We start from the raw sequence: 109,980 nt of genomic DNA on the forward strand, positions 1-109,980 counted from the left end.
TCGAGGGCCAGACCGGCGCCCTCGACAGCTCCAACGTCCAGGGCGAGGTGCAGAAGGCGCTGGACGTCTTGGCCAATGACGTCTTCCTCGCCCGCTGCGCAGAGGAGCCGGCCTTCGCCGCCTTCGCCTCGGAGGAACTCGACGACGTGGTGGCCGGCGCGGCCGGCGGCGACCTCCTGGTGGCCTTCGATCCCCTGGACGGCTCCAGCAACCTCGACGTCTCCATGTGCGTGGGCTCGATCTTCTCCATCCTGCCCGCCCCGGCCGGCAAGGCGGTCATCGAGGCCGTCGACTTCTTCCAGCCCGGCCGCGCCCAACTCGCCGCCGGCTACGCCCTCTATGGCCCCCAGACGATGCTGGTCCTCAGCGTCGGCGGCGAAGTGGCGGGGTTCACCCTGGACCGCGCCAGCGGCGCCTGGCTGCTGACACATCCGGCGATGCAGGTGCCCCCGGACAGCGGCGAATACGCCATCAACGCTTCCAACGAGCGCCACTGGCGTCCAGGCCTCAAGGGCTTCGTCGCCGACATGAAGGCCGGCAAGGACGGGCCTCTCCAGCGCGACTTCAATATGCGCTGGCTGGCGGCGATGGTCGCCGACGTGCACCGCGTCCTCGTCCGCGGCGGCATATTCATCTATCCGGCTGACGCCCGTCCAAAGCTGGCCGACGGCAAGCTGCGCGTCCTCTATGAGTGCGCGCCCATGGCCTACCTGGTGGAGAAGGCCGGGGGCCTGGCCTACGCCGCCAAAGGCCCCATGCTGGACCTCCGCCCCGACACCCTGCACAAGCGCGCGCCCATTCTCCTGGGCTCCCGCAATCTCGTCGCCAAGGCGTGGGAAGCGTCGTCCGGCGACGCGGGATAGACGCACCGGGGCGACCGGACCCAGCCGCCCCCCCCTCGCCCTCAGACGAGCATGGTGTTCGGCGGCAGGCCCACCAGGCTGCGGCCCTGCAGTTCGTACGCGGTGTCCACGTCGAAGACCACGTGGGTGGCGATCGTGTTGATGTCCCGGACCGCCCGCTGGAACGGCTGGTCCAGCATCTGGGCGCTGGAGCCGGCGGCCTCGCCCAGGCACGCCACCGCCTCGCGGCAGAGCGACACCGCGTAGGCGATCTGCGCCCGGCAGCGGATGCGTTCGGCAAGCTGCTCGGTCCCGGCCAGGGCGCCGGCGGCGACATTGTCCCGTCCGGCCTTGCGGATGATCTGCTCGGCGGCATCGATCATCACCGAGGCCCGCCCAAGCCGCATCTGGGCGGCGGGCTTGTCGGCCTGGCGCGACTGCGCGCCCATGCGCACATGTTGTTCCAACCGCGTCCGGTAAGCGTTCAGCGCGCATCGGGCCGCGCCCACCGCCGGAATGGCCGCGGTCATGGCCAGGAACGGCAACATCGGCATGCTGTAGAGCGGGCTGTCGTAGTCCCGCGACCCTGGCGCCTGGCCGCTGATGAGCAGGTCAAACGGCACGGTCCGGGCCTCTGGCACGAACAGGTCCTTCACCGCGATGTCGTTGCTGCCGGTGCCGACCATGCCTGAGACGTGCCAGGTGTCGATCACCTGGGCGTCGGCGGCGGGCAGCAGGCACGTGAGCATCCGCGGCCGATCGCCCTCGCCAGGCACGATCACGCTGCCCATGATCCAGTCGGCATGCATGACGCCCGTGCCCCATTTCCAGCGCGCCGTGATCCGGTAGCCGCCGTCGACCTTCTGGGCCATGCCCGGCGGGTTACTGACCACCGGGGCGACAATGTACGGAAAGTCGCCCCCGAACAGCGCCGCCTGGGTCTCCTTCGGATAGTGCGACAGGAACCAGTTATGCTCCGCGCAGAACGCGGCCGCCCAGCCGGTGGAGGCGCAGGCCTCGGCGATGGGCAGGCTGACGTCGATGAATTGGTCGGTCGTCACCTCCAGGCCGCCGAAGACCTTCGGCACGTACATGTAGAAATAGCCGGACGCGCGAATGGCGTTCCAGATCTCATCCACCGGCCGCCGAAGGCGCTCGGCCTCACCAGCGGCCGCAGAGATACGGGGGGCCAGCGCCTTCATTCGCTCGACCAGGATCTCTGGCGTCAGGGCCGCCAGCTCGGCCGGCGAGAGCCAGTCGCCGCCCGCCGGAATGCGACGGTCGGCGAGCGGCGGGTCCTCGGTTTCGTAGGCCATCGGCGGTGGCTTCAGACCGGTTCCGCGACCGGCGGCGCCGTGTAGGACGCAGCCTTGGTCAGCACCTCGTCCGGAGTCTGCAGGAGGTTCAGGTAGACCTCCTTCGGATAGACCATGTGCGGCTTGTCGGGATCATAGGCCGGCTGGGGCACCGGGCTCGGCCCCGCATAGGCGGCAGGCGCCTTGTAGCGCTGGGCCTCCTCCTTCGAGATGCCCGCCTTGGCCAGTACGGCGGGGTCGATCCAGGCGGCCGGATCCACCGGTTCCTGCGAGGTGGCGACCTCCAGCGTCATCTGGTCAGGACCGGCGAAATAGATCGACTTGCACATGCCGTGGTCGATGGGGCCGATCACGTTGATCCCGTGGCTGCGGATCCGGTCGCGCATGGCCAGCAGGTCGGCCTCGCTGTCGACGCCGAACGCCAGGTGCTGCAGCGTGCCCGGCGCACTGGGCAGAGCGCCCGAACCAGCGTGGGTCTTGCCCACCACGATCGGGATGTCCTTCACCGCCGGAAGCTGGACGATCGAAAAGTAGCTGTGGTCGTTCATCCGCAGGAAGGCGTGCAAGCCCCCGGGTACGCCGTGCATGTCGAAGAGCGCCACCAGCGGGCAGCCCATGACCTGCGAGAAGAACTCGATGTGCTTCTTGATGTCGTCCGCCATGAAGGCGAGGTGGTGGATTCCGGTCGGATGCTGGCTCATGTGGTCTGCTCCCTGGTCGCTCGGCTCTTTTCGGTCAGGAAGCCGCCGAGCACGGCTTCCAGGATCATGTCGTCGTGGGCGGCGCGGGCCGCCGGCGCCTCAGGGTCGACGCCGAACCCGGCGCGCAGAAGCGGCGCGAGATTGATCACGCCCGCCGCAGCGGCCTGCAGCGTGATGACGAGCTGCTCCGGCGGGAACGGCTTCAGGTCGCCCGCCGCGATCGCCTCGCGGACGATCTGCGCCAGGCGCCGGTTGCGCGGTCCGATGAGGTGACGGTCCAGCCATTCCAGTCGCTCGCCGCCGGCCATGCCTTCCAGCGCCACGATGCGCCCGAGCGCGGGATGCTTCCAGCTGATCTGCAGGAACAGGCGCATGGCCATTCGGAGCTGGACTATGGCCGGCATGTCGCGGGCCGCATCCATCAGCCGTTCCTCCTCGGCGATCACCGCCGCCAGGGCCAGCATGGCGCTGCGCCACAGGTGGGCCTTGTCTTGGAAGTGGTAGTGCAGCGTCGGCTGCGAGACCGCCGCCGCCTGGGCGATGCCGCCCAGCGTCACCCGCTCGAACCCCAGTCGCGAGAACTGGTCGAGCGCCACGTCGAGGATGCGCGAGGCGGTGGCCTCCCCCTTCGGCGTCGCAGACCATTCCGGCGTTGGCGTCATCGCGATTGACTCAGAAATCAGATTTCCTGATTTCATAGTCAGGAACCGGCGCCACGACAAGCCGGGGGGCGACTTGGGAGAGAATGCAATGTCGGTGGTTCGCGAGGCGTACGGGTTTGTCCATCCGGACAACAGCCGGTTGAAGGAGGTCTACGGCGGGCCCACGGGCCAGGTGTTCGTCGAGTGCATGCGCATTCGGCCGGACGTCGGCGAGTCGAAGACCGTCATCCTGTTCAGCCACCCGGTGGGCGGCGGCTCGTTCCTGCCGCTGGTCAGCGCCCTGGCCCGGGCGGGCCGGCACGTCATCTACTGCAACCCACGCTACCGGGGGAACGACACCGCCCTGATCATGGAGAAGTGCGTCCTGGACCTCGGCGCCTGCGTCGCCGACCTCAAGAAGCGGTTCGGCTACGAGAAGGTCGTCCTGGGCGGCTGGTCGGGCGGCGGCTCGCTGTCGATGTTCTACCAGGACCAGGCCGAACACCCGACCATCACCGAGACCCCGGCCGGGGATCCGGTGGACATCGCCGGCGCGAACCTCCAGCCCGCCGACGGGGTGCTGCTGCTGGCCGCGCACATCAGCCGCTCGGTGACCATGACCGAGTGGATGGACCCCTCGATCCTCGACGAGAGCCGGCCGTTCGACCGCGACCCCGGCCTGAACATCTACGACCCCGCCTGCCCCGAGAAGGCGCCCTACTCCTCGGAATTCGTCGCCCGGTTCCGCGAGGGCCAGATCGCCCGCAACCGCCGCATCACCGCCTGGGCCAAGGCGCAGCTCGCCGAGCTGAAGGCCAAGGGCGACCCGGACGCCGAGCGCTGCTTCGTGGTCCAAGGCACCATGTGCGACGTCCGCTGGACCGACCCGACCCAGGACCCATCCGACCGGCGGCCCTACACCTGCTACCTGGGCGATCCGAAGATCGTGAACGACGGCCCGGTGGGCCTCGGCCGCTTCACCACCCTGCGGTCTTGGCTGTCGCAATGGAGCTATGACGAGAGCCGCGCCAACGGCATCGCCAATGGCGGCCGGATCAGCTGCCCGACCCTCGTGATCAACAATACCGCTGACCTCGCCTGCACGCCCAGCCACGCCCAGCGCCTGTTCGACGCCGTGGGCTCGACGGACAAGTCGCTCGTCCACATCGAGGGGGCCGACCACTACTACGCCGAACGTCCCGACCTGCTGCCGAAGGCCGTCGCCGCCGTCGGCGGATGGCTCGACGAACGCGGGTTCGCTTGACCGCCGCTGCGGAAGGGGCCTCTCCTCCGGGCCAAGACTTCGCGGAGGACGCCCCATGTCGGACTACAAGCTGCTCATCAACGGCCACCTCGTCGACGGCGACGCGACGCTGGAGGTGATCAACCCGGCGACCGAGGAGCCGGTGGCCGTCTGCGCCCGCGCCTCCAAGGCCCAGCTCGACCAGGCCGTGGCCGCCGCGAAGGCCGCCTTCCCGGCCTGGAGCGCCACGCCGATCGACGAGCGCCGCAAGGCGCTTCTGGCCATCGCCGACGTGATCCAGGCCAACCTGCCCGATCTCGCCCGCCTGCTGACCCAGGAACAGGGCAAGCCGCTGCAGGACGCCATGGGCGAGGTCTTCGGCACGGCGGCCTTCTTCCGCTACTTCGCGAGCCTCGACCTGTCGCCGAAGGTGGTGCAGGACGACGCGACCTCGCGGGTCGAGATCCGCCGCCGTCCGCTGGGCGTGGTGGGCGCGATCGTGCCGTGGAACTTCCCGATGATCCTGATGGCCTTCAAGGTCCCCGCGGCCCTGCTGGCCGGCAACACAGTGGTCCTGAAGCCCGCCCCGACGACGCCGCTGACCGCGCTGAAGCTGGGCGCCCTGATCAAGGACATCCTGCCCCCTGGCGTCCTCAACATCATCACCGACGCCAACGACCTTGGCGGCGAGATGACCAAGCACCCGGACATCCGCAAGATCAGCTTCACTGGCTCGACCGAGACCGGCAAGAAGGTCATGGCCAGCGCGGCGGACGCCCTGAAGCGCGTCTCGCTGGAGCTGGGCGGCAACGACGCCCTGATCGTGCTGGACGACGTCGACCCCAAGGAGACGGCGCCCAAGGTCTACGGCGCGGCCATGCAGAACGCCGGCCAGGTCTGCATCGCGGCCAAGCGGATCTACGTGCACGAGAGCATCTACGACGCCATGTGCGACGAGCTGGCCAAGCTCGCCAAGGAGGCCGTCGTCGGCGATGGCCTGCAGCAGGGCACACAGATGGGCCCGCTGCAGAACAAGCAGCAGTTCGAGAAGGTGCTGGGCTTCATCGAGAGCGCGAAGAAGGACGGCAAGATCATCGCCGGCGGCAACCGCAAGGGCGACAAGGGCTACTTCATCGAGCCCACCGTGGTCCGCGACATCGCCGACGGGTCGAAGCTGGTGGACGAGGAGCAGTTCGGCCCGGTCATGCCGGTGATCAAGTACTCCGACCCCGCCGAGGCGATCGCCCGCGCCAACGCCTCGATCTACGGCCTGGGCGGCTCGATCTGGGCCAAGGACAGCGAGAAGGCCTGGAGCCTGGCGGAGAAGATGGAAAGCGGCAGCGTGTGGGTGAACAAGCACGCCGACCTGCAGCCCCACCTGCCCTTCGGCGGCTCGAAGTTCTCGGGCGTGGGCGTTGAGCTGGGCGAGGAGGGGCTGAAGGAATTCACCCAGATCCAGACCCTCAACATGGCCCGCTGAGGCCAGTGGCAATGCCCGCGGGCGGCGGCGTTGGAGGCGCCCGTCGCCCGCAGGTTCGCCGCGCTCAGAATCGCCAGGTCACGCCTGCGCGAACCGTCCGCGGCTCCACGACCCGGCTGAGCCGTCCCTCCACGGGCGCGGCGTCGAAGCCGGGGATGTAGGATTCGTAGAAGTAGGCGATGTCCTTGTCCCGGCTGCCGAGGACGTTCAGCACGTCGCCATAGACCTCCAAGTGCTCGAACTTGCGCGCGGCGCGCAGGTTGACCACCGTCGAGCCCCGGTCCCGCACCGAATTGTCCTCGATGAGCGGCGACCGCCCGAGGTGACGCACCCGCAGCGAGCCTTCCCAGCCGTCCTTCACCATCGAGATCCCCGCCGCCGCCGCGTTCTCGAAGGCGTTCGGGATATGGTCGTCGTTGCGGTAGCGGGCGTGCGAGGCGGTGTAATTGCCATCCAGCGCCAGCCAGGGCAGCGGCCGCCAGAAGGCCACGAGCTCGATGCCGCGCCGGCGGCTGGCCCCGGTGGGCTCCACGGCGTTGGAGTCGCCCACGAACCGCAGTTCGCTACCCACCGACAGGCGCCAATAGGTCGCCGTGAGGCTGAACCTCCCAACTTGCAGGCGCGCGCCGGCCTCCTCGCCCGTCCCCTTCACCAGCAGCGGTACCGGCGTCGCCGCCACCGTCCCGCGCGCGTCGTTGGAATGGAAACCGCGGCCCCCGTTTGCGTAGAGCTCCAGCCAGTCGGCCACGGCATAGGCGGCCGACAGCTTCGGCGAGAGGATGGCGTCGTCCGCCGAGCCCTCGCCCAGCGCGGCAGCCGCCGCATCGCGCGCGGCGACGTCGGCGGCGTAGGCGTCCGCCCGCAGCCCCCCGATCAGCCGCAGCCGGGCGGTCGGCCGCCAGGTCGCCTCGGCGAATCCCGCCCCCGAGGCTTCCTCGACGCGGTAGAGGCCCAGCGACTGCACGAACGCTCGTCCGCTGGTCTGGATGACGCCCACCTTGCCGATGTCGTCGTAGCGGGCCTCGACCCCCGCCCTCAGCGAAAGGCTCGGTGAGACGTCCCAGCTCCGCTCGGCCCTCAGCCCCAGCACCCAGCGGCGGTCGAACTGGTGGATCTGGGCGCTAGAGCCGTCTGGATTCGCATAGGTCGGGTTCGAGAACATGTCCCAGACGTAGCGCTGGGCGTAGGCATTGGCCTTCCACCCCGCGCCCAGCAGCCGCGCATTGAGCACCACACGGGTCGTCTCCCCCGTCGCGGTGGGATCGGGCGAGCAGTAGACATCTGGACAGGCCGCCGACCCGACGATCCGCTCGGGAACCTGCTCGGTCGGCCGCCACGTCCCTCGATAGGCCTGCGCCGTCACCTCCAGGCGACCGACGTCAAGATCCCGCTGGTATTTCCCGAACGCCGCGTAGTGGCGCAGGCGCTCCGCCTGCTCCCAAGGGCCGTCATAGACCCTGGCCTCGCCCACGAGCGTCAGCCGGCCGCCGGAAGAATCGTCTACGCTGCCGCCCGCCGCCACCCGGCCATGTCCCCGCACCCCCGCTTCCAACGCCGCCCAGGGTCGATCGAACGCGTCGATGGTGGTCATGTAGGCCGCACCGGCCAGGGCGAAGTCGCCACCGTCGGCGCGATACGGACCCTTTCGGAAGTCCTCGCGGACGATCACCTCCGGGATCAGCCCGTTCAGGTCGAGGTAGCCGTGGCCGTGGCCGTGCGTGCGGAAGTTCATCTGCACGTCGTCGATGTAGGTCGTGAAGTCCGACCCGTGGTCCAGGTTGAAGCCGCGCAGGAAATACTGGTTGGCCTTGCCGGTCCCCGAGTGCTGTGCAGCGATCAGCCCCGGCACGGCCTCAAGCAGCTCGGCCGTCCGCAACAACGGCCGCACCAGCAGATCCGAGCCCGCCACCGTGCCCTCGCTCGCCGCATGGGCGACGCCGATCTTGGCCTCGCCGCGCCCGAAGACCACGATCTCCTCGACGTCGCGCGGAGCCGTTCCCACCGCCTCGCCCGCGACGGCCGGGCCGGCCGTCATCACGCCCGCCAGGAACAGCCCGGAAACTCGCACCATCTTCACCCCCATTGATCGGGCGGTGATGTGCGGCGTCGTGGGCGGTGGGGCAGTACGGAACGGTTGCGAGCGGCCGTTACAGTCCGGGGCGTAACCTCAGATCAGCCCGTTAAGGGGCGACGAGGCGCTGGCGTACAGCCGCTTGGGCATCCGGCCGGCGAGGTAGGCCTCCCGGCCGGCGATCACCGCGTGCTTCATGGCGCGCGCCATGCGGATCGGGTCCTTGGCCTCGGCAATCGCGGTGTTCATCAGCACCGCGTCGCAGCCCAGTTCCATGGCGACGACCGCGTCCGAGGCCGTGCCGACCCCGGCGTCCACCAGCACCGGCACCTTCGATTGCTCGATGATCAAGCCGAGGTTGAGCGCGTTCTGGATGCCGCGGCCCGAGCCGATCGGAGCGGCGGCCGGCATGATGGCGGCGGCGCCCGCCTCCTCCAGCTTCTTGGCGTAGACCGGGTCGTCCGAGCAGTAGACCATCACCTGGAAGCCGTCTGCGATCAGCAGCTTCAGCGCCCGCAGGGTCTCCTCCATATCGGGCAGCAGGTGGGGCGTGTTGGAGAGCACCTCCAGCTTCACCAGGTCCCAGCCGCCTGCCTCGCGCGCCAGGCGCAGGGTGCGGACGGCGTCCTCCCCCGTGAAGCAGCCCGCGGTGTTCGGGAGAAAGGTGAAACGGTCGGGCTTCACATGGTCCACCAGCATCGGCTGGCTGGGGTCGCTGAGATTCACGCGGCGCAGGGCCACCGTCACGATCTCAGCCCCCGCGGCTTCGGCAGCGGCGGCGTTCTGGGCGTAGTCCTTGTACTTGCCGGTGCCCACGATCAGGCGGGAGCGGAACGTGCGGCCAGCGACGGTCCAGGTGTCCTCGGCATGAGAAGAACCGTCCATGTCAGCCGCCTCCGATAAAGTGCACGATCTCGATCCGGTCGCCATCCATCAGCGCCGTGACCGCATAGGATGAGCGCGGAACGATCTCCAGGTTCCGCTCGACGGCCACCTTGCGCGTATCCAGGCCCAGCGCCGCTACGAGGCCGGCGACGTCGCGGACGTCGTCTTCAAAGGTGCGGGTTTCGCCGTTGACGGTGAGACGCAAAAGGGTGGCTCCAAGTCGGCTTGCTTGTGGCCTTAGCCGGCGACCGTTACAAGGGCCCGGAATCGAGCGGCGGAGCCGAATGCCGAAACCGATCTATGTGCTGAGCGGGCCGAACCTCAACCTGCTGGGGACCCGCGAGCCCGAGATTTACGGACATCAGACCCTGGACGACGTGCGAGCCCTCTGCGAGGCGCGTGCGAAGGCCAGGGGATACGGTGTCGTGTTCCGCCAGTCGAACCACGAGGGACAGCTCGTGGACTGGATCCAGGAGGCGCGGACCGACGCCGCCGCCCTGGTGCTCAACCCGGCCGCCTACGGCCACACCTCCATCGCCATTCTCGACGCGCTGAAGATGCTCAGCATCCCGGTGATCGAGTGCCACCTCTCGAACCCCGCCGCGCGCGAGGCGTTCCGGAGGGAAACCTATGTGTCCCTCGCCGCCACGGGAGTCGTCTCCGGCTTCGGCGCGGCGAGTTACGAGTTGGCCGTCGAGGCCGCCGCGGGCCTGCTGGCCCGCTAAGCTAGATTCAAGAGACAAGGGCCGTTTCCATGCCAACCTCTTCCAAGGCGCCCGCCGATCCGTTCGACGCACGCCTGGTGCGCAAGCTGGCCGATATCCTCACCGAGACCGGCCTGTCGGAAATCGAGGTCGAACAGGGCGAGTTGAAGATCCGCGTCGCCAAGACGCTGACCGCCGCGCCCGTGCAGCATGTGGTCGCCGCGCCGGCGCCGGTCGCCGCACCAGCCGCTCCCGCGAGCGCGCCTACCGCCGCGCCGGCCGCTGACGCCGCCCCGGCCCGCGCCGCCGGCGACGAGGTGAAGTCGCCGATGGTCGGCACGGTCTACCTGCAGCCGAACCCCGGCGCGCCCGCCTTCGTGAAGGTCGGCGACACGGTCGAAGCCGGCCAGACCATGTTCATCGTCGAGGCGATGAAGACCATGAACCCGATCCCCGCCCCGCGCGGTGGCAAGATCGTGCAGATCCTGGTCGAAGACGCCCAGCCCGTGGAGTTCGGTGAACCCCTGGCCATCATCGAGTAGCCAGATGTTCGACAAGATCCTCATCGCCAACCGGGGCGAGATCGCGCTGCGCGTCCACCGGGCGTGCAAGGAGATGGGCATCTCCACCGTCGCCGTGCACTCCGAGGCCGATTCCAACGCCATGTGGGTGCGCCTGGCCGACGAGAGCGTCTGTATCGGCCCGCCGCCCGCCGCCAAGAGCTACCTGCACATCCCTGCCATCATAGCGGCGTGCGAGATCACAGGCGCCCAGGCCGTACACCCCGGCTATGGATTCCTCTCCGAGAACGCCCGCTTCGCCGAGATCGTCACCGCCCACGGCTTCACCTTCATCGGCCCCAAGGCCGAGCACATCCGGCTGATGGGCGACAAGATCACCGCCAAGCAGGCGGTGAAGGAAGCCGGCATTCCCGTGGTGCCCGGCTCCGACGGCGCCGTGACCACCGAGGAAGAGGCCATCGCCGCGGCGAAGGAGATCGGCTTCCCGGTGCTCATCAAGGCGGCCGCCGGCGGCGGCGGCCGCGGCATGAAGGTCGCCAAGACCGAGGACGACCTCATCGAGGCCGTCCAGACGGCCCGCTCCGAGGCCAAGGCGGCCTTCGGGGACGATGCGGTCTACATGGAGCGCTACCTCCAGACGCCGCGCCACATCGAGCTGCAGGTCGTGGCCGACAGCCACGGCAACGTGGTCCACCTGGGCGAACGCGACTGTTCGCTCCAGCGTCGTCACCAGAAGGTGCTGGAAGAAGCCCCCTCCCCCGTGATCGACGCCGCCGCCCGCGCCAAGATCGGCAAGGTGGTGGTCGATGCGGTGCGCGCCATCGGCTATCTGGGCGTCGGCACCATCGAGTTCCTCTACGAGAACGGCGAGTTCTTCTTCATCGAGATGAACACCCGCCTGCAGGTGGAGCATCCGGTCACCGAGGCCATCACCGGCATCGACCTGGTCCGCGAACAGATCCGCATCGCCGCCGGCCTGCCGCTGTCGTTCAAGCAGTCGGACGTGGTCTTCGAGGGCCACGCCATCGAATGCCGGATCAACGCCGAGAACCCGAAGACCTTCGCTCCCTCGCCGGGCCTGGTCACCGATTTCCACGCGCCGGGCGGCCTCGGCGTACGCATGGATAGCGCGCTCTACGCCGGCTATTCGATCCCACCCTACTACGACAGCCTGATCGGGAAGCTGATCGTCCACGGTCGGGATCGCGAGGAGTGCATCGCACGCCTCAACCGCTGTCTGGGCGAGATCGTGGTCGGCGGCATCGACACCAACATCCCCCTCTTCCAGGACCTGTTGCACCAGCAGGACATCCTGGAGGGCGACTACAACATCCACTGGCTCGAGCGGTGGATGGCGAGCCAGGCTGGCTAGCCCTTTCGAAACCGGACAGTGACGCTGAGCCCCGGCTCGGCGTCGGCCGTCTCGATGTGCGCACCCAGCCGATCCGCGGCCGCGGCCACCAGGCTGAGCCCCAGGCCGAAGCCATCGCTGTCCGCGCGGCTGCGATAGAAGCGCTCGAAGATCCGCGCGCGCTCGGCCGCCGGCACGCCGGGACCGTTGTCGGAGACGCTGACCAGGACCTCCCCGCCCGCACGGCGCGCTTTGAGACGCACGGCTCCGCCCGGCGGCGCATACTTCACGGCGTTGTCGAGAAGATTGCTGACCATCTGGAAGATGAGGTCCCGGTCGCCCGGCACACGGAGCCCGACCGGCGCTTCGACCGTCAGGGTCTGGCCCCGGTCCTCCGCCGCCGGAGCGTGCAGATCCGCGGCGTCCTCCAACAGCCCCGACAGGTCGACCTGCTGCATCGGCAGGGCCGGTCCGCTCTGCAGGCGCGCGATGCGCAGGAGCGCCTCGAACATCGACTGAAGCCGATCGGCTTCTTCCAGCGCGGCCGCGGTCCGCCGGCGGCCTTCTTCCGGATCACCCGCGGCGGCCAACTCCTCCAGCTCGGCCCGCAACCGGGTCAGCGGCGTTCGCAGTTCATGGGCGATGTTGTCCGAGACCCGGCTGATCGAGGCCACCAGCCCCTCGATGCGGCCCAGCATCTCGTTGAGCGTGGCGGCAAGCTGATCGAAGTCGTCTCCGCTGCCGCGCAGCGCCACCCGCCCCGAGAGGTCACCGCCGATCACCGCCCGCGCGGCGCGGTTGATGCTCTCCAGCCGCTGCGAGATGGCAAAGGTCATCACGACGCCGCCCAGCACGCCCAGCGCCAGGGTCATGCCCGTACCCCACGACAGCGCCTCCATGATGAGGTCCTCACGCTCGTCGAGATCCTCCGTGTCGAGTCCGACCAGCAGGCGGTAGCCGCCCGAAAGCCGAAGGTCGCGGACCACCGCCTCGTGCTCCTCCTCGGCCCCCCGCGCATAGGTGCCGAACTCGTACCTCTGCCACTCGGGCCCGGCGACCATGGGCCAGTCGATAAGGTTGGCCGCAACCACGGCGCCGCCAGGAGCCACAAGGACGTGGTAGGGCAGCCGGCCCTGCGATGTCTTCGCCCGACGCTCCAGTGCACGGATCAATTCGTCGCGGCCCTTGGCTTCGTAGATGCGGACGAGTTGATCGCTCTCCTGTCGGACCTGCCGCTCCACGTCCTGCAGCGGCCGCCAGACGCCACCCGTATAGCTCACGGCCAGCATCAGTCCGACCGAGGCATAGAACAGCGCCATGTAGACCAGCGTGAGCCGGAAGGTCAGGCTGCGAAGCGGATTGCGCGGGATCATGCGCGCAGGCTGTAGCCGGCGCCGCGGATCGTCTGGAGCAGCGGCGGGCTGAAGTCCTTGTCGATCTTCTGCCGCAGGCGGCTCACGTGCTGGTCGATGATGTTGGTCTGCGGGTCGAAGTTGTAGTCCCAGACCGCCTCCAGCAGCATGCTGCGGCTGACCACGCGGCCAGCGCTGCGCAGCAGGTATTCCAGCAGCGCGAACTCCCGGACCGTGAGGTCGATGGTCTTGCCGCCTCGCGTGACCGTGCGGGTCAGGAGGTTCATGTGCAGGTCGGCGAGGCCGAGTTCCGTGGTCTCCTGGACCACGCCTTTCCGTCGGCTGAGGGCTTCGACCCGGGCCAACAGTTCGGAGAAGGCGAAGGGCTTGGTGAGATAGTCGTCTCCGCCGGCGCGCAGCCCCTTCACCCGATTGTCCACATCACCGAGGGCCGATAGGATCAGGACCGGCGTTCCGTCTCCCGTGGCGCGCATGGTCTGGAGGATCTTCAACCCGTCGACGTGGGGCAACATGCGGTCGAGGATGATGACGTCGTAGCTCTCGGCGGCGACGCGATACAGCGCCTCACGACCGTCCGCCACGTGGTCGACCAGCCAGCCCTCGGCCTTCAGGCCCTTGACGATGTGGCCAGCGACCCGCGCGTCATCCTCCACGACCAGCACGTGCATGCCGAACTCCGGTCAGTCGTCGATCACCGGCGTGATCGCGCCCGTCATCAGGTCGACGCGGACGTCTCGGTCCGCCGCGCCAGCCAGCTCCACGTCGTAGTAGTGCCGCCCGCCCGCGCGCTCCAGCCCGATCTCGGTGACCCGCCCATGGGTGGAACGCTCGATCAGTTCGATCGTCTCCGAGAGGCTGCGAGGCGCGCCTTGGGCCGCCTTGGCGTCCTGGTTGGCGAATGGAATCCTTAGCCGGGTCGGTGTGGTGTGTCGGATCAGCCGGCCTGTGGTTGCATCGATGTGGGCTTCGATCGGTCGCCCGGCCTTCACCAGATCGACCTCGTAGACGAGTTGGCCGCCCGAACGGTCGAGCTCGGCGTCGAAGGCGCGAGCGCCCAGTTCGGTCTCAGCCGTCGCCACCGCCTGCGACAGCGACACGATCCGCGGCTGCGCGGCCTGTACAGCGGACTGGGCCATTGCCGGCGCGGCAAGGATGACGGCGGCGCCGACGAAAAGGGCGGTGGTGGTCTTGGTCATCTCAGTACTCCTCATGCGGCCCCCGCATCCGACCATCTAGGAGCGGCGGATGTCGCCGGCCTTCCCGCTCCATTTGGTTTTCGTCACGCAGGCCGCGCACACGCCCGATCACGCCGCACATCTGTTCGACGGCAGACGAGAGAGGCAGGTCGGCGGCCCGGGCGCCGGGCAGGATCCGATGCGTCGGATGCGTCTGCCGGACGATGGCGCACGCCAGATCCGAAGCCTCCGGCGAAGCGAGGACGCCATAGCGTCCATGCCCCAGGGCCTCCGGCGCGCTTCCGGCCGTCCGGGCCGCGACGATCGGCACGCCGCAGGCCAGCGCTTCCAGCAGGCTGTTGGAGGCCCCTTCCCAGCGCGACGGCAGCACATAGGCCGCCGCGCGGGCGACCAAGGGGAACGGGTTGGCGACCTCGCCCTCGAAACGAACCGCTTCAGCAAGCCCCAGGGCAGCCGCCTGTCGCGCCAGGCGGCGCTGCTCTCGCGCCCGCGCCCGCCCCAGGATCAGGAGGCGGAGGCCCGACCTGCCTGCCGCCCGCGCCAGCGCGAGCGCCTCGACAAGCACGCCATAGTTCTTCTGCGGATGCAGTCGGCCGACGGCCACCAGATACGGCGCCCCCTCGACCACCCAGGGATGATCGCACGGCGCTCTCGCGAGGCGTTCCACCCGACGCGCGTCGACGCCGTTCGGAACGACCTCCACCCGCCCCCCGCGCCTGGCGGCGATGAGCGCCTTCCGCCGGGCGATGGCGTCCGAAACGCAGACGAGGCGCGTCGCGTCGGCCGCCACCAGGGCGAGGGACGCGTCTCGGGCCGGGCGCAGCGGATCAAGGCCACCGCCATGGAGCGGATCATTGCTGATCCGGTAGACCCGAGGAACCCCGCCCATGCCCCGGAGCGCCGCCCAGACGACCAGGTGGGCGTGGTTGCCCATGGACACGACGACCGACGGGCGCGCCTCGGCCAGGCACTTCCGCAGGCGCCACAGCGCCAGCGCCAGGGCCAGCCACCGCGGGCCTGGCGTACGGCCCAGTCGCCGCACGCAGACGCCCTCCAACTCCCCGGCCAGCGGGCCGCCCTCGAGACAAACGACCATCACTGGCGTCCGGCGGCGGGCCAGGGCATTCGCGACATGGACCGTGTTGCGCGCCACGCCATCGCCGCCCAGGGCCGCGCAGAAGAGGACAATGGGACCAGAACTCGCCATCTGCCCGTGATGCGAGGGCCCGATGGGAAGCCGATCGCTCCCACATTTGCTTTTCGCCATGTTCCGGCGACGCCAAGGCGCGCTAGACGTCGGCCATGCACGGCTTCGACGCCCGCGACCTGCTGGACTGCTACGCCCGTGGCGTCTTCCCGATGGCGGACGCGCGGGAAGACGCGAGCGTCTTCCTGATCGATCCCGAGCGGCGCGGCGTGATCCCGCTCGATCGCTTCCACGTCTCCCGTCGCCTGGCCCGCACAGTGCGGGGCGATCCGTTCGAAGTCCGCACGGACACGGCCTTCCATGAGGTCGTGCTGGCCTGCGCCGCCTCTGGACCGGGCCGGACTGAAACCTGGATCAACAGGCCGATCGAACGACTCTATGTGCGGCTCCACGAGCTGGGCCACGCCCATAGCGTCGAGTGCTGGCAGGGTGGTGAGCTGGTCGGCGGCCTCTATGGCGTCTCGCTGCGCGGGGCCTTCTTCGGCGAGAGCATGTTCTCACGCCGGCGCGACGCCTCCAAGGTGGCGCTGGTGCATCTGGTCGCCCGGCTCGTCGCTGGGGGTTACCGCCTGCTCGACGCCCAGTTCATGACCGAGCATCTCGCCCAATTCGGGGCCGAGGAGATCCCACGCGCCGAGTATCATCGCCGCCTCGCCTGGGCCCTGAAGGCCGAGGGCGACTTCTACGGGTTGGGCGACTCGGACCCGCTCGCCTTGGGAGCAGGCGCAGGTGATGCATCCGTCGAGACAGCCGGCGCGGCGACCTTGGCCGGAGGAAGGTCGAGCATCTTCGGTGCGGCTGGCTCGGCGGCCGGGGGCGCCTTGACCGCTGGGGCGGCGGGCGCGGCCGAGGCGACGCTGGGTCCAGGCGCGCTGGCCCTGCAGCTGATCACCCAGGCGTCGTAGGAGGCGTGCTCCACCGGGTTCAGCCCTGGTGAGGACGCGAACATCCAGCCCTTGAACGCCTGCTTCGGCGCCGGCGTGGGCCGACCGGGCTGGGGTCTCGGCTGGGAGTCGATGGTCAGATAGACGATGGCGTCGTCGATCGCCTCGTCCGGAGCCGAGCGCTCGCAGGCGCGGACCGTGAACACAAGCCCCTTCCAGCGGACCGGCCGGCCCACGGCGGCCTCGAACCGCAAGGTCTCGGCGGTGACCTTGTCCAAGGCCTGGAGCACCGCCACGTCATACCGCGCCCGACGGATGGGCTGGGCAGCCGGCTTCTCGGCAACCTGTTCTTTTGGCGGCGCGGCCGGAGCGACCTCCTCGGCCTTCACGGGGGGCGCGACCGCGGGCGCGGGCGCCGTGACGGTCGCTGGCGGAGCCTCCTCGGGAGGCGCGCCAGCGACGGGGGGCGCCGGCGCCGGGTCCGCGACCGGAGCCGCGGGGGCCGTCGGTTGCGCGGAGACCATGCCGCCCGCCAGCGCGCACAGCGCGGCGCCGACAGCGGCTCTGCGCAGCAAGTGCGGTGAGGTTCGGCGCGGACCCACGGCTATTCCGGAGTCCAGGCCTCGTAGTCGCCAGTTGCGCGCTGCCGCTCGCCGCCCCGGGCGATGGCGCCCTTCGGGCGGTAGGCGTGGATCGTCCCGGTCAGATTGGGGATGGAGTCCTTTTCCCAGGCCTTGCGCGGCAGCGGTTGCGCCGTCGGCGGCTCGTCGAAGGTGTAGTGCAGCCAGCCGTGCCATTCCGCCGGCACCTTGGAGGCGTCGGCATAGCCCTTGTAGATCACCCATCGGCGCTTGCGGCCGCGGTCATAGCTGTCGCGATCATCGCGGGCTTCGAAATAGCGATTGCCCATGTCGTCCTGGCCGACGAACCGGCCACGGCGGGCGATGGTGAAGTGGATGCCGGGCGTGGCGCCGTTCCACCAGGTGAAAATGCTCTTCAGGACGGACAATTCGGGGCTCTTGGCGGGGTGTGGACGCGGGCGGACTATAGGCAAGGGCTCCCGGGGCGTCCAGCGCGCCACAGCCACCCCTCACTCTGCAATATGTTGGGGATGAGCCTGCAGTCACACCCAACATCTATTGCACCCCACCCTTGGCGACGCCTAGCCTCACGCGACAGGGAGTCGGCGTCATGACAAGCGACACGTCGCGCGCGGGAATCGAGGGACGGATCCTGGAGCTGGGCGACCGCCTGGTGGAGCTGGAGGCGCCGGCGCACTTCACCAATGCCCGGGTCGAGGCGTGGATCGACTGGGCCGGCGGTCGGACGGACCTCGCCGCGGCCATCCTGCAGTATGCCTATGGCCTGGCCGGCAAGGCCCAGGCCAAGGGACTGACCAAGGATCTGCGCACCCGGACGCGTTTCCGGGAGGCGATCACCGAGGCCATGCTGCTTGGTGTGATCGCCCTCAAGCCTGCCGGGCCGCCACTGAAGGTGCTCGAGCCAGGCCAGGGCGCGCTGGAGCGGATGACCGCATCCCAGCGTGGGCGAGAGTCGGCGCAGGCCGCAGCCGCGCTCATGAGCGCTCGCCTGCAGTCGGTGATGGACGCGGTCCTGAGGTGCGAGGGCGAGCCTGAGGCGTGCGCCGACCCGGCCCGTAACACAAGCCTGGCCCGCGCCGCGGAGGCCGCCCGCGCCGCGGGCGCCGCCGACGCCACGATCCTCGAGGCGATCGCCCTTGCCCGCGATGGAGAAACCGGCTGGACCTGCGCTGCGCCGCCGCCGGCGCCGGTCACCCCCTTCGTCGCTCTGGCCGGCGAAGGCCCCGCCCTTGCCCTCGCCGCCTGGAGCACGGGCCGCGTGATTGCGGCTCCGGACGAGGCCGCCGCCGCACAGATCGCCGAAGCTGCCGGACTTCCGGCTGCCGGGATCGAGTTGATGGCCCACTTCCGTGATGGCGCGTTCGACGATGCCGCCTTCGCCGCCGCCGTGAAGCTCGCCGGCCTCGCCGTCGGCGCCGAGGCCGATGGTCCGGCGATGATCGGGCTCGGAGGGCTCGGTGAATGGCTGGCCGCGCAAGGGTTCGACTACGACACCGACGAGGCCCGGCTGGCGGCCGCCAATCTTTTCCGCTCAGCCCGGGACGCAGTGGCTGAACTGGACCTCGATCTTCGCTTCGCTCTTATCACCGACTCCGAGTTGGCGCTCCGCCTGGGCGCGCGACTGGATGGCGCGCCATGGGCTGGTCCGGTCACCACGGCCGAGACGGGCGACGGGGAGACGGTTCGCGTCCTCTCCGAGTCCGCCGTGCTCGCCACCTCCGCCGTGGGAGCGGAGCTCCAGGCGGTTCAGGCCGCGCTTCTGGGCCAGCGCAGCTTTGCTGACGCGCCGGGTGTCAACGCCCAGACCCTGGCCGCCCGAGGCTTTACCGGCCTGGAGATCGGTGCGGCCGAGGCGGAACTGCCTTTCGTGCGCAGCCTGTCGCGCGCCTTTGCGCCTCATGTCGTGGGCGAGGGCTTCCTGCGCGACGTGCTGGGCGCCACCGCCGACCAGCTCGCCGACCCGGCGCTGGACGTTCTGGCGCTGGCCGGTTTCTCGCCGGACGAGATCGCCGCCGCAGAGGCGTACGTCCTGGGGACTGACGGCCTGGCCGGTGTCCTGACGGAGGACCAGCGGCGCGTCTTCCTCACGGCGGACGAGCTTCCGCTTTCGGCACAGGCCGCGATGCTGGCGACGCTCGCCCCATTGCTGGACGCGCCGCCTGTGCTGGAGGTTCCCCTCCCCTGGTCGGCCAGTCTGGCGGATGTACGGGGAGCTCTCGACGTGGGCGGTGTGGCCGTCAGGCCGCGCCGCGCCGCCGCCCCCGCCGCCCTGGCGCTCAGCATTCCCGCAGTGGCCGAGCGGCCGGCCCGCGCCCAAACGCCGCAGCCTCAGATCCAGACCGAGCCGCCGCCGCAGGAGCGCATCGTCGAACGGATCATCGAGCGCGGCCGAAGCCGGCAGAAGCTGCCCGACCGCCGCAAGGGCTACATCCAGAAGGCCAGCGTCGGCGGCCACAAGGTCTACCTGCACACCGGCGAGTACGACGATGGCCAGCTCGGCGAGATCTTCATCGACATGCACAAGGAAGGCGCCGCCTTCCGCTCGCTGATGAACAACTTCGCCATCGCAGTCTCGATTGGCCTGCAATACGGCGTGCCGCTGGACGAGTTCGTCGACGCCTTCGTCTTCACGCGGTTCGAGCCGGCGGGGCCGGTGACCGGGAATGACACCGTAAAATCAGCCACTTCCATCCTGGACTACATCTTCCGGGAGCTGGGGATCAGCTATCTCGGCCGTGACGACCTTGCCAGCGCCGATCCAGAGGCCCTGAACGCCGACGGGCTGGGCCGGGGCAAGGCGGACGACGTGAGTGCGGACGCGCCGGAGCCCCAGCCTGCGTCCCGTTTCATCTCGCGAGGGTTCGCACGCGGCGCGGCGCCGGACAACCTCGTGTTCCTGCCGTCGGCAAGCCGCAGTCCCGGACCAGCCGCACTTGGGGCCGCGGAAGTCTGCGCGGCCTGCGGCGACATCGCCGTCGTCCGCAAGGGCCAGGCTCTCATCTGCGAGACCTGCGGTGCGCGCGCTAGCCGGATTCCGGAAGACCAGGCGGGCTAAGTCCTTCCAAGTTACCGCGAATTAAGTGGCGCGGCGGCGACGGCGTGGGCAGAGGGAACCTGCGTACTGTGAGGTTCTGTCCCTGTGATGATGCGTACGACCCGCGTCCTGGCTGTCACGGCCGCCGCCCTGGCGATCGCTCCGGTCGCGACGAGCGCCTGGGCGGGCGAGAAGGAAGTGCGGCGCCAGGATTCCTTCGGCGGCTCGTGTGTGAAGTGCGAGCTGTCGGGCAGGAACCTGAAGGGCGCGCGCATCGTGGGCGCCAATTTCTCCGGCGCGACCATGGTCGGAATCATCCTGCGGGACGCCAAGCTCCATGCCTCGGTGTTCGCCGGGGCTGACCTTAGCCGCGCCGATCTCACCGACTCGTCCATGACCGGGGCGAACTTCTCCGGCGCGAACCTGGCGCGGGCCAAGGCGCGCTCGTCCAGCGCGAATGGCGTCATGTTCGGCTCGGCCAACCTGGCCCATGTCGACATGACCGACTCGGAAGCGACCGGGGCCATGTTCCAGAAGGCGATCATGACCGGCGCGATCCTCCGCGCCATGAGCATCCGGGGCGGCATGTTCGGCGGCGCGGACCTGACGGATGCCGTTCTCACCGATGTTCGAGCGACAGGAGCGGTCTTTGATCGGGCGAACCTCCGGGGCGCAAGCTTCCGCTCTGCAGATCTGAAGGGCGCCAGCTTTTCCAAGGCCGACGCCCGAGGCGCCAGCTTCTCGGACGCCGACCTGACGGGCGCGGTCATGTCCCACGGCCAGTTCGCCAAGGCGTCGTTCCGCTCGGCCGACCTGCGGGGCGCGAACCTGTCGCATGCGGAGTTCGACGGCGCCGATTTCCGCGACGCGGACCTGTCGCACACGGTGATCTCCGGGACCGACCTGGGCGGCGCACGGGGATTGACCCAGGACCAGGTGGACGAGGCGTGCGGAGATGCCCGCACGAAGCTGCCCGCCGGCCTCACGGCCCGGACCTGTCACGGCGTACGGTTCATCTACAAGACCGATACGAAGCCGGTGACGCGCTTCGTGCCGTCCATTCCGCAGCCGCCGGCGCCTCCCCCACCGCCGGCCTCCACCCGATAGCCGAGCCGCTAGGACGCCTTGATTGGCGGCGCGGTCCGGATGTGCAGCTCCTTGAGCTGCCTGTCGGTGACCTCCGACGGCGCATTCATCATCAGGTCCTGGCCCTGCTGGTTCAGCGGGAAGGCGATGACCTCGCGGATGGCCGTCTGGTTGGCCAGCAGCATCACGATGCGGTCGATGCCGGGCGCGAGGCCCCCGTGCGGCGGCGCGCCGTGGCGGAAGGCGTTCAGCATGCCGCCGAACTGCTCCTCGACCACTTCCGGCCCGTAGCCGGCGATCTCGAACGCCTTGACCATGATCTCGGGCAGGTGGTTCCGGATCGCGCCCGAGCACAGCTCGTAGCCGTTGCAGACGATGTCGTACTGGTAAGCCAGGATATCCAGCGGATCCTTGGTGTTCAGCGCTTCCAGCTCGCCCTGCGGCATCGAGAACGGGTTGTGCGAGAAGTCGACGCGCTTCTCGTCCTCGTTCCACTCGAACATCGGGAAGTCGACGATCCACACGAACTCGAAGCGGTTCTCGTCGACCAGCTTCAGGTCCGTGCCGACTTTGGTCCGGGCCGAGCCGGCGAACTTGTAGAAGACCTTCGGATCGCCCGCGACGAAGAAGGCCGCATCGCCCTGCCCCAGGCCGAGCTGGCCCATGACCGCGTCGGTCTTCTCGGCGCCCAGGTTCTTGGCGATCGGACCACCCCAGCCGCCCTGGTCCTCGGACCAGAAGATGTAGCCCAGGCCCGGCTGGCCCTCGCCCTGCGCCCAGGAGTTCATACGGTCGCAGAAAGCGCGGCTACCGCCTTTCGGAGCTGGGATCGCCCAGACGGCGTTCTTGGCGTCTTCCAGGATGCGGGCGAACAGGCCGAAGCCGCCGCCGCGGAAGTGGTCCGACACGTCCTGCATGACCAGCGGGTTGCGCAGGTCGGGCTTGTCCGAGCCGTACTTCGAGATCGCCTCACGGTACGGGATGCGCGGGAACGGGTACGGCGTCACCGGCTTGCCGTCGGCGAACTCCTCGAAGACGCCGTGCATCACCGGCTCGATCGCCGCGAAGACGTCTTCCTGGGTGACGAAGCTCATCTCGACGTCGAGCTGATAGAACTCGAGGCTGCGGTCGGCCCGCAGATCCTCGTCGCGGAAGCAGGGCGCGATCTGGAAGTAGCGGTCGAAGCCCGAGACCATCAGCAGCTGCTTGAACTGCTGGGGCGCCTGCGGCAGCGCGTAGAACTTGGTCGGGTGCAGCCGCGAGGGCACCAGGAAGTCGCGCGCGCCTTCCGGCGAGCTGGCGGTCAGGATCGGCGTCTGGAACTCCAGGAAGCCCTGGCCGATCATCCGGTTGCGGATCGACTGGATCACCTTGGACCGCAGCACGATGTTCTTGTGCAGGGTCTCGCGACGCAGGTCGAGGTGACGGTTCTTTAGGCGGATGTCCTCGGGATAGTCCGGCTCGCCGAAGACCGGCAGCGGCAGCTCGGAGGCCTCGGACAGCACGGTGACCGCAGCGACCTTCACCTCGACCTCGCCGGTCGGCAGGTTGGGATTCACCGTCTCGGCGGAGCGGGCCACGACCTCGCCGTCGACCCGGATGACGCTCTCGGCGCGCAGATGCTCGACCACCGCGAACCCGGGCGTGCCCGGGCTCAGGACGAGCTGCGTCAGGCCGTAGTGATCGCGCAGATCGATGAAGATCAGGCCGCCATGGTCGCGCTTGCGGTGGACCCAGCCCGAGAGGCGGACGGTCTGGCCGGTGTCGGCGGCGCGGAGCGCGCCGCAGGTGTGCGTGCGGTAGGCGTGCATTTTCTTCAAAATTCGGGGTGTTTTACGAGGCGCGGAAGGGCGCATGCGCCTGCCCCGATGTCAAGCATCCCGCCCCCGAAGAGGCGGGACCTCGCCTACTTCTCCGGGTGCAGCAGCGCCTGATAGGTCAGCGTCCGGGCCATCGTCCCGAGGTCGTCGCCGCCCGAGCCGCCCAGGCGCTGGATCATGCCGACAAAGATGATGTCGTTCGTCGGATCGACCCAGAACCAGGTCCCGGCCGCCCCGCCCCAGCTCATCGTGCCCTTGCCTTCCAGCGTCCCGGCCGCGCGCGGATCGTTGACCACCATGAAGTCGAGGCCGAAGCCCACGGCCTCGTTGAAGCGGGTGACGTTGGTGCCGTTCGATCGGACCAGCACGTCCTTGGCGATCATGTTGGTCCCCATCATCTCGACCGATGCGGGCGAGAGGATGCGGACGCCGTCCAGTTCGCCCTTGTTGAGGATCATCTGGGCGAAGCGGGCGTAGTCCATGGTCGTGCCCACAAGGCCGCCGCCGCCCGACTCGTTGGCCGGCGGCGTCAGGTAGGTGGGCAGGTCCGAGCCGAAGATGGTCTTGGCTTCCTCGACCTTGCCGGTGTCGCGGTTGAAGTAGAACACCGGGGCCAGACGGCTGGCCTTGTCCGCCGGCACGAAGAAGGCGGTGTCGTTCATCTTCAGGGGCTTGAAGATGCGCTGCTCCATGAACTGGCCCAGCGTCTGCCCTGACAGCTTCTCGACGACGTACCCCTGGATGTCGACCGAGGAGGAATAGCGCCAGTCGGTCCCGGGCTGGAACACCAGCGGGATCGTCGCCGTGCGGTCGACCATGTCCTTCAGGCCGTTGGCGCCCAGGACGCGCTTCTCACGATACAGCTTGTCGACGGGATGCTCGTCCTGGAGGCCGTAACCGAAGCCGGCGGTGTGGGACATGATCTCGCGCATCGTGGGTGGACGGCGCATGTCCTCCAGCACCATCGTGCCGTCGGGGTTGACCGTCTTCACGACCCTCAGGGTCTTGAACTCGGGGATGTAGCGCGTGACCGGGTCATCCAGCCGCCACTTGCCCTCCTCGAACAGGATCATCATGGCGACGCCGGTGATCGGCTTCGTCATCGAGTAGATGCGGAAGATCGCGTCCTCCTTCATCGGCGGGCCGCCGAAGGACACGTCGCCATAGGTCTTGAAGCTGACGATCTTGCCGTGCCGGGCGAGAAGGGTCGTCATCCCGGGCACCCGCCCCTGGGCCACGACACCGGCCATGTAGGCGTCCAGCTTCGCGAGACGCGCGGAGTCGAAGCCCACGGACTCCGGACTGGCCGCCCGAGTGAGCGCGAGCGCCTTGCCTGTTGCGGGCTTTCGCGCCGCCTCGGCGGCGAAGGTGGCCGCGGGCGCAACGGCCAGCGAGAGCGCGGCCAGGGCCGCAGCCAGTCGAACGCCATGACGAAGCATGGGCTTTCCTCCCCCGAATGTGTCGTTGGCGCGAGCTTAGGCGGCGGCGGGCCGGGCGCAAGCATAGGTGCGTTTCAGCTCGGCAACGCGGCGGCGCGTCCGCTAACCTGCGGCCATGAAGCGGCTCCTGATCGTCTGGCATTCGCGGACCGGCGCGGCGCGCGCCATGGCCGAGGCGGCGGCCGCTGGCGCCTGGGGCGAGCCGGGGGTGGAGGTTCGCCTGCTTGCCGCCGACCAGGCCGGCCCCGAGGATCTGATCGGCGCCGACGGCTACATCTTCGCCGCGCCCGAGAATCTCGCCGCCCTGTCGGGTGAGATGAAGGCCTTCTTCGACCGGGCATACTATCCCGTCCTCGAGCGGCTCAACGGCAGGCCGTACGGCGCGCTGATCGCCGCCGGAAGCGATGGGACCGGCGCGGCCCGCCAGCTCGCGCGCATCGCCACAGGCTGGCGGTTGAGGGCGATCGCCGAGCCGGTGATCGTCTGCACCAGCGCGCAGTCCCCCGAAGCGATCCTGGCGGCGAAGACCTTGACGGCCAGCCAGTTGGAACCCTGCCGAGACCTGGGCGCCGCGCTGGCCGCCGGACTGGGGATGGGCGTGTTCTGAAGCGCCGCCGACCGGTCGCCTTCGGCGCGGCGGCATGTTAGGGTTTGATTAACCACGGGGACGCCGGTCATGGGGAGGCTGAGCGGGCGCATGTTGTCCATCGACATTTCGAGTTTGAGCCTGTCCGAACTGCGGCAGCTTTCCGGCCTGGCGCAGGCGCGCGGACAGACAGTGCTCGCTGACGCCCTGACAGCGGAACTGAAGGACCGCGTGCGCCGGCTGCCGGAAGCGGAGCCCGTCAGCATCTGGGCCGCCCCGTTGACGCCGACGCGCGGCGCCCAGCGACGCGTGAACCGCAACCGTCCCTGGCTGCTGGCGGCCAGCGCCGTCATCGCCCTTGCGCTCGGCTGGGGCCTGACGCCGCCCGACGGCTCGGTCGACCGGCCCGGGGAGCAGATGCTGAGCGTCCTGGCCCTCGACGAGGCGTCCCCGGACGCCCTTTGCCTCACTGGGGACTGCGCCGCGCCGGCCCTTCCTGGCCTGGCCCTCACGGCCGAGATGTCGTCGCCGGCCCGGCTGACCACCGTGGCCTGGCCCGGCGACATCGCGCCCTAGACCGCAGAACCATTCCCGACCGCGGCCAGCCGATCCTGGCTGCCATCGGGCGGGACCGCGTCCGACGCCTCGAGCGCCCGCGCAACCGCGGCCACGAGCTGGTCCCGGTGGATCGGCTTGCCCACGTGATCGGTCATCCCGGCCTGGCGACAGACCGCGACCTGGTCCGGACGGACGTCGGCCGTCAGGGCGATGATCGGCACGCGCGCGACCGGCCCGGGCAGTGCGCGGATCGCGCGGGTCGCGGCGAGACCGTCCATGCCTGGCATGTGCACGTCCATCAGGACCACGTCGAAGTTCCCATCGCGAACAGCGGCGACGGCCTCGGCCCCGTCCTCGGCGGTCATCACCTCGCAGCCGGCCAGGACCAGCAGCGCCTGCCCCAGCTCGCGGTTCATGGGATGGTCGTCCACCAGCAGGACGCGGGCGGCGCCGGTCTGGACCTCGACCGCGGGTTCGACCGGGGCCAGAGGCGCGTGGGCCGGCGCGGCGGTCAGGGTGATCCAGAAGCGGGAGCCCTGGCCCGGCGCGCTGTCGACGCCGATGTCGCCGCCCATCAGCCGGACCAGCGCCCTGCTGATCGCGAGCCCCAGTCCGGTCCCGCCGTAGCGGCGGCTGATCGAACTGTCGGCCTGGGTGAAGCGCTGGAAGAGCCGCGCCTGGACATCCGGCGCGATGCCGATGCCGGTGTCGACAACCTCGAAGCGCAGCGCGCCCGCGTCGGGCCCGAGAATCAACCGGACGGTCACCTGTCCCTCGGCGGTGAACTTCACGGCGTTGGCGATCAGGTTCAGCAGCACCTGCCGAAGCCGGGTCTCGTCGAGGGCGAACAGCGAAGATTCGTCGGCCGCGCCGAGCCGCTCCACCTCGACCGCCAGGTCCAGGCCCTTCTCCGCGGCGGCCGGGGCGACGATGCCGGCGGCGTCCCGCAGGAGGCAGGCCGGGGCGACCGGCGTCAGGGTCAGATCGAGGCGGCCCGCCTCCACCTTGGCGAAGTCGAGGAGGTCGCCGACCAGATCGGCCAGCGAGCGGCCGGCCCGCCCCACGAGCTCCAGCCGCCGACGGTTCTCGGGCGAGAGGCCTGGATCGTCCGCCACGAGCCCGGAGAAGCCGAGAATGCTGTTCAGGGGCGTGCGGATCTCGTGGCTCATGGTGGCCAGGAAGTCCGACTTCGCCCGGTTGGCGGCCTGGGCGCGGGCCTGGGCGGCGCGGGCCGAGGCCTGGCGGCGGACCAGCAACGCCTGGAGCCGCGACTGCCGGCTGAACGCCAGCGCGGTGGTCATGCACACGCCGTAGAGCACCAGGTGGAAGATCTGGGCGGCGCGGATGAGCTGCTCGGTGCCCTTCGGATCGCCGGCGCTGGCGTAGAGGATCGCCGGCAGGGCGACGGCCGCCGACGCCAGGCTGGTCCATGCCGCGCCGCGCGGGCCGGCCCGGAAGGTCGCGATCATGGCCGGGATGAACAAGGGGGCCCGGGTCGGCGACGGGGTGCTGTAGAGCCAAACCGCGAAGGCCGCCATGATCACCACGTAGCCAGCCAGTTCCAGACGCCCGGCGCGAAAGTCCTGGTCGTGCCGCCGATCGAGAAGGACCAGCAGGATGGGCAGCATGATCGCCACCCCGATCGTGTTCGGGATCGTCCAGCCCATCCAGCCCATCGAGAGCGGTCGGCCGCCGATGAGGTTGAGGCCGACGTTGACCCCGTAGGTCATCGGGAAGGTCAGGGCCGTGGCCGCCGCGGTCAGGGCGAACAGGGTGCGCATGTCCCGCAGCCGGCCGCGGAAGCCCAGGGCGCGGAGCACCGCGGCGCAGGCGACCTCGTGCGCCGTGTCGAGCAGCGTCGTCGCGACGGGGAACCGGAGGTCGGTCGTGCCCGGCGCCTGCAGCCCGAAGTGGACGACCATGGTGAGCAGGACGAACAGCGCGCGGTCGCGCCGCTCCAGAATCAGCAGCCCGCCGATGACGACGGCGTTGGCGGTCCAGATGGTGGGGATGCCCTGCCCCGCGCCGCCGATGAAGAGGCTGTAGGCGACCGCCATGGCGTAGATCGCCAGCAAGGGCGCAATCCGCCGGAGCGCGCCCGCCCCCCGTGCGACCATCAAGTCTTGGCTCCCGTCCATCCCGCCGATCCGTAGGATGGCAATGATCCGAATTGGTTAACCGGTTTTCGCGACGAGCGCTTCCCGGCTGCGGCAAATGGCCTCGCCGCGAATGAACACACGCCTGCGCGGCGACGGGCCGAGGCGCCGCCAGAGCCGCGAACAATGCTATAGCGCCATCCATGAGCGACAGACCTGACGGACCCGAGGACGACGGTGGCGGCTTCGATGTGGACGACTGGAGCCGCCTGCCCGCCTTCACTGGCCGCGTAGCGACCCTGGACGACGTGGAGGCGCGCCGCGCCGTCTTCGCCCTGGCTGACACGCGCGACCCCAGTCCCATCGACATGGACCTGCCGCAGCCGGTGATATGGTGGGAGGAGGACGGCGAGCAGGCGGCGGTGGCCGTCCAGGCCGAGGCGCACCGCGGCGAGAGCGCCGAGGAGGACGGCGACGAGGTGGTCATGGAGGTCCTGGGCCTGGTGCTGGCCGACGGCTCCACCGCCGTAGCCCTGCTGGACGACGTGGATCTGGTGGACGACAGCGACCCGACCTGGCGGGCGCTGGTGGCGGCCGCCATCGGCGACGAGACGGCCGACGACTGAAGCGCGATGCGCGCACCCCCTTCCGCCCACAGCTAAGCCGGCCGAGAATGCGGGACATGGGGGGAGTCGGGGACAATGGGGGACCTTGCGCTTCGGCCTGATTCGGAGGCGGCCGCCGCGCCGTTCTCGCCCGCGGCCTTCGCCGCCCTGCGGGCGCATCCGGACTTCAGAGCGACCGTCGAGACGTTGGCGCGAGCCAACCTGGCCGCCTATGCCGCCGCGACGCCGGCCGAGCGCTGGCTGACCAGCGACCTCGGCCGCTCTGCCCTGACCGGCGCAGCCATGATCCTGGACGTCCTGCTTGGCGGCTTCACGACGGCGCAGATCATCCAGTCCGCCCGCGCCAACCGGACGTGCAGCGATGGTCGCGTGCGCCTGTACCTGCGGACAGCAGTGGCCCACGGGTTCCTCGAGATCGACGCTGACGGGACCCACCGCGCCACGCCGCGGCTCTACGACAGCACGGCCAAGGGCGCGCAGGCGATGCTGACCGCCGTGGCGCGGCTGGATCCTACACTGGCCGAGGCCGGGGAGCGCGCGGGCGATCTCGGCTTCCGGCGGCGCCTGGCCAGGCAGGTCGGCCTCAACACCATCGCCCGGCCGGACCTGTTCGCCGGGCCCGACATGCCGGTGCTGCTGTTCCTGGCCCGCGACGGCGGGACGCGGATGATGGAGCAGATCATCGGCGCCCAGCGGCCGGGCCGCCAGGCGCTGGCGGAGACGGCGCGGATCTCGCAGCGGGCGCTGGCCCGCGGCGCCTTCGTCTCCCGCACCCACGCCGCACGACTGCTGGCCGACGGCGAGGCCCAGGGCTTGCTCCGCGTAAGGGGCGCCGAGGTCACGGTGACGCCCGAACTGTCCGAGGACCTCGAGCGTCACTATGCGCTGGTGATCGAGATGGCCCGGGTGTCGGCGCGCGGGGCGCTCAGCGGTCCGGGCTGAACCGCAGTCTACTTCGGCTCGCGCAGGCAGACGAACTTGTCGACCGTCAGGTCCGAGGAGTCCCGATAGGCCTTCACATAGGCGTCCCAGCCGGCGTCGCGCTTGTCGGGCGGCACGCCCGGCGAGTCCATGTGGATCGAGGCGAACTCGGTCTCCGAGGCGGTGTAGCCGTTGGCGCGGTCGCCCGTGATCACCGGACCGACCATGAGCCGGTTCTGGGCATATCCGTGCGAGCGGTACCAGGCGAGGTGGTCGCGGGCGGCCTTTTCGTACGCGGCCTTGGCCCCGGGCTTCACCGCGTTCATGCGGACGACGGCGAGCTGGCCGCCCTTGCAGAGCTCGACAGGCGACTTCGCGGTCTGGGCCTCGGCGCCGACGGCGGAGAGGCCGACGGCGGCCGCAATGGCGACGCCCGCGGCGCGGTTCAGAATGGACATGCGGTGATCCCCCAAGAAAAGCGAAACGATCCGTCGAGGCTGACCGTCCGGCGCCGGGGGCGGAACTGCACATTTTTGTCGGCCTGAGGCACAGGTCGTGAACGCCGCCGCAGCAGGTGCTACGAACCGCCGAGACGAGGGAGAGAGCGCCATGCGCGTGGGCCGGCTGACCTGGGGCGTGAAGCAGAGCTTTCGCCAGTACGTGGAGATGAGCGGCGGGACCGTCACGGTGGGCGGCGGCGCGGCGCGTGACGAAGACGGCGGCTTCGTCCTTGCCGCCCTCCCCGGCTTCGACCTCGCCCTGGACGACGCCGGCCGGCCCACGGGCTGCGGCCGTTTCGCCGGCGAGGTCGGCTTCGAGGCGCACGGCGGGATGCTGCGCGTGAGCCTCGTCGAGCTTGGCGTCGAGACCGGCGCGAACGGCCTCGTCCTCACCTGCGCCGACGGCGCCGGCAAGGACCGCCGCGTGGAGATCGCCCGCCTGGACTCCGATGCGATCACGGTGGAGCCTGACGGCGCCGTCTCGATTCCGGCGAAGATCACGCTGGATGGGATGATGATCCTCGGCGACCACTACCCGCCCGGAACCGTCCTGGACCCCGTGCGGCTGGCGGGGTCGTAGGCCGGGGGCGGAACGGCCGCCGACAAATTCCGCGAATAACGCGGAACTCCGAACCACGTTCTCGGGTTCCTCCTCTGGCAGGCGTCCGCGGGGTGCGGCGCCGGGGCGGTCGGTGCGGCCGCGTTCGGAGGGAAAATCATGTCGAAGCGTTGGATGCGCGCCCTGGCGGGCGGGGCGGTGGCGGCGTTGCTGTCGGCGGGGTCGGCCAACGCCGTCCTGATCGGCGGCGTGGAATTCCCGCAAGGCGCGGTGTCGTTCGCCGACAGCGTGATCTCGTACCAGCCGGGCCTGGCCGGCGCGGATCCGGGGCTCAACTGGCAGGGCGCGTTCAACGCTCTGGGCGTTCCGAACTTCACCGGCGCCGGCTGCAGCAGCCAGATCGACTGCACCTATGTGTCGCTGGGCGTGGGCGGGGCGCTGGTGCTGCGCTTCGACGACAATGTGCTGACCGGGTCGGACTCCGACGCGGACGACCTGTGGATCTTCGAGATCGGCCCCGACGTGGAGGACACGACGGTGGACGTGAGCGTCGACGGCGTGACCTGGCTGTCGGTGGGCTCCGTGGGCGGCTCGACGCGCGGGATCGACATCGATTTCTTCGGCTACGACTCCAGTTCGGCCTTCCGGTACGTGCGCCTGATCGACGTGGCGGGCGAAGGCGCCCAGTCCGGCGCCACGGTGGGCGCCGACATCGACGCGGTGGGCGCGATCAGCACCCGCGCCGTCGCCGTGGTGCCCGAGCCGGGGACCTGGGCCCTGATGATCATGGGCTTCGGCCTGGCCGGCGCGGGTCTGCGGTCGCGGCGGCAGGCTGTGGCGTAGCCGGCGTCCCCACTCGCGGCGCCCGGGCGTCGCGGGTGGGGCCCGACGCAGGCCGCCGGGGTAGTTACCGGCGGAACGTTCCCAGGCGATCGTCGGCCTGCATCGGCCGGTGCTGGACATTCCAAGCGCGCATGGCCAGGGGATGCTCTTCGGCCGGGCGGACGCCGAGGCTGGAGACCCGCCGCTCCAGCGACTGCTCCTCGAAGCTCTGGCCGTTCCACGTGAAGACTGAACCGCCTCGGTCGACTTCGTAGAAGACCACCACATGACCTCGGCGGCCCTTCTTGTCGGCGCAGTCCGCCTCCGAGGCCGCCTCCTCCATGCAGAAGGCGTAGGCCGCGCCGACCGGCAGGACCGAGAGGCTGTATCGGTACATCCGGTGGCGTGCATCGCCGCGCGTGAGTTCGGACGGCGGAGCGCCCGCGCCGTCGAACATATAGGGGGCGAAACGCCTGCCCCCCTCGTCGACCAGGAAGACGACACGGTCCCGCTTGCCATCACCATTGAAGTCGCCCGCAACTTCGGTGGACGGCGCCGGCTGATCGGGGCTTTCGGCGCGGCGCTCCTCGACCAGGGTCTTCTTCTCGGCCGCGGTGAGCGGACGCCACCCCTCCACGCCCGGCAACTCGGCCCCACAGCCGGCGACGAGCAACACGGCGAGGGATGCGAGCGCGCCGCGGCGATACGAGTTGGCCATGAAAAATCTACTCCAGATTGTCTATTGGCTTTATTGCGCCCGCCGCTGACCGAAGGCTTAAGAGCCGGGGTTAATGGCGGGCGGCCCGCCGCGGGATGCCGATGGGGGGCGGCCGGCGACGTTGTTTCCGAACCAGCAGAACCGTTCTGCGAAATCTCGCAGTGAACTTCGGCCGGGAAAGCCCCAGGTAGAGCTCCGAAAGGAGCCCTGCCATGGCCATGACCCTCGGACTTTCCCTCATGACCCTCGGCTTCGCCGTGGTGATGGCGATCCCGATCGTCGGGCCGATGCTGATGTAGGGTCAGCCGGCCTTGGGGATGCATGCGCCGAGGGCCTCGTGCGCCCGCATAGCCTGGGTGGGACGCTGAGCTTCCACCGTGCCGATCGTCTCGGTGACTTCGGCAATAGCGCCGCTCAGGCCCGGGAGCGGCTTTGCCTTCCGTGAGGCTGCCTCGTCGAGGAAGAGCTGCATCTTGTTGGCGCTGGCCGGGGCCCGGCCGCCGCCGTCCGCGGCCGGAGCGGGTTCACCCGTCGGCTTGGCCGTCTCACCGATCGCCTTCAGCGCTCCCGCGTAGTCGGGAGCGGCGCCTTGAAGCCGGGCTTGGACCGCGTCCTGAACCTGGCGCCGCACGTTGGATACGCGTAGCGGCGAGTCCTCAAAGGCGCCCTGCTCTTCCCGTAGCTTGAGATCGAGCTTGGCCAGCGTGTCGATCCGCTCGCGCAACAGGGTGCGCTGATCCTTGTCCCCGTTCGGGTTGGCGGCAAGAACGGTGCGCGCCCGTTCGAGCGTAACGCCGGCGTCGGTCCTTAGCCCCTGAACCACCGGGTACTGGTTCGCCTCATAGTTCTGCAGCGAGGCGCCGGCGCCGACCGCGCACTCCATCGCCCTGTGTCCCCCAGCGTAGATTCGCGCGCGTTCGGCCGGCTTCAGCGAGGTGTGCCAGGCTTCGCCGGCGCCCGTTGCAAGGATCGCCGCCTTCAGATTCTTGGGCGCCGGATTAAAGGCCGTGACCGCCGCGCCGTAGAGGCCGGACAGGAGGACCATGCCGCCACTGCCGCGATCCTCTCGTCCGAACCATTTCGCCTGCCCTCGATAGACGTTGCCGAGGGCGGCGGTGGCCTCAAGCTCGCTGCCCAGACGGGCGGTGGTCCCGTCGCCCGAAGTCGGAACCGCCAGCACCGGCAGCTTCTCGAACTCCGGATTGGCCTGGAGCGAGGCGCAGCCGCTCATCCCCACCGCCGCCACAAGGCCCAGGGCCGCCGCCCGGCGCGCCGTCGTTGTCCGCTTCGTCATCGCCCCTACTCCCATATGCCCGCAGCCCGCGCGCCGCGGCTTCGCTGGCCAGAGTGCGGCCATGGGCCGCCGCGCACGCGTGACGGGGATCACGCGCGGATGCGGGGGCGGAGGGCTCCGGATCGGCGGCAGGGCGCGCGCCCTTCGCCTAGTCAGTTTCCCAGGACGGGAGGTCCATGGGCGGGGCCAGCCGGGGCGGCCTGTCGCCGGGCGGATGCCCCCCGGGCGGAGGATTGGCGGGCGGCGGATCGCCGGCGGTCCCGTCCGGGTCCGGATCGTCGTCCTCCGCATCGTCGCCACGCCGATAGAGCGCGGCGAAGTCGACGTCCCACGCGGCTCTGGAGCGGTAGGCCGGACGCGGCGCGGGCCGCAGGGCGCGCGGGAGGTATTCGTGGTCGCACGCGCCGGTCAGGCCCAGGTCGCGGGCGAGGCGCTCGACCTGGTCGTCCAGCGGCTCGTCGGTGAAGGCGTCGTCCAGAGCCTCGGTCTCGAGGCGTTCGTCGAAATCGGCGGTCCACACCTCGGCCTCGGCGGGGTCGAGCTCGGTCCAGATGCGGCGCTCCACCGCGTCGCGGACCCGGGCCTTGCGGGTCTCCACGGCCCGACCGGCGCGGGCCTCCCCAGCCTCGGCGGCGGCGCGGGCGTCGGCCGCCGCGTCACGCTCCAGCTTCGCCTCCAGGGCGATGGACGTGCGCAGCGCCCGGCCGACCTTGTGCAGCGAACCGACCAGCGCCGTCAGCGTCTCGGGCTCATCCGCCGCCTCGATGGCCACGTCGAGCTTCTCCGCCGCCCGCATCGCGATCTCCGCGTAACGGGCAAGCTGGCGCGCATGGCGTTCGGCGGTGTGGGCCGGGACGGACATGCGGGGATTGAAACAGGCGGGTACGTCAGAAGCGGTCGTGGATTGATGGGTGGGCGCTCGGCTGGAGGCATGGTTTGCGGGTGGAGAAGTAATTCAACTGCAACCCTGGGCGCCCAAGCTGACCTACTATGTCCGCATTGCACAAAGCCCTGGCCGCGCACCCTCTGCCCAAGAAGCCCTACAACTCGATCAAGTTTGTACGAATCGATGGCAACGGCGTCCCCCTCTACAGGGTCGGAAAGTCAGAGCGGGAGTTGGGCGCCGCAGCAGCCCTAAAGTCAGCGTTTGAGCAGTTCGGTGGTCACTGCTTCCACTGCAAGGTGTGGATGCCGCCCCAGCCCCTGTCACAAGCCTGCACCCGGGATCACCTCCGCCCGAAGAAGGACGGAGGCAAGGACTACCTTCACAACCTCGTTTTCGCCTGTGGGGACTGCAACCGCGCGAAGGGCGGCAGTGACCTCATCACCTTCCGAGCCGAGGTCGGAGTCGAATACCTGAAGGCGCTGGACGCCCACATCGTCAGGTGCCTGACGACCCTCGGTTCCATCGGAGCAGATTGAGCATCCGCTGGGGCTGGCACGGCCCAAGACCGGGATCCAACCTGCCGGAAGCTCCGCGCCATAGGGGGTGCGATCGACGCCGACGCCCTATCCGGGGCGCCCAGGCGTCCGGAACGACGTTGGGTCCCGGTCTTCGCCCTTGGCGAAACCGGGATGACAGCGTGGGGGGGGGCTTGGAGCTCCCTACTTCGGCCGGAAGCGCTTGGTGGCGGGGAAGCCCTTGGGGGCGAGCTTGCCGGCGCCGGCGCGCTTGCCGAGCCATTCGCGCCATTCGGGCCAGGCGCGCGTGCGGCCGCTGGGGTCGACGCTGGTCATGCCGTCGTCGGCCTTGAAGGCGGCAGCGTCACGCAGGCCGCCTTCGCGGTAGCTCTGGAGCTTCACGCCCTTGCCGCGCGGCATCTCGGGCAGTTCCTCGATCGGGAAGACGAGGATCTTACCGTTGTCGCCGATGACGGCGAGGTGGTCGGCGCCGTTCACCGGCAGGCAGATGGCCGCGCCCTCGCCCTTCTTGGCCGGATCGCCGGCGTTCAGCACCTGCTTGCCCGCGCGGCGGAAGGCGATGGCCTCCTCCTCGGGCAGGATGAAGCCGTAGCCCTGCTTGCTGGCCAGGATGCGCTTCGTGCCCGGGCGGTGGGGGAAGACGTCGACGATGCCGACCTTGTCGTCGAGGTCGATCATCAGGCGCAGCGGCTCGCCGTGGCCGCGGGCGCCCGGGAGCTTGTCGCAGCCCAGGGTGAAGAAGCGGCCGTCGGAGGCGAAGATCAGCAGCTTGTCGGTGGTCTCGGCCGGGACCAGGAAGCCGAGCTTGTCGCCTTCCTTGAACTTCAGTTCCGAGGGGTCCTCGACGCGGCCCTTGGCGGCGCGGATCCAGCCGCGCTCGGAGAGGATGATGGTGATCGGCTCGCGCACGATCATGGCTTCCAGGGCCGCCTCGGTGTCGATCTGCGGCGCCTCGGCGAAGGACGAGCGGCGGACGTTGAGGTCGGCGAGTTCGGCCTTGGTGTGCTTGAGCCCCTCGCCCACCAGCTTCCACTGGGCCTTGTCGGAGCCCAGCATGGCGACGATGCCGTCGCGCTCCTCGGCGAGCTCGGCGTGCTCGCGGCGGATCTCCATCTCCTCGAGCCGGGCCAGCTGGCGCAGGCGGGTGTTGAGGATGGCGTCGGCCTGGATCTCGCTGAGCGCGAAGGTCTCGATCAGCTTCTCTTTCGGCTTGTCCTCGTAGCGGACGATCCGGATCACCTCGTCGAGGTTGAGGTAGGCGATCATCAGGCCGTCGAGGATGTGCAGGCGGGCCTCGATCTTCGCCAGGCGGTGGCGGGCCCGGCGGACCAGCACCTCGCGGCGGTGGTCGAGGAAGGCCATCAGGGCCTGCTTCAGGTTCATCACCCCCGGCGTGCCGCGCGCGTCGAGGACGTTGAGATTCACCGAGAAGCGGGTCTCGAGGTCGGAGAGCTTGAACAGGCTCTCCATCAGCACCTCGGCCTCCACGTTCCGGCTCTTGGGTTCGAGGACGACGCGGACGTCCTCGGCGGACTCGTCGCGCACGTCGCCCAGCAGCGGGGCCTTCTTGGCGTCGATCAGCTCGGCGAGCTGTTCGATCAGCTCGGCCTTCTTCACCTGGTACGGAATCTCGGTGATGACGATCTGGTACGTGCCCTTGCCCAGCTCCTCCTTCGCCCAGCGGGCGCGGACGCGGACGCCCCCGCGGCCGGTCTCGTAGACGGTCTGCAGGGCCGCGCGGGGCTCGACGATGACGCCGCCGGTGGGGAAATCGGGCCCCTGGACGTGGGTCATCAGCGCCTCGACGCTGCTGTCGGGGTCGTCCAGCAGCATCAGGCAGGCGTCGATCAGCTCGCCGGCGTTGTGCGGCGGGATCGAGGTGGCCATGCCGACGGCGATGCCGGTCGAGCCGTTGGCGAGCAGGTTCGGGAAGCCGGCCGGCAGCACCACGGGCTCGTCGTCGGAGCCGTCGTAGGTGGGCTTGAAGTCGACCGCGTCCTCCTCGATCCCGTCGAGCAGGAGCGTGGCGGCCACCGTCAGCTTGGCCTCGGTGTAGCGCATGGCCGCGGCGTTATCGCCGTCGATGTTGCCGAAGTTGCCCTGGCCGTCGACCTGCGGATAGCGCTGGGCGAACGACTGGGCCATGCGGACCAGGGTGTCGTAGATCGACTGGTCGCCGTGCGGGTGATAGCCGCCCATCACCTCGCCCACGACCTTGGCGCACTTGCGGGCCGCCGCGTCCGGGTTCAGCCGCATCTCGCGCATGGCGTAGAGCACGCGGCGCTGCACGGGCTTGAGGCCATCGCGCACGTCGGGCAGCGCGCGGTCGGTGATGACGCTGAGGGCGTAGGCCAGGTAGCGGCGGGAGAGCGCTTCGCTGAGCGGTTCGTCGACGATGCGGTCGGGCTCGCCGCCGGGGGGCGGAGTGTGGACGGTCATGCGGCCCTTCTAGCAAGGCGGGGGATTCGCCGCGACGGCCGGGGCGCCGCAGGCTGTGGGCGGAGCGGCCCCCTCAGAACGGCAGCGGCTGGAGGTCGGGCTCGACCCAGGCCCTGCGAGCCTCGACGCTGAACAGGCGATCCTTGCTCCAGTGGGCCAGTAGCCAGTCCGAGCCGCCGAGGCGGGTGGCGAGCAGGCTGGCCAGCACCGTGGAGAGGCCGGCGGACGGATGGGCGTCGAGATGGGCGCGGGCGGCGCGCAGGGAGGCCTGGGTGATGGTCTCGTGATAGCCGGCGGTGTCGGTATTCTCGCCGCCGGTGGCCTCGTTGTAGGCGCGGATCAGACCGGGCATCTCGGCGAAGGCGTCGCGGCCGGGCCGGGTCAGCAGCCAGAGCGCGGCGGCGAAGTGGGCCGCGTGGGTCCACTCGGCCTTGGGCAGCGTCAGGTCCTCCATCCCGCGCCCGATGCGGGCGATGTCGGTGTCGGTCAGCATGGGAGCTCCTTCGGTGGGCAGGGCTCGGACGGGGGGCAGCAAAAACCCCGCCGGAGCGGGGTTTGCGTGGAAATCCTGAGGTGGGGTCGGCCGTCAGCCGGTCATCCAGGCGCACGCAAACACCGCGGGGCGGCGCTGCTGAATATTGGCCTGGTTGAGTTTGATCCGGTTCACGGCGCAGGTTGTAGCCGATGGCGGGGCGCTCGCCAAATGCGATTGACGAGGACGTTTACCCATGTAATCGATGCAGGACGATTACGTCGGTAAACGTCATGAAGATCAGCAACGCCGAGAGCGTGGTGATGGAGGCGCTGTGGCGCGCCGCGCCGCGCACCGCCGAGGAGATCGCCGCCGAGGTGGCCGGCCCGAACGGCTGGACCGAGGCGACGGTGAAGACCCTGATCAACCGGCTGCTGAAGAAGAAGGCGATTGCGGCCGAGCCTGAGGGTCGCCGCTATCGCTACCGGCCGCTGGCCGAGCGGGCGGCCTATGTGCGCGCCGAGAGCCAGGGGCTGCTGGACCGGCTGTTCGACGGCCGGCTGGCGCCGATGGTCAGCCATCTGTCGCAGGCCCGCGCCCTCAGCCCCGAGGACGTGGCCGAGCTGAAACGCCTGATCGCGGAGATGGACGAATGATCGCGGAGATCCTGGCCGCGCTGGCGCGGTCCAACCTGGCGATGGGCGCGGCGATCCTGGTGGTGCTGGCCCTGCGCAGGCCGGTGCGGCGGGTGTTCGGCGCCGGGGCGGTCCATGGGCTGTGGGCGATGGCGCCGATCGCCGGGCTGGCGGCCCTGCTGCCCCGCCCTGCCCCGTTGGCGCCAATGACCCCGGAGGTGCTGGCCGCGGCGTACGATGCGGCGCGGCGGGTCGAGGCCGCGGCGGCGGGGCCGTCGACGGACACGGCGCTGATGGGCCTGTGGCTGGGCGGCGTGGCGGTGGCGGCGGCGGTGCTGCTGGCGCGGCAGGCGCGGTTCGTGCGGGCGCTTGGGCGGCTGGAGGCCGGCGAGGATGGCGCGCTGCGGGCCGAGCGGGCGGGCGTGGGGCCTGCGGTCGTGGGCGCCCTTCGGCCCCGGATCGTCACACCGGCCGACTTCGAGGCCAGCTTCGCGCCGGAGGAACGCGGCGTGATCCTGCTGCACGAGCAGGTCCACCTGGCGCGCGGCGATGCGGCGGCGAACGCCTTCGCGGCGGCGCTGACGTGCCTGTGCTGGTTCAATCCGCTGGTCCATGTGGCGGCGCGACTGTTGCGGGTGGACCAGGAGCTGGCGTGCGATGCGACGGTGCTGGCGCGCCGCCCCGAGGCGCGGAAGCTGTATGCGGCGACCCTCCTGAAGACCCAGCTCGCGGCCCAGGCCCTGCCGCTGGGCTGCCACTGGCCGGCGGCGGGCGAGCACCCGTTGAAGGCGCGGATCGCGATGCTGAAGCGCCCCGCCCCGAGCCGGCGCCGGCAGGCGGGCGGCCTCGCGCTGGCGGCCGGGGCGAGCCTGGTGGTCGGGTGCGCGGCCTGGGCCAGCCAGCCGATGGCGCCGCCGCTGATCCAGGCTCCCGACTGGACGCAGCGTCCCAGCGGCCCTGACGTGAAGGCGGCGACGGACGCCTATGCCGGCGCGGTCGTCGACGGCCGGGCGACCATCGCCTGCCGCGTCACCGGCGAAGGCCGGCTCTCGGGCTGCGAGGTGGCGAGCGCGAGTTCGCCGGAGATCGGCCGCGCCGCGCTGGCGCTCAGCGACCGGTTCCAGATGAAGCCCCAGACGCGGGACGGACTGCGCGTGGCCGGCGGCGTGATCCGCATTCCGTTCCGCTTCGTGACGCCGCAATGATCACCGCCGAAGCGCCTCCGGCCGCCGTCGCGCCCGCCCCGGCCCCGGCGACGATCCTGCGCCGCGACGCGACCGAGGTGGTGGCGGCGAGCGACCTGCCCCTGACCCTGGTGAAGGCGGGACAGCGCGAGCAGGCCCTGGTGCGGCGGGCGGTGTTCGTCACCAGCACCCTGACGGTCACCCGGCCGGCGGGCGCCGTCGACACAGAGGGCGACCGCTATGTCTGGACGCACCAGGCCTACATGCAGCGGCAGGTCTGCTTCACCTCGATCACGGGCCTCTTCGCCTGCGCCGGCGCCGAGGTGGAGCCCCTGCCCGACGTGGAGCGCGGCGAGGCGCCGGCGCGGTTGGTGGACGACTTCCCGCTCGCCGAGGCGGCGCGGCGGCGGCTGGCCGAGGGGCTCGAGGCGCGGGCGGCGGCGCTGTTCGAGGCCGACCGCAAGACCAAGGTGCAGCCGGCCCTGCGCGCGGCTGGCGTCTCGGTGGCGAGCGCGGCCCAGGCGGCGCCGGCCCGGAAGCGCTGAGGGCGGACCTCAGGCCTGCGTCAGGAAGCCGTCCTGGATGAGCTTTTCGGCCAGGGCGGCCTGAGCCTCGGGGGGCAGGCCCGGGAGATCGGCGACGGCGAAGGGGCCGGACTGGGCCAGGAGGTATTCGAAGGCGGGCCGGTGCTCCCGGTCGGCGACGACCAGCGCCTGGGCGAACTGGAGGCCGACGGACTCGCCCAGGTCCACGAGCCGGGCCGGCAGGGGCGTGGAGCGCCGCAGGCGGGTGTCGCGTCCGATCGCGGTCTCGCCCGCCCCGATGAAGTCGCCGGTGACGCCGCAGCGGGCGGAGCGGATGAGGCGGTCCTCCAGCGCCGCGAGGCCGCGGTCCACGTCCCCGTCGTCGAGCGCCGCGGCCAGGTCGCGGACGGCGGCGGCCAGGCGGGCGCGGGCGGCCCTGTCGCCGAGATAGCGCGGCGGCGCGCGTTCCAGCAGCGTCCCGCCGGAAAGGCTGCGCGCTTCGAGGGCGGCGCTGAGGACGGCCAGGAGGTTCGGCGGGTGGAAGCCGATGGTCAGGTGGACCGAGGCGCCGGCGTCGGTCTCCGCCGCATGGACCAGCCCGCGTGGCAGGTAGAGCACGTCGCCCGGCGCCAGCACGATGCGCGTCGGCTCGCCCAGCGTCGCGGGATCGACCGCGCGCTCCCGCTGGCGGAACCGTTCGGGGGGCACGATCGGCGAGGACAGGTGGACATGCCAGATCTTGGAGCCGCGCACCTGCAGGACCAGGACGTCGTGGTCGTCGAAGTGGGGCGCGAAGCCCTGGGCGCGGGGCGGCGTGGCGTAGACGTTGATCTGGGTCTCGAAATCGGTGTCGGCGGCGATGGCGTTGGTCAGCAGGCGAAGCTCGGGCGCGAACCGCTCCACGCCATTGAGCACGATGCTGTGCCCCTCCGCATAGCGATTGCGCACCTGCACCAGGTCGACGGCGCCGTCGGGCAGCACGAGCTGGTCGAAGGGCAGCGTCTGGCCCTGGCTGACCAGCCGCAGCATGTCGGGCTGGGGCCGAAGCGCCGCCAGCACCTCCTCCAGGCGGCGGTCGGGCAGCAGGGCGGCGAAGCGGTCGGGCGCGGGCGCGCGGCCGTGGTGGTGGCGGCGGCCCCAGACCTCGGCGAAGAAGCTGTCCACCGGCAACGGCGCCAGCAGCGCGGCAAGGTCCGTGGGCCCGGTCACGCGGCCCGGAACTTCTCTTCGGCCACCGCCCGGGGATAGCCGTTGCGCACCAGGGTCTCGGTGACCTGCTGGTAGAAGTGGCGGTAGGCGTCGCAGTAGACGGACGGGTTGTCGAAGCCGGTGTCGGCGGCGAAGCGGTTCTCGATGTCGCCCCCACCGCAGGCCGCGCGCCAGCGGCAGTCGCCGCAGGCCGTGGGCAGGCTCTGCTGCAGCCGGTCGACCTCGGCGAAGATGGGATGGGCCAGGACCTCGCGCAGCGGCGTGGTCCGGATGTCGAAGACGGGCGCTGTGCGGTACCAGCCGAGCGCGGGGGTGAAGGTGTCGTCCACCGTGACGGTCCCGTCGCTGCGGGCGATCAGGATCTGGTTCGACTTGCGGGGCCGCTCGACCAGCCGCGCGGCCGGGGCGCCGACGACGAAGTGCGAGAGCGCCTCCTCGATGAAACGGACCTGCACGCGGCGGTCGTCCTCCGCCAGCCAGGCGTGGAAGATCGCGACCATGGCCTCCCCGAAGCGGCGCGGGCCGTCCGAGGCCAGGAAGGCGTGGTCGTCGCGGCTGCGGTCGGCGAGCAGGAAGCTCATCTCGAACACGCCCAGGCCGCGCAGGTAGCGATAGACCTCGCCGTAGTCGGGGCCGGGCTGGACCACGCTGATCGTCGAGGGCCAGGGCGCGCCGTCGTGGTACCGGTCGATGAGGAGACGGATCGCCCGCTCGGTCGCCGCATGGGTGGAGCGGCCGCGCCGGTCGAGCCGGAAGCGGTCGTTCACCTCGGCCGGCCCGTCGATGCTGACCCCCACGCCCACGCGATGGCGGGCGAAGATGGCCGCCCAGTCCTCGTCGACGAGCAGGCCGTTGGTCTGAATGGAGAGGGCGAGGTCGGCCGCGCGCCCGACGCTGGCCTCCAGCGCGGAACAGGCCGCCGCGAAGGCCCGCGGGCCCATCATCGTCGGCTCGCCGCCGTGGAAGGAGAGCTTCACGCGCGGGATGTCGAGGTCGACGCAGCCCTGCGCCAGCCAGCGCCCGAGCGCCTCGGTCACCTCGGGGGCGACGCGGGCGGGCCGGTCCAGCGCCGAGTCCTCGCCCATGTTGAAGTAGTAGCAGTAGCTGCAGTTGATGTTGCAGCGCTCGGCCACCTTGTAGACGACCTGGAGCGCCTCGATCGAGCCCGGGTGCGCCAGGCTGAATGGCGGACGGGCTCCCGCTGCCCGGTGTTCAGAGCCCAGGTCGCCCCTGCCCGCCGCCATCTTCGACCGTCGTCAGCCGCGGGTTCTGATCTGTTCGGCGACCTTGAGCTGCTCGGTCACCAGCTTCGAGACGAGCTCGGCGGGGTCGAAGCCCAGCCTGTCCAGGATCGCCTTGCTCTGGTTGTAGCCGCCGTTGCCGCCCTGCCAGTGATTGCCGCCGCCCGACTGGGTGTAGGGGCCGCCGTCCTGGATGTAATTCCCGCCGCCGCCGGAGCTGGAAATGATGTCCGGGTTGATCAGGCCGTCGATGATGGCCTTTCCGATCAGCTCCCGCTGGGCCAGCGAGAAGGTGGCCAGCTTCTTCCGTTGTTCCGCCCGGGCGGCCATTTCGGAGTCGGTGTCCTTGTCAGCCATGTCCTGCCTCCTTGGTCTGGAGGTGACGCTGCGCTCTCCCGCCTAGGTTGTCAACTTTCACAAACCCGTGTTATCCGAATGGTCAAGCTTGCCGGCAGGACGATCCGCCGCACGTGGTGAACCCAAGATAAGCCTGTCCCTTCATGGCGGCTTAAACGCGAGCGACAAGCTTGGCCGGATGTTGTGGAAGACGCGCCGGCTGAACGTCCGCGCCTGGTTCACCCTCGCGGGAACCGGGCCGCTGGCGATGCTCGCCGTCGGGGCCTCGGCCACCGGCGAGGGGCTGGCGCGCGCCGCAGGGTTGTGGATCGCCGGCCTGTTGATCCCGAGCGCCGTGCTGGCGATCGTCACCCTGCAGACCCGCTGGCAGGGCGTGCGGGCCGAGCCGACGCCGTGGGACGCCGAGAAGACGTTGCAGGACGCCCTGGGCCTGACCACCGTGCAGGCGTGCGTGATGCTGGCGAGCGTGCTGGCCGGGGCGCCCTTCCCGCCGATCGCGGTGGCCTGCGGCCTGGGGGTGGCGACCCTGCCCCTGGCGCTGGCGACCCTGGCCTATCTCGTCTGGCTGCCCTTCGCGGACGGCGCGTCAGAGGCGCCCGGCCTCGCGCAGGCGGTCGAGCAGCCAGATGCGCGCCGGTGGGAGCGGCCGGTTCAGCGGGCCGAAGATGAAGGCTTCGAGGAAGTGGCCCGTCAGCGCCAGGCCCGCCCCGACATCGCCAGCTTCCAGCCGCGCCTGGGCCGAGAGCAGGAAGGGCGGCAGGCCGAGGAGCCGGTCCTTGTACGGTTCGCCGGCGTCGCGGCTTACCGCGCGCCCCGTGCGGGGGCTGACATACACCAGGTCGTCCACGGCGCCCGTGGCGGCGCATTTGGACAGGTCGAGGCCGAAGCCCAGCTCCTGCAGCAGCCCCGCCTCGAAGCGGACGAACACCGCCGGCCAGATCTCCGGGTGGGCGAAGGCGGCGGTGAGCGCCTCGAAGGCGAGGTAGGCCCCCGGGTGCGGCTCTCGCTCCGGCAGTGCCCCGGCGGCGACGGCGGCGGCGGCGGCGATGCCGGCGAGCGCGAGGGCGTCGTCGAAGTGCTCCGCTGGCCCCTGCCCCACCGGCTCCAGGCTCGCCGAGCCGAGCTGGCCCTCGACGCGGGCGCGGAAGGTGACCACCGCCCGGGCGCCGGGCTGGAGGAAGGGCCTGAGGCGCCGGGAGCCCCCGCCGGCCACGTGGGCGGCGTACTTGCCGTGGGCGGCGGTGAGCAGCTCGACGATGGCGCCGGACTCGCCATGGGCGCGGGCGGCCAGCACGAAGGCGTCGTCGACGAATTCCATGCCGGCAAGCTGGCGGCGCCCGCGGCGGAAATCCAGTCCCTCGCCTATCCGCCCGAGCTGGAGGCGGCTCTGGCCGAGCTCATCGGCCTGGTGGGCCAGATGCGGCGGAGCGGAACGAGGCGGCGTCGGGCGGCGGCGTGAGGGCTGGGGCGGCCAAGCCCCGGGGGCGGCGGCGGCGAGCCGGTTTGTCGGAAGCGGACTTGCTGAAGTTCAGCGGCGGGTGGAAGTGGTCACCGAGATGCTCCCCCTCAGGGGGAGCTGTCGCGGAGCGACTGAGGGGGTTTCATCCCCAGAGGCAGCGGCGGAAACCCCCTCCGGCCCTCCGGGCCACCTCCCCCTGCGGGGGAGGATCTTGGGTCCGCTAGGCGTCGATCCAATGTGCGGGCATTCCGCGCGGAGGTCGCTTCCTCAACGCGGAGCTACCGGCGGGTTGGGTCCCGGTCTTCGCCTGCGGCGAAACCGGGATGACACCGTGGAGAGGCGTTCGCCGCCCTACCACTCGTGCGCCGCGGCCCTTTCGATGAGCGGCCGCCAGGACGGCTCGACGGGGAGGCCGAAGATGTCGCGGAGGGCGGATTCGATGCCGGGGGCGTCGAGGGTGGCGACGGTGGTCTCGCCGCCGCGGGGGCGGGTGGAGAGGCGGTTGAAGAGCAGGCCGTGGCGGGCGTCGGGGGCGGTCTTGGCGACCATGACCACGTTGCGGAAGATCGAGGTGGGGTGGGTCGAGGTGAACCAGTTGGCCATCTCGTAGTCGGCCGGCGCGCAAGGGGTGAGCGAGAGGTCGTAGACGGGGATCCAGCCGGCATCGCGGCGCATCTGGAGCGCCAGGCCGCCGCCCTGCGCGGGGTCGATGGGGACGAGGCGGTAGTCGTCGTGGTCGGTGGACTGGACGGTGTCCGGCTCCAGCCGCAGGGGCGCGGTCATGACGGCGCCGCCGAAGCCCACGTCCACCAGCCAGGAGGTTCCGTCCAGCTCGACGCGCAGGACCTGATGCGTGCGGGGCTGCAGCGGGGCCTCGTCGGGCTGGTTCCAGCGGACGCGCGCGGCGAGGCCGGTGACCTCGAAGCCCAGCTCGGTGAGCACGCGCCGGAACAGGCTGTTGTGCTCGAAGCAGTAGCCGCCGCGCCGGCCGTCGATCAGCTTGGCGTCCACGGCGGCCGGCGAGATGTCGACGCCGCGGTCCAGCAGCACGTCGATGGCCTCGAAGGGGATCGAGGCGGGATGGCGCTCGTGCAGCGCGCGCAGGGTGTCCAGGGTCGGCGCCGTCGGGCCGTCGTGGCCGATGCGGGCGAAATAGGCGGCAAGGTCGGTCATGGGCGCCAGATACGGAGAAGCGGCCTGTGCGCCTAGGGCCACTTTCGGCGCCGGTGGCATGCCACCGCCGGGAGGTCAGACGTCGAAGTCGAGGCCCACGTCGCCGTAGAACTCGCGCTTGTCGGCCCAGCGCTCGTCGACGGTGACGTGCAGGAAGAGGTGCACGGGGCGATCCAGCAGCTCGGTGAGCTCCTCGCGGGCCTTCTGGCCGATCCACTTCAGGGTCTGGCCGCCCTTGCCGAGCACGATGGGGCGCTGGCTCTCGCGCTCCACATAGATGGTCTGCTCGATGCGGACCGAGCCGTCCTTGCGCTCCTGGAAGGCGGTGGTCTCCACGGCGGCCGAATAGGGCAGCTCCTCGTGGACGCGGAGGTACAGCTTCTCGCGCGTGATCTCGGCGGCCAGCAGGCGGGCCGGCAGGTCGGCGGTCTGGTCCTCGGGGTAGAACCAGGGGTTCTCGGGCATCATCCCGGCGAGCCGCGCCTTGAGGTCGTCGACCCCGGAGCCGGTGGCGGCGGAGATCATGAAGACCTCGGAATAGACGCCTGTATCGAAAAGCTTCTGCGAGAGCGCCAGGAGCTGGTCGCGCTTCACCGCGTCGATCTTGTTGAGGGCCAGGATCGCCTTGCGCCCGGCCTTCTTGAGGCCCTCGACGATGGACTCCACATCGGCGACGGCGCGGCGGTCGGCCGGCTTGGCGTCGGGGCCCTGGACGGCGATCTCGGCGGCGGCGTCGACGAGGTGGACGACGGCGTCGGCGTCCTCGGCCCCGCCCCAGGCGGCGCGGACCATGGCGCGGTCCAGCTTGCGGCGCGGCTGGAAGATGCCAGGGGTGTCGACCAGCACGATCTGGGTCTCGCCGGCGATGGCGACGCCACGCACCGGGAAGCGCGTGGTCTGGACCTTCTGGGTCACGATGGAGACCTTGGCCCCGACGAGGCGGTTGGTCAGGGTGGACTTGCCCGCATTGGGCGCGCCGATGATCGCGGCGAAGCCGGCCCGGCTGGTCATTTCACGTCCTCGATTCTGGACAGCATCTGTTCGGCGACGACCTTTTCCGCGTCGCGGATGGAGCCGCCCGCCCCCGTCACCGGCTCGAAGCCCTGGACGAACAGCTCCAGGCGGAAGGTCGGCTTGTGGCTGGGGCCGGACTGTTCCAGCACGGTGTAGCGGGGCGCGGGCAGGCCGCGTCCGAAGGCCCATTCCTGCAGGACGACCTTGGGGTGGCGCTGCTTCGGCTCGCCCAGGCGGCGGAACGGCGCGTCCCAGGCCTGGACGACGAAGGCGCGGGCGGCCTCCAGGCCCCCGTCGAAGTAGAGCGCGGCGATCAGGGCCTCGCAGGCGTCGCCCAGGACGCGGTCGCTGAAGCGGATGCCGGTCTTGCCGGTGCCGCCGCCCATGAGCAGCGTCGCGGGCAGGCCCACCTGGCGCGCGACCTCGGCGCAGGTCTCCAGGTTCACCAGCTTGTGGAAGGCGGCGGAGAGCTCGCCCTCGCGGGCCTCGGGCATGCGGGCCAGCAGCTCCTCGGCGATGATCAGGTTCAGCACCCGGTCGCCGAAGAACTCCAGCCGCTCGTTGTGCTCGATGTGGGGACGCCGGTCGCCGACGGAGGCGTGCGTCAGCGCCCGCTCCAGAAGCTTGCGGTCGGCGAAGGTATGGCCGATGCGGCGCTCGAGCTCCTCGACCGCCGCCGATCTTCCGCTCATTTCAGGACTTTGAAGAACCGGCTGGGCCGCGCGTCGAGGACCCAGGTCCAGGGCTTGAAGATCGAGGCCTCGGGCTTCCACGACAGCAGGATGATCTGCGCCTTGCCGACCAGATAGTCGGCCGGAACCATGCCCACGCCCTGGAGCGCCGGCGGCACGCGGCTGTCGGACGAGTTGTCCCGGTTGTCGCCCATCATGAAGTAGTGGCCTTCGGGGACAACGAAGACGTCGGTGTTGTCGAGGTCGCCGTCGGGGCCCCAATCCTGGGTGGCGAACTTGCGGCCGCCCTCGACCTCTTCCTCGTAGCGGGCGACCTCGCGCTCCACGCCATAGCCGACGCGGGTCTTCACCGGCGAGAGCGGCTCGCGCTTCACTTCCTTGTCGTTGATGTAGAGCAGGCCGTTCTTCATCTGCACCCGGTCGCCCGGCAGGCCGATGACGCGCTTGACGTAGTCGGTGTGGCCGTCGCTGGGCAGCTTGAAGACCACCACGTCGCCCCGCTCGGCCGGCTTGTCCATGATGCGGCCCTCGAACAGCGGCGGGCTGAACGGGATCGAGTGCTTGGAGTAGCCGTACGACCACTTGGACACGATGATGTAGTCGCCCTCGTAGAGGTTGGGCTCCATCGAGGCCGAGGGGATCGTGAAGGGCTGGAAGAACAGGACGCGCAGGAACAGGGCGATCAGCAGGGCGTAGACGATCGTCTTGACGATCTCCACCAGCTCCTTGACCGCGCCGGACTTCTGGGGCGTCTCAGCGCTCTGCACGTTCTCGCTCATCGATGATCCTTCAGGGTTCCGGGGGCGCCGGAACGGGAGCTTGCGTATCCGCTCCCTAGCGCATGAGCAAGTTTCGCGCCCGTGAACTTTGGGACAGGCCCCGGAGGAGCGACCATCGGCCGCCTGCAAATGCGGCCGTCGCAGGAAAGGGCCAGTCGGTCGCGACTGGACTGCTGACAGGCGGTTCCAGCGGCCTATGTAGGCAGGATGAATCGCCCTGCCCTGCCGCCGCTGCACCTGCTGCTCGCCCTGGTCGTGGTGGCCGTGTGGGGCACGAACTTCGTGGTCATCAAGTGGGGGCTGGAGGACTTCCCGCCCCTGACGTTCGCCGCGCTCCGCTTCACCTTCGCGGTGCTGCCGGCGATCTTCTTCCTGAAACGCCCCGCCGTGTCGTGGCGCAACCTGGCGCTCTACGGCGTGCTGATCGGCGTCGGCCAGTTCGGCATGCTCTACATCGCCATGACCCAGTGGATCTCGCCCGGGCTGGCCAGCCTGGTCGTGCAGACGCAGGTGTTCTTCACCATCGGCTTCGCCATGCTGCTGGCCGGCGAGCGGGTGCGGACCTACCAGGTCGTGGCGCTGCTGCTGGCCGCCTGCGGGCTGGGCTGGCTGATGATCCACACCAACGCCGAGGTCACGCCCATCGGCCTGGGCCTGGTGCTGGTCGCGGCCCTGTCCTGGGCCGGCGGCAACACCGCGGCGCGGGCGGCCGGGCCGGTGAACATGCTGGCCTATGTGGTCTGGGCGAGCGTCTTTTCCGCCCCGCCGCTGTTCGCGCTGGCGCTGACGGTCGAGGGCTGGCCGGCGGTGTCGCACGCCGTCGCCAACGCCGACGCGGCGGCCTGGGGCGCGGTGCTGTGGCAGTCGGTGGGCAACACGATCTTCGGCTACACGGCCTGGGCCTGGCTGCTGGCGCGGCACCCGGCGGCGACCATCGCGCCGCTGTCGCTGCTGGTGCCGGTGTTCGGCATGGGCGCCTCGGCCATGCTGCTCGGCGAGCCGCTGACGAGCTGGAAGCTGACGGCGGCGGTGCTGGTGATGGGCGGCCTGGCCCTGAACACGCTGTGGCCGCGGATCGTGGCCTGGCGGGCGGCGGCGAGCGCTGCGTAGGGGGCGGGCCTGCTAGGGCTCTCCGCCTGTCATCCCGGTTTCGCCGCAGGCGAAGACCGGGACCCAACCTGCCGAACGCTTCACGCCCCGGAGCGGCCCTTCGCCCCGAAGCCGCTTCCGATCACCCAGGAGCCCGGAACGGCGTTGGGTCCCGGTCTTGGGCTGTCGCCCAAACCGGGATGACACCGGATGCGGGACGACTCTCGCGCCGCCTTTCAGACGGCGGGAGGCGCGGGCTCACCGCTCCGCGATGGCCTTGAGGCGGGCGAGCGAGCCGCGCATCCACTGGGCGTAGGCGCCGTCGAGCAGGGCCTTCTTCAGGAGCCAGCCGCCGAGCCTGGGGCCCAGCAGGCCGGGGAAGCGGTCGGGGCGCAGCTCGAAGGCGTAGGTCCAGCGGACGTGGGTATTTCCCCCGTCCAGCGGCGTGTAGGCGAAGGCCCCGAGGCCGTAGCGGAGCGGCTTCGCGGCCGGGGTCGAATAGTCCCAGACCTGATAGCGGAAGCCGTAGCCGTCGGGGCCGCGATGCTTGTCGAGGACCTGTTCGACCACCGTCGTCCCGTCGGTGAGGAAGACCATGTGGCGCGAACCCGGCGCGTCGAAGCGCTCGCCCCGCAACACGCAGGTTCCGCGCACGCCCGGCAGGCTTCCCGAACCGTCGATCCAGTCCTCGAGCCGCGCGGCGTCGACGGCGGCCACCACCTCGGACAGCGGGCGCTCGATGACCGCCTCCTCGACGCGCGAGACCAGCCCGCGGGCCGGGCCGAGCGGCGGCGGGTCGCTGGGCGCATACCCCGGCGGCGGAGCGAGATTGGTGATCATGGTCGTTCCCCCCGAGTCGGGCGCTCCGCACGAAAGCCGATTGCCCGCCGCAACGTCCACCATCCTAGTTGGGGGGACGCATCGGACGGAAGGACGGAACCATGGACGCCGGAGTGGACCTGCAGGCGCTGGCCGGCTGGATGGACGCCCAGGGGCTGGGCGGCGGGCCGCTGGAGGACGTCACCCTGCTGGGCGGCGGCACCCAGAACATCCTGATGCGGTTCTCCCGCGCGGGCCGGACCTATGTGCTGCGCCGCCCGCCGCCGCATCTTCGGGCCAATTCCAACGAGACCATGCGCCGCGAGGCGCGGATGCTGGCGGCGCTGAAGGGGACGGACGTGCCGCACCCGGGCCTGATCGCGTCCTGCCCGGACGAGGACGTGCTGGGCGCGGCGTTCTACCTGATGGAGTCGATCGAGGGCTTCAATCCGACCACGGGCCTGCCGCCGCTGCATGCGGGGTCGGAGGCCGCGCGCCACCGGATGGGCCTGGCCATGGTGGAGGGCATCGCCGCGCTGGGCGCGCTGGACTACCGGGCGCTGGGCCTTTCGGACTTCGGCAAGGTCGACAACTACCTGGAGCGCCAGGTGGCGCGCTGGAAGTCGCAGCTCGACAGCTATGGCCAGTACGCCGGCTGGCCGGGCCCGGGCGGCATTCCCGGCGTGGACGAGGTGGCGGCGTGGCTGGAGCGGCACCGGCCCTCGACCTTCCAGCCGGGGATCATCCACGGCGATTTCCACCTGTCGAACGTGATGTTCCGCAAGGACGCGCCCGAACTGGCGGCCATCGTCGACTGGGAGCTGACCACCATCGGCGACCCGCTGCTGGACCTGGGCTGGCTGCTGGCCACCTGGCAGGAGAGCGAGGCGCCGCGCGACTTCGGGGTCAACATCCAGCCCTGGCGCGGCTTCGCCACCCCGCAGGAGCTGGTGGAGCACTACCGGCCCCGCACCCATCGGGACATGGCCGCGATCGACTGGTACGCGGTGCTGGCGTGCTACAAGCTGGGCCTGATCCTGGAAGGGACCTTCGCCCGCGCCTGCGCCGGCCAGGCGCCGAAGGAGACAGGCGACCGGCTGCACGCCCACACCGTCAGCCTGTTCGAGCGCGCCCTGCGCTGGATCCGCTGAGCGCGTTCCGAGGGATCAGCTCACCCGGGTCCAGGTCTGGGCCTTGCAGAGCACGTTGGCGAGCAGGCAGCCCTTGGCGCGCAGGGTCTTGCCGTCCAGCGGCTCGGCCGTGCCGGTGAAGGTGCGGTTGAGGTCGGGGATGAAGACCTTGCCCTTCCAGACGCCGTTGGCGCGGGGGGTGAACTCGCGGAAGAGCTGGAGGCCGACGAGGTTGGGCGTGCCGCCCTCGGCCGCGTCCTTCTTGGCCTTGTCGCTGGCCCAGACGACATAGCCGCAGGCGCCCTGGGCGCAGGGACGGATGTCGACGTGGACGGAGTTCTTGGGATTGCGCCAGACGCCGTACAGCGAGGCGTCGCCCTGGGCGGCGGCGGGCGCCGCCGCGGCGAGCGCGACCGCTCCGGCGAGGGCGGCGACGATGGATTTCACGACACGCATTCTCTGGTCTTGGCCTTGGTCCTGGTTCCGCCGCGTGGCGGATCGGTGTTCGTTCTCAGAGCGCCATATAGGGGTTCGCACCTGATTGCGCGATGAACGGGGCCGTCAGCCTTCCGGCAGGGCCTCGATGATCACGAACGCCTGGGCGTAGGGATGGTCGTCGGTGAGGCTGAGGTGGATCACCGCCTTCATGCCCGGCGGGGTCATTTCCTGGAGCCGCGCGAGGGCGCCGCCGGTGAGGGCCATGGTCGGCTGGCCCGAGCGCATGTTGACCACGCCCATGTCGCGCCAGAAGACGCCGCGGCGCATGCCGGTGCCGAGCGCCTTGGCGCAGGCCTCCTTGGCGGCGAAGCGCTTGGCGTAGCTGGCGGCGGCGTCGGCCTTGCGGTCGGACCGGGCGCGCTCGATCTCGGTGAAGACGCGCATCCGGAAGCGGTCGCCGAACCGGTCGAGGCTGGCCTGGATGCGGCGGATGTCGGACAGGTCCGACCCGAGGCCGAGGATCATGCGGCCGCCTGGCTGCGCGCCTCGTCCATCAGGGCGCGCATGCGCTGGATGGCGGGGCCAAGGCCGATGAAGATGGCCTCGCCGATCAGGAAGTGGCCGATGTTGAGCTCCATCAGCTCGGGGATCGCGGCGACGGGCTTCACCGTCTCGTAGTCGATGCCGTGGCCGGCGTGGACCTCCAGGCCCAGCGCGTGGGCCTGGGCCGCGGCGGCCTGAAGCTTGCGCAGAAGCGCCTCGGCCTGGGGGAGCCGCTCGCGGACCGCCTGGCAGTAGGCGCCGGTGTGCAGCTCGACCACCTGGGCGCCCACCGCCTTCGACGCGGCGACCTGGGCCTCGTCGGCGTCGATGAAGAGCGAGACGCGGATGCCGGCGGCGGCGAGCCTCTGAACCACCGGCCTGATCGCGCCCTCGCCGCGGACCACGTCGAGCCCGCCCTCGGTGGTGACCTCCTCGCGCCGCTCGGGGACCAGGCAGGCCGCGTGGGGCAGGTGCTTCAGCGCGATGGCCTCCATCTCCGGCGTGACGGCGCACTCGAAGTTCAGGGGGCGGCCGCGACGCCGGCAGATCACCGCCAGCGCCTCGATGTCGGCGTCGGAGATGTGGCGGCGGTCCTCGCGCAGGTGGGCGGTGATGCCGTCGGCGCCGGCCGCGAGCGCCATCTCGGCCGCCCGGACGGGGTCCGGGTAGCCCTCGCCGCGCGCGTTCCGCACCGTGGCGACGTGGTCGATGTTGACGCCGAGTCTGAGGCGGCTCATGCGCCCTCCCCTTGCTGTCAGGCCTTCAGCCGCTTGCTGCCCGGCTCCTCGGCCGGGATCGCGGCCAGTTCGGGCGGGATTTCGTCGGGCGCGTAGGACGGCACGTCCACCGTCGCCAGCGCGACCAGCGGAAAGCCGACGTCGGCCTTGCCGCCCGAACGGTCGACGATGCAGGCGCAGGCCAGCACGACGCCGCCCGCCTCGGCCACCGGCTCCACCGCCTCGCGGAACGAGCCGCCGGTGGTGATCACGTCCTCGACGACCACGACCTTGGCGCCCGGCGCGATCTTGAACGCCCGCCGCAGCCGGAACTTGCCGTCTTCGCGCTCCACATAGATCGACGGCACGCCCAGGGCGCGGGCGACCTCGTAGCCGGGGATGATGGCGCCGACGGCGGGCGCCACGATCACGTCGGGCTTGCCGAACTGGGCGACGATCTTCTCGGCCAGCGCCCGGCACAGGCGCTCGGTGCGGTCAGGATACTGAAAGACCAAGTTTTTCTGGAGGAACATCGGGCTGTGGCGACCCGAGGCCAGGATGAAGTGGCCTTCGCGCAGGGCGCCGGCGCCGCGGAACTCTTCGAGGACGTCATCGGTGTTCATGGCGCTCCCATACACCGCGTCGCGGCGGGTTGTCGCGGCGTCCATCAACCTTGCCCGCTGGCAACCTTACATTAGCGCCCGGCGGGCTAGCCTGCGTGGTGATGGTGGGTTTGCACGCGAGAAGCGCAGAAGCGCCGAGCGAGCGGAAGGTCTTTCCGGACGACTTCCCGGAGGGCCTGAAGCCGCGTCTTCGGCTGTTCCTGAGCGCTGACCTGGTGGGCTCCACCAGGTACAAGCAGTCGCGCAACGCGTGGCGCTCCGAAATCCTGGGCTTTTTCCGGAACTTCGACTTCGTTCTTCAGACCCAGTACCGCGCCTTCACCGACGGCCGCGAGGAGACTCTGGGCGCGCCGGAGTTCTGGAAGAGCAACGGCGACGAACTGCTCTACGTCTGCGAGCTGCAGAGCCTGTCCCACGCCCACGCCATGATGCACGTGTGGCTGGCCGCCCTGGAGCGGTACCGGATCGAATACACCGAGGGCCAGCAGCACCTGGACGTGAAGTCGACGGCCTGGATCGGACTGTTCCCGCTGCCGAACTCCGAGGTGTTCTTCCGGCGGGGCGGCGGCCAGCTGGAGCCCGACACCGCCAAGGACCCGGTGCTGATCCAGTCAGAGCTGCGCGACGAGTGGTACGCCAATCCCAACACCGGCGCGATCATCCGCGACTTCGCCGGCCCCTCGATCGACACCGGCTTCCGGCTGACGTCCTGGGCGACGCCGCGGCGGCTGATCCTGTCGGTCGACCTCGCCTTCCTGCTCACCAGCTCCTACACCAAGGGCGTCGGCCCCCTGCGGCTGCACCTGTCGGGGCGGGAAAAGCTGAAGGGCATCATCGGCGACCAGCCCTACCCCACCCTCTGGATCCCGGTGGGGGGCGCAAGGGCGCCCGTCGACGGCGACCTGGGCCCCGCGGCCACCGACCGGGCCACCATCCGGTCGTACTGCGAGGCGATCATCGAGCAGAACTACAGCTCGATCACGCCGCTGTTCCTCGGCGGCGCGCGCCACGAGGACTTCGACTGGGCGCCGCCCTACATCCTCAGCCGGATCCTGAAGCACTGGGACGAAGAGGTGCGCTACCGCACCGAGGTCACGGGCGTGGTGCTGCTGCCGTAGGGCGGCGATCTTTCACGGCGACCGACCGGCATCGCCTCGAGACGGCGAAGCCGTCTTAGGAACCACGGAAAGCACAGAGGAACACGGAAGGTGGCCGACCGACCTTCCGTGTCTCTCTGTGTCTTCTGTGGTCTGAATATGCAGACCTCCGCCGGCGCGGAGGTCTAACCCTTCGTGCGCTCGACTTCTTCCACGCTCGGATTGGCGCGGAGGGCGGCGGAGATGTGCGTGAGGTGGCGGGCGTCGGTGACGTCGACGTCGATGTCCACGTCGAAGAAGTCGGACTGCCGGTGGTGCATCCTGAGGTTCACGATGTTGCCGCCGGCGTCGCCGATGATCGTGCAGACCTGTCCCAGGACGCCCGGCGCATTGCGGATGGTGGCGGTCAGGCGGGCGCGGGCGATGGCGTTGCGCTCGGCCTCGGGCGTCCACTGCAGGTCGCGCCAGAGCTCCTCGCGGTCCTCGTACTCGGCCAGCTTCTCGCAGTCGATCGCATGGACCGTGAGCCCACGGCCGTCACTCTCCAGGATGCCGACGATCCGGTCGCCCGGCACCGGCGAGCAGCACTGGCCGAAGTGGATGGTGACGCCGGGCGTCAGGCCGCCGCCGCGAACATAGAGCCGGGCCTTGCCTTCGCCGATGTGCCGGCGGGCCGCGGCGGCCTCACGCTCGGCGGCCTTGAGGCCGGGGAAGACGGTCTCCAGCACCTGGCCGGGCGTGGCGCGGCCGCGGCCCACGGCCTCGAACAGGTCCTCCTCGCTCGTGACCGCGAAGCGATCGAGCGCCGGACGGAGGGAGACGTCCTTGCGGGTCTTGCCGGCCGCCTCGAACATCTGGTCGACGGTGGCGCGGCCGAGGCGGACGAACTCCTCCCGCTCGGTCTGGCGGATGTGGCGGCGGATCGCGCTGCGGGCGCGGCCGGTGACGGTCAGCGAGCGCCAGTCGGGCGGCACCACCGGCTTGCCGCCGCGGATCACCTCGACCACGTCGCCGTTGGACAGGGTGGCGCGCAGCGGGCGCAGCTCGCCGTTGATCTTCACCCCGATGCAGGCGTCGCCGATATCGGTGTGCAGGGCGTAGGCGAAGTCGAGCGGCATGGCCCCGCGCGGCAGGCTGACGAGCTGGCCCTTGGGCGTGAAGACGAACACCTGGTCGAGGTACATCTCGAGCTTGGCGTGCTCGACCAGCTCCTCGGCGTCGCCGCCATGTTCCAGCACCTGGACGAGGTGGCGCAGGTTGATCAGCGGGTCGCGGCCGCCGGCCTGCTTCTGGTGCTCGGCGTCGAAGCCGTAGGACTCGTTCTTGTAGCGCCAGTGGGCGGCCACGCCCTCCTCGGCCACGCGGTCCATGGCTTCGGTGCGGATCTGCATTTCCACCCGCATGCCGCGGTAGCCGACGACGGTGGTGTGCAGCGAGCGGTAGTTGTTCCGCTTCGGCGTCGAGATGTAGTCCTTGAACCGCTCGGGCACGCTGGGCCAGGCGCGGTGGATCACGCCCAGGGCGCGGTAGCAGTCGTCCTCGTTCTCCACGATGACGCGGAAGGCGTAGATGTCGGAGAGCTGCGAGAAGCCGATCGACTTGCGCTGGAGCTTCCGCCAGATCGAGAAGGCGTGCTTCTCGCGCCCGAAGACCCGGGCCGGGATGCCGGCGGTGTCGAGACGGGCGGCGATCTCCTGGCTGACCAGCGAGACGGCGCCGCCCTGCTCCTCGCGCAGGGCCTCGAGGCGGCGCAGGATGGCGTTGCGGCCCACCGGATTGAGGTGGGCGAAGGCCAGCTCCTCCAGCTCCTCGCACATGCGGTGCACGCCGATCGAACGGGCGAGCGGGGCGTAGATGTCGAGGGTCTCGCGGGCGATCCGCTCGCGCTTGGCCGGATGCTTGATGAAGTGAAGCGTCCGCATGTTGTGCAGGCGGTCGGCCAGCTTCACCAGCAGGACGCGGACGTCCTTGGAGATGGCGAGGATGAACTTGCGCAGGTTCTCCGCCTGGCGGAGATGCTCCTGGGAGAGCTCCAGCTTGGAGAGCTTGGTGACGCCCTCGACGAGCTCGGCGACCTCGGCCCCGAACAGCTCCTCCACCTTCTCACGGGTGGCGTCGGTGTCCTCGATCACGTCGTGCAGCAGCGCCGTGACGATGGTCTCGGTGTCGAGGCGGTAGTCGGTGAGGATGCCCGCCACCTCGATGGGGTGGGCGAAGTAGGGATCGCCGGAGGCCCGCTTCTGGGAGCCGTGCTGGCGCATGGCGTAGACGTAGGCGCGGTTCAGCAGCGCCTCATCGGCCGTGGGGTCGTACGAGCGGACCTTCTCGATCAGCTCGAACTGGCGAAGCATGCGCGGACGGGGCGGACCCGTCGCGACCGGCGGCTTCATAGGTGCGTCTTGGACCGGAGAGGCGACGGGCTGCGCCGCCTCCCGAGTAGGAGGGTCTGCGCCTTCGGGGCTCAGTACCGCTCCTCCTGGCCGCCGTCCCGGTCGCTCTGCAGCGCGCGGACCAGCTCCAGCTCGCTCATCTGCATGTGGGTCGGATCAGCCAGCAGGGCCAGGGTCTCGGCCTCTTCCTCGGCCTCGGAGCGCTCGTCGACGCGCTGCAGGGTGCCGATCAGGGTTTCCTTGAGCTCCTCGGCGTCGACCACGTCGTCGGCGATCTCGCGCAGGGCCACCACCGGGTTCTTGTCGTTGTCGCGATCGACCAGGATCTGGGCGCCGGCCGAGATGGCGCGGGCGCGATGGGCCGACAGCAGCACGAGGCTGAAGCGGTTGGGGACCTTCTCGATGCAGTCTTCGACGGTGACGCGGGCCATGGAGTCTCTCAGACGGAAAGGTAGAACCGGCGAAAATAGAGGGTCGCAGGCTTTTGTGCAACGCCGCAAAGGCCGCAGGGCGGATGCGGCGGATCACGGACGGATCGGCGTGGCGTCGCGGCCCACGGTCGCCGCGGCGGCCAGGGCGGCGGCGGTCAGGCCGAGGACGGGATGGGTCCAGGCCGGCGCGATCTCGGCGAGCGGGCCCATGACGAAGCGGCGCTCGTGGGCGCGCGGGTGCGGGAGGACGAGCCCTGGCGCATCGCGGACCTCGCGGCCGTGGGCGATCAGGTCGAGGTCCAGGGTGCGCGGGGCGTTCCGCCCTGCCCGCTCACGCCCCATGGCCGCCTCCAGGTCGAGGAGAGCCACCAGCACCTGCTCCGGCCCGGCGTTCGCCTCGACAAGCGCGACGCCGTTGCGATACTCAGGGGCATTCGGATCGGGCCAGGCGGCCGAGCGCCACCAGCCCGACCTTTTTTGGATTTTCAGACCGACCGACGGGAACCGCGCCAGAGCCGCCTCCAGCAAAGCCTCGCAAGAGCCGTAGTCGCCGGCGAGGTTGCTGCCCAGGGCGACAACCACGACCCGATCCAGGTCCAGGAACTCAGTGATTATGACCTTCTACCCCACGGACCGGCTGGCCTTGTTCATCGACGGGGCGAACCTCTACTCCGCCGCCAAGAACCTCGGCTTCGACATCGACTACCGCAAGCTGCTGGAGGAGTTCAAAAAGCGCAGCGTGCTGGTGCGCGCCTACTACTACACGGCGCTGGTGGAGAACGAGGAATACTCGCCGATCCGGCCGCTGGTCGACTGGCTGGACTACAACGGCTACCGCCTGGTGACGAAGGCCGCGCGCGAGTTCGTGGACAACCAGGGCCGCAAGCGCTGGCGCGGCGACATGGACGTGGAGATCGCCGTCGACATGCTGGAGATGGCCGACCACGCCGACCACCTGGTGCTGTTCTCGGGCGACGGGGACTTCCGCCGGCTGGTGGAGGCGGTGCAGCGCAAGGGCAGCCGGGTGACCGTGGTCTCGACCGTGAAGTCGCAGCCGCCGATGGTGTCGGACGAGCTGCGCCGGCAGGCCGACAACTTCGTGGACCTGGCCGATCTGTCGGACCTGATCGGCCGACCGTCGCGCCTGCCCAAGTTCCTGCAGGAAGCCCGGGCCGTGAACCCCGACGACCGCGCCGCCGATGCCGACGCCTGAGGCCGCGGCCGCCGAGGCGCCCCCTGAGGCCCCGGCCGACTGCCCGCTTTGCCCGCGCCTGGTGGCCTATCGCGAGGCGAACCAGCGCTCGATCCCCGAGGGATTCAACGGGGCGGTCGCCTCGTTCGGCGACGAGGGCGCGCGGCTTTGCGTGGTGGGGCTCGCGCCCGGCCGCATGGGGGCCAACCGGACGGGGCGGCCCTTCACCGGCGATGGGGCCGGCGTGATGCTGTACGACACCCTGCTGAAGACCGGCTTCGCGCGGGGGACCTACGAGGCGCGGCCCGACGACGGGCTGACGCTGGTCGACTGCATGATCACCAACGCCGTCCGCTGCGCTCCGCCCGGCAACAAGCCCGAGACGGCCGAGGAAACCGCCTGCCGGCCTTTCCTGGCGGCGCGGCTGGCCGCCCTGCCGCGACTGAAGGTGATCGTGACCCTCGGCGACGTGTCGCGGCGCAACGTGCTGCGGGCGCTGGGGCTGAAGGCGTCGGCCGGAATCGCGGGCCACGGGACCGAGTTCCCGGCGGGCCCCTACACGGTGCTGAACAGCTACCACTGCTCGCGGCTCAACACGAACACCGGCCGGCTGACGGCGGAGATGTTCGAGGCGGTCTTCCGGCGGGCGCGCGAACTGATCGAAGTTTAGGCGCCGCTCGTCGCCGAGCAGGTTGGGGCTATGGCGGAGACCGGACATGGGCTGTAGCGTCGCCCGCCTGTCCAGCTTCACGGATTCCCGCACGTGCCCAAGACGCTTCTCGCCGCCCTGCTCGCCACCGCCCTCGCCGCGCCTGCGTTCGCGCAGCCGAAGGTCGATCCCGCCCTGCACGCCAAGGCGCTGGAGATCCTGGCGACCGGCATCGGCTATCGCACCGTGGCCGGCGGCGACCAGTTCGTGCCCTATGCCGAGTACCTCAAGCGCGAGCTGATGGCCGGCGGGTTCAAGGCCGAGGAGATCACCATCGAGCCAATGGCCGGCACGGCGTTCCTGATCGCCCGTTATCCCGGCAAGGACCCGAAGAAGAAGCCGATCGTCATCTCGGGCCACATGGACGTGGTGGAGGCGAAGGCGGCCGACTGGACCCGCGATCCGTTCACGGCCGTGATGGAGAACGGCTATGTCTTCGGCCGCGGGGCGACCGACAACAAGTTCGACGTCTCCATGGTGGTCGCGACGCTGGCCAACCTGCGCAAGCAGGGCTGGAAGCCGGGCCGCGACGTGATCCTGGCCCTCTCCGGCGACGAAGAGACGACCATGCGCACCACGGCGGCGCTGGCCGAGCGGTTGAAGCACGCCGAGCTGGTGCTGAACGCCGACGGCGGCGGGGGCAGCCTGACCGAGGACGGCAAGCCAGTGGCCTATGGCGTCCAGGGCGCCGAGAAGACCTATGCCGACTTCCACCTCACCGTGACCGACGCCGGCGGGCACTCCAGCCGGCCGACGCCGACCAACGCCATCTATCGCCTGGCCAAGGCGCTGGACCGGCTCGAGGCCTACAAGTGGCCGACGATGCACAACGAGATCACCCGGGCGACGGCGGCGGCCATGGGCCCGAACACGCCGGGCGAGGTGGGCAAGGCCATGAGCCGGTTCGCCGCCGATCCCACCGACAAGGCCGCGATCGACACCATCCGGGCCGACTACAACTACAGCCCCGCCCTGCACACGACCTGCGTCGCGACGATGCTGGAGGGCGGCCACGCGCCGAACGCCCTGCCCCAGAAGGCGACGGCCACGGTGAACTGCCGGATCTTCCCCGGCGTGTCGTCCGAGAGCGTGAAGGGCACGATCGCGGAGATGACCAAGGACCTCGGCGTGACGGTGACGCGGCTGGACGACGGCTCGATCGACAGCCCGGCCTCGCCGCTGCGGCCCGACCTGATGAAGGCGGTGGCCAAGGCGGTCCACGCGCGCTTCCCGGGCCTGCCGATCGTGCCCGCCCAGGCGTCGGGCGCCACCGACAGCATGTATTTCCGCGCCGCCGGCGTGCCGAGCTATGGCGTCTCGGGCCTGTTCATGAAGGACTCGGACGAGTTCGCCCACGGCCTGAACGAGCGGGCTCCGATCGCCGCCGTCGACGGCGACCTGGCCCACTGGGACATCCTGCTGAAAGAGCTCGCCAAGTAGGCCCGATCAGGACTGGTGGGGCTCGGTCTCGATCCCGGCCTCGGCGGCGTCCTTGAAGCCGCCGAGGTTGTGGACGCGCTCGTAGCCCATGTCCTTCAGGGTCTTGCACGCCAGGGCCGAACGCCCGCCCGAGGCGCAATAGAGCACAAGCGCCCGGTCCTTGCGGATGTCGGGGTCGTGGTAGGGCGTGGCGGGGTCGGCGCGGAACTCGAGCATCCCGCGCGAGATGTTCTTGGCGCCCTTGAGCTTGCCCGTCTGGACCACCTCGTGCGGGTCGCGCACGTCGAGCAGGAGGGCGTCCTCCTGGGCCATGAGGGCCAGGACTTCCATGGGCGTGATCCGCGTCGTCGCCTCATGGGCCGCCGCGAGCATGTCCTTCACGGTCTTGGTCATCGCACGCTTCCTCCACTCCACCTGCCGCCGCGCCGCATGGCGACGACGGCAGGTTAGCAGGTCTGCGGGCTACTTCGAGCGGGCGATCCACGCGTCGACGCGCGTCTCCAGCACGTCGAGCGGCAGGGCGCCGGCCGACAGGACGACCTCGTGGAAGTCCCGGACGTCGAACTTCGGGCCGAGCGCCTTCTCGGCCTTGGCACGGAGCTCGGAGATCTTGAGCTGGCCCACCTTGTAGCTGGTCGCCTGACCGGGGTTGGTGAAGTAGCGGTCCACCTCGCGGGCGACGTCGAGGTCCGAGCTCAGGGTGTTGGCCTTCATGTAGGCGATGGCCTGGTCGCGGCTCCACTTCTTGGCGTGAATGCCGGTGTCGAGGACGAGGCGGGCGGCCCGCCAGATCTCGAGGCTGAGGCGACCGAAGTCATCGTAGGGGTCCTGGTAGCCGCCGGCCTCCTTGCCCAGCTTCTCGGCGTAGAGGCCCCAGCCCTCCAGATAGGCGCCGTAGTAGGCGAAGCGGCGGAACATCGGCAGGTCGGGCTGCTCGGCGGCTCTCGCGAACTGGAAGTGATGCCCCGGCGCGCCCTCGTGGTAGGCGATGGCCGGAAGCTGGACCTTCTGGACCTGGGTCATGTCGGCCAAGTTCACATAGAAGATGCCCGGACGGCTGCCGTCCGGGGCGCCCGGATTGTAGAAGGCGGTGGACGCGGTCTTCTCGCGGAACGGCTCCACGGCGCGGACCTCCAGCGCCTGTTTCGGCAGGGTCGAGAACTGCTTGTCCGCCACGGCCATGTAGTCGGCGATGATCTTCTTGGCGTCGGCCAGGTACTGCTGCTTGCCGGCGTCGGTGTTCGGGTAGTGGGTCTTGGGGTCGGTCCGGACGAACTCGAAGAACTCGTCCAGCGTGCCCTTGAAGCCGACCTTCTGCTTGATGACCTCCATCTCGGCGCGGATCCGCGCGACCTCCGAGAGGCCGGTCTGGTGGATCTGGTCGGGCGTCAGCGGGGTGGTGGTGAAGAAGGTCACCATGTCGGCGTAGTAGGCCTCGCCCTGCGGCAGCGCCCAGACGCCGTTCACCGTGGCCGCCTTGGCCTTCATGCCCTCGAGGGCAGCGATGTAGCGGCCATAGCCGCGGCGCCACTCGCCCTTCAGCGCAGCTTCCCCGGCGGTCAACAGACGCGCCTTGGTCGCGTCGTCCGCCTTGAGCGCCGCCACCTTCTTCTTGAAGTCGGCCCAGACCGGGTGATCCGCGCCGCCGTCGAAGGGCGCGCCCTTGGTCTGGTTCTGGGCGTCGGGAATGACCCGGCCGAACACGAAGGACGGCGGCAGGTAGCCCTTGGCCGTGCGCTCATCGATGTCGGCGCTGACCTCGCCGGCCACGCGCTCGAACGCCTTCAGGCGCGAGACGTAGGCCTCGGCGTCGGCGACGCTGTCGACCCGGTGGTTGTTGATCAGCATGACCGGCAGGTTGTCGAGGCCGCTGCCGTTCGAGGACACGGCGTAGTTCTGCCAGTACCACTTGTCGAAGAGGCGCTGGGTGACGACCGACTTCTCGAACAGATCATACGACAGCCGCGAGTTCTCGCTGAGCTTGGCGCGGTCGAAGTCGCGCTTCATGCGGGCGAGCTGGGCCTCGGCCACCGCCAGCGCCTTGCCCTGGCCCGCCTTGGTGTAGTCGCCGAGCTCGGCGTAGCGCTCCTTCATGCCGAGGGCGGTGAGGGTCTCGGGGCTGAGGCGCGCGGCTTCCAGGAAGGCCTCCTGGAAGAAGGCGGCGAGCCGGGCGTCCTCGGACTGGGCCGCCGCGGGCGCGGCGGCGGCCGGAGCCGCCGGGGCCTGGGCCATCGCCGGCGTGGTTGCGAGGACGGCGGTGAGCGCCAGGACGGAACAGGCGGTGCGGAACATATTGCCCCCAGAGTCAGGATTTGGGGGCTGGCTTACGGGCTGCCGACGCTGGGGCGAAATGAATTCGCGTTAAACCTCAGCGACTCGTCGACGAACGCCATCCGGGTTCGGCGCGCGCCTAGCGCCAGTAGCGGTAGGTCCAGACGGGTGCGAAGCCGGCGCGGCGGTAGATGCGGCGCGCGGGGTTGCCTTCCTCCACCTGCAGGAAGACGCGGCCGATCCCGCGGGCCCGCATCGCGCGGCCGAGGGCGGCGAGGATGGCGCCGGCGTGGCCCCGGCCGCGGGCGGCCGGCGCGGTGCGCATGCCGTGGATCCCGGCCCAGCCCTGGCCGAAGGAGGCGACGCCGACCGCCTGGGTCAGCCCGCCCTCCCCCGCCGCGCCATAGACGGCGCCGGGCGAGCGGCTCAGGGCGGCGACGCGGTGGGCGCCGTCGGCCGGATCGAAGCCCTCGCCCAGGAACACAGCGGCCCAGGCCTCGTCCGGCCGGTCGAGGACGCGGGCGGGAGCGTCGCTGAAGGCGGCCAGGGCGGCGACGTCGCCGACCTTCATCACCGTCGGCTGCTGGCCGGTCAGGCCGTGAGCCGACAGGGCCGCGCGGACCTCATCGAAGGCTGGAACGTCGGCGATGCGGAAGGCCGGCGGGAGACCCCGGGCGCGATAGGCCGCCACGATCTCGCCGACGGCGGCGGCGTCCAGGTCATGGCGGAGCGGCGCGGCGCTCTTGGCCCGGCCGATCGTGCCGTGATCGAAGGGGACGATCCAGCCGCCGATCTCCAGCACCTCGGGCGGCGCGACGGCCTCGACGGTGGCGCGCTCCAGGCTTTCGATCCCGGCCGCGTCCAACTTCAGCCCTTCTCCCGCATCAGGCGGGCCTTGTCCCGCTGCCAGTCGCGCTCGGCGACCGTGTCGCGCTTGTCGCGGACGTTCTTACCCTTGGCGAGGGCGATCTCCAGCTTCGCCAGGCCCTTGTCGGACCAGTAGAGCTTCGTCGGGATTAGGGTGCGGCCTTCCCGCTGCACCGCGCCAATCAGCTTCTCGATCTCGCGCCGCTTCAGGAGCAGCTTCCGGGGCCGGCGCGGCTCGTGGTTGAAGTGCGGGCCGGCCTGGGCGTAGGGCGGGATGTCGGCGTTGACGAGCACGATCTCGTCGCCCTCCACCGCCGCATAGCTCTCGGCGATGTTGGCGCGGCCGTTGCGCAGCGACTTCACCTCGGACCCGGTCAGGGCGATGCCCGCCTCGAACGTCTGCTCGAGGAAGTAGTCGAACCGCGCCCGTCGGTTCTCGGCGATCAGATTTCCAGCCATGTCAGGTCATATAGGCATCAGTTGACGATGCCGGCCTCCCTGAGCGCGGCCAGCACCTCGGCGCGCGCCGCTTCCGACGCAGGCGTGATCGGCAGGCGGGCGTCTTCCCGGCAAAGCCCGAGGTGCGCGAGGGCGAACTTGGTCGGCGACGGCGAGGCGTCGGCGAACAGGGCCTTATGCAGGCGGATGAGCCGGTCCTGAAGCTGCAGGGCGGCGGCGTAGTCGCCGGCCATGCAGTCGTTGTAGAACTGGGCGCAGAGTTCGGGGGCGACATTGCACGTCACCGAGATGGCGCCGTGGCCGCCATGGGCCATGTAGCCGAGGCCGCCGTCGTCGTTCCCCGACAGCATCACCCAGTCCTCGCCGCACTCCAGGCGCTGGAGGCTGGCGCGCGGCAGGTCGCCGGTGGCGTCCTTGATGCCGATGATGTTGGGCAGCTTGGCCAGGCGCGCCAGGGTGGCGTTGGAGATGTCCACGCTGGTGCGGGCCGGCACGTTGTAGACCAGCACCGGAAGCTGCACGGCGTCGTTGATCGCCTTGTAGTGGGCGTAGAGCCCCTCCTGGCTGGGACGATTATAGTAGGGCGTCACCACCAGGGCGGCGTCGGCGCCGATCTGCTTGGCGTGCTGCACCAATTCGATCGCCTCGGCCGTAGAATTGGAGCCGGCGCCCGCGACGACCGGCACGCGGCCCTTCGCCGTCTGGACGCACAGCTCGACCACGCGGCGGTGCTCCTCGTGGCTGAGGGTGGCGGTCTCGCCGGTCGTGCCGACGGGGACGAGGCCATGGACGCCGCCGGCGATCTGGCGTTCGACCAGGGCGACGAAGGCGTCCTCGTCGACGGCGCCATCGCGGAAGGGAGTCACGAGCGCCGGCAGGACGCCGCGGAAGAGAGGATCGGACATGAGGTGTGCAAAAAGCCGTGAAGATGTCGCCCAGTGAGGCGACGTTCAGATTTCGGCGGACAATATGTTGGCGTAGGCGTGGGTCGCAATGTCGATTCCGCCGAGAATTCGTGCACCCCGTCCGGGGGGAGTGAGATTGAACCCGAAGCTTCGTAACGCCCTGCTCGTCTCTGGCGCCCTGGTGGTGGCCACAACGATGGCGCGCGCCCAGTCGGCGGACCCCATTGGCGACCTCCTGTCTCCGAAGCGGGCCGAACCCGCGACGGCTCCGGCGGCGCCGGCGCGCCAGACGGTGGCGCAGCCCCTGGGCGCGGCGGACCAGGCCTCGCTGAAGGACGGGTTGAACGCCGCCCGCCGCGCCGACGTCGCCGGCGCCCGCGCCGCGATCTCTCGCACGTCCCATCCCATCGCCCGCAAGCTGGTGACCTGGGCGCTGGTGGACGCCAACGCCGAGGCGCTGAGCTTCTATGAGGTCGACGCCGCGCGGCGTGATCTCGCCGGCTTCCCCCGCCCCGGCCGCCGGCAGGCCGCCGCGGAGAAGCTGATCGAGACCTCCGGGAAGTCCCCGGGCGAGATCGTGGAGTGGTTCGGAGGCCAGGCGCCGCAGAGCGCGCACGGGGCCCTCGCCCTGGCCACCGCCTACCGCGCCACGGGCCGGCAAGCCGAGGCGGCCGACCTGATCCGCGCCTGGTGGCGAGGCCGCAGCTTCGAGGCCGACGTCCAGAGCCGGATGCTGAGCCGCTTCGGCGACGTGCTGACCACCGACGACCACGCCCGGCGGGCCGACGTGCTGCTGTACGGCAGCCAGGGGCCGGCGGCGCGGGCGGTGGTCGCCCTGCTACCGACCGAGCTGCAGGCGACGGCGCTCGCGCGGATCTCCCTGCGCGGCGATTCGGAAGCCAACTACAACGCCCTCTCGCCGGCCGACCAGGCGAGCCCCGGGGTCGCCTTCGAACGGGCGGCCTACCTGCGCCGCAAGGGGCGCGAGAGCGAGGCTGTCGCCCAGCTCGCCAATTTCCCGAAGGAGATGGTGACCTCCGACGGGGCCGAGCGCATGTGGAGCGAACGCAAGCGGCTGGTGGCCACGGCGATCCGGGCCAACGACTGGCGCGGCGCCTATCAGGCGGCGGCCAACTCCGGACTGAACGAGGGCGTCGACGCCACCGAGGCCGAATTCTACGCCGGCTGGATGGCGCTGAACCGGCTGAACGACCCGGTCGCAGCGGGCCGCCACTTCGCCAACATCGCCCGCATCGGGACCTCGCCCATCACCCGTGGCCGGGCCTTCTACTGGCAGGGCCGGGCCGCCGAGGCCCGCGGCGACAAGCCCGCGGCCGAGGCGTTCTACGCCCAGGGCGCCGAGCATCTGACGACCTTCTACGGGCAGCTCTCGGCCGAGAAGCTGGGCCGGCGCCTGACCCTGGTCAGCGATCCGACCCCCAGCGCGGCGGACCGCGCGCGCTTCGAGGGGCAGGACGTCGTCCAGGCCATGCGGATGCTGGCCGACCAGGGCCAGCGGGACCTGTTCCGCGCCTTCGCCCTGCACATCGACGACAACGTCCCGACCACGGTCGACGCCGCGCTGCTGATCGACGCCATTCGCGACTACGGCGACCAGGACACCTCGATGAAGGCGGCCCGGGCGGCGGCCACGCGCGGGCTGATCCTGACCGACCGCGCCTATCCGTATCGCACGCCCCCGGACGTGGCCGGCGCGCCGGAGCCGGCGCTGGTGCTGGGGATCACCCGGCAGGAGAGCGGCTTCGACCCCTCGGTCCGCTCGCACGCCGACGCCCGGGGGATGATGCAGCTCCTGCCCTCGACCGCCCAGGTCGTCGCCCGGCGGATGGGGGTGAGCTACTCCGTCTCGCAGCTCTACGAGCCCGACTACAACATGCGCCTGGGCTCGTCCTTCCTGGGCCAGCTCGTGGACCGGTTCTCGGGCTCCTACATCCTGGCCGCGGCAGGCTACAACGCAGGGCCCGGCCGGCCGGCGCAGTGGGTGAGCTGGTGCGGCGATCCGCGCGCCGGGGGCCAGGATCCGCTCGACTTCATCGAGTGCATCCCGTTCTCGGAGACGCGGAACTACGTGATGCGCGTGATGGAGAACATGCAGGTGTACCGCGCCAAGCTGAACGGCGGGTCGGCGCCCATCACCCTGTCGCAGGACCTGAAGCGCGGCGGCTATTCCTACGCGGTCACCGGCCAGTCGGCGAACGCCAGCGCGAACTAGGTTCCTCGCGGCTTGGCCCGGGTCGTGGGCGCGGCGGACGCGGGATCCTCGGGCCAGACGTGCTTGGGATAGCGGCCGCGCATGTCGGTGCGGACGTCCTTCCACGACCCCTTCCAGAAGCCCGGCAGGTCCTTGGTGGTCTGGATCGGCCGATGCGCCGGCGACAGCAGCGACAGGGTGAGCGGAACGCCGCCGACCGTCGGGTGCGTCGCGAGGCCAAAGACCTCCTGCACTCGCACCTCGACCTTGGGTCCGCCCTCGGCGGCGTAGTCGATGGCGAAGCTGTTGCCGGTGGGCGCGGTCCAGCGGGCGGGCGCCTCGGCGTCCAGCCGCCGCTGCTGGTCCCAGGGCACGAGGGTGCGGAGCGCGCCGTCCAGCACTTCGGGCTTCAGGGCGTTCAGGCCACGGAGGCCGTGAAGCACGGGGGTCAGCCAGTCGTCGAGGCGGTGCAGGAGGGCGGCGTCGGAGAGGTCGGGCCAGTCGGAATCGCGGGCGTGGAGGAAGGCGGCGCGCTCGCGCAGCGACCGGGCCGCCTCGCCCCAGGGCAGGATCGAGACCCCCTCACGCCGGAGGCGGTCGGCCAGGGCGTGGGCGATCAGGGCCGGGTCGGGATTCTCGTCTATCTCCTCGCGGAGGATCAGGCGGCCGAGACGGGTCACGCGCTTCACCCGCAGACGGCCGCCGCCGCTCTCGTCGAGGCGCTCCTCGGTCTCGAACTGATCCTGGAAGGCGGCGAGCTCGTCCGCCTCCAGTGGGGCGGCCAGGAGGATTCGGTCGCGGCGCTCGCCGCCGCCCATCTCGGCGATCGCCAGCCAGGGCGCGCGGGCGAGGGCGTCGGTGGGTTCGACGAAGGCGCCGCGCCCGGTGACGAGCTGGAATTCCCCCTGCCCGCCGCGCGCCTTGGCGATACGCTCGGGATAGGCGAAGGCCAGCAGCAGGCCGTCGGACAGGGGCTCGCCGGTTCCAGCCTTCCCCGCCATGCCGGCCCAGCGGTCGGCCAGCGCGCGAGCGTCGCGGGCGCGGGGACTACGGTCGCGCTCAAGGCCCTCCAGGCGATGGCGAAGGTCGGCGTCGCGGCCTCCGAGCCCGCGCTCGGTGACCAGGGCGGCGATCCGCGCGGCGCGGGCCGCCTGGCCCGTGGCGGCGGCCTTCAGCACCATGTGCGCCAGGCGTGGCGGCAACGGCATGTCGGCCAGCGCCCGGCCGTGGGCGGTCAGAACGCCCTCCCCGTCCAGCGCCTCGAGCCGGCGCAGGAGCGCCCGGGCCTCGGCGAAGGCGGCGGCGGGCGGCGGGTCGAGGAAGGCGAGGTCCGCGACGTCCTTGGCGCCCCAGCGGGCGAGGTCCAGGGCCAGGCCGGAGAGGTCCGCGTCCAGGATCTCGGGATCGGCGAAGGCCGGCAGGGCCCGGGTCTCGGCCTCGTCCCACAAGCGATAGCAGGCGCCCGGCTCGGTGCGGCCGGCGCGGCCGCGGCGCTGGTCGGCGGCGGCGCGGCTGACGCGGACGGTGGCCAGCCGCATCAGGCCGCTGGCCGGGTCGTAGCGGGGCACGCGGGCCAGGCCGCAGTCGACCACCACGCGGACACCCTGGATGGTCAGGCTGGTCTCGGCGATGGAAGTGGCCAGCACGATCTTGCGGCGGCCCGGCGCGGCCGGCTCGATGGCGCGGTCCTGATCGCGCGGGTCGAGGGCGCCGTACAGCGGGGCGATGTCCACCTCGGGCCGGCGGATGCGCTCGGCGAGTCGCTCGGCGGTCCGCAGGATTTCGCCCTGCCCCGGGAGGAAGACCAGCAGGCTGCCCGTTTCCTCGGCAAGGGCCCGCTCGATCGCGCGCACCACCTGGTCCTCGAGGCGGAGGCGGTCGTCGCGGCCGAGGTAGCGGGTCTCCACGGGGAACATCCGCCCCTGGCTCTCGACCACGGGGCAGCCGTCCAGCAGCCGCGCCACGGCCGCGCCGTCCAGCGTCGCCGACATCACCAGGATGCGCAGGTCGTCACGCAGCAGCCGCTGGGCGTCGCGGGCCAGGGCGAGACCCAGGTCGGCGTCGAGGCTGCGCTCATGGAACTCGTCGAAGATCACGCACGAGACACCCGCGAGCTCGGGATCGGAGAGGATCATGCGGGTGAAGACGCCCTCGGTGACCACCTCGATTCGCGTCGCGGCCGAGACCCGGGTCTGCATGCGCACCCGGTAGCCGACCGTCTCGCCGACTTTCTGGCCCAGGGTCTTCGCCATGCGGTCGGCGGCGGCCCGGGCCGCGAGCCGGCGGGGCTCGAGCATGATGATCTTGCCGTCGGCCATCCACGACTCGCCCAGGAGCTCCAGGGGAACGACGGTGGTCTTGCCTGCGCCGGGGGGCGCCACGAGCACGGCGGCGCTGGAGGCGGCAAGCGACGCCTTCAGTTCGGGCAGGGCCTCGTGGACGGGCAGCATTCGCCCGCCTCTAGCCTGCGAAGGGGGCATGTGGGAACCGCCAGAGGCGTTGCCGCTTGACCGCGGCCCCACACGCAGGCCACGGTCGCGCCAAATTTTACCTGGGCGGCTCGGGGGCCGCCATTCGGAGGAATATCCATAAATGTGGCGAGTTAAGCCGCTGGACGCGATCCTCGCGACGGCTGAAAAGAAATCGCTTCACCGGTCGCTGGGCGCCTTCCAGCTCACCATGCTGGGGATCGGGGCCGTCATCGGCACCGGCATCTTCGTCCTGACCGCCGAGGCCGCCCAGAAGGCGGGCCCCGGCATGATGCTGTCGTTCGTCATCGCCGGCGTGGTCTGCGCGGTCGCCGCGCTCTGCTACGCCGAGATGGCCTCGATGGTGCCCGTCTCGGGATCGGCCTACACCTACAGCTACGCCGTGATGGGCGAACTGGTCGCCTGGATGGTCGGCTGGGCGCTGATCCTGGAATACGCGGTCGCCGCCGGCGCCGTGTCGGTCGGCTGGTCCGGCTACGTCATCGGCCTCCTGGAACATACGTTCGGGATGGACATCCCCGACGCCCTGACGCTGGGCCCGTTCGATGGGGGGATGATCAACCTGCCGGCCATGGCCATCGCTGGCCTGGTCACCTGGCTGCTGGTGATCGGCACCAAGGAAAGCGCCTCGGTCAATGCGGTCCTGGTGGCGATCAAGGTGGCGGCGCTGACGCTGTTCATCATCCTGGCCGTGCCGGTGATGAACATGGAGCAGTTCACCCCCTTCGCCCCGCTCGGCTTCGCCGGGATCTCGGCGGCGGCGGCCTCGATCTTCTTCGCCTACGTCGGCTTCGACGCCGTCTCGACGGCGGCCGAGGAAACCAAGAACCCGCAACGCAACATGCCCATCGGCCTGATCGGCTCGCTGGGCATCTGCACGATCTTCTACCTGCTGGTGGCCGCCGGCGTGATCGGCACCGTCGGCGCCCAGCCCGTGATGGGCCCGGGTGGCGAAGCCCTGCATCCGGGCAGCCGCGAGCTGGCCGCCCAGTGCGCCTCCATGGGCGACGCCGCGGTGGTCTGCTCCAAGGAGGCCCTGGCCTGGACCCTGCGCGAGATCGGCTGGCCACAGGTCGGCAACCTGATCGGCCTCGCCGCGGGCCTCGCCCTTCCCTCGGTCATCCTGATGATGATGTTCGGCCAGACCCGCATCTTCTTCGTGATGAGCCGCGACGGCCTGCTGCCGGCCGCGTTCTCGAAGATCCACCCGAAGTTCAACACGCCGCACGTGATCACGATCATCACGGGCGTCGCGGTGGCGCTGTTCGCGGCGTTCTTCCCGGTGGGCCAGCTCGCCAACATCTCGAACTCGGGCACGCTGTTCGCCTTCGCGGCCGTGTCGATCGCGGTGATGGTGATCCGCAAGACCGATCCGACCCGTCACCGGCCGTTCCGCACGCCGGCCGTCTACCTGACGGCGCCGATCGCGGTGGCGGGCTGCGTCTACCTGTTCATCAGCCTGGACCAGAAGAGCATCGTCCTCTTCCTGATCTGGGCCGTGATCGGCCTGGCCGTCTACTTCGGCTACAGCCGCTCGCGCAGCCATGTGGGCCGTGGCCTCACGGAAGTCCACGAACTGGACAGCGACGCGCCACCGACGTCGGTGCCGCCGGTCTGACGAACCTTCAAAGCGACAGAGAGGCCCGGGAGCGATCCCGGGCCTTTTCTTATGGTGCGCGAGCCACGATCATAGGGGCGACATGAACGCACCCACGCCCCTGCCCATCCGCGCCCTCGTGGCGCCGGTCACCCCGCTCGAGCAGAACTGCACCATCGTCTGGTGCGTGAAGACGAAGAAGGCGGCGATCATCGATCCCGGCGGCGAGGTCGACCGGCTGATGGGCGCCCTGGCCGAACAGGGCCTGACGCTCGAGAAGATCTGGATCACCCACGGCCACCTCGACCACGCCGGCGCCGCCCAGGCGCTGCACGAGCGGACCGGAGCGCCGATCGAGGGGCCCCATCCCGACGACCAGTTCTGGATCGACGACATCGGCGCCTCGGGCGCCAAGTGGGGCATGCCGGACGCCCGCACCTTCACCCCCGACCGCTGGCTGCACGACGGCGACAAGGTGACCCTCGGCGAGACCGAGTTCGAGGTGATCCACTGCCCCGGCCATACGCCCGGCCATGTGGTGTTCTTCCATCGCGAGGCGCGCTTCGCGCAGGTGGGCGACGTGCTGTTCCAGGGCTCCATCGGTCGGACGGACTTCCCGCGCGGGAATTTCCAGGACCTGATCCAGGCGATCACCGGCAAGCTGTGGCCGCTGGGCGACGACGTGCGGTTCGTGCCCGGCCACGGGCCGATGTCCACCTTCGGCCAGGAGCGCAAGACGAATCCCTTCGTGGCCGACGACGTGCTGGCGGACGACTGAGCCGCGTCCATGAGCGCCGAGACACCTGGGTTTCAGGTGTGACATACCGAAGTTACGACCGCCTCCGAAACTGGCGGCATGGAGCTAGCGACTGACATGCCGGGGGCCGGCGCGAAAATCCTCATGGTCGACGACGACCCGGGCATCCGGGACGTGGTGTCCGATTTCCTGGGCCGTCACGGCTACAAGGTGGAAACCGCCGCCGACGCCGGCGAGATGGAGCGGGCGCTGGAGCGCGGGCCCGTGGATCTGATCGTGCTGGACGTGATGCTGCCCGGCGAGGACGGGCTGGCGATCTGCCGCCGGCTGACCGGCTCGGAGGTCGCGCCGCCGATCATCATGCTGTCGGCCATGGGCGAGGACACCGACCGGATCGTCGGTCTGGAGCTGGGCGCGGACGACTACCTGGCCAAGCCGTGCAATCCGCGCGAGCTGCTGGCGCGGGTGCGCGCGGTGCTGCGCCGGGCCGAACTGCGGGGCGCGCCGGGGACGCTGGGCGCGGGCTGCGAGTTCGCCGGGTGGCGGCTGGACCTGGTGCGGCGCGAGCTGCGTTCCCCCGCGGGGGTGGTGGTGAACCTCTCCTCGGGCGAGTTCTCCCTTCTGCGGGCCTTCGTGGAGCGGCCGCAGCGCGTCCTGACCCGCGACCAGCTGCTGGAGTTCGCGCGCGGACCCGACAGCGACGCCTTCGACCGGGCCATCGACGTGCAGATCAGCCGGCTACGGCGCAAGCTGGACGACGGCGGCGGCAGCCACGACCTGATCCGGACGATCCGCAACGAAGGCTACATGTTCACCGCCAAGGTGAAGCGCACGTGAGGTTCCCGGGCCGTCCGGGCGCGCCCCTGATCGTCCAGTTCCTGACGCTCACGGGCCTGACCCTGGTGGCCGCCTGGGCGATGAGCACCCTGCTGCTGTTCGCCCTGCCCCCGCCGGCCCCCGACTTCTATCGCGTGACCGAGATCGAGCGGACCTACCGCGGCGACGAGATGGTCTTCACCGAGCGAAAGCCGCTGATCGTGACCACGAGTGCGACAGCTCCGAGCCCCGAGCTGGAGGGCCAGTCGATCCCGGCGATCCGCAAGCGCATCGCCGCCGATCTGGGGGTGCCCGTGCGCGACGTGGTGATCGCCGGAGAGCGCGGCCCGCTCTCCGACCGCCGGATCGGCCGGATCATCCGGGACAGGGCCGCCCGCCAGGGCATGAGCGCCGAGGAACACTTCCTGATCACGCCCTTCAAGGTGGGCGTGCGCCAGTTCGACGGGACCTGGCGGGTCGTGAAGACGGCGCCGACCGTCGGCCTCAGCGACTGGCAGCAGCGGCTGGCGCTGTGGTTCGCGGCCTCGGCCCTCGCCATGTCGCCGGTGGCCTGGCTGTTCGCCCGGCGACTGACGAAACCGATCAAGACCTTCGCCGAGGCCGCCGAGCGGCTGGGCCGCGACCCGAATGCGCCGCCGCTGGAGCTCAAGGGGCCCGCGGAGATCGGCATGGCCGCCCGCGCCTTCAACGACATGCAGGAGCGCCTGCGCCGCTACGTCGAGGACCGCACGGCCATGGTCGGAGCGATCGCCCATGACCTGCGCACGCCCCTCACCCGCCTGCGATTCCGCATCGAGGGGCTGCCGGAGGAGCAGCGCGCCAAGTACGCCGCCGACCTGGACCAGATGGAGGAGATGATCACCGCCACCCTGGCCTTCGTGCGGGACGCCACCAAGACCGGCGAGCGGACGCCGCTGGAACTGTCGTCGCTGGTGGAGAGCCTTTGTGACGAGATGGCCGAGACGGGCGCCGACGTCCAGGTGGAGCGCGGCGACAAGGTCGTGCTGACCGGCGACCCCATGGCCCTGCGGCGGCTGCTGGCGAACCTGCTGGAGAACGCGGTGAAGTTCGGCGGCCGGGCGCGGGCGCGGGTGTTCCAGGCGGACGGTCATGCCGTGGTCGAGATCGACGACGACGGTCCCGGCATCCCCCCCAAGGACGCCGAGCGCGTGTTCGAACCCTTCTTCCGCCGGGAGCCTTCGCGGAGCCGGCAGACCGGCGGCATCGGCCTGGGCCTGGCGGTGGTGCGGACCATCGCGCGCGGGCACGGCGGGGACGTCAGCCTGTCCAACCGCCTCGGCGGCGGCCTGACGGCGCGGGTGCAGTTGCCGCTTTGAGGATCGCCGGAGTGGGGCGAACCTGGGGCGAGGCCGATACGGGATTGAAATCGTCGGGCAAACCGTCTCGGGCTTAGTCAGGCCGGGTTCATGGGAACTCGCCGGATACCTGGAACGACATGAGCCTGAACAAGACCCCGCGCCGTCGAGCCTTCGGAATACCGGCGGGCGGCTGGATCGCCCTGGCGGTGATCGCCGTCGCCCTGGCCGCCGTCGCCGCCTGGCAGATGCGGCCACGGCCGGTGAAGGACCCCTACCGCTTCGCCGCCGTGGAGCGCGGGGACATCACCCGGTCGGTCTCCGCGTCGGGCTCGCTCCAGGCGCTGGTCACCGTGGACGTGGGCTCGCAGATTTCCGGCCAGGTCACCCGGGTGCTGGCGGATTTCAACGACGAGGTCCGGGCCGGCCAGACGCTGGCGATCATCGACCCCCAGACCTACCAGTCGCGCGTCGCCCAGAGCCAGGCCGACATCGCCGCCGGCGAGGCGGCGGTGCGGCAGGCGGAGGCGACACTGGCCAACGCCCAGGCCGATTTCAATCGCAAGAGAACCCTGGTGGACCAGGGCTTCTATTCGCCCAGCGTGCTGGACCAGGCGACGGCGGCGTTTCGTTCCGCCCAGGCCAGCGTGGCCGCCGCACGCGCGCGGGTGAACCAGAGCCGCGCCACCCTGCGCAGCCAGCAGGTGGACCTCGGCCGCACCACCATCAGCTCGCCCATCGACGGCATCGTCGTCGACCGCAAGGTCGAGCCCGGCCAGACGGTGGCGGCCAGCCTGCAGGCGCCGGTGCTGTTCACCATCGCCCAGGACCTGTCGAAGGTGGAGGTGAAGATCGCGGTGGACGAGGCCGACGTCGGCCAGCTCCGCGAGGGCCAGACCGTGCGGTTCACGGTCGACGCGTTTCCGGACGACAGCTTCCAGGGCGTGCTGACCCAGGTGCGGAAGCAGCCGACCACCGAGCAGAACGTGGTCAGCTACACCGTCATCGCGGAGGCGGAGAACCCGCAGCGCAAGCTGCTGCCCGGCATGACCGCCAACGCCGACATCATCATCGACACCCGGCGGAACGTGCTGAAGGTTCCCGCCGCATCGCTGCGCTGGACGCCGCCGTCGGAGACGGGCGGACGCACGACATCGGCCGCGGGCGGCGGAGCCATGATGGGCGGACCGGGCTTCGGCGCGCCCCCGGGCGCACCCGCCGCCAACCGGCAGGCCGGCGGCGGGGCCGCACGGATCGTCGAGCAGCTCGACCTCGACGCCAAGCAGCGCAAGGCCTGGGAGCCGATCCAGGCCGACCTGCGCCAGAAGTCGGCGGCCGCCTTCGCGTCGGCGGGCGGCGACCGCACCGCGCTCCGCGACGCCATGCGCAAGAACCTGGACGAGGCGTTCGGAAAGCTCACGCCGCTGCTCCGGGCCGACCAGAGGCAGACGCTCGCGACCCTGCGGGCGGGTATGGCGCAGGGCGCGGGCGACGCGGCGGGGATGGCCGGCGGCACGGTCTATGTGCTGCGCGACGGCAAGCCGGCCCCCGTGGCCGTGCGAGTCGGTGCGACGGACGGGACGTCGACGCAGATCGTCGGCCCGCTGAAGGCCGGGGACCAGGTGATCGTCGGCGGCGGACCACGCCCCAAGGCGCGCGTGGCCACCCCGATGAGCGGCGGGACCGGCGGCGGCGCGCGGGTGAAGATGTGATCGAGGTCCGCGACCTTCGGAAGATCTATGTCATGGGCGACGAGGAGCTGGCCGCCCTGGCCGGCGTCACCCTGACCATCGAGCGCGGCGAGTACGTGGCCATCATCGGCCCCTCGGGGTCGGGCAAGTCGACGCTGATGAACATCCTGGGCGGCCTCGACCGGGCCACCAGCGGCGACTACCGGTTCGAGGGCGAGGACGTGGCCCACTTCAGCGACGACCAGCTCGCCGAGTTCCGCAACCGGCGGATCGGGTTCGTGTTCCAGTCCTTCCAGCTCCTGCCCCGGCTGACCGCGCTCCAGAACGTCGAGCTGCCGATGATCTATGCCGGCGTGGGCGTCGCCGAGCGCCGGGCGCGGGCGGCGGAGCTCCTGGAGCGCGTCGGGCTCGGCGCCAGGATGGGGCATCGCCCCACCCAGCTCTCCGGCGGACAGCAGCAGCGGGTGGCGGTGGCCCGGTCGCTGGCCAACCGGCCCGACCTGCTGCTGGCCGACGAGCCGACCGGCGCCCTCGACACCCGGACCAGCGAGGACGTGCTGGCCCTGTTCGGCCAGCTCAACGCCGAGGGCCTGACCCTGGCGATCGTCACCCACGATCCCGAGGTGGCCCAGGCGGCGCGGCGGCGGATCACGTTCCGCGATGGCCTGGTGGTGTCGGACGAACGCACCGGGGTTCCGGCGTGAACCCGCTGGAGCTGGGCCGGTTCGCCCTGGGCGCCATCCTCGCCCACCCGATGCGCAGCGTGCTGACCTCGCTGGGCGTGGTGATCGGGGTGGCGGCCGTGGTCATGATGACGTCCATCGGGCTGGGCGCGCAGCAGCGGGTGACCCAGGCGATCTCAGGGTTGGGATCGAACCTGATCATCGTCACACCGAACTTCCAGCGGGGGCCGGTTTCGCAGGCCGCGGGCGCCGGCGTCTCACTGCGCGACGCCGACGCCGAGGCGATCCGCAAGCAGGTGGCCGACGTCGCCGCGGTGGCGCCCGTGGTGCGCGGCCAGGGCCAGCTCGCAGCGGACGGCGCCAACTGGAACACCCGCATCGAAGGGGTGACGCCCGAGTACCTGGACGCCCGCGACCTGACGATCGCCGCCGGGCGGATGTTCGACGAGCGCGAGGCGCGGCAGGGCCGCAAGGTGCTGGTGGTCGGGGCCACGGTGGCGCGGGAGCTGTGGGGCGACGACGACCCCATCGGCCGGCGGGTCCGGGTGCGAACCGTGCCCTTCGAGGTGATCGGCGTGCTGGAGTCCAAGGGCCAGTCCGGCTTCGGCCAGGACCAGGACGACGTCGTGCTGGCGCCGCTGAGCGCCGTGCGGTCGCGCATCGTCGGCCGGCGGAGCCGGGGGGATTCCGTCCAGACGATCTATGTGAAGGCGGCCGACGAGGAGAGCCTGGATCGCGTGCAGGAAGACGTCATCAACGTGCTGCGCGACCAGCACAGGATCCGGGCCGGCGAGGACGACGACTTCCAGACCCAGAACATGGCCTCGATCCTGGCGGCGAGCCAGGCGGCGGTGGGCACGTTCACCGTCCTCCTGGCGGCGGTGGCGGGCGTCTCGCTGGTGGTCGGCGGCGTCGGGATCATGAACATCATGCTGGTGGCGGTGACGGAGCGCACCCGGGAGATCGGGCTGCGAATGGCGGTCGGCGCCAAGCGCTCGCACGTCCTGATCCAGTTCGCGCTGGAGTCGGTGGCCCTGTCCCTGGTCGGCGGCCTGATCGGACTGGCCATCGGCGTGGGCGGGGCCTTCCTGGTGGCGAAACTCGGCGACTGGCCGGCGGCCGTGCCGGCCTGGGCCGGGCCGCTCGCGCTGGGGTTCTCGGTGGCGGTGGGGCTGCTGTTCGGCGCCTATCCCTCGTGGCGCGCGGCCCGACTGGACCCGATCGAGGCGCTCCGCCGCGAATAAACCTTAGGTTCGCCACGCAACCTTGACCGGCCTTCAGGGGTTAGCCTCACCGCAAGCCCCATCGCGGGATGCGCTGTCCGAGTTGGAGACCCCCGACGCAGACGACACGCCACCCTTCGCGGCGCGACGCGGCGCCGCCCGTCCCAGCCACCGCCGGCGAGCGGTCGGCCAGGGTCCCCGCGACCTCCCCAGACCTCGCCGACCCATGAGGAGAGCCCCTCAATGCCCACCGCCGAAACTGGCAAGCCCCGCGCCCGACGCGGCTTCGCCGCGATGAACCCCGAACGCCGTCGCGAGATCGCCCGCAAGGGCGGCGCCAGCGTGCCCGGCGAGAAGCGCAGCTTCGCCAAGGACCGCGACCTCGCCGCCTCCGCCGGCCGCAAGGGTGGCGAAGCCTCACGCGGCGGCGGTCGCACGCGCGGCCGCGAAGAGTAGACCCCGAGGCACGGTGGTTGGGGGGCCACCGTCGCCGTCAGCGCCCTATCCCCGCAGCAGAACCAAGGCGAACGCAGGTTCGCCGCTTTGCCATGCCTGCTCCAGCCGCCAGCCCGCCTGCCCCGCCAGGGCGGCGAACCCATCGACCGTGAACTTGTGCGAGTTCTCGGTGTGGATCGTCTCTCCGGCGTCGAACCGGTAGGTCTCGCCAGCGACCCGCACCGACTGGGGCCTGGCGCTCACCAGATGCATCTCGATCCGGCTTTCCCGGGCGTTCCAGACGGCCCGATGCTCGAACGCCGAGAGATCGAAATCCCCGCCCAGCTCGCGGTTTATCCGGGTCAGCAGGTTCCTGTTGAAGGCCGCCGTGACGCCTTGAGCGTCATCGTAGGCGGCCACCAGGCTCGCCTCGTCCTTCACCAGGTCGATCCCGACGATGAAGGCGGCGCCCGGCCCCAGCAGCCGGTGGGCGGCCTCGAGGAAGGCGCGCGCCTCGTCACGCGTGAAGTTGCCGATGGTCGAGCCGGGAAAGAAGCCCACCACCGGTGCCCCCTCCGCCTCGGCGGGCAGGCGCAGGGCGCTGGTGAAGTCGTCGCGCAGCGGCGCGACGCGGAGGCCGGGATAGTCCGCGCGGATCGAGGCCGCGGCCGCGTCGAGCGCGGAGGCGCTGATATCGATCGGCGCATAGACGGCGACCTGCGGCGCGGCGTCGAGGAGGATGCGGGTCTTGGTGCTGGCGCCGCTGCCGAACTCCACCAGCGCGGCTCCGTCCGGGATCAGGCGGGCGATCTCGTCCGCCGAGCGGCGCAGCAAAGCCACCTCCGTACGGGTGGGATAGTACTCCGGCAGCTCCGTGATCGCCTCGAACAGCCGCGAGCCCTCGGCGTCGTAGAAGTGCTTGGGCGGGATCGACTTGCGGGGCCGCGCGAGCCCGGCCTTCACATCGGCCTCGAACTCCGACGGCGCATCGCCCTCGCCCGCGCCGTCCATGGCCAGGCGGACGCCCGAGAACATCCAGCGCTGCTGCGGATAGAAGAAGTTGCGGTAGGTGCGGCGCACATGCCCGGCCGGCGTGGCGCAGCAACCGCCGCGCAGCACGAACTGGCCCGACATGAACTTGCCGTTGTACTCGCCGACCGCCCCCGCCGCCGGGCGGAACCCCGGGTAGGGCAGATAGGCGCTGCGCGTCCATTCCCAGAGGTCGCCGAACATCTGGCGCAGACCCTCGCCGGCAGGCGCCGGTTGCGCGCAGAGCCGCCCCGAGCCCGCGAAATTGCCCTCGATCGGAACCGATGACGCGGCGTGCTCCCATTCCGCCTCGGTGGGAAGCCGCGCGCCGGCCCAGGCGGCGTAGGCGTCGGCCTCGTAGTAGCTGACGTGGCTGACCGGCTGGGCGGGATCCAGCGGCCGCAGGCCCGTGAGGCCCATGACCCGCCAGCCGTCCGGCGACTCGCGCCAGTAGAACGGCGCCCGCCAGCCCTCGGCCCGGGCCATCGCCCAGCCGTCCGACAGCCAGAACTCCGGGCGTTCATACCCGCCGTCGGCCATGAACCGCAGCCACTCGCCATTGGTCACGAGGCGGTCCGCGAGGCGGAACGGCTCCAGCCAGACGCGATGCCGGGGACCTTCGTTGTCGAAGGCGAAGGGCGCCCCTGGGCCGGAGTCGTGGCCCATCTGCACGAGGCCGCCGGCGAATTCCACGTACGCCAGCGGGGGCGTCGGAACGCTCGCCAGCGGCGGCCGCGGCGGCGCGAAGGCGGGAGACAGCGGCGACTGGGCGAAGAGGTGGAGGATGTCCATCAGGATCAACTCCTGATGCTGCTCCTCGTGCGCCAGGCCGAGGTCGAGGAGCTCGAGCGGCCCCTCGCCCGCGGCCGTCAGCAATCGCTCCATGGCGGCGTCCACATGCGCCCGATAGGCAAGGACGTCGGCGATGGACGGGCGGGTGATCAGACCCCGCGCCGGACGCGGCTGCCTGGGCCCCTCGGCCTCGTAGTAGGAGTTGAAGAGGTATCCGAAGCGAGGGTCGAACACCCGATAGCCAGGAAGGCCCGGCGTCAGCATGAAGGTCTCGAAGAACCAGGTGGTGTGGGCCAGGTGCCACTTGGTGGGGCTGGCGTCCGGCATCGACTGGGCGCCCATGTCCTCCGGGGTCAGCGAGCGGATGAGGGCCTCGGTGGCGCGGCGCACGGCGCGATAACGCGCCAGGCGCTCGTGGGCGGCCGTCTGCGCAAGCGGGCGCTCCTGGTCGTGGGGGCGATCGATGCGCATGGAATGGTCCCTCTCCAGCCGCGATCCCCACGGCTTCCGCCCGGCAAGATGGGCACGAAACAAGAACATCGCAACAGGGTTCGGAGAAGACCCTGGCAGCAGTCGAGCAAAACGAACGCCGCCGCCCAGGGCCAGTTCCCACTGCCTGTGGACGACGGGAACACTCGCCATCCGGCTGCGTTGAGACCACCGCTGGTGGAGAGGCGTGCGGCCGGCGGGTGGCCGGGCGTCAGTGCAAAGGGTTTGGTATGGGTTCCCCGACAAGCTGGCGCGACGAGGTCGTGGGCCTGATCCCCGCGCTCCGGGCCTTCGCATGGTCGCTCAGCCACAACGGCTCGGACGCCGACGACCTCGTCCAGGACACCCTGATCAAGGCCTGGTCGAACCGCGACAAGTTCGAGCCGGGCACCAACCTCAGGGCCTGGCTGTTCACGATCCTGCGCAACACCTACTACACGAACATGCTCCGCCGCCGCCGCGAGGTTCGCGACGAACAGGGTGAGTACGCCGGCGCCCTCAAGACGCCGCCGACCCAGGACTGGAGCATGGCCATGCGGTCGCTGCAGGCCGCGCTCCAGCAGCTTCCCGACGAACACCGCGAGGCCCTGATCCTCGTCGGCGCCGCGGGCCTGTCCTACGAGGAAGCGGCGGAGATCTGCGGCTGCGCGCTGGGCACCATCAAGAGCCGGGTGAACCGGGCCCGCTCGCGGCTGCTGAAGATCATGGACGCCGAGGACGCCAACGACGTCATGGCTCTGGAGTCGATGGCGGCGATGGGATCGGCCTGACCTCGTCCGGATCCTTCAGCTGGTCGACGACCAGCTGCAGATGCTCGGGCAGCGGCCGCTTCTCCAGGCGCAGAAACGCGGCCTTCAGCGCCGCATCGAGCCTGTCCGTTCGTTTTCCCCGCGCCATGTCGCCCCCCGGCCGACACCATGCCCCAGCGCGCGCCGGCGCGACAAGCGACGGCGCATCCGCCCCTACCCCGGCCTTGACCTCCCATCGGGCATTCGGGCCTGCTAGAGCCTTTCCCGTTCAAACGGTATCGTTTGAACGGGATGAAAAGGCTCTAAATCAAAGGTTTGAGCGCGTTCTGACCGCAAAACCGGTTCCCACTTTTGCGGAACGCGCTCTAGCAAGGCGTCGACGGGCGGAGACACGCCCGCGACAGGAAACGTGACAGGGCAGGCATGACCGAGGATCCCATTCGGCTTTTGATCGACATCGCGCGGGCGCACGGCCGCACGCGCGGCGACCGTGTGGCGGTCTCGTTCGAGGGGCGCGATCTCACCTACGCCGAACTCGACCGGCGATCGGACCAGGTGGCCGGGTTCCTCCAGGCGATGGGGGTGAAACCCGGCGATCGCGTGGCCTGGCTGGGGCGCCCTTCAGAGGCCTGGTACGAGATCTTCTTCGGCGTGGCGAAGGCGCGGGCCTGCCTCGCGCCGATCAATGCGCGGCTGGCCGTGCCCGAGATCGCCTTCATCGTGAAGGACTCCGGCGCCAGCGTCTTCTTCGTCTCGCCCGAGTTCTTCGCCGCCGCCGAGCCGGTCGTGCAGCACATCCACCACCCGATGCGGGTGATCGCCGTGGGCGGCGAGCATCCGAGCTTCGAGAGCTACGCCGCCCTGCGCGACACCGCACCCGCCCCGACGCTCGTGGAGCCCCAGGCCGAGGACGACGTGCTGCAGCTCTACACCTCCGGCACCACCGGCCTGCCCAAGGGCGTGCGGCTGACCAACGCGAACTACTCGGCCTTCCTGCAGCTTCGCCACCTGGTGGAGGGCTTCTCCTACGACGCCGACGACACCGTGCTGATCCTGATGCCGCTGTTCCACGTGGCGGGAACGAACATCAGCTTCGCCGGGCTGGCCTCCGGCGGACGACTGGTCCTCCAGGCCGAGTTCGCGCCGGCGACCGTGCTGCAGGCCTTCGGCGCCGAACGGATCAACCACGTCTTCCTGGCGCCGGTGATGATCAACGCCCTGCTCCAGACGCCTGGGGTCGAGGACGCCGACTTCTCGAGCCTGAAGACGGTTTCGTACGGCGCCTCGCCGATCTCGGAAGCCGTGCTGGCCAAGGCGACGCAGACCTTCGGCTGCGGCTTCATCCAGTTCTACGGCATGACCGAGACCACTGGCGCGGGAACCACTCTGGCGCCGGCCGATCATCGGGGCGAGCTGCTGCGGTCGTGCGGGCGGCCCTGGCCGACGCTGGAGACGCGCATCGCGGACGAGGCCGGGAACACCCTGCCGGCGGGAGAAATCGGCGAGATCGAGATCCGCGGACCGATCGTCATGGCCGGCTATTGGAACCGACCCGACGCCACGGCCGAGACCATCCGGCCCGACGGATGGCTGCGCACCGGCGACGCCGGCTACATGGACGAAGGCGGCTTCTTCTTCGTCCACGACCGGGTGAAGGACATGATCGTGTCGGGCGGCGAGAACGTCTATCCGGCCGAGGTGGAGAACGCGATCCTGGGCTGCCCGGGCGTCGCGGACGCGGCGGTGATCGGCGTGCCGGACGACAAGTGGGGCGAGGCGGTGAAGGCCATCGTCGTGCCGGCCGCCGGAGCGAGCCCGGATCCGGCCGCCATCATCGCCTGGGCCCGCCAGCGGATCGCGGCCTACAAGGCGCCGAAGAGCGTGGACTTCATCGACGCCCTGCCCCGCAATCCGTCCGGCAAGGTGCTGCGGCGCGAGCTGCGCAAGCCCTACTGGGAGGGCCGCGACCGCAAGGTCGGTTAGGCCGAGGCCGCCGCGCTGGGCCGCGCCTTCACGCGTGCGAACCAATCGCCGACCTTGGCGTACTGCGGATCGAGCGGCTGGCCGACCATCGCCCCGAAGTCGAGGAAGGCGAACAGCAGGATGTCGGCCAGGGTGAAGCGGTCGCCGCAGAGCCACGGGCCCTTGAGGTTGGCGTCCACCCAGGCGACGCCGTCCTGGGCGATGGCCTTCAGGCCCGGCGCGGAGTCGGGCAGGCAGCGCATGCGGCTCTCGAACATCGGCAGGCCTTCGCCGAACCGGAAGCCGTTGGCCATCGGCTCGCAGACCTTCAGATCGACGCGGCGGGTCCACATGCGGGTCTCGGCGCGTTCCTCGGGCGTCGTGCCGATCAGGGCGGGGCTGGGGAACTTTTCCTCCAGGTACTCGCAGATGGCGGTGATTTCGGTGACGCAGGCGCCGCCGTCGAGTTCCAGAGCGGGCGTCTGGCCGGCGGGGTTCACCTTCAGATACGGCTCGCGACGGTTCTCGCCCCCGCGCAGGTCCACCTCGACACGGTCGACGCTGGCGCCCTTCTCGGCCAGGAACATGTTCACGACCCGCGGATTGGGCCCGATCGAGGTGTAAAGCTTCACTTTGGTCGTCCTCCATGATCGCGGCTTCGTGAGCGCCGCTTGGCATACCCGCGTTCCCCGCAGGGTAGAATCACTCGCCCGAAGAGCGTATAACGTCGGCCCATGGAAGAGCGCAGTTTCCGCCAGGATCTGACGGGCTCGGACGAGAGCCTTGAGGATCTCCTGTCGCGCCTGAAGGCTCTGCCCTCGCGGCCCAAGGCGCGTCCCGGTCGATACCCGCCCCCCGAGTGGGGCCACTTCGTCACCTCCCGCCGCCCGCCGGGCGGCGCGGGCGGCGCCGAGGCGCCGGTCCCGGTCGAGCGGCCGGCGGCCGACTGCTACGCCAGCTAGCGCGCCATCTCGCTCTCGATTGTGAAGTTCGAGGCCATGACGCAGCGAGCCTGACCGTGCGCGACCGAGACCGTCGCAGGCTGGCCCGGCCCCGGCCGGAAATACCAGTCGCGCCCGTCCACCCGGACCAGCAGGTCCCCCGGGCTGGTGAACTGGCACACCGGATAGAAGCGGCTCGAACGTCCCTGGTCATAGTAGATCGGCGCACAGGAGACGTGGCCGTGACGCCGGAAGAAGTCCACGCCGCCATAGGCGAAGTGACGGGGTCCCCGGCCGCGGCCGCGGAGGAACTCGGCCTCGCCGATCACCGGACAGGCCGATCCCTCGATCTGCCAGGCCTCATAGTCGCGAACCCGGGCGTCGCGCAGGGCCATGTAGTTCCGGGATAGGTACCAGCCGCTCGCCACGAGAAGCCCGGCGATGAGGAACGGCCAGGCGGCGCGGGGAATGCGCTCCAGCGGATGGCGGACGCGAAAGGCGTCCCGGCGGCGCGACGGCACAGGCTGAACTCCGAATTACGAACGTAACTCGGAGCAAAATTACATACGTACGTCAAGCCGTCAGGCGGCCAGCTTCTCCGGTGTGCGAGCGCCCTGCCCCGCGGGATTGGTGAACCGCAGGACCCCATCGTCGAGCTTGGCGTAGCGCAGGCTCATCAGGTCCATGGCGTAGTTCTGATATAGCTTCCACGGGGTCTTGTTCCCCTGCTTGGGGAACTTCGCCATGGCCCGCTGGACGTAGCCCGACGAGAAGTCGAGCCACGGCTCGAAGGTGACCGTGGGGTCGTCGTTGACCGGCGTGGCCTGGCGCAGGCCCGTGCGCTTCATGTGGTTCAGCAGGCGGCAGACGTACTCGCACGTCAGGTCGCACTTCAGCGTCCAGGACGCATTGGTGTAGCCGAACGCGGAGGCGAGGTTCGGCACGCCCTCGTACATCATGCCCTTGTAGCTGAGCGTGGTGGAGGCATCGATCCTGCGGCCGTCGACGCTGATCTCGACGCCGTTCCAGACCTCCAGGACGAGGCCGGTGGCGGTGACGACGACGTCCGCTTCCAGCTCCTGCCCCGACTTCAGAAGGATGCCCTTCTCCGTGAAGCGCTCGATGTGATCGGTGACGACCGAGGCGCGCCCCGACCGGATCTGCTGGAACATGTCGGCGTCGGGCACCAGGCAGAGCCGCTGGTCCCAGGGATTGTAGCTGGGCGTGAAGTGGGTCTCGACGTCGTAGTCCGGGCCGAGCTGCTCGCGGACCATGCCGATGATCCGCTTCTTCACCTGGTCGGGCTTCTCCCGGGCGACGCGGAAGAAGTACATGCCGAACAGCACGTTGCGCCAACGGACGATGTCGTAGGCCAGCTTGCCCGGCAGCACCTTGCGCAGCCAGTTGGCGAACGCGTCCTCGGCGGGCCGCGAGACCACATAGGTCGGCGAGCGCTGCAGCATGGTGACGTGGCCCGCGGTCCTGGACATCTCGGGCACGAGCGTCACGGCGGTCGCGCCGGACCCGATCACGACGACCTTCTTGCCCGAATAGTCGAGGCCCTGGGGCCACTTCTGGGGGTGCGCGATCACGCCCTTGAAGCTCTCGGCGCCCGGGAACTCGGGCGTATAGCCGCCCTCGTACGAGTAGTAGCCGCCGCACAGGAACAGGAAGCTGCAGGTGAACCGCCGAACCTCGCCACCGACCTCGGCCTCGACGGTCCAGGCGGCGTCCTCGGTGGACCATGAGGCCCGCTTCACCAGGTGGTTGTAGCGGATGTGGCGGTCGATGCCGTTCTCCGTGGCGGTCTCGCGCACGTACTTCAGGATCGACGGACCGTCGGCGATGGCCTTGGCCTCGGTCCAGGGCTTGAAGGCGTAGCCCAGGGTGTACATGTCGCTGTCCGAGCGGATCCCCGGGTAGCGGAACAGGTCCCAGGTGCCGCCGATGGCGTCGCGACCTTCCAGGATCACATAGCTGCGGTCCGGGCACGCCGTCTTCAGGTGATACCCCGCGCCCACGCCAGACAGGCCCGCGCCCACGATCACCACGTCGAAATGTTCGGCTGCCGCCATGTTCGTCCCGCCCCCAGGTTGTGGGCGCAGGTATAACTGAACGTCGATCAGATACCAGCCTCGATCTTGCCGCCGCGTCAGGCGCGCAGGTGGGCCCGCTCGTTGAGCGCCAGGACGTTCCGCTGTCCGGTGCGCGCGCACATGAAGCGGTGGATGGAGGTGTAGTCCGGCTCGAAGAACAGGCGCGCCGGCATGCCCAGCACGTGGGCGCTCCAGACGTTGATGACGCCGCCGTGGCAGAACACCGCCACGCGCTGGCCCGGATGGGCGTCGATGATGCCATCCAGAGTGTCGACCACGGCCTTCTGGAACGTCCCGATATCGACGCTGTGCTCGCCCGTGGCCATCCGCAACCAGGCGGCGCGGTCCTCGCGCTTGAGCGTCTCCATGGGGATGTAGGCGCCCGACTCCCGATCGAACTCGCAGATCCCGTCGTGGCAGGTCACCTGGTGGCCCGCCCTGGCGGCGAACGGCTCGGCCGTCTGTCGGGCCCGCAGCATCGTGGAGGCGTAGACGGCGTGGATCGGCTCGGCTTCCAGCCAAGCGGCGACGCGGCGCGCCTGGTCATGCCCCCGGTCGGAGAGCGGCGGATCCGACGTGTCGTCCCGCCGCTCGGGCAAGCCGTGGCGAATCAGAATGAGTTCCACCGGCTCGGCCCCCGAATCGACACATCCGCCACCTCGGCGGCAGGTCTGTTCCATCCCTCGATTCAGGCTGTCAGGGCGACCCGGCGGCAGGCAAGCGTCGATTGGCCGGATACCGGCCTGCCGGTCGCTTCGGAGCGGATAAAATCCGTCGCCTCAGCGGGGAAATCGGAGAGCCGATTCCCCTCCAAGGCGTATTTCTCGATTTATGGTTGACGTAACATTACGCGGGTGACGTCCTCGCCGTCTGGCGCGTCGTGGGGACGCGTTGCTTGGGGTCAGTTCACCATGAAATTGAAGGCTTCGGCCGCGGCGGCAGCGTTGCTCGCCACAGTTGCATCCACGCCGGCGAGCGCGCTGGTCATCAATCTGAACGACATCGGGGGAGTCACCGGCTCGCAGGCCGAGAAGGGCTTCAAGGTCGCCGCCCTGTATTGGCAGAGCGTGATCACCAACGACGTCACCGTGAACCTGAACGTCGGCTTCTCCGCCCTTGGCCCCAACATCCTGGGCGGGGCCAACAGCACGCTGAACATCTATTCCCTCGACAGCGTGCAGTCGCGCATCGCCGCCGGCGCCAGCGCCTCGAGCGTCGACCAGCAGGTGGTCTCGGGCGGCCTCGCGCCCACCACGCCGGGTCTCTTCGGCCTGGGCGCGGTCGAGGTGGTGACGCCGGGCTATATGGATCCGGTCAATCAGCTCGGCATCGACAACACCACCGCCGTGCTCGACAACGACGGCTCGTTCAACAACATCGCCCTGGCCGTCTCGGCGGCGAACGCCAAGGCGCTGGGCCTGACCACAGACCCCAGCCAGGCGGACGGGACGATCCGCTTCAGCTCGACCTTCGCCTTCGACTTCAATCCCAACGACGGGATCGCGGCGGGCTCGTACGACTTCATCGGCGTGGCGATCCACGAGATGGGTCACACTCTCGGGTTCCTGAGCGGCGCGGACGACTACGACTATCTTGGCTGCCCCAACGGGCCGCTGTGCTCGGTCTATGGCCAGGACTACCCGGTGAACGACGACTACTGGGGCTACGCCATGGACCTGTTCCGCTACTCGACGGACTTCGACGGCCAGGCGCGGCTCGACTGGCGTCCGGGCGCGGACGCCTATTTCTCGATCGACCGCGGCGCCAGCGAGCTCTTCGGGCGCAGCGAACTGTCCGAGGGCGACTTCCACGGCGACGGCTGGCAGGCCTCGCACTGGGGGGCGAACAACACCTGCAACGACTTCATCGGCATCATGAACCCCTACCTGTGCGGCGGCCGCACCGCGGCGGTGACGGGCACGGACATCGCGATGTTCGACGCGATCGGCTGGAACTTCGTCAGCGGTCTCGACAACGGCGACTACCGCATCGACACGGCCCAGATCCGCTCGCAGTTCGCCGCGCAGGTGCCCGAGCCGGGGACCTGGGCGCTGATGATCCTGGGCTTCGGCGCGGCGGGTTCCGCCATCCGCCGCCGCCGAGTGGTCGCGGCCTGAGCCACGGCGTCATGACGAGGAAAGCCCCGGCCCTGGCCGGGGCTTTTTTCATGCCCGGACGCCGCAGACGGACCGCCCACGTTGCCCCCGGCGACCTCTTTCGCTATGGAGAGCGTCCTGCTTCGGCCGCTGGGCGCGCAACGCCTGCAGACGATGGACGGGCCGGGAGAAAACCCGAACAAAAACAACTGGTGACGTGGCCGAGTGGCTGAAGGCAACGGTTTGCTAAATCGTCATACTCGAAAGGGTATCGAGGGTTCGAATCCCTCCGTCACCGCCACTTCCCTCCCCTGAGGGCCTGCTCCGGGCCGCTACGTAGGGGACGCTCCCGAATTTCGCCGAGGCGACGGACCGTTCATCGTGGTTCCGATCAAGGAGCCCTCCGATGTCCGCGATTCATCCCTTCCTCTTCCTGATCATCGCCGAGTTCGCCCTCTTCGTGGTTCTCCTGCTCGCGGCGAGCCTCTGGAGCGGAACGGGCGCCATGCCGAAGCCGGGCGCCACGCGCGCCGTGACCTCCGCGCGCAGCCCGACAGGGCTTCGTCACATCGAACGGGGCTGAGCACCGCCCAAAAAGAACGCGCCCCGGCCCTGAGGGCCGAGGCGCGCATGATGCTGTCAGCCTTGAGGTCAGGCCGCGACAGCGACCTGATGGCGGCGGCGACGCAGCACGGCGCCCGCGCCGCCGAAGCCGGCGATCATCAGGGCCCAGGTCCCCGGTTCGGGGACGACCCCGGCGACAGGCGCGAAAGTGACCACGCCGCTGTAGGACGCATTGGGCGAAGCGCCGTCCACACCGGCCTTGCCGATCAGGCGCAGGGTGTAGCTCTGGCCCGCCAGGACATCGACATCATTGAGGAAGCGGCTCTCGTTCCAGCCGTTGGTCTCGATCTGGAAAGCCATCCCATCGAACGTGACGCTCGAGAACTGGATGTTCTGGCTGTCGGCGCTCATGGTCGAGCTGACCGAGAAGTCCGCAGTCCCATCGGGACCGCCCGGGACGGTGAAGGTGAACTGGTCGTCGAACGTCGGCGTATTGATGCCGAGGTTGCCGAAGACGACGGTGAAGCCGCCGTCCGCGCCGACGGGGCCGACGTTGAAATAGGTCGCCGCGGATACCGACGAAGCCACAAGCGCGGCCGCTGCCGCGGTCACGGCGAAAGCGTACTTTTTCACTGAGAAGAGCCTCCAAGGGGTGTCCCTGGCCGCTCAACAAAAAGGCGCCACAATTGGTTCCGCCAAGCCGAGACCGCCCGGCGACGCGCGCCGGGCACATGGCTTCGGCGGTCAGGTCAGCCTTGGGCGAGCCACTGACGGGCCTGGCGCTGGGCCTCGGCGACCTCGTCCGAGGCCATCTCGTGGGCCAGCTCCTTGCGGTAGACCTTGGCCTCCACCGAGCCGCGCATCGCAGCCAGGTTGAACAGCATGTGGGCCGAAACGTAGTCGAGCGGCGCGCCGCCCTGGCCCGTGGAATAAAGCAGCCCCATACGGAACAGCTCATCGCCCGTCGCGTCCGGAGTCGGCAGCGGCAGGCCATCACACTTCGTGTCGATGCTCGCCAGCATGGTCTTCAGTCCTCTGACCGGCCGGCTCGCTTTTCGAGCCCGTCACCGATCTACGAGCGCAGGAAACCAAGCTTCAGTTGAACACATGGTTAAGACCGCCGTTGTCGAATCGACAGGTTTCCCCTGGTGGGACATCGCGCCGCAGTAAGGTTACCCAGAAAGCACAGCCCTGCGTTCAGGGAGAGTTCAGGCGACCCGGCGCAGGATGAGCGGCAAGATGAAACGGCTGATCCTCATGATGGCCGCCGTGGCCAGCCTTGCGACGGCGATCCCGCTGGACGAAACGGCCTGGGCGCAGGGCCGGGGCCGCGGGGCGGAGCGCCAGGAGCGCGGTCCAGATCGCCCACGCGGCGAGGAGCGCCGACGGGAGGAGCGCCCGCGCGATACGCGCCCCGCGCTTGGCTATGAGCGCCGCGAGGACCGCGGGCGGCGCTGGGACAACGATGCGCCGCGATACGGCGGCCAGCGCGAGCGGTGGGACGAGGAGCGGAACCCGTCCGCGCGCCGGCGAGGTTTCGCGCCCGACAGCTACCGGGGGGCCGTGGTCGAGGACTACCGCCGCTACCGCCTGCGGCCGCCGCCCCACGGCTATGCGTGGGTGCGCATGGGCGACGGGTTCGCGCTGATCTCCCTGGACGACGGCCAGATCTTCGACCGCGTCCGGTAGACCTCAGAGACCGAGCTTGGCCTTCAGGAGCTGATTGACCGCGCCCGGGTTGGCCTTGCCGCCCGTCGCCTTCATCACCTGGCCCACGAACCAGCCGATGGCCTGCGGCTTCTCCTTCACCGCGGAGGCCTGGCCGGGATTGGCGGCGATCAGGTCGTCGATGATCTTCTCGAGCGCGCCAGTGTCGCTGACCTGCTTCAGGCCCTGCTTCTCGACGATCTCGCCGGCCGCGCCCTCGCCGGCCCACATCCGTTCGAAGACGTCCTTGGCGATCTTGGAGGAGATGACCCCCTCCTCGATGAGCTGGACCAGCTCCGCGATGGCGGACGGCTTGATGGGCGAGTCCGCGATATCGATCCCGCCGGCCGAAAGCTTGGCGGCGAGGTCGTTGGTCACCCAGTTGGCCACCAGCTTGGCGTCACGCCCCTTGGCGGCGGCCTCGTAGAAGTCGGCCTTGGCCTGCTCGGCGATCAGCACGCCGGCGTCGTAGGACGACAGGCCGTACTGCGACTGCAGGCGCGCCTTCTTGGCGTCGGGCAGTTCGGGCAGGCCGGCCTCGATCTGCTTGATCCACGCCGGATCCAGCTCCAGCGGCAAGAGGTCCGGATCGGGGAAGTAGCGGTAGTCGTGCGCCTCTTCCTTCGAGCGCATGGACCGCGTCTCGACCTTGTTCGGGTCGAACAGGCGGGTCTCCTGATCGACCTTGCCGCCGTCCTCGATGATCTCGATCTGGCGGCGGGCCTCGTACTCGATCGCCTGCTGCATGAAGCGGAACGAGTTGACGTTCTTGATCTCGCAGCGGGTGCCGAGATGGCCGAAGTCGCCGGTGGCGCGGTACTTCTCGTAGGCGCCCGGGCGGCAGACCGAGACGTTCACGTCGGCCCGCAGGTTGCCTTTCTCCATGTCCCCGTCGCAGGTGCCGAGATAGATCAGGATGGTCCTGAGCTTCTTGACGTAGGCGGCGGCCTCCTCGGAGGAGCGCATGTCGGGCCGCGAGACGATCTCCATCAGCGCGGTGCCGGCCCGGTTGAGGTCGACGTAGGTGAAGTTGGGGTCCTGGTCGTGCAGGCTCTTGCCCGCGTCCTGCTCCAGGTGCAGCCGCTCGATCCGCACGGTGAAGGTCGAACCGTCGTCGCGCTCGACGATGACTTCGCCCTCGCCCACGATCGGGTCCTTGAACTGGCTGATCTGATAGCCCTGCGGCAGGTCGGGGTAGAAGTAGTTCTTCCGGTCGAAGCGCGACCGTTCGTTGATCTGCGCCTTCAGGCCCAGGCCGGTCTTGATCGCCTGCTCGACGCAATGACGATTGATGACCGGCAGCATGCCCGGCATGGCCGCGTCGACCAGACTGACCTGGGCGTTCGGTCCGGCGCCGAAGCCGACGGCCGCTCCCGAGAACAGCTTGGCGTTGGAGGCCACCTGGGCGTGGACCTCCAGCCCGAGGACGATCTCCCAGGGGCCGGTCCGGCCCTGGATCAGCTTGGTGTTGGCGACGTCGTTCATGAGCGGGGTCCTACCGCTCTCCGTCGGAAATCGGAAGCCGGCGCACGCGCCCTCTTGCGAAATCGCCCCAAATTGGCCTCAAGCTTGCGCGCGTCTTAACGGCGCTCAGACCGGGGAATGAGGAACACCCAGATGAAGACTATCGCTATCGCCGCCGCGCTCGCCGTGGCCGCGGTGTCCGCGCCGGCTTTCGCGCAGGACCACGCCAACCACGCCCCGGCCGCCGCCGCAGGCAAGCTGTCGGTGGAATCCACGCCGATCGGCGAGATCATCAAGAACGAGAAGGCCAAGGAAGCCCTCGAGAAGGCGATCCCGCAGATCCCGCAATTCTACGACCAGATCGCCACCATGACGCTGACGCAGATCGCGCCGATGAGCCAGGGCGCCATCGACGACGCGAAGCTGAAGGAAATCCAGGCCGAGTTCGACAAGCTGTAGGCGGTCGAACAGTCAGAATAGCGAAACGCCCGCCGGACCGGCGGGCGTTTCTGTTTCAGGTCACCACCACTTCTTCGGCTTGGCCTTGAAGTCCGCGGCCTTCTCGATGGCGCTGCCCAGCGAGAACAGCGTGCCCTCGTCCAGGTTACGGCCGATGAGCTGCAGGCCCAGCGGCAGGCCCTGGGCGTCAAGACCAGCCGGAACGCTCATGCCCGGCAGGCCGGCGAGGTTCACCGTCACCGTGAAGATGTCGTTCAGATACATCGCCACCGGATCGTCCGACTTCTGGCCCAGGGCAAAGGCCGCCGACGGCGCGGTCGGCGTGAGCAAGGCGTCGACCTTCTCCCAGGCCTGGTCGAAGTCGTCGGCGATGCGGCGGCGCACCTTGAGCGCCTTGAGGTAGTAGGCGTCGTAGTAGCCGGCCGACAGCACATAGGTGCCGATCAGGATGCGGCGCTTCACCTCGGCGCCGAAGCCCTCGGCGCGGGTGTTCTCGTAGGTCTCGGTGAGGTTCGCGCCGTCGACGCGCAGGCCGTAGCGCATGCCGTCATAGCGGGCGAGGTTCGACGAGGCCTCGGCCGGGGCGATGATGTAGTAGGCCGGCAGGGCGTACTTGGTGTGCGGCAGGCTGACCTCGACGATCTCGCAGCCGGCCTCCTTCAGCCAGGCGATGCCCTGCTCCCAGAGCTTCTCGATCTCGGCCGGCATGCCGTCGACCCGGTATTCCTTGGGGATGCCGACCCGCAGGCCCTTCACCGACTTGCCGCAGAAGCTGGCGAAGTCCGGGGTCTCGACCGGCAGGCTGGTGGAATCCTTGGGGTCGTGGCCGCACATGGAGCGCAGCAGGATGGCGGTGTCCTCGACGGTCCGCGCCATCGGCCCGGCCTGGTCCAGGGACGAGGCGAAGGCGACGATGCCCCAGCGCGAGCAGCGGCCGTAGGTCGGCTTGATGCCCACGGTGCCTGTGAAGGCCGCCGGCTGGCGGATCGAGCCGCCCGTGTCGGTGGCCGTGGCCCCCAGGCAGAGCTCCGCGGCCACAGCCGCCGCCGAGCCGCCGGACGACCCGCCGGGGGTGAGGTTGGCGTTACCGCCCTCCGCCCGCCACGGGTTCGCCACCGGCCCCCAGGCCGAGGTCTCGTTCGACGAGCCCATGGCGAACTCGTCCATGTTGAGCTTGCCCAGCATCACGGCGCCGTCGCGCCAGAGGTTGGACGTGACCGTGCTCTCGTAGGTGGGCTTGAAGCCGCGCAGGATCTTGGAGGCGGCGGTGGATTCCACGCCCTCGGTGCAGAACAGGTCCTTGATGCCGAGCGGCGCGCCGTCCAGCGGGCCGGCCTCGCCCTTCGCCCGGCGGGCGTCGGAGGCGCGGGCCATGTCCAGCGCCTTCTCGGGCGTCTCGACGACATAGGCGTTCAGCGCGCGGGCGGCCTCGACGGCCTCCAGGTGCGCCCGGGTGATCTCCTCAGAGGAGAAGCTCTTGGCGGCCAGCCCGTCGAGGGCGGCCTTCAGGGTCAGGCCGGTGAGGTCGGACATGGCTATTCCACCACCTTCGGCACGACGAAGAAGTCCTTGGCGGACTTGGGCGCGTTGGCGAGCACCTTGGCCGGATCGCCGCCGTCCGTGACGACGTCGTCCCGCATCGGCAGGGTCGTGGCCACGGACGTCGTCATCGGCTCGACGCCGTTGGTGTCGACCTCGTTCAGCTGCTCGATCCAGTTCAGGATGCCCGAAAGCTCCTTAGCCAGCGGCTCCAGTCTGTCCTCAGGCTCGGCGATGCGCGCCAGCCTCGCAACCTTGCGCACGGTCGCGGCGTCGATGGCCATGGGGCCCTCCGTTGTTCGAAGGCGTGGGTTAGCCGTGCGGGGCCCTTCTTTGCAAGCTATAGGGTCGCCAATGCCCGTCCTGGATCTCGCCGACCTCCCCGCCGCCCTGCCCGCCTACGCCCCGGTCGTCGGCCTGGACCTGGGGGAGAAGACCATTGGGGTGGCGGTGTCGGACGCCACGCGGATGATCGCCTCGCCCCTGGAGACGATCCGCAAGGCCAAGTTCACCGACGACGCCAACGCGCTCTTCCGCCTGATGGAGAGCCGCGGCGCGGCCGGGATCGTCGTCGGCCTGCCGGTGAACATGGACGGGACGGAGGGGCCGCGCTGCCAGTCCAGCCGCGCCTTCGCCCGCAACCTGCTGCGCCTCAGGCCCGAGCTGCCCATCGCCTTCTGGGACGAGCGGATGAGCTCGATGGCGGTCAACCGCATGCTGATCGGCGAGGCGGACGTGAGCCGCGCCCGCCGGGCCGAGGTGGTCGACAAGGCCGCCGCCGCCTGGATCCTGCAGGGCGCGCTGGACCGGCTGCGGAACGGCTGACGTCGGCCTGAGGGGACGTCACATCCCGCGTCCATGAAGTTGGGGATTGATCCTTCCCACGCTTGGCTTGCGGGGCGAGGTCACCTAAGAGGGCGCTTTAATGAACGGCGCGCCCCCCGGCCTGAACGAGGTCCTCACCCGGACCTTCTCCTTCCCCAAGCGGCATTTCCTGTCGGCGACGGATCTCAATGAGGTCGAAGTCGCCAACCTGCTGGATCTCGCCGATGGATTCGTCAGCCTGAATCGGCAGACCTCGAAGAAGCTCGACCTCCTGAAGGGTCGGACTCTGATGAACCTGTTCTTCGAGAACTCCACGCGGACGCAGAGCTCGTTCGAGCTGGCCGGGAAGCGGCTGGGCGCCGACGTGGTCAACATGAGCCCGCGCTCGTCGTCGATCTCCAAGGGCGAGACCCTGATCGACACGGCGGTCACTCTGAACGCCATGCAGCCCGACCTGCTGGTGGTGCGCCATGCGTCGTCCGGAGCGGCCTCCCTGCTGTCGCAGAAGGTCGGCTGCTCGGTGGTCAACGCCGGCGACGGCCAGCACGAGCATCCCACCCAGGCGCTGCTGGACGCCCTTTCCATGCGGCGGGCGTTCGGGCGGATCGCGGGGCTGAAGGTGGCGATCTGCGGCGACGTGCTGCACAGCCGCGTGGCGCGATCGAACATCGCCCTGCTGCAGATGCTGGGCGCGCACGTCCGGCTCGTGGGGCCGCCGACCCTGATCCCGCCCGCCGCGGACCGCTGGAACGTCGAGGTCTTCCACGACATGCGCAAGGGCATCGCCGGCTGCGATGTGGTGATGATGCTGCGCCTGCAGCTCGAGCGCATGGACGGCGTCATGGCGCCGTCCCAGCGCGAATACTTCCGCTTCTATGGCCTGGACCGCGAGAAGCTGGCCCTGGCCGCGCCGCACGTGCGGGTGATGCATCCCGGCCCGATGAACCGCGGCGTGGAGATCGACTCCGAGGTGGCCGACGACCTGTCGGTGAGCCTGATCCAGGATCAGGTCGAAATGGGCGTCGCCGCGCGCATGGCGGTGCTGACCTCGCTGGCCGCGCGTCTGGAGAACGAGCGTTGATGCGCCCCGTCGCCTTCACGAACGTCCGCCTGGTCGATCCGGCCAGCGGCTATGACGGACCCGGCGCCGTGGTGATCACCGAGGGCGTGATCGCCGACGTGGCCCACGCGCCGACGCTGGGCGGCCTCTCGGCCGACGTCGAGGTGGTGGACGCGGGCGGCGCGCTGCTGATCCCCGGCCTTGTGGACATCCGGGTCAAGACCGGCGAGCCGGGCGCGGAGCCGAAGGAAACGCTGAAATCGGCGGCCCTGGCGGCCGCGGCGGGCGGCGTCACCACCATCGTCGTTCAGCCCGACACCCACCCGGTGATGGACGAGCCGGCGGTGGTCGACTTCATCCTGCGCCGGGCGCGCGACATCGAGCTGGTCAACGTCTACCCCGCCGGGGCCGCCACCAAGGGGTGCGAGGGCAAGCGGATGGCCGAGATCGGCCTGATGCACGAGGCCGGCTGCCTCTATGTGACCGACGCCGACCGGCCGATCGTGGACTCCAAGGTCTTCCAGCGGGTGCTGAGCTACGCGAAGGCGTTCAACACGCCGGTGGCGCACCGCCCCGCGGATCCCTGGCTGTCGGCCGGCGCGGCCGCCACGTCGGGGGAATTCGCAGCGCGGATGGGCCTGCCCAGCGTGCCGGCCATCGCCGAACGGATCATGCTGGAGCGCGACCTGGCGCTGGTCGAGCTGACCGGCGCGCGCCTGATCGTCGACCAGGTGACCACCGCCGGCGCGCTGGAGAGCCTGCGCCGCGGCCTCGGTCGCGGGCTGCCGGTGACGGCCACCACCTCGATCAACCACCTGTCGTTCAACGAGATCGACATCGGCGACTACCGGACCTTCTGCAAGGTGGACCCGCCGCTGCGTTCAGAGGACGACCGACAGGCGGTGATCGACGCCATCGCCTCGGGCCTGATCCAGGTGGTCGTCTCGGCGCACGCCCCGGCGCCGGCCGAGGACAAGCGCCTGCCCTATGACGAAGCGGCCCCTGGCGCGGTGGGGCTCCAGACCCTGCTCCCCGCGCTGCTGGCCTTCCACCACGAGGGCCGGATCCCGCTCATCGACCTGATCCGGACGGTCACCTCGGCCCCGGCGACCCTGCTCGGCCTGCCCGCGGGACGCATCGCCAAGGGCGCGCCGGCCGACCTCGTGCTGTGCGACCTCAACGCCCCGGTGGTGATCGACGCCGACAAGCTGGTCTCGAAGTCGAAGAACTCGCCGTTCGACGGCCGACGTCTTCAGGGCCGCGTGCTCCAGACCCTCGTCGATGGGCGGACCGTCTACCGGGCCTGAGCGACGAAGGCGTCGTACGCCGCGTCGGCGTACATGATCTCCAGGTCGACGAGCTGCCGCGTGCCGGCGAACCGCACCGATCGCTCGTCGCGCAGGCGCAATCCCTCGCCGCGGTCCAGCAGGTCCTTGTAGGCGCGGTATTCCCTGGAGCCGCCGTAGTACTGCCCCTCGGCCACCGCCCGCGCGACGCGGTCGGGAAAGTCGCTCAGGAACTTGAAGTGCAGCAGCGCCGCCAGCATCGGATACAGCGGCAGCGGCGTGGTCGCGTGGGTGGACATCACGTAGCGCGTCCCCCTCGCCCACTTCACCAGCGGGACCTTGGTCAACACCGGCGGGCGCGGCTGATAGGCCGAGAAGTCGAACATCCGCGCCCGCGGCCCGCCGCTGAACTGCACGTGCGGAAACGGCCCGGCGCGCACCGCGTGATAGGGGCCCGGATCGAACCACGGGCAGGTCTGCAGAAGCGGCGACATGGGCGCATGGACGGCTTCGGAGACGTCCCCCGGGCCGTACATGTCGATCATCAGCGCCATCACGCCGCGGGCGCCATGCCGGTCGAGGTGTCCGCACAGAGCCCTGAGCCCCACCTGCTCGCAGGACGGGAAGAGGAACAGCTCGTCCGCGTCGAGCGTCAGCGTCCAGTGGCCGTCGCAGAACGCATCGAGGATATGGTTCAGCCAGTCGACCCCGCGATGCCGCGCCTCATACCGGAATTCGGCCTGGACGAGGTGGACGTCGGGCTGGGCCTGGAGGAAGGCGAGCGTTCCGTCGGTGGAGCCGTCGTCGACGACGATGAAGCGGTCGACTCCCAGGGCCCGGTGATGCGCCAGGAGCGAGGGTAGCCGCAGCGCCTCGTCTCGCACGACTAGGCAGGCGCGGATCTCGCCCGCGCCCTGCGGCGCCGAGGGCCCGAACCCCCTCACCTGATCGCCGACGTCCCCCACCCTGCCAGCATAGCAGGCGAAGGCGGCCGGGGCACGGCGTCAGGCCGCGGCGGCCAGGGGCTCCTGCGGCAGCAGGCTCGGCACGCTCAACCGGCTGAGGATCCGCCCCTCGAGCGGGATCAGGGCGTCGACGAAGGCCTCCTGCGGCCCGCCCTCGTACTTGGGCGGATCCTGCATCTGGTCCGGCGACAGCATCATCGTCTCCTGCACCGCATCCACGAGCAGGCCGGCCGTCTGGCCGCCACAGTGGACGACCACGATCACGTGCCGGCCCGAGGCCTCGGTGACGCCGAGACCCAGGCGGGCGCGGAGATCGAGCACCGGCATCACCGCGCCGCGAAGGTTGATGACGCCCAGGACGTAGGGCGGCGCCTGCGGAAGCGGGGTGGAGGCGGTGAAGCCGCGGATCTCCCGCACCGACCGGATGTCGATGCAGAAGTCGTGGCCCGCCACCTCCAGCAGGATCAGTTCGATCGCCTCGCCGAGATGAGGCGCGGCGGACATCAGAACTCGCTCCATTCGCTTTGCGCGCCACCGCCAACCGCCGCCCGAAGCTTGCGCTGGAGGGCGGGCGCATCCTGGCGGGGGCGCTCCATCCGGGGCGCCGCGCGAACGGCCTGGGCGGCCTGGGCGGCCTGATTGCCCACCTCGAAGCGGGCGACGAGCTGGGCCAGCTCCACCGCCTCGCGCTTGAGCTGCGCGGCCGCGGCCGTGGCTTCCTCGACCATGGCGGCGTTCTGCTGGGTGACCTGGTCCATCTGGTTGACGGCGGTGTTCACCTGGCCGAGGCCGGTGGACTGCTCCTGCGCCGACTGGGCGATCTCGGAGACCAGGCCATCGATGCTGGCTACGCGCTCGACGATGGCCTCCAGCGCCTTGCCGGTGTCGGTGACCAGCTTCACGCCGCGGTCGACCTGGGCGCCGGACGACGAGATCAGGGTCTTGATCTCCTTGGCCGCCTCGGCGGATCGCTGGGCGAGCGCGCGCACTTCCTGGGCCACGACCGCGAAGCCCTTGCCCGCCTCGCCGGCCCGCGCGGCCTCGACCCCGGCGTTCAGGGCCAGGAGGTTGGTCTGGAAGGCGATCTCGTCGATCACGCCGATGATGTTGGAGATCTGCGACGAGCTCTGCTGGATATCGTGGATGGCCGAGACGGCTTCGCGCACGACCTCGCCCGACCGCTCCGCCTCGGCGCGGGCGCCGGAGGCGACGCCGGAGGCTTCACGCGCGCCCTCCGCGCTGCGCTTCACCGTCGCCGTGATTTCGTCGAGAGCCGCCGCCGTCTCTTCCAGGCTGGCCGCCTGCTGCTCGGTCCGCCGCGACAGATCGTCGGACGCACTGGAGATCTCATCGGCGCCGCCGCGAATCGACGAGGTCGTATGCATCACCGCGCTGATCGCCGTGCGCAGGCTGCTCGCAGTGCTGTTGAAGTCGTCGCGGATGCGCAGGTAGGGACCCTCGAAGTCAGCGTCGATGGCGGCGGTCAGGTCGCCCTGCGACAGGCGCTGCAGGCCATCGGCCAGGATGGAGACGACTTCGTCCTGCTCCTTGGCCGTAGCGGCGCGATCGGCGTCGTTCCGGGCCCGCTCGTGCTCGACCTCCGTGATATCGGAGGCGAACTTCACCACCTTCACGGGCTTGCCCGTCTCGTCCATGACCGGGTTGTACGACGCCTGGATCCATACCTCGCGGCCGCCCTTGCCCAGGCGGCGGAACTTGGCGGCGACGAACTCGCCCCGGTTCAAGGTGCTCCAGAAATCGCGATAGGCGCTGCTGCCAGCTTCCTGCGGATCCACGAACATCGCGTGCTTCCGCCCGACGATCTCCCCCTCGGAATACCCGAGCGTGTCCAGGAAGTTGCGATTGGCCCGAATGATGGTGCCGTCCAGTTCGAACTCGATCACGGCCTGCGAGCGCTCGATCGCCGCAACCATGCCCTCGAGATTACGGACGTGGGCCGCATCTGTCTTCTTGGCGCCCGAGGCGCCGCCAAACAACTTCATCGATTGTCCCCATTCGATCAGCACGCGAGCCCTCGATCGGGCGGGCGCGGTTCGCGAACGAGGATTTGCGAAATGGGATTAATCAGACCTGAATTCACCAGGTCATGGACACCCAAAATGAGGAACTATTGTATGTAGAAACAACTATTAGCTGCCTAATTTCTGAATAGTCGAACGGTGCCCGAGTCTAGCGCTCAAAATAGGTACAACCTTATACCTGCCCTCACGCCATCTGCACGGCTTGGGTGTGGATGGGTCGCCTTCCCCATTCCGAACGTCCGCGCGTCGCGCTAGGAGTCGTCTCCTTGGGGAGCGCCATGCCTGACAGCCTAGTCCTGTTTTCCATCGCCATCGTCGGCGGATATCTGCTGGGGTCGATCCCGTTCGGCGTGCTGGTGATGCGCGCGGCCGGCGCCGGCGACCCGCGCGCCATCGGGTCCGGCAACATCGGCGCGACCAACGTCCTGCGCAGCGGCAAGAAGGGGCTCGCCCTCCTCACCCTGCTGGGCGACGGCGGCAAGGGCGCGCTAGCGGTGCTGCTGGCCTGGCTGGCGACGCGCGATGCGCCGGTCGAGCGTCAGGCCGTCGTGGTCGCGCTGGCGGCAGGCTCGGCGTTTCTCGGGCACCTGTTTCCCGTCTGGCTGGGCTTCAAGGGCGGCAAGGGCGTGGCGACGTTCTTCGGCACCCTGCTGGCGGCCGCCTGGCCCGTGGGGATCGTGGCCGGCGCGGCCTGGCTGATCACCGCCGGCGTGTTCCGGATCTCGTCGCTCGCCGCCCTGGTGGCGGTGGCCATCGCGCCGGCGGCGGCGCTGCTGCTCGGCCGGCCCCATGCGATCGCCCTGCTGGCGCTGTTCATGGCCCTGCTGGTCTATGTGCGTCACGCGCCCAACATCCGCCGCCTGCTGAAGGGCGAGGAGCCCAGGATCGGCGCCGGCAAGAAGGCCGAGGACCCGGCGGAGTGATCCGCACCCTCTCCGACGTCCAGCGGCGCGACTGGCTGCGGCTCGCCCGCACCGAGAACGTCGGCCCGGTCACCTTCGACCAGCTCATCAGCCGCTATGGCGAGCCGGCCCTCGCCCTGGCCGCCCTGCCCGACCTGGCCCGGCGGGGCGGGCGCATGGCGACACTGAAGGTTCCCAGCGAGGCCGACGCCGACCGGGAGCTCGCCGCCGGCGCGGCCCTGGGCGCCCGGCTGATCTGCGCCTGCGAGCCCGACTTTCCCCAGGCCCTGGCCGCCCTGGACCCGCCGCCGCCCCTGCTATGGGTTCGTGGCGACTTCGGCCTGCTGGACCGCCGTACGGTGGCCATCGTCGGGGCACGGGTGGCCTCGGCCGCAGGCCAGCGGTTCGCCCGCGGCCTGGCGGCCGAACTGGGCGCGGCGGGCTGCGTGGTCGTCTCGGGCCTGGCGCGCGGCATCGACGGGGCGGCGCACGAGGGTAGCCTCCCCACCGGTACGGTCGCGGTCCTGGGCGGCGGCATCGACGACGTCTATCCGCCCGAACATCGCGACCTCTATGCTCGGATCGTCGAGCAGGGGTGCGTGGTTTCTGAGAACGAGCCCGGCCGCACCGCCGTCGCCCGCGACTTTCCGCGCCGCAACCGGATCATCGCCGGCCTGTCGCGCGCAGTGGTCGTGGTGGAGGCGGAGCTTCGGTCTGGATCGCTGATCACCGCGCGCCTTGCCAACGAACAGGGCCGCGAGGTGCTGGCCGTGCCGGGCTCGCCGCTCGACCCGCGCGCCAAGGGAACCAACGACCTCATCCGCCAGGGCGCGGCGATCTGCGAAGGCGCCGAGGACGTGCTGAGGGCCATCGAGGGCCTGGGCGGCTTCCGCGAGCCCGAGCGTACGCCCTACCGACCGCCGCCCGTGGATGCGGACGACGCACTGCGCGAGCGCCTGGCCGACCTGCTGTCGCCGACGCCGGTTTCCAGGGACGAACTGGTGCGCGCCGCGGGGGCGCCCGCGCCCGCCGTCTTCGCCGCCCTGATGGAGCTGGCGCTCGCCGGTCGGGCCGAACTGCTGCCGGGCGGAATGGTCGCGAAGGGGTGAGCCCCTAAAGGGGCTCGGGGGATCTGCGCGAATCCGGCCCGTTGACAGCCCCGCCGGACCGCCCCCACCTTCCGCGCTCTTTGGGATCAGACCGCACCTTATGAACCTCGTCATCGTCGAGAGCCCGGCCAAGGCCAAGACCATCAACAAGTACCTGGGCTCGGACTACAAGGTGCTGGCCTCGTACGGCCACGTCCGCGACCTACCGCCCAAGGACGGCTCGGTCCGCCCCGACGAAGATTTCGACATGTCGTGGGAGGTCGACGGCAAGGCGGCCAAGCGGCTGGCCGAGATCGCGGATGCGGCCAAGGGCGCCGACCGCCTGATCCTCGCCACCGACCCCGACCGCGAGGGCGAGGCCATCTCGTGGCACGTGCTGGAGGTGCTGCAGAAGAAGCGGGCGCTGAAGGACAAGTCCGTCCAGCGCGTCGTCTTCAACGCCATCACCAAGTCGGCCGTCACCGAGGCGATGGCCAACCCGCGCGACCTCGACATGGAGCTGGTCGAGGCCTACCTCGCCCGCCGCGCCCTGGACTACCTCGTCGGCTTCACCCTCTCGCCGGTGCTGTGGCGCAAGCTGCCGGGCGCCAAGTCGGCCGGACGGGTTCAGTCGGTGGCCCTGCGCGTCATCGTCGACCGCGAGATCGAGATCGAGCGGTTCAGGACCCAGGAATACTGGACCGTCGAAGCCGAGGTCTCGGCCAACAGCGACCCCTTCACCGCGCGCCTCGTGAAGCACGACGGCAAGCGCCTGACCAAGTTCGATCTGGCCAGCGAGGCCAGCGCCTTCGCGGCGCGCGACGCGGTAAAGGCCGCGACGTTCACGGTGGCGGCCCTGGAGCGCAAGCCCGGCCGCCGCTCGCCGCCCCCGCCCTTCACCACCTCCAGCCTGCAGCAGGAGGCGTCGCGCAAGCTCGGCTTCAACGCCCAGCGGACGATGCAGACGGCGCAGAAGCTGTACGAGGGCGTCGACATCGGCGGCGAGACCGTCGGCCTGATCACCTACATGCGGACCGACGGCGTGCAGACCGCGCCCGAGGCGCTGGACGAGGCCCGCGCCGTGATCGGGGGCCTGTACGGCAAGGAGTATGTGCCGGAGAAGCCCCGCTTCTACTCGACCAAGGCCAAGAACGCCCAGGAGGCCCACGAAGCCATCCGCCCGACCAGCCTGGCCCGCAACCCGGGCAAGCTGCGCCTGGAGGGCGACCTCGGCCGGCTCTACGAGCTGATCTGGAAGCGGATGATCGCCTCGCAGATGGAGAGCGCCCGCATCGAGCGGACGACCATCGACCTCGAGAGCGCCGACGGCAAGACGGGCCTGCGCGCCACCGGCCAGGTGGTGACCTTCCCCGGCTACCTCGCGGTCTATGAAGAAGGCCAGGACGATCCCGAGGACGAGGAAGGCGGTCGCCTGCCCCAGGTCTCGGAAGGCGCCGAGGCCAAGGTGCGCTCGGCCAAGGCCGACCAGCACTTCACCGAACCGCCGCCGCGCTATTCCGAAGCCAGCCTGGTGAAGAAGATGGAGGAGCTGGGCATCGGCCGGCCCTCCACCTACGCCTCGATCCTGACGGTGCTGCGCGACCGCGCCTATGTGCGGATGGAGAAGCAGCGCTTCGTGCCCGAGGACAAGGGCCGGCTGCTGATCGCCTTCCTGGAGGAGTTCTTCGGCCGATACGTGGAGTACGACTTCACGGCCGGGCTGGAGGAGCGCCTCGACCTGGTCTCCGCCGGGGATCTGGACTGGAAGGTCCTGCTTCGGGAGTTCTGGGAGGATTTCAACCGGAAGATCGGTGAGATGGGCGAGCTGCGGATGAGCGACGTGCTCACCGCGCTGGACACCACCCTCGGTCCGCACCTCTTCCCCGACAAGCCGGACGGGTCAGACCCGCGCGCCTGCCCGGTGTGCAACACCGGTCGCATGGGCCTGAAGTCGAGCCGGTTCGGCCCGTTCCTCGGCTGCTCGAACTATCCCGAGTGCCGCCACACCCGGCCGCTGACCGTGGCCGAGGACGGCGACGAGGCCGCCGCCGGCGACCGCGAGCTGGGCGTCGACCCGGTGACCGGCGAGACCGTCTTCCTGAAGTCCGGCCGCTTCGGCCCCTACGTCCAGCTCGGCGAGGGCGAGAAGCCCAAGCGGGCCAGCCTGCCCAAGGGCTGGAGCGCGCCCGACATGGACCTGGAGAAGGGCCTGCGCCTGCTGCGCCTGCCCCGCGAGATCGGCAAGCACCCCGAGGACGGCAAGCCGATCCTGGCCGGCATCGGCCGCTTCGGCCCGTTCGTGCAGCACGACGGCACCTATGCGAACCTGCCGTCGGTGGACGAGGTCTTCGAGGTGGGCGTGAACCGCGCCGTCGACCTGATCGCCACCAAGCGCGCGGGCCGACGCGGCGGCGAGGCCGCGGCGCTGAAGGACCTGGGCGCCCACCCGGCGGACGGCCAGCCGGTCCGGGTGCTTTCGGGCCGCTACGGCCCCTACATCAAGCACGGCTCGACCAACGCCAACGTGCCGCGCGGCGCCGATCCCATGTCGGTGACCCTGGAGCAGGCGGTGGCCCTGATCGCCGAGCGCGAGGCCAAGGGCGGCGGCAAGAAGAAGCCGGCCCGCGCCGCCAAGGCCAAGGCGGAACCGAAGGCCAAGGCGGCGGCGAAGAAGCCGGCGGCCAAGAAGACCGCCGCGAAGAAGGCGGCCCCGAAGACGTCGACAAAGGCGCCGGCCGACGACATCGGGGACGACGAGGCGCCGTTCTAGGCCTGTACTCCCCGCTCGTCCCCGCGAAGGCGGGGACCCAAGCGGAAGTGCAGACAGCGGGCGGTCACGGATTATCCTGCTTTCAGCTTGGATCCCCGCCTTCGCGGGGATGAGCGGGATTTGGAACGGCCATGCCCCACGCCTCGATCAACGGCCTGAACCTCTACTTCGAGCGTGCCGGTGAGGGACCGCCGCTGCTCTTCATCTCCGGCACCGGCGGCGATCTGCGGGTGCAGCCGAACGTGTTCGCATCGCCCCTGGCCCGGGCGTTCGACCTTGTGGCCTATGACCAGCGGGGCCTGGGCCGGACGGACAAGCCCGACGTCCCCTATTCCATGGCGCAGTATGCCGACGACGCGGCCGCCCTCATGGATCACGTGGGCTGGGACGAGGCGCTGGTACTGGGGGTCTCCTTCGGCGGGATGGTCGCCCAGGAACTCGTCCTGCGGCATCCTGGGAAGGTGAAGCGGCTGGTGCTGGCGTGCACCTCGCCGGGCGGCGCGGGGGGCGCTTCCTATCCGTTCCACGAGATCGAGCACCTGAAGGGCGAAGCGCGGGCCCGGCACATGATCCCGATCAGCGACGTGCGGCGCGACGCGGCCTGGGCCGCAGCACACCCTGCCGAGTACGAGAAGCTGGTGGAGCTTTCCGCCGCCGACCCCTTCGCCGGCGAGCCTGGCCGCGACCAGGGCGCCCACCGGCAGCTCGAGGCGCGGGCGGCGCACGACACCTGGGACCGCTTGCCGCAGATCGCCTGCCCGGTGCTGATCGCGGCCGGCCGCCACGACGGAATCGCCCTGCCGGAGACGCAGGAGAAGATGGCCAGCCGAATCCCCGGGGCGGAGCTGCAGTGGTTCGAGGGCGGCCACCTGTTCATGATCCAGGACCGCACCGCCTACCCGGCCATGATCGCGTTTCTGAAGGGCTGACGGAGCGGAGCCGTCGCGGCCGCGTTCCGTGCTAAGCACACGCCATGGCCCGACCCAAGAAGCCCAAGCCCGCCCGCATTCCCCAGGGCCTCCCTGACCGCGAGACCCTGCTGAAGTTCATTCGCGAGAGCGGCGAGACCGACAAGGCGGCCATCGCCCGCGCCTTCGGCCTGAAGGGCGGCGACCGCCGCGCGCTGCGCGAGATGCTGTCCACCCTGCAGGAGGATGGGACGCTGGGCCGCCGGGGCCGACGCGGCTTCTCCGAGGCGGGCGCGCTGCCGGAAGTGGGCGTGGCCGACGTGGTCGAGCGCGATCCGGACGGCGACCTGCTGGTTCGCCTGACACGGGGCGAGGACGCCCCGCTCGTGCCCCTGTCGCCCGGCGGAGACGTGAGGGGCCCCGCGCCCGGCCTGGGCGACCGCGTGCTGGTCCGCTTCGTCCGGCTGGAGACCGGCGACTTCGAGGCCCGCCTGATCAAGCGCCTGGGCCAGAGCGCCCACCGCATCCTGGGCGTCATCCGCAAGATCCGCCGCGAGATCCGGGTGGAGCCCGTGGACCGGCGCTCGAAGGACAGCCTGATCCTGCCCGACGGTGAGGACGTGCGCGACGGCGACCTCGTCCTGGCCCAGGTGGAGCCGCATGGCCCCCGCTATGGCCCCAAACGCGGCAAGCTGCTGGAGATCGTCGGCCGCGAGGACGATCCGCGCGCCTACTCCCTGATCGCCATCCACGCCCACGGCATCCCGGTCGGTTTCTCCGAGGCCGCCGAGGCCGAGGCGGAGGCTGCCCAGCCGCCGACCCTGGCGGGCCGCGAGGACCTGCGCGAGATCCCGCTCATCACCATCGACCCGATGGACGCGCGCGACCACGACGACGCCGTCTACGCCCATCCCGACGATGATCCGAAGAACCCCGGCGGCTGGGTCTGCTGGGTCGCGATCGCCGACGTCGCCGCCTATGTGCGCCCGGGCTCGGAGCTGGACCGCATCGCCCGCGACAAGGGCAACAGCGTCTATTTCCCCGACCGGGTGGAGCCGATGCTGCCCGAGCGGCTGTCCAACGGGCTGTGCAGCCTGCGCGAGGGCGAGAACCGCGCCTGCCTGGCGGTGCGGATGGTGTTCGGCGCCGATGGCCGCAAGCGCTCTCACCGCTTCGTCCGCGGCCTGATGCGCTCGGCCGCCAAGCTGGCCTACGAACAGGCCCAGGCGGCCATCGACGGCCAACCCGACGACAAGTCCGGCCCGCTGCTGGAACCCGTGCTGAGGCCGCTGTGGGCCGCCTACGCCTGCCTGAAGAAGGGACGTGACGCCCGTTCGCCCCTGGCCATCGCCAGCGCCGAACGGCGGATCCACATCGACGAGATGGGCCGCATCGATTCGATCCTGCCCCGGGCGGCGCTGCAGGCGCACAGCCTGATCGAGGAATTCATGATCCAGGCGAACGTCTGCGCCGCCGAGACCCTGGAACAGAAGAAGACGCCGCTGATCTACCGGGTCCACGACCAGCCCAGCCAGGAGAAGGTCCAGGCGTTGGTGGACTTCCTGTCGACGCTGGGCCTGCCCTGGACCAAGGGCGAGGCGCCGCGGACGGAGCGGTTCAACCGGCTCCTGGACGAGACCCGCGACGGCCCGCACGCCGACATCGTCAACGAGGTTGTCCTGCGCACCCAGATGCAGGCGCACTATTCGACCGAGAACATCGGGCACTACGGCCTGAACCTGGCCAAGTACGCCCACTTCACCTCGCCAATCCGCCGCTACGCCGACCTGATCGTCCACCGGGCCCTGGTGTCCACCCTGGGCCTGGGAAGCGACGGCCTGTCGGACTTCGACATCTCGCAGATGAAGGGCACGGCCGAGATCATCACCTTCGCCGAGCGCCGCGCCATGGCGGCCGAGCGCGACGCCACCGACCGCTACGTCGCCGCCTTCCTGGCCGATCGGGTGGGCGCCGAGTTCGAAGGCCGGATCACCGGCGTCACCCGCTTCGGCCTCTTCGTGCGGCTGGCCGAGACCGGCGCGGACGGGCTGGTCCCCGTCTCCAGGCTGGGCGGCGAGTTCTTCGTCCATGACGACCGCACCCATGCCCTGGTCGGCGAGCGCTCAGGCGCCCGCTGGCCGCTGGGCATGACGGTTCGGGTCCGGCTGGAGGAAGCGACGCCAATCACCGGCGGCCTGCTGTTCGAGATGCTGAGCGACCCGGCGCCGCCCGACGCCAGCATGCCGCGGCCCCGCCTGGGCGTCCGTGGACGCGGCGACAGGCGTCCCCCATCGGGCCGGCCACCGGGCATCCGCACGGGCCGGAAGAAGAAGATGGGCGGCAAGAAGCGGTAGCGGCCTTCCGCCACGGCGCCCTTCCCTCGCGGGGGCGAGCCCCCATACAATTGTTTCATGTCGACCGAGCCACCCATCGTCCACAAGCCCGAGGGACCGCCCCGCGTCCCCGGCCAGCGCGCCGTGCGCCCCAAGAACGCCGCCACGGTGATGATCATCCGCCGGGACGCGGCCAAGCCCCGCGTGCTGATGGGCAAGCGACACGGCGGCCACAGCTTCATGCCCGATCGCTGGGTCTTCCCCGGCGGCCGGATCGACCGCGCGGACTATCGCGCGCCCTACGCCACCGACCTGCGCCCCGAAGTGGGCGGGCTGTTCGACAGGCACCTGCCGGTGGGCCGCGGCCGCGCGCTGGCGCTGGCGGCGATCCGCGAGACCTGGGAGGAAGCCGGCCTGATGCTGGCCAAGCCGGGCGAGGCGCGCGCGACCGGCCCGTGGAAGGACTTCGCGGCCCAGGGCTTCCTGCCCGACCTCGAGGCGCTGGACGTGATCGCCCGCGCGATCACCCCGCCGGCGGTGGCCAAGCGATTCGACACCTGGTTCCTGATGGCCGACGCCGAGCGGCTCACCAGCCTCGACCGCCAGGCCGACTGCGGCGAGCTGGAGGAGATCGCCTGGGTCGACTTCGACGAGGCCATGGGCCTGCCCCTGCCCGCGGTCACCCGGATGATGATCAAGGAAGCGGCCCTCCGGATGGACGACCCCAGCCGACCGAAGCCTTTCCTGCGCTACAAGGACCGCGAACAGGGCATGCGGCCGACCCAGCTCTGAGCCTTTAGCCATAGGCCCCATTGACTTCGCGGCGCGGATTCGTATTTTCCGCGCCTCCTAACACCCGCCAGCGGTGCGTATCCGTTTGGCCCCGCCAATTTGTTTCCAGGATTCGAGCCATGGCGAAGCCCGCCTCCATCAAGATCCGCCTGAACTCGACGGCCGACACCGGCTACTTCTACGTGGCCAAGAAGAACGCCCGCACCAAGACCGAAAAGCTCGTGCTGAAGAAGTACGACCCGGTGGTGCGCAAGCACGTCGAATTCCGCGAAGGCAAGATCAAGTAAGCAGGCGTTCCCGCCGCTGACTTTTGCGAAGACGCTCGGCCTCACCGCCGGGCGTTTTTGATTCTGGAGATTAGGCCGCGCGGGCGATGACCCGGTTGCGGCCGCCGGACTTGGCTTCGTAGACGGCCTCGTCGGCGCGCTTGAGAAGGGCCGTGGCGCTGTCGCCAGCGCCCATGCTGGTGGCGCAGCCGACCGAAATGGTTACCGACAGCAGCTCCTGCCCGCCCATGACGCGGAACGGCGCGCCGGCCACGTGCAGGCGGATGCGCTCGGCGATGCGGCGGGCGTCCTCCAGCTCGGTGTCGGGCATGACCACCACGAATTCCTCGCCGCCGTGGCGGACCGGCAGATCGATGGCGCGGACGTTGGAGGCCAGGCGCACGGCGAACTCGGCCAGCACCTCGTCGCCCACGTCGTGGCCGAAGCTGTCGTTGACCTTCTTGAAGTGGTCGATGTCGATGACCATCAGCGAGACCGGCTCGCCGCCCTGACACGCCCGGCGCATCAGCGCCTCGAGCTGGCCAGCCATGTAGCGGCGATTGTGCAGTCCGGTGAGCTGGTCGGTGACCGCCAGCTCCAGCGAGTGGTCGAGATTCGAGCGCAGATAGTCAGTGTAACGCTTGCGGCGGATCTGGGTGCGCACGCGCGCGGCCAGTTCGCCCGGATCGATGGGCCGAGCCAGGATGTCGTTCACCCCGATCTCCAGCGCCTTGACCGTCTTGGGCCGCTCGTCGACATCGACGACGGCGAGGATCGGTATGTTGCGCGTGGCCTCGTCCGAGCGGAGCTGGGCGGCGAAG

Annotated in this window: 108 protein-coding genes, 1 tRNA gene and 3 pseudogenes (2 of these 112 running past the window's edge); 54 read left to right on the plus strand and 58 right to left on the minus strand. The window is 70.2% G+C overall.

The features are described 5' to 3' along the window. Positions 1–863, plus strand: the 3' portion of a protein-coding gene (locus DJ019_RS03405) for a class 1 fructose-bisphosphatase (protein WP_111274556.1). 127 nt of this gene lie to the left of the window's left edge; the window shows 863 of its 990 coding nt (coding positions 128–990); the start codon falls outside the window, past its left edge; its stop codon occupies positions 861–863. A gap of 41 nt (positions 864–904) precedes the next feature. On the opposite strand, the gene DJ019_RS03410 is transcribed toward DJ019_RS03405, so the two are convergent. Genes DJ019_RS03410 through DJ019_RS03420 form a run of 3 tightly spaced genes read right to left on the minus strand, consistent with a single transcriptional unit; the run spans position 905 to position 3,521 of the window. Continuing rightward, a complete protein-coding gene (locus DJ019_RS03410; protein ID WP_111274557.1) occupies positions 905–2,158 on the minus strand; it encodes an acyl-CoA dehydrogenase family protein in 1,254 nt (417 codons plus the stop codon). An 11-nt stretch (positions 2,159–2,169) separates the two neighbouring features. Further along, positions 2,170–2,859 carry a VOC family protein gene (locus DJ019_RS03415; RefSeq protein WP_111274558.1) on the minus strand — a complete coding sequence of 230 codons (690 nt, stop codon included), beginning with the start codon at positions 2,857–2,859 and terminating at the stop codon, positions 2,170–2,172. Continuing rightward, complete coding sequence (locus tag DJ019_RS03420) at positions 2,856–3,521, minus strand: TetR/AcrR family transcriptional regulator (protein WP_165843878.1); 666 nt, start codon at positions 3,519–3,521, stop codon at positions 2,856–2,858. The genes DJ019_RS03415 and DJ019_RS03420 overlap by 4 nt, the downstream gene beginning before the upstream one ends. A gap of 88 nt (positions 3,522–3,609) precedes the next feature. Here DJ019_RS03420 and DJ019_RS03425 point away from each other — a divergent pair, with 88 nt between their 5' ends. Both DJ019_RS03425 and DJ019_RS03430 read left to right on the plus strand, forming a co-directional pair. After that, positions 3,610–4,764 carry an alpha/beta hydrolase family protein gene (locus DJ019_RS03425; protein WP_111274560.1) on the plus strand — a complete coding sequence of 385 codons (1,155 nt, stop codon included), beginning with the start codon at positions 3,610–3,612 and terminating at the stop codon, positions 4,762–4,764. A 55-nt stretch (positions 4,765–4,819) separates the two neighbouring features. Then, positions 4,820–6,223, plus strand: a complete 1,404-nt coding sequence (locus DJ019_RS03430) for an aldehyde dehydrogenase family protein (RefSeq protein WP_111274561.1) — start codon at positions 4,820–4,822, stop codon at positions 6,221–6,223. A 64-nt stretch (positions 6,224–6,287) separates the two neighbouring features. On the opposite strand, the gene DJ019_RS03435 is transcribed toward DJ019_RS03430, so the two are convergent. The 3 genes from DJ019_RS03435 to thiS all read right to left on the minus strand — a co-directional run bounded on the left by DJ019_RS03435 (position 6,288) and on the right by thiS (position 9,384). Then, positions 6,288–8,294 (minus strand): TonB-dependent receptor, encoded by a 2,007-nt coding sequence (locus DJ019_RS03435; protein WP_205854075.1) that lies wholly within the window; start codon positions 8,292–8,294, stop codon positions 6,288–6,290. A 96-nt stretch (positions 8,295–8,390) separates the two neighbouring features. After that, on the minus strand, positions 8,391–9,179 hold the full coding sequence (locus tag DJ019_RS03440) for a thiazole synthase (protein WP_111274563.1): 789 nt from the start codon (positions 9,177–9,179) through the stop codon (positions 8,391–8,393). Between the two features lies 1 nt (position 9,180). After that, the gene (gene thiS / locus DJ019_RS03445) at positions 9,181–9,384 is read right to left on the minus strand and encodes a sulfur carrier protein ThiS (RefSeq protein WP_111274564.1); all 204 of its coding nucleotides are present in this window, start codon (positions 9,382–9,384) and stop codon (positions 9,181–9,183) included. 79 nt (positions 9,385–9,463) lie between these two features. Between thiS and aroQ the strand changes: the two genes are divergently transcribed. The 3 genes from aroQ to accC are packed head-to-tail and all read left to right on the plus strand — an operon-like array spanning position 9,464 to position 11,776. Beyond that, on the plus strand, positions 9,464–9,904 hold the full coding sequence (gene aroQ / locus DJ019_RS03450) for a type II 3-dehydroquinate dehydratase (RefSeq protein ID WP_111274565.1): 441 nt from the start codon (positions 9,464–9,466) through the stop codon (positions 9,902–9,904). A gap of 29 nt (positions 9,905–9,933) precedes the next feature. Continuing rightward, positions 9,934–10,425, plus strand: a complete 492-nt coding sequence (gene accB, locus DJ019_RS03455) for an acetyl-CoA carboxylase biotin carboxyl carrier protein (protein WP_111274566.1) — start codon at positions 9,934–9,936, stop codon at positions 10,423–10,425. 4 nt (positions 10,426–10,429) lie between these two features. Then, positions 10,430–11,776: an acetyl-CoA carboxylase biotin carboxylase subunit gene (gene accC, locus DJ019_RS03460; protein WP_111274567.1), complete on the plus strand. Its 1,347-nt coding sequence runs from the start codon at positions 10,430–10,432 to the stop codon at positions 11,774–11,776. Here the strand turns inward: accC and DJ019_RS03465 are convergent. The 4 genes from DJ019_RS03465 to DJ019_RS03480 are packed head-to-tail and all read right to left on the minus strand — an operon-like array spanning position 11,773 to position 15,531. Next, a complete protein-coding gene (locus tag DJ019_RS03465; protein WP_111274568.1) occupies positions 11,773–13,128 on the minus strand; it encodes a sensor histidine kinase in 1,356 nt (451 codons plus the stop codon). The genes accC and DJ019_RS03465 overlap by 4 nt on opposite strands. After that, positions 13,125–13,796 carry a response regulator transcription factor gene (locus tag DJ019_RS03470; RefSeq protein ID WP_111274569.1) on the minus strand — a complete coding sequence of 224 codons (672 nt, stop codon included), beginning with the start codon at positions 13,794–13,796 and terminating at the stop codon, positions 13,125–13,127. The genes DJ019_RS03465 and DJ019_RS03470 overlap by 4 nt, the downstream gene beginning before the upstream one ends. Positions 13,797–13,808: 12 nt before the next feature. After that, on the minus strand, positions 13,809–14,324 hold the full coding sequence (locus DJ019_RS03475) for a PepSY domain-containing protein (RefSeq protein ID WP_165843879.1): 516 nt from the start codon (positions 14,322–14,324) through the stop codon (positions 13,809–13,811). 1 nt (position 14,325) lies between these two features. Further along, positions 14,326–15,531 (minus strand): glycosyltransferase, encoded by a 1,206-nt coding sequence (locus DJ019_RS03480; RefSeq protein ID WP_165843880.1) that lies wholly within the window; start codon positions 15,529–15,531, stop codon positions 14,326–14,328. 95 nt (positions 15,532–15,626) lie between these two features. Here DJ019_RS03480 and aat point away from each other — a divergent pair. Next, positions 15,627–16,223: pseudogene (gene aat, locus DJ019_RS03485) on the plus strand (leucyl/phenylalanyl-tRNA--protein transferase); the annotation flags it as partial. Here the strand turns inward: aat and DJ019_RS21315 are convergent. Together DJ019_RS21315 and DJ019_RS03495 are read right to left on the minus strand one after the other, a co-directional pair. Beyond that, positions 16,214–16,939, minus strand: a complete 726-nt coding sequence (locus DJ019_RS21315; RefSeq protein ID WP_111274766.1) for a DUF2155 domain-containing protein — start codon at positions 16,937–16,939, stop codon at positions 16,214–16,216. The pseudogene aat and the gene DJ019_RS21315 overlap by 10 nt on opposite strands. 80 nt (positions 16,940–17,019) lie before the next feature. Next, entirely contained in the window at positions 17,020–17,424 is a 405-nt protein-coding gene (locus DJ019_RS03495; RefSeq protein ID WP_111274573.1) for an NADH:ubiquinone oxidoreductase subunit NDUFA12, read from the minus strand. 182 nt (positions 17,425–17,606) lie between these two features. On the opposite strand from DJ019_RS03495, the gene DJ019_RS03500 reads away from it, so the two are divergent. Both DJ019_RS03500 and DJ019_RS03505 read left to right on the plus strand, forming a co-directional pair. Next, complete coding sequence (locus DJ019_RS03500) at positions 17,607–20,072, plus strand: TSCPD domain-containing protein (RefSeq protein WP_111274574.1); 2,466 nt, start codon at positions 17,607–17,609, stop codon at positions 20,070–20,072. 87 nt (positions 20,073–20,159) lie between these two features. Continuing rightward, positions 20,160–21,158 (plus strand): pentapeptide repeat-containing protein, encoded by a 999-nt coding sequence (locus DJ019_RS03505; protein WP_111274575.1) that lies wholly within the window; start codon positions 20,160–20,162, stop codon positions 21,156–21,158. A gap of 8 nt (positions 21,159–21,166) precedes the next feature. On the opposite strand, the gene aspS is transcribed toward DJ019_RS03505, so the two are convergent. Continuing rightward, positions 21,167–22,957 (minus strand): aspartate--tRNA ligase, encoded by a 1,791-nt coding sequence (gene aspS, locus DJ019_RS03510; RefSeq protein ID WP_165843881.1) that lies wholly within the window; start codon positions 22,955–22,957, stop codon positions 21,167–21,169. An 86-nt stretch (positions 22,958–23,043) separates the two neighbouring features. Further along, positions 23,044–24,396, minus strand: a complete 1,353-nt coding sequence (locus tag DJ019_RS03515) for a serine hydrolase domain-containing protein (RefSeq protein WP_111274577.1) — start codon at positions 24,394–24,396, stop codon at positions 23,044–23,046. 115 nt (positions 24,397–24,511) lie between these two features. On the opposite strand from DJ019_RS03515, the gene DJ019_RS03520 reads away from it, so the two are divergent. Both DJ019_RS03520 and DJ019_RS03525 read left to right on the plus strand, forming a co-directional pair. Further along, entirely contained in the window at positions 24,512–25,003 is a 492-nt protein-coding gene (locus DJ019_RS03520) for a flavodoxin family protein (protein WP_111274578.1), read from the plus strand. 90 nt (positions 25,004–25,093) lie between these two features. Next, positions 25,094–25,558 carry a hypothetical protein gene (locus DJ019_RS03525; protein WP_111274579.1) on the plus strand — a complete coding sequence of 155 codons (465 nt, stop codon included), beginning with the start codon at positions 25,094–25,096 and terminating at the stop codon, positions 25,556–25,558. Here the strand turns inward: DJ019_RS03525 and DJ019_RS03530 are convergent. Then, positions 25,555–27,657, minus strand: a complete 2,103-nt coding sequence (locus tag DJ019_RS03530) for an ATP-binding protein (RefSeq protein ID WP_240606366.1) — start codon at positions 27,655–27,657, stop codon at positions 25,555–25,557. The genes DJ019_RS03525 and DJ019_RS03530 overlap by 4 nt on opposite strands. A gap of 182 nt (positions 27,658–27,839) precedes the next feature. On the opposite strand from DJ019_RS03530, the gene DJ019_RS03535 reads away from it, so the two are divergent. Both DJ019_RS03535 and DJ019_RS03540 read left to right on the plus strand, forming a co-directional pair. Next, complete coding sequence (locus DJ019_RS03535) at positions 27,840–28,262, plus strand: hypothetical protein (RefSeq protein ID WP_111274581.1); 423 nt, start codon at positions 27,840–27,842, stop codon at positions 28,260–28,262. A gap of 75 nt (positions 28,263–28,337) precedes the next feature. Then, positions 28,338–29,204 carry a hypothetical protein gene (locus tag DJ019_RS03540; RefSeq protein WP_111274582.1) on the plus strand — a complete coding sequence of 289 codons (867 nt, stop codon included), beginning with the start codon at positions 28,338–28,340 and terminating at the stop codon, positions 29,202–29,204. Between the two features lie 8 nt (positions 29,205–29,212). Here the strand turns inward: DJ019_RS03540 and DJ019_RS03545 are convergent, their stop codons facing one another. After that, positions 29,213–29,641 carry a hypothetical protein gene (locus DJ019_RS03545; RefSeq protein WP_111274583.1) on the minus strand — a complete coding sequence of 143 codons (429 nt, stop codon included), beginning with the start codon at positions 29,639–29,641 and terminating at the stop codon, positions 29,213–29,215. Between the two features lie 151 nt (positions 29,642–29,792). Between DJ019_RS03545 and DJ019_RS03550 the strand changes: the two genes are divergently transcribed. Next, positions 29,793–30,263, plus strand: coding sequence for an HtaA domain-containing protein (locus DJ019_RS03550; protein ID WP_111274584.1), 471 nt, complete (start codon positions 29,793–29,795; stop codon positions 30,261–30,263). A 138-nt stretch (positions 30,264–30,401) separates the two neighbouring features. Next, positions 30,402–31,085, plus strand: coding sequence for a PEPxxWA-CTERM sorting domain-containing protein (locus DJ019_RS03555; RefSeq protein ID WP_111274585.1), 684 nt, complete (start codon positions 30,402–30,404; stop codon positions 31,083–31,085). A gap of 64 nt (positions 31,086–31,149) precedes the next feature. Here the strand turns inward: DJ019_RS03555 and DJ019_RS03560 are convergent, their stop codons facing one another. The 3 genes from DJ019_RS03560 to DJ019_RS03570 all read right to left on the minus strand — a co-directional run bounded on the left by DJ019_RS03560 (position 31,150) and on the right by DJ019_RS03570 (position 33,938). Next, complete coding sequence (locus DJ019_RS03560) at positions 31,150–31,782, minus strand: hypothetical protein (RefSeq protein WP_111274586.1); 633 nt, start codon at positions 31,780–31,782, stop codon at positions 31,150–31,152. A 301-nt stretch (positions 31,783–32,083) separates the two neighbouring features. Beyond that, positions 32,084–33,076 carry a hypothetical protein gene (locus tag DJ019_RS03565; protein WP_111274587.1) on the minus strand — a complete coding sequence of 331 codons (993 nt, stop codon included), beginning with the start codon at positions 33,074–33,076 and terminating at the stop codon, positions 32,084–32,086. Between the two features lie 148 nt (positions 33,077–33,224). Further along, entirely contained in the window at positions 33,225–33,938 is a 714-nt protein-coding gene (locus DJ019_RS03570; protein WP_133255241.1) for a hypothetical protein, read from the minus strand. Positions 33,939–34,264: 326 nt separating this feature from the next. Between DJ019_RS03570 and DJ019_RS20885 the strand changes: the two genes are divergently transcribed. Next, positions 34,265–34,498: an HNH endonuclease gene (locus DJ019_RS20885; RefSeq protein WP_165843882.1), complete on the plus strand. Its 234-nt coding sequence runs from the start codon at positions 34,265–34,267 to the stop codon at positions 34,496–34,498. A gap of 183 nt (positions 34,499–34,681) precedes the next feature. On the opposite strand, the gene parC is transcribed toward DJ019_RS20885, so the two are convergent. Continuing rightward, positions 34,682–36,937, minus strand: a complete 2,256-nt coding sequence (gene parC / locus DJ019_RS03580) for a DNA topoisomerase IV subunit A (RefSeq protein ID WP_111274590.1) — start codon at positions 36,935–36,937, stop codon at positions 34,682–34,684. Positions 36,938–37,010: 73 nt separating this feature from the next. Continuing rightward, positions 37,011–37,430 (minus strand): hypothetical protein, encoded by a 420-nt coding sequence (locus DJ019_RS03585; protein ID WP_111274591.1) that lies wholly within the window; start codon positions 37,428–37,430, stop codon positions 37,011–37,013. Between the two features lie 272 nt (positions 37,431–37,702). Here DJ019_RS03585 and DJ019_RS03590 point away from each other — a divergent pair, with 272 nt between their 5' ends. Genes DJ019_RS03590 through DJ019_RS03600 form a run of 3 tightly spaced genes read left to right on the plus strand, consistent with a single transcriptional unit; the run spans position 37,703 to position 39,773 of the window. Next, positions 37,703–38,065 (plus strand): BlaI/MecI/CopY family transcriptional regulator, encoded by a 363-nt coding sequence (locus tag DJ019_RS03590; RefSeq protein WP_111274592.1) that lies wholly within the window; start codon positions 37,703–37,705, stop codon positions 38,063–38,065. Next, positions 38,062–39,249: a TonB family protein gene (locus DJ019_RS03595; protein WP_111274593.1), complete on the plus strand. Its 1,188-nt coding sequence runs from the start codon at positions 38,062–38,064 to the stop codon at positions 39,247–39,249. The genes DJ019_RS03590 and DJ019_RS03595 overlap by 4 nt, the downstream gene beginning before the upstream one ends. Beyond that, a complete protein-coding gene (locus DJ019_RS03600) occupies positions 39,246–39,773 on the plus strand; it encodes a hypothetical protein (protein WP_111274594.1) in 528 nt (175 codons plus the stop codon). The genes DJ019_RS03595 and DJ019_RS03600 overlap by 4 nt, the downstream gene beginning before the upstream one ends. Before the next feature lie 9 nt (positions 39,774–39,782). On the opposite strand, the gene DJ019_RS20890 is transcribed toward DJ019_RS03600, so the two are convergent. The 5 genes from DJ019_RS20890 to recO all read right to left on the minus strand — a co-directional run bounded on the left by DJ019_RS20890 (position 39,783) and on the right by recO (position 43,877). Further along, positions 39,783–40,961 (minus strand): cupin domain-containing protein, encoded by a 1,179-nt coding sequence (locus DJ019_RS20890; RefSeq protein WP_165843883.1) that lies wholly within the window; start codon positions 40,959–40,961, stop codon positions 39,783–39,785. Continuing rightward, positions 40,958–42,205, minus strand: a complete 1,248-nt coding sequence (locus tag DJ019_RS03610; RefSeq protein ID WP_111274596.1) for a radical SAM protein — start codon at positions 42,203–42,205, stop codon at positions 40,958–40,960. The genes DJ019_RS20890 and DJ019_RS03610 overlap by 4 nt, the downstream gene beginning before the upstream one ends. A 12-nt stretch (positions 42,206–42,217) precedes the next feature. Further along, a complete protein-coding gene (locus DJ019_RS21135) occupies positions 42,218–42,559 on the minus strand; it encodes a hypothetical protein (protein WP_205854076.1) in 342 nt (113 codons plus the stop codon). 141 nt (positions 42,560–42,700) lie between these two features. Beyond that, on the minus strand, positions 42,701–42,997 hold the full coding sequence (locus DJ019_RS03620; protein ID WP_111274597.1) for a hypothetical protein: 297 nt from the start codon (positions 42,995–42,997) through the stop codon (positions 42,701–42,703). A 148-nt stretch (positions 42,998–43,145) separates the two neighbouring features. Then, a complete protein-coding gene (gene recO / locus DJ019_RS03625; protein WP_111274598.1) occupies positions 43,146–43,877 on the minus strand; it encodes a DNA repair protein RecO in 732 nt (243 codons plus the stop codon). On the opposite strand from recO, the gene DJ019_RS03630 reads away from it, so the two are divergent. After that, entirely contained in the window at positions 43,833–44,018 is a 186-nt protein-coding gene (locus DJ019_RS03630) for a hypothetical protein (RefSeq protein WP_111274599.1), read from the plus strand. The two genes, recO and DJ019_RS03630, sit on opposite strands and share 45 nt — an antisense overlap. A 351-nt stretch (positions 44,019–44,369) precedes the next feature. On the opposite strand, the gene DJ019_RS03635 is transcribed toward DJ019_RS03630, so the two are convergent. From DJ019_RS03635 to lepB, 4 genes are all read right to left on the minus strand, one after another. Beyond that, the gene (locus DJ019_RS03635; protein ID WP_111274600.1) at positions 44,370–45,191 is read right to left on the minus strand and encodes an arylamine N-acetyltransferase family protein; all 822 of its coding nucleotides are present in this window, start codon (positions 45,189–45,191) and stop codon (positions 44,370–44,372) included. 75 nt (positions 45,192–45,266) lie between these two features. Continuing rightward, positions 45,267–46,202 (minus strand): GTPase Era, encoded by a 936-nt coding sequence (gene era / locus DJ019_RS03640; protein ID WP_111274601.1) that lies wholly within the window; start codon positions 46,200–46,202, stop codon positions 45,267–45,269. Further along, positions 46,199–46,897 (minus strand): ribonuclease III, encoded by a 699-nt coding sequence (gene rnc / locus DJ019_RS03645; protein ID WP_111274602.1) that lies wholly within the window; start codon positions 46,895–46,897, stop codon positions 46,199–46,201. Before rnc ends, era begins: the two co-directional genes overlap by 4 nt. After that, complete coding sequence (gene lepB / locus DJ019_RS03650) at positions 46,894–47,676, minus strand: signal peptidase I (RefSeq protein ID WP_111274603.1); 783 nt, start codon at positions 47,674–47,676, stop codon at positions 46,894–46,896. The genes rnc and lepB overlap by 4 nt, the downstream gene beginning before the upstream one ends. Before the next feature lie 207 nt (positions 47,677–47,883). Here lepB and DJ019_RS03655 point away from each other — a divergent pair, with 207 nt between their 5' ends. Next, entirely contained in the window at positions 47,884–48,786 is a 903-nt protein-coding gene (locus DJ019_RS03655; protein ID WP_111274604.1) for an EamA family transporter, read from the plus strand. Positions 48,787–49,023: 237 nt separating this feature from the next. Here DJ019_RS03655 and DJ019_RS03660 read toward each other — a convergent pair whose 3' ends face one another. After that, positions 49,024–49,605 (minus strand): SRPBCC family protein, encoded by a 582-nt coding sequence (locus tag DJ019_RS03660; protein ID WP_111274605.1) that lies wholly within the window; start codon positions 49,603–49,605, stop codon positions 49,024–49,026. 101 nt (positions 49,606–49,706) lie between these two features. Between DJ019_RS03660 and DJ019_RS03665 the strand changes: the two genes are divergently transcribed. Beyond that, on the plus strand, positions 49,707–50,735 hold the full coding sequence (locus tag DJ019_RS03665) for a phosphotransferase family protein (RefSeq protein WP_111274606.1): 1,029 nt from the start codon (positions 49,707–49,709) through the stop codon (positions 50,733–50,735). Between the two features lie 15 nt (positions 50,736–50,750). On the opposite strand, the gene DJ019_RS03670 is transcribed toward DJ019_RS03665, so the two are convergent. From DJ019_RS03670 to pyrE, 4 genes are all read right to left on the minus strand, one after another. Further along, positions 50,751–51,170, minus strand: coding sequence for a DUF2147 domain-containing protein (locus DJ019_RS03670; RefSeq protein WP_111274607.1), 420 nt, complete (start codon positions 51,168–51,170; stop codon positions 50,751–50,753). 105 nt (positions 51,171–51,275) lie between these two features. Beyond that, positions 51,276–51,677 (minus strand): holo-ACP synthase, encoded by a 402-nt coding sequence (acpS, locus tag DJ019_RS03675; protein WP_111274608.1) that lies wholly within the window; start codon positions 51,675–51,677, stop codon positions 51,276–51,278. After that, on the minus strand, positions 51,674–52,432 hold the full coding sequence (locus DJ019_RS03680; protein WP_111274609.1) for a pyridoxine 5'-phosphate synthase: 759 nt from the start codon (positions 52,430–52,432) through the stop codon (positions 51,674–51,676). The genes acpS and DJ019_RS03680 overlap by 4 nt, the downstream gene beginning before the upstream one ends. A gap of 17 nt (positions 52,433–52,449) precedes the next feature. Beyond that, on the minus strand, positions 52,450–53,034 hold the full coding sequence (gene pyrE / locus DJ019_RS03685; protein ID WP_111274767.1) for an orotate phosphoribosyltransferase: 585 nt from the start codon (positions 53,032–53,034) through the stop codon (positions 52,450–52,452). A gap of 110 nt (positions 53,035–53,144) precedes the next feature. Here pyrE and DJ019_RS03690 point away from each other — a divergent pair, with 110 nt between their 5' ends. Further along, positions 53,145–54,152 carry a hypothetical protein gene (locus DJ019_RS03690; RefSeq protein WP_111274610.1) on the plus strand — a complete coding sequence of 336 codons (1,008 nt, stop codon included), beginning with the start codon at positions 53,145–53,147 and terminating at the stop codon, positions 54,150–54,152. 164 nt (positions 54,153–54,316) lie between these two features. On the opposite strand, the gene DJ019_RS03695 is transcribed toward DJ019_RS03690, so the two are convergent. From DJ019_RS03695 to folK, 3 genes are all read right to left on the minus strand, one after another. After that, positions 54,317–56,521 carry a RelA/SpoT family protein gene (locus DJ019_RS03695; protein ID WP_111274611.1) on the minus strand — a complete coding sequence of 735 codons (2,205 nt, stop codon included), beginning with the start codon at positions 56,519–56,521 and terminating at the stop codon, positions 54,317–54,319. Between the two features lie 71 nt (positions 56,522–56,592). Beyond that, entirely contained in the window at positions 56,593–56,952 is a 360-nt protein-coding gene (gene rpoZ / locus DJ019_RS03700; protein WP_111274612.1) for a DNA-directed RNA polymerase subunit omega, read from the minus strand. 93 nt (positions 56,953–57,045) lie between these two features. Next, positions 57,046–57,534, minus strand: a complete 489-nt coding sequence (folK, locus tag DJ019_RS03705; RefSeq protein ID WP_165843884.1) for a 2-amino-4-hydroxy-6-hydroxymethyldihydropteridine diphosphokinase — start codon at positions 57,532–57,534, stop codon at positions 57,046–57,048. Between the two features lie 31 nt (positions 57,535–57,565). Here folK and DJ019_RS03710 point away from each other — a divergent pair, with 31 nt between their 5' ends. The 3 genes from DJ019_RS03710 to DJ019_RS03720 all read left to right on the plus strand — a co-directional run bounded on the left by DJ019_RS03710 (position 57,566) and on the right by DJ019_RS03720 (position 60,293). Continuing rightward, positions 57,566–58,165: a LabA-like NYN domain-containing protein gene (locus DJ019_RS03710; protein WP_111274614.1), complete on the plus strand. Its 600-nt coding sequence runs from the start codon at positions 57,566–57,568 to the stop codon at positions 58,163–58,165. Then, positions 58,152–58,814: a uracil-DNA glycosylase gene (locus DJ019_RS03715; RefSeq protein ID WP_111274615.1), complete on the plus strand. Its 663-nt coding sequence runs from the start codon at positions 58,152–58,154 to the stop codon at positions 58,812–58,814. The genes DJ019_RS03710 and DJ019_RS03715 overlap by 14 nt, the downstream gene beginning before the upstream one ends. Positions 58,815–58,907: 93 nt before the next feature. Next, the gene (locus tag DJ019_RS03720) at positions 58,908–60,293 is read left to right on the plus strand and encodes a M20/M25/M40 family metallo-hydrolase (RefSeq protein WP_111274616.1); all 1,386 of its coding nucleotides are present in this window, start codon (positions 58,908–58,910) and stop codon (positions 60,291–60,293) included. Positions 60,294–60,299: 6 nt separating this feature from the next. On the opposite strand, the gene DJ019_RS03725 is transcribed toward DJ019_RS03720, so the two are convergent. From DJ019_RS03725 to dapA, 5 genes are all read right to left on the minus strand, one after another. Further along, on the minus strand, positions 60,300–60,686 hold the full coding sequence (locus DJ019_RS03725) for a rhodanese-like domain-containing protein (RefSeq protein ID WP_111274617.1): 387 nt from the start codon (positions 60,684–60,686) through the stop codon (positions 60,300–60,302). Between the two features lie 69 nt (positions 60,687–60,755). Further along, entirely contained in the window at positions 60,756–62,585 is a 1,830-nt protein-coding gene (locus DJ019_RS03730; RefSeq protein ID WP_111274618.1) for a DUF885 domain-containing protein, read from the minus strand. Between the two features lie 118 nt (positions 62,586–62,703). After that, positions 62,704–63,429, minus strand: coding sequence for a GNAT family N-acetyltransferase (locus DJ019_RS03735; protein WP_111274619.1), 726 nt, complete (start codon positions 63,427–63,429; stop codon positions 62,704–62,706). Between the two features lie 2 nt (positions 63,430–63,431). Continuing rightward, entirely contained in the window at positions 63,432–63,890 is a 459-nt protein-coding gene (gene smpB / locus DJ019_RS03740; protein WP_111274620.1) for an SsrA-binding protein SmpB, read from the minus strand. Between the two features lie 17 nt (positions 63,891–63,907). Beyond that, positions 63,908–64,795: a 4-hydroxy-tetrahydrodipicolinate synthase gene (gene dapA, locus DJ019_RS03745; protein WP_111274621.1), complete on the minus strand. Its 888-nt coding sequence runs from the start codon at positions 64,793–64,795 to the stop codon at positions 63,908–63,910. A gap of 136 nt (positions 64,796–64,931) precedes the next feature. Here dapA and DJ019_RS03750 point away from each other — a divergent pair, with 136 nt between their 5' ends. Beyond that, entirely contained in the window at positions 64,932–67,028 is a 2,097-nt protein-coding gene (locus tag DJ019_RS03750) for a lytic transglycosylase domain-containing protein (protein WP_240606354.1), read from the plus strand. On the opposite strand, the gene hrpB is transcribed toward DJ019_RS03750, so the two are convergent. Then, complete coding sequence (hrpB, locus tag DJ019_RS03755; RefSeq protein WP_111274622.1) at positions 67,025–69,457, minus strand: ATP-dependent helicase HrpB; 2,433 nt, start codon at positions 69,455–69,457, stop codon at positions 67,025–67,027. The genes DJ019_RS03750 and hrpB overlap by 4 nt on opposite strands. A gap of 142 nt (positions 69,458–69,599) precedes the next feature. On the opposite strand from hrpB, the gene DJ019_RS03760 reads away from it, so the two are divergent. The 8 genes from DJ019_RS03760 to DJ019_RS03795 all read left to right on the plus strand — a co-directional run bounded on the left by DJ019_RS03760 (position 69,600) and on the right by DJ019_RS03795 (position 78,056). After that, positions 69,600–71,114, plus strand: a complete 1,515-nt coding sequence (locus DJ019_RS03760; RefSeq protein WP_111274623.1) for an amino acid permease — start codon at positions 69,600–69,602, stop codon at positions 71,112–71,114. Between the two features lie 82 nt (positions 71,115–71,196). Then, on the plus strand, positions 71,197–71,871 hold the full coding sequence (locus DJ019_RS03765) for an MBL fold metallo-hydrolase (RefSeq protein WP_111274624.1): 675 nt from the start codon (positions 71,197–71,199) through the stop codon (positions 71,869–71,871). A gap of 78 nt (positions 71,872–71,949) precedes the next feature. Further along, positions 71,950–72,687, plus strand: a complete 738-nt coding sequence (locus DJ019_RS03770) for a response regulator (protein ID WP_111274625.1) — start codon at positions 71,950–71,952, stop codon at positions 72,685–72,687. Then, positions 72,684–74,024, plus strand: a complete 1,341-nt coding sequence (locus tag DJ019_RS03775) for a sensor histidine kinase (RefSeq protein ID WP_240606355.1) — start codon at positions 72,684–72,686, stop codon at positions 74,022–74,024. Before DJ019_RS03770 ends, DJ019_RS03775 begins: the two co-directional genes overlap by 4 nt. Positions 74,025–74,143: 119 nt before the next feature. After that, a complete protein-coding gene (locus DJ019_RS03780) occupies positions 74,144–75,715 on the plus strand; it encodes an efflux RND transporter periplasmic adaptor subunit (protein ID WP_111274626.1) in 1,572 nt (523 codons plus the stop codon). Beyond that, entirely contained in the window at positions 75,712–76,398 is a 687-nt protein-coding gene (locus DJ019_RS03785) for an ABC transporter ATP-binding protein (RefSeq protein ID WP_165843885.1), read from the plus strand. Before DJ019_RS03780 ends, DJ019_RS03785 begins: the two co-directional genes overlap by 4 nt. Further along, on the plus strand, positions 76,395–77,621 hold the full coding sequence (locus DJ019_RS03790; RefSeq protein WP_111274627.1) for an ABC transporter permease: 1,227 nt from the start codon (positions 76,395–76,397) through the stop codon (positions 77,619–77,621). The genes DJ019_RS03785 and DJ019_RS03790 overlap by 4 nt, the downstream gene beginning before the upstream one ends. Before the next feature lie 222 nt (positions 77,622–77,843). Next, complete coding sequence (locus tag DJ019_RS03795; protein ID WP_111274628.1) at positions 77,844–78,056, plus strand: con-10 family general stress protein; 213 nt, start codon at positions 77,844–77,846, stop codon at positions 78,054–78,056. 45 nt (positions 78,057–78,101) lie between these two features. On the opposite strand, the gene egtB is transcribed toward DJ019_RS03795, so the two are convergent. Then, the gene (gene egtB, locus DJ019_RS03800; protein ID WP_111274629.1) at positions 78,102–80,327 is read right to left on the minus strand and encodes an ergothioneine biosynthesis protein EgtB; all 2,226 of its coding nucleotides are present in this window, start codon (positions 80,325–80,327) and stop codon (positions 78,102–78,104) included. Between the two features lie 248 nt (positions 80,328–80,575). Between egtB and DJ019_RS03805 the strand changes: the two genes are divergently transcribed. Continuing rightward, positions 80,576–81,115, plus strand: coding sequence for a sigma-70 family RNA polymerase sigma factor (locus DJ019_RS03805; protein WP_111274630.1), 540 nt, complete (start codon positions 80,576–80,578; stop codon positions 81,113–81,115). A 402-nt stretch (positions 81,116–81,517) separates the two neighbouring features. Then, the gene (locus DJ019_RS03810; RefSeq protein WP_111274631.1) at positions 81,518–83,077 is read left to right on the plus strand and encodes a long-chain-fatty-acid--CoA ligase; all 1,560 of its coding nucleotides are present in this window, start codon (positions 81,518–81,520) and stop codon (positions 83,075–83,077) included. Here DJ019_RS03810 and DJ019_RS03815 read toward each other — a convergent pair. Further along, positions 83,074–83,688: a glutathione S-transferase family protein gene (locus tag DJ019_RS03815; RefSeq protein ID WP_111274632.1), complete on the minus strand. Its 615-nt coding sequence runs from the start codon at positions 83,686–83,688 to the stop codon at positions 83,074–83,076. The two genes, DJ019_RS03810 and DJ019_RS03815, sit on opposite strands and share 4 nt — an antisense overlap. 102 nt (positions 83,689–83,790) lie before the next feature. On the opposite strand from DJ019_RS03815, the gene DJ019_RS03820 reads away from it, so the two are divergent. Further along, positions 83,791–84,018 (plus strand): hypothetical protein, encoded by a 228-nt coding sequence (locus DJ019_RS03820; protein WP_111274633.1) that lies wholly within the window; start codon positions 83,791–83,793, stop codon positions 84,016–84,018. Here the strand turns inward: DJ019_RS03820 and DJ019_RS03825 are convergent. The 3 genes from DJ019_RS03825 to DJ019_RS03835 form a co-directional block, all read right to left on the minus strand. After that, positions 84,015–84,518: a hypothetical protein gene (locus DJ019_RS03825; protein ID WP_111274634.1), complete on the minus strand. Its 504-nt coding sequence runs from the start codon at positions 84,516–84,518 to the stop codon at positions 84,015–84,017. The two genes, DJ019_RS03820 and DJ019_RS03825, sit on opposite strands and share 4 nt — an antisense overlap. A gap of 60 nt (positions 84,519–84,578) precedes the next feature. Further along, on the minus strand, positions 84,579–86,072 hold the full coding sequence (locus tag DJ019_RS03830) for a flavin-containing monooxygenase (RefSeq protein WP_111274635.1): 1,494 nt from the start codon (positions 86,070–86,072) through the stop codon (positions 84,579–84,581). Positions 86,073–86,149: 77 nt separating this feature from the next. Beyond that, positions 86,150–86,719 (minus strand): histidine phosphatase family protein, encoded by a 570-nt coding sequence (locus DJ019_RS03835; protein WP_165843886.1) that lies wholly within the window; start codon positions 86,717–86,719, stop codon positions 86,150–86,152. A 285-nt stretch (positions 86,720–87,004) separates the two neighbouring features. Here DJ019_RS03835 and DJ019_RS03840 point away from each other — a divergent pair. The 4 genes and pseudogenes from DJ019_RS03840 to DJ019_RS20895 form a co-directional block, all read left to right on the plus strand. Next, positions 87,005–88,036: pseudogene (locus tag DJ019_RS03840) on the plus strand (NF038122 family metalloprotease); the annotation flags it as partial. Positions 88,037–88,117: 81 nt separating this feature from the next. Further along, positions 88,118–88,210 (plus strand): annotated as a pseudogene (locus DJ019_RS21635) (PEPxxWA-CTERM sorting domain-containing protein); the annotation flags it as partial. 190 nt (positions 88,211–88,400) lie between these two features. After that, positions 88,401–88,490, plus strand: a tRNA-Ser gene (locus tag DJ019_RS03845). A gap of 105 nt (positions 88,491–88,595) precedes the next feature. Beyond that, the gene (locus DJ019_RS20895; RefSeq protein WP_165843887.1) at positions 88,596–88,772 is read left to right on the plus strand and encodes a hypothetical protein; all 177 of its coding nucleotides are present in this window, start codon (positions 88,596–88,598) and stop codon (positions 88,770–88,772) included. 68 nt (positions 88,773–88,840) lie between these two features. On the opposite strand, the gene DJ019_RS03850 is transcribed toward DJ019_RS20895, so the two are convergent. Both DJ019_RS03850 and DJ019_RS03855 read right to left on the minus strand, forming a co-directional pair. Further along, entirely contained in the window at positions 88,841–89,386 is a 546-nt protein-coding gene (locus tag DJ019_RS03850; RefSeq protein WP_111274638.1) for an FxDxF family PEP-CTERM protein, read from the minus strand. Between the two features lie 116 nt (positions 89,387–89,502). Then, positions 89,503–89,775: a sel1 repeat family protein gene (locus tag DJ019_RS03855; protein ID WP_111274639.1), complete on the minus strand. Its 273-nt coding sequence runs from the start codon at positions 89,773–89,775 to the stop codon at positions 89,503–89,505. 217 nt (positions 89,776–89,992) lie between these two features. On the opposite strand from DJ019_RS03855, the gene DJ019_RS03860 reads away from it, so the two are divergent. Further along, on the plus strand, positions 89,993–90,442 hold the full coding sequence (locus DJ019_RS03860; protein ID WP_165843888.1) for an RcnB family protein: 450 nt from the start codon (positions 89,993–89,995) through the stop codon (positions 90,440–90,442). A 3-nt stretch (positions 90,443–90,445) separates the two neighbouring features. Here the strand turns inward: DJ019_RS03860 and gatB are convergent, their stop codons facing one another. Further along, a complete protein-coding gene (gatB, locus tag DJ019_RS03865; RefSeq protein ID WP_111274641.1) occupies positions 90,446–91,945 on the minus strand; it encodes an Asp-tRNA(Asn)/Glu-tRNA(Gln) amidotransferase subunit GatB in 1,500 nt (499 codons plus the stop codon). A gap of 132 nt (positions 91,946–92,077) precedes the next feature. Between gatB and DJ019_RS03870 the strand changes: the two genes are divergently transcribed. Continuing rightward, the gene (locus DJ019_RS03870; RefSeq protein ID WP_111274642.1) at positions 92,078–92,383 is read left to right on the plus strand and encodes a hypothetical protein; all 306 of its coding nucleotides are present in this window, start codon (positions 92,078–92,080) and stop codon (positions 92,381–92,383) included. A gap of 60 nt (positions 92,384–92,443) precedes the next feature. Here DJ019_RS03870 and gatA read toward each other — a convergent pair whose 3' ends face one another. After that, on the minus strand, positions 92,444–93,916 hold the full coding sequence (gatA, locus tag DJ019_RS03875; RefSeq protein WP_111274643.1) for an Asp-tRNA(Asn)/Glu-tRNA(Gln) amidotransferase subunit GatA: 1,473 nt from the start codon (positions 93,914–93,916) through the stop codon (positions 92,444–92,446). 2 nt (positions 93,917–93,918) lie between these two features. Beyond that, positions 93,919–94,206, minus strand: coding sequence for an Asp-tRNA(Asn)/Glu-tRNA(Gln) amidotransferase subunit GatC (gene gatC / locus DJ019_RS03880; RefSeq protein ID WP_111274644.1), 288 nt, complete (start codon positions 94,204–94,206; stop codon positions 93,919–93,921). Positions 94,207–94,276: 70 nt separating this feature from the next. On the opposite strand from gatC, the gene ruvX reads away from it, so the two are divergent. From ruvX to pyrC, 3 genes are all read left to right on the plus strand, one after another. Further along, a complete protein-coding gene (gene ruvX, locus DJ019_RS03885; RefSeq protein ID WP_111274645.1) occupies positions 94,277–94,747 on the plus strand; it encodes a Holliday junction resolvase RuvX in 471 nt (156 codons plus the stop codon). A gap of 100 nt (positions 94,748–94,847) precedes the next feature. Then, positions 94,848–95,828 carry an aspartate carbamoyltransferase catalytic subunit gene (locus DJ019_RS03890; protein ID WP_111274646.1) on the plus strand — a complete coding sequence of 327 codons (981 nt, stop codon included), beginning with the start codon at positions 94,848–94,850 and terminating at the stop codon, positions 95,826–95,828. Further along, positions 95,828–97,114 carry a dihydroorotase gene (gene pyrC / locus DJ019_RS03895; RefSeq protein ID WP_111274647.1) on the plus strand — a complete coding sequence of 429 codons (1,287 nt, stop codon included), beginning with the start codon at positions 95,828–95,830 and terminating at the stop codon, positions 97,112–97,114. The genes DJ019_RS03890 and pyrC overlap by 1 nt, the downstream gene beginning before the upstream one ends. Here the strand turns inward: pyrC and DJ019_RS03900 are convergent. From DJ019_RS03900 to DJ019_RS03910, 3 genes are read right to left on the minus strand one after another with little or no spacing between them, the layout of a single operon-like run. Continuing rightward, positions 97,102–98,058, minus strand: coding sequence for a glycosyltransferase family 2 protein (locus DJ019_RS03900; RefSeq protein WP_111274648.1), 957 nt, complete (start codon positions 98,056–98,058; stop codon positions 97,102–97,104). The two genes, pyrC and DJ019_RS03900, sit on opposite strands and share 13 nt — an antisense overlap. 39 nt (positions 98,059–98,097) lie before the next feature. Then, positions 98,098–98,562 (minus strand): chemotaxis protein CheW, encoded by a 465-nt coding sequence (locus tag DJ019_RS03905; RefSeq protein ID WP_111274649.1) that lies wholly within the window; start codon positions 98,560–98,562, stop codon positions 98,098–98,100. Beyond that, positions 98,562–100,061, minus strand: coding sequence for a methyl-accepting chemotaxis protein (locus tag DJ019_RS03910; RefSeq protein ID WP_111274771.1), 1,500 nt, complete (start codon positions 100,059–100,061; stop codon positions 98,562–98,564). The genes DJ019_RS03905 and DJ019_RS03910 overlap by 1 nt, the downstream gene beginning before the upstream one ends. Positions 100,062–100,378: 317 nt before the next feature. Here DJ019_RS03910 and plsY point away from each other — a divergent pair, with 317 nt between their 5' ends. From plsY to rpmG, 7 genes are all read left to right on the plus strand, one after another. Next, positions 100,379–101,023 carry a glycerol-3-phosphate 1-O-acyltransferase PlsY gene (plsY, locus tag DJ019_RS03915; protein WP_111274650.1) on the plus strand — a complete coding sequence of 215 codons (645 nt, stop codon included), beginning with the start codon at positions 100,379–100,381 and terminating at the stop codon, positions 101,021–101,023. Next, complete coding sequence (dprA, locus tag DJ019_RS03920; RefSeq protein WP_111274651.1) at positions 101,020–102,111, plus strand: DNA-processing protein DprA; 1,092 nt, start codon at positions 101,020–101,022, stop codon at positions 102,109–102,111. The genes plsY and dprA overlap by 4 nt, the downstream gene beginning before the upstream one ends. A 100-nt stretch (positions 102,112–102,211) precedes the next feature. Further along, positions 102,212–104,860 (plus strand): type I DNA topoisomerase, encoded by a 2,649-nt coding sequence (gene topA, locus DJ019_RS03925; RefSeq protein WP_111274652.1) that lies wholly within the window; start codon positions 102,212–102,214, stop codon positions 104,858–104,860. A 131-nt stretch (positions 104,861–104,991) separates the two neighbouring features. After that, complete coding sequence (locus DJ019_RS03930; protein ID WP_111274653.1) at positions 104,992–105,789, plus strand: alpha/beta fold hydrolase; 798 nt, start codon at positions 104,992–104,994, stop codon at positions 105,787–105,789. 44 nt (positions 105,790–105,833) lie between these two features. Beyond that, positions 105,834–108,122 (plus strand): ribonuclease R, encoded by a 2,289-nt coding sequence (gene rnr / locus DJ019_RS03935; RefSeq protein ID WP_111274654.1) that lies wholly within the window; start codon positions 105,834–105,836, stop codon positions 108,120–108,122. Between the two features lie 57 nt (positions 108,123–108,179). Further along, complete coding sequence (locus DJ019_RS03940; RefSeq protein WP_111274655.1) at positions 108,180–108,893, plus strand: NUDIX hydrolase; 714 nt, start codon at positions 108,180–108,182, stop codon at positions 108,891–108,893. A gap of 119 nt (positions 108,894–109,012) precedes the next feature. Continuing rightward, positions 109,013–109,180 (plus strand): 50S ribosomal protein L33, encoded by a 168-nt coding sequence (gene rpmG, locus DJ019_RS03945; protein WP_111274656.1) that lies wholly within the window; start codon positions 109,013–109,015, stop codon positions 109,178–109,180. A gap of 70 nt (positions 109,181–109,250) precedes the next feature. Here the strand turns inward: rpmG and DJ019_RS03950 are convergent, their stop codons facing one another. Then, positions 109,251–109,980 carry the 3' portion of a PleD family two-component system response regulator gene (locus tag DJ019_RS03950; protein ID WP_111274657.1) on the minus strand. It continues 635 nt past the right edge of the window, so the window shows 730 of its 1,365 coding nt (coding positions 636–1,365); its start codon lies beyond the right edge, outside the window; its stop codon occupies positions 109,251–109,253.

Source organism: Phenylobacterium kunshanense, from assembly GCF_003254525.1.
Taxonomy (GTDB): Bacteria; Pseudomonadota; Alphaproteobacteria; order Caulobacterales; family Caulobacteraceae; genus Phenylobacterium; species Phenylobacterium kunshanense.

What these genes read in the sequence shown, in the direction of transcription:
- DJ019_RS03410 (WP_111274557.1), bottom strand. Translation starts at nt 2,158, where the DNA reads ATGGCCTACGAAACCGAGGACCCGCCGCTCGCCGACCGTCGCATTCCG.
- DJ019_RS03415 (WP_111274558.1), bottom strand. Translation starts at nt 2,859, where the DNA reads ATGAGCCAGCATCCGACCGGAATCCACCACCTCGCCTTCATGGCGGAC.
- DJ019_RS03420 (WP_165843878.1), bottom strand. Translation starts at nt 3,521, where the DNA reads ATGACGCCAACGCCGGAATGGTCTGCGACGCCGAAGGGGGAGGCCACC.
- DJ019_RS03425 (WP_111274560.1), top strand. Translation starts at nt 3,610, where the DNA reads ATGTCGGTGGTTCGCGAGGCGTACGGGTTTGTCCATCCGGACAACAGC.
- DJ019_RS03430 (WP_111274561.1), top strand. Translation starts at nt 4,820, where the DNA reads ATGTCGGACTACAAGCTGCTCATCAACGGCCACCTCGTCGACGGCGAC.
- DJ019_RS03435 (WP_205854075.1), bottom strand. Translation starts at nt 8,294, where the DNA reads ATGGTGCGAGTTTCCGGGCTGTTCCTGGCGGGCGTGATGACGGCCGGC.
- DJ019_RS03440 (WP_111274563.1), bottom strand. Translation starts at nt 9,179, where the DNA reads ATGGACGGTTCTTCTCATGCCGAGGACACCTGGACCGTCGCTGGCCGC.
- aroQ (WP_111274565.1), top strand. Translation starts at nt 9,464, where the DNA reads ATGCCGAAACCGATCTATGTGCTGAGCGGGCCGAACCTCAACCTGCTG.
- accB (WP_111274566.1), top strand. Translation starts at nt 9,934, where the DNA reads ATGCCAACCTCTTCCAAGGCGCCCGCCGATCCGTTCGACGCACGCCTG.
- accC (WP_111274567.1), top strand. Translation starts at nt 10,430, where the DNA reads ATGTTCGACAAGATCCTCATCGCCAACCGGGGCGAGATCGCGCTGCGC.
- DJ019_RS03465 (WP_111274568.1), bottom strand. Translation starts at nt 13,128, where the DNA reads ATGATCCCGCGCAATCCGCTTCGCAGCCTGACCTTCCGGCTCACGCTG.
- DJ019_RS03470 (WP_111274569.1), bottom strand. Translation starts at nt 13,796, where the DNA reads ATGCACGTGCTGGTCGTGGAGGATGACGCGCGGGTCGCTGGCCACATC.
- DJ019_RS03475 (WP_165843879.1), bottom strand. Translation starts at nt 14,324, where the DNA reads ATGACCAAGACCACCACCGCCCTTTTCGTCGGCGCCGCCGTCATCCTT.
- DJ019_RS03480 (WP_165843880.1), bottom strand. Translation starts at nt 15,531, where the DNA reads ATGGCGAGTTCTGGTCCCATTGTCCTCTTCTGCGCGGCCCTGGGCGGC.
- DJ019_RS21315 (WP_111274766.1), bottom strand. Translation starts at nt 16,939, where the DNA reads ATGGTCTCCGCGCAACCGACGGCCCCCGCGGCTCCGGTCGCGGACCCG.
- DJ019_RS03500 (WP_111274574.1), top strand. Translation starts at nt 17,607, where the DNA reads ATGACAAGCGACACGTCGCGCGCGGGAATCGAGGGACGGATCCTGGAG.
- DJ019_RS03505 (WP_111274575.1), top strand. Translation starts at nt 20,160, where the DNA reads ATGATGCGTACGACCCGCGTCCTGGCTGTCACGGCCGCCGCCCTGGCG.
- DJ019_RS03515 (WP_111274577.1), bottom strand. Translation starts at nt 24,396, where the DNA reads ATGCTTCGTCATGGCGTTCGACTGGCTGCGGCCCTGGCCGCGCTCTCG.
- DJ019_RS03520 (WP_111274578.1), top strand. Translation starts at nt 24,512, where the DNA reads ATGAAGCGGCTCCTGATCGTCTGGCATTCGCGGACCGGCGCGGCGCGC.
- DJ019_RS03525 (WP_111274579.1), top strand. Translation starts at nt 25,094, where the DNA reads ATGTTGTCCATCGACATTTCGAGTTTGAGCCTGTCCGAACTGCGGCAG.
- DJ019_RS03530 (WP_240606366.1), bottom strand. Translation starts at nt 27,657, where the DNA reads ATGGTCGCACGGGGGGCGGGCGCGCTCCGGCGGATTGCGCCCTTGCTG.
- DJ019_RS03535 (WP_111274581.1), top strand. Translation starts at nt 27,840, where the DNA reads ATGAGCGACAGACCTGACGGACCCGAGGACGACGGTGGCGGCTTCGAT.
- DJ019_RS03540 (WP_111274582.1), top strand. Translation starts at nt 28,338, where the DNA reads ATGGGGGACCTTGCGCTTCGGCCTGATTCGGAGGCGGCCGCCGCGCCG.
- DJ019_RS03545 (WP_111274583.1), bottom strand. Translation starts at nt 29,641, where the DNA reads ATGTCCATTCTGAACCGCGCCGCGGGCGTCGCCATTGCGGCCGCCGTC.
- DJ019_RS03550 (WP_111274584.1), top strand. Translation starts at nt 29,793, where the DNA reads ATGCGCGTGGGCCGGCTGACCTGGGGCGTGAAGCAGAGCTTTCGCCAG.
- DJ019_RS03555 (WP_111274585.1), top strand. Translation starts at nt 30,402, where the DNA reads ATGTCGAAGCGTTGGATGCGCGCCCTGGCGGGCGGGGCGGTGGCGGCG.
- DJ019_RS03560 (WP_111274586.1), bottom strand. Translation starts at nt 31,782, where the DNA reads ATGGCCAACTCGTATCGCCGCGGCGCGCTCGCATCCCTCGCCGTGTTG.
- DJ019_RS03565 (WP_111274587.1), bottom strand. Translation starts at nt 33,076, where the DNA reads ATGACGAAGCGGACAACGACGGCGCGCCGGGCGGCGGCCCTGGGCCTT.
- DJ019_RS03570 (WP_133255241.1), bottom strand. Translation starts at nt 33,938, where the DNA reads ATGTCCGTCCCGGCCCACACCGCCGAACGCCATGCGCGCCAGCTTGCC.
- DJ019_RS20885 (WP_165843882.1), top strand. Translation starts at nt 34,265, where the DNA reads ATGCCGCCCCAGCCCCTGTCACAAGCCTGCACCCGGGATCACCTCCGC.
- parC (WP_111274590.1), bottom strand. Translation starts at nt 36,937, where the DNA reads ATGACCGTCCACACTCCGCCCCCCGGCGGCGAGCCCGACCGCATCGTC.
- DJ019_RS03585 (WP_111274591.1), bottom strand. Translation starts at nt 37,430, where the DNA reads ATGCTGACCGACACCGACATCGCCCGCATCGGGCGCGGGATGGAGGAC.
- DJ019_RS03590 (WP_111274592.1), top strand. Translation starts at nt 37,703, where the DNA reads ATGAAGATCAGCAACGCCGAGAGCGTGGTGATGGAGGCGCTGTGGCGC.
- DJ019_RS03595 (WP_111274593.1), top strand. Translation starts at nt 38,062, where the DNA reads ATGATCGCGGAGATCCTGGCCGCGCTGGCGCGGTCCAACCTGGCGATG.
- DJ019_RS03600 (WP_111274594.1), top strand. Translation starts at nt 39,246, where the DNA reads ATGATCACCGCCGAAGCGCCTCCGGCCGCCGTCGCGCCCGCCCCGGCC.
- DJ019_RS03610 (WP_111274596.1), bottom strand. Translation starts at nt 42,205, where the DNA reads ATGGCGGCGGGCAGGGGCGACCTGGGCTCTGAACACCGGGCAGCGGGA.
- DJ019_RS21135 (WP_205854076.1), bottom strand. Translation starts at nt 42,559, where the DNA reads ATGGCTGACAAGGACACCGACTCCGAAATGGCCGCCCGGGCGGAACAA.
- DJ019_RS03630 (WP_111274599.1), top strand. Translation starts at nt 43,833, where the DNA reads ATGGGCGCGGGCGGCCAGCACGAAGGCGTCGTCGACGAATTCCATGCC.
- recO (WP_111274598.1), bottom strand. Translation starts at nt 43,877, where the DNA reads ATGGAATTCGTCGACGACGCCTTCGTGCTGGCCGCCCGCGCCCATGGC.
- DJ019_RS03635 (WP_111274600.1), bottom strand. Translation starts at nt 45,191, where the DNA reads ATGACCGACCTTGCCGCCTATTTCGCCCGCATCGGCCACGACGGCCCG.
- era (WP_111274601.1), bottom strand. Translation starts at nt 46,202, where the DNA reads ATGACCAGCCGGGCCGGCTTCGCCGCGATCATCGGCGCGCCCAATGCG.
- rnc (WP_111274602.1), bottom strand. Translation starts at nt 46,897, where the DNA reads ATGAGCGGAAGATCGGCGGCGGTCGAGGAGCTCGAGCGCCGCATCGGC.
- lepB (WP_111274603.1), bottom strand. Translation starts at nt 47,676, where the DNA reads ATGAGCGAGAACGTGCAGAGCGCTGAGACGCCCCAGAAGTCCGGCGCG.
- DJ019_RS03655 (WP_111274604.1), top strand. Translation starts at nt 47,884, where the DNA reads ATGAATCGCCCTGCCCTGCCGCCGCTGCACCTGCTGCTCGCCCTGGTC.
- DJ019_RS03660 (WP_111274605.1), bottom strand. Translation starts at nt 49,605, where the DNA reads ATGATCACCAATCTCGCTCCGCCGCCGGGGTATGCGCCCAGCGACCCG.
- DJ019_RS03665 (WP_111274606.1), top strand. Translation starts at nt 49,707, where the DNA reads ATGGACGCCGGAGTGGACCTGCAGGCGCTGGCCGGCTGGATGGACGCC.
- DJ019_RS03670 (WP_111274607.1), bottom strand. Translation starts at nt 51,170, where the DNA reads ATGCGTGTCGTGAAATCCATCGTCGCCGCCCTCGCCGGAGCGGTCGCG.
- acpS (WP_111274608.1), bottom strand. Translation starts at nt 51,677, where the DNA reads ATGATCCTCGGCCTCGGGTCGGACCTGTCCGACATCCGCCGCATCCAG.
- DJ019_RS03680 (WP_111274609.1), bottom strand. Translation starts at nt 52,432, where the DNA reads ATGAGCCGCCTCAGACTCGGCGTCAACATCGACCACGTCGCCACGGTG.
- pyrE (WP_111274767.1), bottom strand. Translation starts at nt 53,034, where the DNA reads ATGAACACCGATGACGTCCTCGAAGAGTTCCGCGGCGCCGGCGCCCTG.
- DJ019_RS03695 (WP_111274611.1), bottom strand. Translation starts at nt 56,521, where the DNA reads ATGAAGCCGCCGGTCGCGACGGGTCCGCCCCGTCCGCGCATGCTTCGC.
- rpoZ (WP_111274612.1), bottom strand. Translation starts at nt 56,952, where the DNA reads ATGGCCCGCGTCACCGTCGAAGACTGCATCGAGAAGGTCCCCAACCGC.
- DJ019_RS03710 (WP_111274614.1), top strand. Translation starts at nt 57,566, where the DNA reads ATGACCTTCTACCCCACGGACCGGCTGGCCTTGTTCATCGACGGGGCG.
- DJ019_RS03715 (WP_111274615.1), top strand. Translation starts at nt 58,152, where the DNA reads ATGCCGACGCCTGAGGCCGCGGCCGCCGAGGCGCCCCCTGAGGCCCCG.
- DJ019_RS03725 (WP_111274617.1), bottom strand. Translation starts at nt 60,686, where the DNA reads ATGACCAAGACCGTGAAGGACATGCTCGCGGCGGCCCATGAGGCGACG.
- DJ019_RS03730 (WP_111274618.1), bottom strand. Translation starts at nt 62,585, where the DNA reads ATGTTCCGCACCGCCTGTTCCGTCCTGGCGCTCACCGCCGTCCTCGCA.
- smpB (WP_111274620.1), bottom strand. Translation starts at nt 63,890, where the DNA reads ATGGCTGGAAATCTGATCGCCGAGAACCGACGGGCGCGGTTCGACTAC.
- dapA (WP_111274621.1), bottom strand. Translation starts at nt 64,795, where the DNA reads ATGTCCGATCCTCTCTTCCGCGGCGTCCTGCCGGCGCTCGTGACTCCC.
- hrpB (WP_111274622.1), bottom strand. Translation starts at nt 69,457, where the DNA reads ATGCTGCCCGTCCACGAGGCCCTGCCCGAACTGAAGGCGTCGCTTGCC.
- DJ019_RS03760 (WP_111274623.1), top strand. Translation starts at nt 69,600, where the DNA reads ATGTGGCGAGTTAAGCCGCTGGACGCGATCCTCGCGACGGCTGAAAAG.
- DJ019_RS03765 (WP_111274624.1), top strand. Translation starts at nt 71,197, where the DNA reads ATGAACGCACCCACGCCCCTGCCCATCCGCGCCCTCGTGGCGCCGGTC.
- DJ019_RS03770 (WP_111274625.1), top strand. Translation starts at nt 71,950, where the DNA reads ATGGAGCTAGCGACTGACATGCCGGGGGCCGGCGCGAAAATCCTCATG.
- DJ019_RS03780 (WP_111274626.1), top strand. Translation starts at nt 74,144, where the DNA reads ATGAGCCTGAACAAGACCCCGCGCCGTCGAGCCTTCGGAATACCGGCG.
- DJ019_RS03795 (WP_111274628.1), top strand. Translation starts at nt 77,844, where the DNA reads ATGCCCACCGCCGAAACTGGCAAGCCCCGCGCCCGACGCGGCTTCGCC.
- egtB (WP_111274629.1), bottom strand. Translation starts at nt 80,327, where the DNA reads ATGCGCATCGATCGCCCCCACGACCAGGAGCGCCCGCTTGCGCAGACG.
- DJ019_RS03805 (WP_111274630.1), top strand. Translation starts at nt 80,576, where the DNA reads ATGGGTTCCCCGACAAGCTGGCGCGACGAGGTCGTGGGCCTGATCCCC.
- DJ019_RS03810 (WP_111274631.1), top strand. Translation starts at nt 81,518, where the DNA reads ATGACCGAGGATCCCATTCGGCTTTTGATCGACATCGCGCGGGCGCAC.
- DJ019_RS03820 (WP_111274633.1), top strand. Translation starts at nt 83,791, where the DNA reads ATGGAAGAGCGCAGTTTCCGCCAGGATCTGACGGGCTCGGACGAGAGC.
- DJ019_RS03830 (WP_111274635.1), bottom strand. Translation starts at nt 86,072, where the DNA reads ATGGCGGCAGCCGAACATTTCGACGTGGTGATCGTGGGCGCGGGCCTG.
- DJ019_RS20895 (WP_165843887.1), top strand. Translation starts at nt 88,596, where the DNA reads ATGTCCGCGATTCATCCCTTCCTCTTCCTGATCATCGCCGAGTTCGCC.
- DJ019_RS03855 (WP_111274639.1), bottom strand. Translation starts at nt 89,775, where the DNA reads ATGCTGGCGAGCATCGACACGAAGTGTGATGGCCTGCCGCTGCCGACT.
- DJ019_RS03860 (WP_165843888.1), top strand. Translation starts at nt 89,993, where the DNA reads ATGAAACGGCTGATCCTCATGATGGCCGCCGTGGCCAGCCTTGCGACG.
- gatB (WP_111274641.1), bottom strand. Translation starts at nt 91,945, where the DNA reads ATGAACGACGTCGCCAACACCAAGCTGATCCAGGGCCGGACCGGCCCC.
- DJ019_RS03870 (WP_111274642.1), top strand. Translation starts at nt 92,078, where the DNA reads ATGAAGACTATCGCTATCGCCGCCGCGCTCGCCGTGGCCGCGGTGTCC.
- gatA (WP_111274643.1), bottom strand. Translation starts at nt 93,916, where the DNA reads ATGTCCGACCTCACCGGCCTGACCCTGAAGGCCGCCCTCGACGGGCTG.
- gatC (WP_111274644.1), bottom strand. Translation starts at nt 94,206, where the DNA reads ATGGCCATCGACGCCGCGACCGTGCGCAAGGTTGCGAGGCTGGCGCGC.
- ruvX (WP_111274645.1), top strand. Translation starts at nt 94,277, where the DNA reads ATGCCCGTCCTGGATCTCGCCGACCTCCCCGCCGCCCTGCCCGCCTAC.
- DJ019_RS03890 (WP_111274646.1), top strand. Translation starts at nt 94,848, where the DNA reads ATGAACGGCGCGCCCCCCGGCCTGAACGAGGTCCTCACCCGGACCTTC.
- pyrC (WP_111274647.1), top strand. Translation starts at nt 95,828, where the DNA reads ATGCGCCCCGTCGCCTTCACGAACGTCCGCCTGGTCGATCCGGCCAGC.
- DJ019_RS03905 (WP_111274649.1), bottom strand. Translation starts at nt 98,562, where the DNA reads ATGTCCGCCGCGCCTCATCTCGGCGAGGCGATCGAACTGATCCTGCTG.
- DJ019_RS03910 (WP_111274771.1), bottom strand. Translation starts at nt 100,061, where the DNA reads ATGAAGTTGTTTGGCGGCGCCTCGGGCGCCAAGAAGACAGATGCGGCC.
- plsY (WP_111274650.1), top strand. Translation starts at nt 100,379, where the DNA reads ATGCCTGACAGCCTAGTCCTGTTTTCCATCGCCATCGTCGGCGGATAT.
- topA (WP_111274652.1), top strand. Translation starts at nt 102,212, where the DNA reads ATGAACCTCGTCATCGTCGAGAGCCCGGCCAAGGCCAAGACCATCAAC.
- DJ019_RS03930 (WP_111274653.1), top strand. Translation starts at nt 104,992, where the DNA reads ATGCCCCACGCCTCGATCAACGGCCTGAACCTCTACTTCGAGCGTGCC.
- rnr (WP_111274654.1), top strand. Translation starts at nt 105,834, where the DNA reads ATGGCCCGACCCAAGAAGCCCAAGCCCGCCCGCATTCCCCAGGGCCTC.
- DJ019_RS03940 (WP_111274655.1), top strand. Translation starts at nt 108,180, where the DNA reads ATGTCGACCGAGCCACCCATCGTCCACAAGCCCGAGGGACCGCCCCGC.
- rpmG (WP_111274656.1), top strand. Translation starts at nt 109,013, where the DNA reads ATGGCGAAGCCCGCCTCCATCAAGATCCGCCTGAACTCGACGGCCGAC.